Below are 115,343 nucleotides of genomic sequence, written 5' to 3'. Positions count from 1 at the left end.
ATGACGGAACTGATCTCTTCTGGTCTTAAATTCATTAAGGTTTGCACCTTCTTTCTTTATTTATATGGAAGTTCGATTCGCCTCTCGGCTCCTCGAGCGGCTGATTTACTAAATAAAAGCTACGCTTACGCTTGCTTTCATTAAGTAAATCATGCCAATTGCAGCTTTAACAGGCTGCGTCGCAGCTCGTAAATCTGCGTTTTAATGCTGGAATCCACTACCCGGTCCCCGATCCGGATCACCATGCCGCCAATGATTGACGGATCCACTTTATAATCCATCTCAAAATCCACATACCGGGTTGTATCCAGCAGTTTTTCTAAAAGCCGGGCTTTTTGCCCCTCATTTAATTCAACAGCGCTGGTCACATGGGCCACGCCGATCTTCTTATATTCCTTAACAGCGTTTATGAAGTATTCACAGATTGCCGGAATCTCCTTCTGCCTGCCTTTGACGACAATGACTGTCAGAAAACCCATCAGGTCATCCGATACGCGTCCGTCAAAAATATTCTTAATAATGCCGATTTTTTCTTCCTTTACAATCTTCGGATTATCAAGAAGCTCCGCCAATGACTGATTCTCGCGCCAAACCACCTGCAGGCCTCTCACTTCCTCAAACAAAGCGTCCACTTCCTGCTTTCTTAGAGCTTCCTCAAACAATGCATCGCCGTATACTTTTGATACTAGCTTTGCCATGTGCTCTCACCCATCTCTTTCAAAGTCTCGTCAATCAGGGCATCCTGCACCGTAGTGTCAATGGAAGCAGCCACGACCTTACCGGCCATAACAGAAGCGATGGATATGATCTGTTCTTTCATATCATCAAGCGCCTTCTTTCTCTCCAGTTCCACCTCGCGGTTGCCCCGTATAACAATGCGGTCCGCTTCTTCCCTGGCTTCTGCAATAATCTCAGCCTCACGCTGCTTTGCTCTTTTCCTGGCATCCTCTAAGATTGCTTCTGCCTCTTTCTTCACTTCATGAAGCCTGGCTTCATATTCTTCCTTCATTGCATGCGCTGCTTCCTTATCGTCGGCAGCGTTTTTTAATTCTCCCGCAATCTTCTGTTTTCTTTTTTCCAGGGCTTCCCGCACCGGATTGAACAGCATATAGGATAACGCAAAAAACAGGATAAATATGTTAATGCCTGTCACAAATGAATCAAAAAGCAGCTGTGCGTCAAATCCCAATAATCGATCCAAGGTTTCGCCTCCTCTCGCTCTTTATTCTTTCCCATTCTACTGGCAGGCTTTCGCCGCCTGCCATTCCACTCTTTAGCTGAATGGCTTTAAGAACATGAGGATAGCAGCAACAGCGAAACCATAAAGACCTGTTGTCTCGGCAACGGCCTGTCCTAAAAGCATGGTAGATGTAATATCAGACTTTGCGCCTGGATTACGTCCAACTGCGGCTGCTGCGTGGCCTGCTGCGATACCCTGTCCAATACCAGGTCCAATACCTGCGATCATCGCAAGACCTGCACCGATTGCTGAGCAGCCTAAGATAAAATCCTGTCCTGAAAATCCGTTCATAGAAAAATTCCTCCTGAATTTAATATTATTAAAGTTTAATCCATCTTATCATTGACATATACCATAGTCAGCATACAGAACACATAGGTCTGGATACAGCCTGAAAATACGTCACAATATACGTGTAAAAACGATGGGATACCAATCTTTACAAAGATTGGCATCATCCCATACCACAATCCCATAATAACAACACCTGACATCATGTTGCCGAATAAACGAAGCGCCTGGGATAATGGGTTGGTAATTTCACCGATTAAGTTAATCGGGAATAAAACGGGAAACGGCTTGAACAGGCCTGTCAGATGGCCGACTCCGTGATTCTTGAATCCCTGGTATTGCACGATAAAGAAGGTGAAAATACCAAGCATAAAGGTAACACCAAAGTCTCCTGTTGGTGTTCTAAGACCAAATAAGCCGCCAATATTGCAGAACAATATGAAAATAAATATAGTTCCGATATAATTAACAAATTTCTTTGCGTTGTGACCCATAGTACTATTCACCAGGTTATCAAGCGCCTCCACAGCAAACTCTACGATATTCTGGAAGGTGCCAGGCACTTCTGTAGCCTGCTTCATTTTTCGGTTGGCAATCACTGCTATAAACAGGATTACGATTGTCACAATGCTAAGGCCTATTTCTGTGGTTGTGACCCATAGTTCCTGCCCAAAGGCCTGAAACTTTGTTACTCCTTTGATCATAAAGTCCACATTATTGGCACTCGCAACTACCATACGCTTAATCCTCCTTTCTTAAGAAATCCCACTTGACCGCAAAGGAAATCACTCTCCCTTTGCCCTGCGGACCGCGATCTTGTGGATGATAGGCTGAAAAAATGCTCCAGCCTTGAGTCCGAGGACTCCGATTACTACTGCGACCGGATTGAACCAGTCCGAAAACCGTTCAATGACTACTATCATTATAACAATAAGCAGCAGATAACGTAGGACTGCACTGATAATACTCTGCTTCTGAACAGTCTTTGGATCTTCCGTCTTCATAGAACGTTCAAGTACCAAAGCCATGGATAAAAACATGGCCAGGGCTAACACCATTCCCAAAATCAATCCTGCATAAACAGCACGTCTGGGATACACAAAAAATGCCCCAAGCATAACTGCCACCGTGAAAAATACAATTCCGGCAGAAACCTCAAGCATCAGATTCTTTGTTTCCTTCCCCATTACAAATCCTCCTGTCTACAAAAGTTTCTCATCGTCATGTCCCCTCACGCGGCTTTTCTGCTTTGGCTTATGCACCTTGGTTCTTGCCTCCTCTTGCCGCTCTATGCGCTCCTTCTGATCCTCAGCCCGCTCCTCCCTTTCATTCATGGCTAGTGTGGCCTTTGCCAGCTTATAGGCATTCAAGCCTCCTGCCAGAAATCCCAGAAACATAAATAATAATATCAGCTTTGTCCCAGCATACCGGTCAATATAGTAACCGGCAAGAAGACAGACAAATACAGGTACCATGACACTGATTCCCAGTTGGGTCACCATCATGAAACTTCTCATTACGCTCTTGTTGTGGCGCATAATTCCACCTGCTTTCTGCATCCTGCACATATACCTGGTATTATACCTAATAAAACTTATTTTGTCTATTATATACGGAAATTTAACTTGACACATCAAAAAACTTTCTGTTTTTGCACCATTAGACAAAAAAATTCTTGAAAAAAGGCCTGTTTTTTGCAGGAAGAACCCGTAAAAAACAGACCTTATCAAATTTTTAATTATGCTTCTTTTGTGCCTGGAAGAATTGTTTCAACTTCTGCATGTGGACGTGGGATTACATGTACGGATACCAGTTCTCCTACGCGCTGAGCTGCTGCTGCACCTGCATCAGTAGCTGCCTTAACGGCACCTACATCACCTCTTACCATAACGGTAACAAGACCGCCGCCTACGAATTCCTTACCGATCAGGGTAACGTTTGCTGCCTTAACCATAGCATCTGCAGCTTCAACGGATCCAATTAAACCTTTTGTTTCGATCATTCCTAATGCATCATATTTCATTTTTAAATCCTCCTGATTTATAATTAATTTTTAATGGTTCACTTACTTTACAATGGTTACGCTTGAAGAACTGCCAAGTCCCATGGCATTTGCTTCCTCCGTATCAAGATGGCATTCCAGGCTCGACGTATCGGTTACCCGGATTGCCGTATGATGAAAGATACCGCCTCGGATTCCCTCTGTCTGAATGCTTACCGTCTGTCCGTCATGTACACCGAATTTCAAGGCATCCTGAGGAGTCATATGAATGTGTCTCTGGGCGATGATAAGGCCTTCCTTTGTCTGAACGGAGCCCTTCGGCCCCACCAATGTGATCCCTGGTGTACCGGCTAATTCACCGGACATCTTCGGCTTAGAATTTGTTCCAAGCTTAAAACAGTCTGCAGCCAGAACCTCAACCTGAGTCTGTTTTCTGACCGGACCTAATATGCGGACCTTTTCAATGGCTCCTTTGGAGCCGCATATGGTGACTGTTTCCTTACATGCATACTGTCCCGGCTGGGATAATTCCTTTAATTTGGTCAGTTGGTAACCCTGGCCGAAAAGGATATCCAAGTCTTCCTGTGACAGATGTACGTGGCGGTTGGAAACGCCAACTGGTATTCGAAACTCATCGGTTCCGGATTCCGCTTTCACGGCTTCCATTAAGAGTTTGATTACCGCTTCATACTTATCCATTCCTGTTCTCCTTTCCTGATTCGTTTTACTGGCCCTTCATTGCCAGTACGATCTCCTTTACAAGAGCTGCCAGCTTCTCATTTTCATCGCTGCTTACCTGGCAGGATGAAGCAGGAGCACATTCCTTTTTATCAAAGGAAGCTACGAAGTCAGCAGGACTTAAGGAAGCAGCCTGGGAGCTTTCCTTCCATGTAAAAGTTGGATCATCTGCTGCGATGGTAGAACAATCCTTAATACCGAATGCTACCTTTTTCACATTGAGGAGATGTTTCGGGCTTACGTTTTCAGAAACAGAGCTTCCTCCGCAGGTTCCGCATCCTAATGTAAAGGAAATCGGAAGGCCTGTGCTGATTCCTGTTCCACCCTGGCTTCCGCCTGTATTTACAAGGATTCTGGAAGCAGGCTTTGCAGCGAACTTAAGAACCATATCCCTGTCCTGGGTATGAATGCTCATGGTATGTCCAATTCCGTTCTGTAAAAGACGGATGCTTAAGCCGCAGGCCTCTTCCCAGTTCTTTACGGTATAGAAACCTAGTACGGTTGTCAGCTTTTCGTAGGATAACGGATATCCCTCTCCAACGCCTTCCTGTTTCCCGATGAGGACTTTTGTTCCCTCAGGGATCTGGATTCCTGCTGCCTGTGCAATCACCTGGGGGGAACGGCCCACAAATTTGGCATTCATGTTATGGCCATTTTTAAACAACAGATCACAGACTTTATCGGTTTCTTCCTTTGTCATGAAGTAACCGCCCTGGCTCTTTAACTCTGCTACGACCTCTGCGTGATTGCTCTCCTCGCAGATGATAGACTGCTCGGAGGCACAGATGGTACCATAGTCAAAGGTCTTGCTGGCAAGGATTGTCTTTACCGCCTGCTTCACATCAGCCGTCTTTTCTATGTAAGCAGGGGAGTTTCCTGCACCTACGCCGATGGCTGGCTTTCCTGCGCTGTATGCAGCTTTCACCATACCCGGGCCGCCGGTTGCAATGATAACGGAGACTTCCTTGCACTTCATCAGTTCGTTGGTAGATCCCATGGAGGGCATGGATACACAGCCGATGATTCCTTCCGGTGCGCCTGCTGCAATAGCGGCGTCACGCATAACCTCTGCAGCCTTTAAGGTACATTTTGCAGCAGAAGGATGGGGAGAAAATACGATTGGGTTTCCTGATTTAATGGCGATCATGGATTTAAAGAATACGGTTGAGGTTGGGTTGGTCGATGGGACGATACCCATTACAAGGCCTACCGGTTCTGCCACATCAATGGTCTTATTCACGGTATCCTCTGCAAGGATTCCTCTGGTCTTCATATCCTTTATCTCTTCATATAAAAGAGTGGAAGCAGCATGGTTCTTATATGCCTTGTCCATGACCTTTCCAAAACCTGTTTCTTCAACGGCCATTTCTGCCAGGCAAAGAGCGTGTTCCTCTCCTGCCTTTGCCATACTCTTAAGAATGGTGTCAATTTGTTCCGCCGTAAATCCGGCGATTTTTTTTGCAGCAGCTTCACCGCATCTTGCTAAGTCCCTTGCTTCCTGGATGGAACGTAAATCATAATCAAAATTTTCCATGTTCCCGTTCTCCTTTTCTAAAAATATTAATCATTCTGCCTGTAATACTTCCCGAATTCTTCCAGCAGCAGGGTTTTATTTGCCTTTGAAATTTCACGTCCGGCTATACTGAATTCCGGATATTCTCTGGCAAGTGTCCTAAGCTCTGTTACCTTCATATCTTCAAGTATCTTCATGGTTTCTTCCAGACCGTCCTGCTTCATCCATAAGTCCACGGTTTCCCGCTTTATGGTATCCACCGTTTCCGGTTCATTGGAAGATTCTTCGACCGGCTCTTCTGCCGGTATCTCTTCAAGTACCTCAGCCGCTGGTTCTTCTACGATTTCCGGAACTGGTTCTTTTTCCGGTTCGTCAGGAGTACCTCCGCCGATTACAGCCGTCAGCTCATCATGAGGCCTGGCAATCACATGGCGTGTTACTAAAGCAGCATCGTTTATGCGTTCTACCGCTGCTGCTCCGGCGTCCACCGCTGCCTTTACTGCCGCCACATCGCCGGTCACCGTAACAGCGACGAGACCTCCGCCGACTTTGGTCTTTTCCAGAAGAGACACGTCTGCCGCCTTTAACATGGCATCTGCCGCCTCAATAGCCGCCAGCACGCCTTTTGTTTCTATAAAGCCAAGTGCCTGCATTATTTACCTCCTTAAACCAAATCAGCCCAGTTTGCCGGATACGTTGCGTAAAATACTCTCGCTTTATCTGGTGAACCCCAGATTACCTTGGAGCCTGACGGTACGAAGAGCACATCTCCGGCTTTTGCCGTATAGGTCTTTCCGTCAATGGTAATGGTTAAGGTTCCTTCGATTACATAGTCGATCTCTTCATAGGTCAATTCCCATTCAAAACTAGAATGGTCGATCACAAGGAAACCTGCACTGATATGGGACTCATCTTTGCTCACCAATTCCTGGTAATAAGCTTTGACAGATGGATCACCCGTATCAAATACATCCATTTTCACAGAACTTCCACGAACCACCTTAAGACCGTTTCCATGACTTTCCGACTCATAGGGTTTTAAAATATCATTTAACAAACCCTTTTCCATCAAAGTCTTCAGTACCATATAAATTTTATCGCTGTCAATATCCATGCCTGCAAAAGCAGCCGGAGCCTGTGTCTGCTGCTCCTCTGCCTTATCGCAGAATTTGATGCCGAACGAATCTGCTGTATCCTTTGCAGACGGAGTGATGATACTTCCGCTTTCCACGTAAAATACCTTTTTTCCCTCAGCGTTTAACTTTTCTACATCTTTTGCACAAATCAACTGCTTCATATGATCACTTCCCTTCTATATAAATTGGCAATCTTCATCAATAATCCCAATTACTACGGCATCTACGGGAACCTCATCGCTTCCCAGCATCCGTCTGGCAGAAGAGCCGGTGGAAATGATCACACGGTCACCGATTCCAGCGCTGATAATATCTGCTACGATCAGCCGCTCGCCTTCCCGTGTGCCGCCAATGATCTCGGCAAGCATAAATTTATACCCATTTAAGGACTCCGCTTTTCTGGTGGCCCATATGTTATCAATCAATCTGGCCGCTACCATTCTTCCACCCCTCTCTTCTCTCTTTGCTTAATCTCATCCATAGCTGCCTCTACCGATGCAGTATCTCCAAAAATCGCCAGCATGATCATGTTCTGCGGGCAGCTTCCTCTGATGTCTTCTACCGTAACACCTACTGCTTTTTCTGCCACATCTGCGGCACAAACCATTTCGATGATCCTGCCTTGTACCAGTCCCACTGCATCCACCGGTCCTATGGAAGAGGAGGTGCCGGAGCCTTTCCTGCGGTTCAAAATATCGATAGTTCCCTGTGACGGTGATTTAATTATACGGTATTCCATATTGTCCACATCCTTTATGCCTGCTCTTCCTGCGTACAGGAAAATGCGATTCCAAGAGGTGTTACAAACATTGGGTTCTCAGGTTTGCGTGTCCTGATTCCCGTCTGTTTTTCAATGATTGCTTCAATCCCGGTAAGGCAGCAGGTCCCGCCTACCAGATAGATTTCCTGTACATCATGTCCTTTAATATGACGGCTTATGATGGAAGCAACCTTCTCCACAACCGGTTTTAAAACCGGCAGCAGTTCTTTATGGTTTTCTTCTTTCCGCTTATAAACCTCTGCCTCTTTAAAGGACATATGATAAGCACCGGAGACCACCAGGGAAAAATGAGTCCCTCCTGTTGGTTCATCCGCTACATACACCACCTTTCCATCCTTTAAAATGGAAATTCCGGTGGTGCCGCCTCCGATATCCACGACTGCACCGTTTTTAATTTTTAAAACTGCGTTTGCCGCCGTAGGCTCATCGAGAAGAGCCGTTATTTCAAATCCTGCTCCCTGGACCACGTTCTTAATCGCTCCGCCGTCCAGTGAATCGGTGCCCGGTGGAATGGCTGCAGCCGAATAAATCAATTCTGTGCCCAGCTTTTCCTCCAGTTCTTCCTTCAGCTCCCGAACAATCCGGATCGCACCGATGTAATCCACGACCATTCCATCCCGGACCACATCCGCATACTGATAAGCGCCTGCCACAGGTTTGTAATTCTCATCCAGCACGGCAAGTACCACGCAGGCTGTTCCCAGATCGACACCGGTATAGTAAACAGAGGAGCTTCCCTTAACGGGCTGCCTAACAACTGCTTCAAACTGGCTCACCAGTTCATTGCAGCCATCAAATGTTATTTCTTCCTTTGACATGTTTTTCCTCCATATTCCAGACATATCATCTGTGATAAGCGGTTGATGACCGGGTTCAAGCCTGCGTTCTCCGTTTCCGCCGCCAGCTCTCTTACGCTGCAGCGCAGGCGGTGCAGAAGAAGGATCTCCTTTCCCTTTTCTGACTGTGCATGAAAACCTGTGATCTCGAAGCAATCCTCATAAGGCTGATTAAAGTTGTCTTTATGGAATCCGGTACAAGGCGAGGGTGGGAATTCCACTTCCCTGCCTTCTTTCCCCAGGTCAGAAAGCTTTCGTTCTAAGTCAAATATCTGCTCTGCCAACAGCACGTCCCGATTTAATAATTCAAGACCCGTCTCTAAAAACTGTGCCTGAAGCGTTTTCTTTTTTAATAGGAAAAGATCCTGACAGATTCCTTTTTCTTGTGCTTTTTCATTTTTCTCTGCAGGTTTTTCATTTTTTCGTTTTACCATCATAGGGTCGTCACTGATTGGAATCTTCTTGTCCACCAGAAATTGGCGTGCTCCAGGTGTCAGTCTGGTTCCCGCAGGGAGATCATAAGAGGTAAAGGGTTCTTTTTTAAATAAAATCCTCAAATCGTCTTCCGTGATGAATTTCATTAATAGCCCCCCTTACACAGTTTCCGATAGATGTCTTCAATTTCTTCTACCGAAGGCACTCTTGGATTGGTCAATGTGCAGTTGTCAGCCAGGGCTTTTTCTGCCATTTCCCGTACAGCCTGTTCAAATTCGTCTTTATCAATCTTTAAGTCTGTAATCTGCTGAGGTATTTTGATCTTGTTCATCAGATTCTTGATGTGACGCACCAGGCCGTGTACCGTAGCTTTATCTGTTCCGGCTGCAATTCCAAGCATGTTAGCGATTGCCACATATCTGACGCAGGCTTTCTGTTCGCCGGCGTCTTCCAGACCAGCGTTGTAGCTGATGACATGGGGAAGCAGGATCGCATTGCTTCTTCCGTGCGGAATGTGAAAGCGTGCTCCAAGAGCATGAGCCATGCTGTGGCAAAGCCCTAAGGAAGCTCCGTTAAACGCAACTCCAGCCAGACATGATGCATTGTGCATGTGAGTTCTGGCTTCCATGTCGCTGCCTTCCTCAACGGTACGTGTCAGGTAGTTCCATACCAGTCTCACAGCTTTTTCCGCACAGGCATCGGTAAAATCACCTGCATTGGTTGAAACATAGGCTTCCAGGGCATGGGTCAGAACATCCATTCCGGTATCCGCTGTAATGTGAGGCGGAACCGACACCGTAAAGCGGGGATCAAGAAAGGCTGCATCCGGCACCATACTATCGGATCTCAGCGGATATTTCGCCTGAGCCTGAGGATCGGAGATCACAGAAAAATTGGTCACTTCACTGCCGGTACCGCTGGTTGTGGGGACTGCGATCAAAAACAGTCTCTCATTTCCCATCTGGCTGTAGATGTGGCTTGCCGCCTTTGCCGTATCAATGGCAGATCCGCCGCCAAGGGCAATCACTGCATCCGGACCAAAACATTTCATTTTGCCGATGGCCTTTGAAACTACTTCAATGGTCGGATCAGGCACTACCTCAGAAAATACTTCATAACTGCTCCCCTTCTCCTGCAAAAGCTCTGTGATCCAGTTCACCTTTCCGGACTGGGCCATAAAGGGGTCACAAATAATATAAGCCTTTGTCATTGGAAGTTCCTTCATCTTGTCAAGACAGGAAGATCCCATATATACCTTTGTATTCATTACAAATTGCTCCACGTTACATTTCCCTCCTTTCCTTTTATTTTAATACTTCCATTAATTCATGAAGACCTGTCCCTTCAGACAGATTGATATGGTAATAGGGCTCCCGAACCCCGGTTTTTTTTAACTGACGGATACACCAGTCATCATTTTCCGGTTTTTTCCCGTTTCCCGTAATCACACCGAGGACAGGAACCCGGAATACTTTTGCAAATCCAGGAGGATAACTTTCCCGGCATGATGACTGGTCTACCAGCATCAGTACATGGGAGGCATCCTGTGCCGCCGCAATGATATGCTTATGCATCCAGGGACTTTCTAAGTAAACCCCCGGTACATCCAGAGTCTTTTCCCCATATACCATGTTCTGGGTTCTCCTGGCCGGACCGGTAAAACCGTTTATAACATTGGCCAGAGAAGTTTTCCCGCTGCCGCAGGGACCGATAATCATGATTCTTTTTTTTCTCATGTTTTTGTTACCGCAGGCACCATATAACCCAGCCCGCGTTTTAAGGTATCACATACTGCAGTCAAAGCGGTTTCCACACTGTCCACATCGCCTGCAATGATCACAGAACCTGTGAAACGGTCTAAGAAGCCAATTTCAACGTCTGCTGCCTTTGCCGCAATGTCCGCCGCAATGATGGACGTTTCAAAAGGGGACAGGGTGAGAATTCCGATGGCTCCCATTTGATCAATGCCAAGGCATTCATACACCTCCGGTATGGGAGATGCGATCACATGAGCTATGGTCACCTGCTTGCCAGGAACGGATTCCTCTATGACACGCTGCGTCTCAATCATGGCCTCTTCCCCTTTCTTAGTGCTTCACCACAGTAACCGGGAACTGATATTCCTTCATCCAACCCTCAATCCGGTCTAAATCTTCTGCGCTTAAGCTTGGATCACCATCAATTGGGTATTTCATATCAAGCTGGTTGTATTTGTTCACGCCCAGCTTATGGTACGGAAGTAAGTCAATTCCCTTAAAATTCTTATAATCACGGAAGGGCATCAGGAATTTAATGACCTCATCGATCTCTTCCCGGCTGTCATTGATCCCCTTCAGCATGGGCATGCGGACCTTCACATTGAAACGGTGGTGAAGCAGTTCTTTAAGATTGGTAAGGATCTGTTCATTGTTCACCCCCACCAGTTCATTGTGGCGGACAGGGTCCATGTGTTTGATGTCAAACAGGAATAAGTCCACATACTCCGCAATTCTTAAAATGGTTTCCGTATTTGTATAACCGCAGGTCTCAATCGCTGTATTGATTCCTTCCTTCTTGCAGGCCATTAACAGATTTAAAGCTGCTTCCGGCTGGGCAGTCACTTCGCCGCCGCCAAGGGTTACCCCGCCGCCTGAAATATCATAAAAGGCAGCATCCTCTTCCACGATTTCAAGCAGTTCTGAAATGGTCTTAACCTCTCCGGCAATGGTCAGCGCTGCATTGGGGCAGACATTCTTGCATTTCATGCATCCGATGCAATCCTTTTCCCGCTGGATTTCATGTTTCCCGGTCTCTCTGGACATCACATGGATTCCCACGGGGCACACATCAGCGCACGCCCCGCAGTTCTCACAGGAATTCTGCTTATACATCACCTGGAATTTCCGCACCATTCCTTCTGGATTGGAGCACCATTTACATCGGAGGGGACAACCTTTAAAGAATACCAGGGTTCTGATTCCCGGCCCGTCATACATGTTGTACTTCTGCACGTTAAAGATAAACGCCTTACGTTCAATCTCTCCTGTCATTCCATGGTCCATTACGATTTATCTCCGCTTTCTATTAGAAATGTGTCAGCATGGTTCTGCTTATGATCTCATCCTGTACATCCTTGCATAACTCTACGAAGAATGCGCTATAGCCGGCTACACGGACGATTAAGTCGCGGTACAGCTCCGGATGCTTTTGAGCCTCAACTAAGGTATTGTTGTCTAAGTAGTTGAACTGCATCTCGCCGTTTCCAAACATACATGCTGTACGAAGCAGGGTGATAAGGCTTTCTTCTCCTTCCGAAGTATCCAGAAGCCCTGCCATAATCTTAAAGTTATGGACCATACCGATGTTCATGCTGTCATTGGACAACTTGGAAACGGACTTGATGATAGCGGTCGGGCCCTTGAAGTCTGCACCCTGGGTCGGGCTGATTCCGTCGGAAAGTGGCAGCCATGCGTTACGGCCGTTGGCAGAAGCGCCTGTCATCTGTCCGAATGGGGTGTTATTGGAAATGGATAAGGTACCGTGGCTCAAAACAGAGTATAAGGTCTTATATTGTCTGTGCTCATGCTCTGTAAAGTCAACCAGGTCAGCTGCTATTAAATCTGCATAATCATCATCATTTCCGTATTTCGGAGCATTGAGGCAATCGGTGCGGATCTGGTCATATCCCACGAAGTCAGCCTTTAACGCTTCATTTATCTGCCCCAGTGTATATTTTTTATCTTCGAAAACAAGCTTTTTGATCGCTGCCATGGAGTCTGCATAGGTAGCAAGTCCCGACCAAACCACACCAGGTCCGAAGTTGTACATTGCTCCGCCTGCGGATACATCCTTGGCTTTTTCCATACAGCCTTCGTACATAATGGACATGAGTGGCTTTGGAGCTAAGTCTCTGTGAACCCGTTGGGAAATTACGGTGGCAACATCTGTCCACTTTGTAATATATTTGATCTCTTCTTTTACAGCTGCTTCAAACTCTTCGTAAGTTTTGAAGTTGTTTAAGTCACCCATATCCGGGCAAACCTGCTTGCCATACCATAAAGGAACTCCTTTGTTTAACACAAGCTCGATACAGATTGGCCACTGGGTATAAGCAGTGGAGGTCCACTGATACAGACGTCCTGATTTCTGAGGCTCTACACAACCCATCAGACAGTAATCACGTGCATCTTCAATGGATACGCCTTTTGCAAGCATCATCTTAATGTGAGCATCGTCAAAATGGCAAGCCGGGAATCCCATTCCGGAACGAACCACGTCTACGATCTTCTTCATGTACTTTTTAGGGGACTTGTTGTGGATACGGCATGCAAGAGACGGCTGGTAAATCTTTACATGACGGACTGCATCCATAAGTAAGTAAGTTAAATCATTGGTGGCATCGTGACCGCTGCGGGTCACACCGCCTACGCACATGTTTACGAATGGCTGGTAGCCTGCGAAGAATTTGGAACCGCCTTCGCTGGTGATCCACATCATCTCAGACATCTTGATCAGCATACAGCCGGCAAGCTCAAATGCCTGATAATCATTCATACGCCCGGATTCAATATCATCTTTGTAGAATGGATACATATACTGGTCCACACGTCCGATGGACATACCGGTCTGGTTCTCTTCTACTACAAGCAGAGATTCGATGGTCCATACAGCCTGGATCGCTTCCCAGAAAGTTCTTGGCTTGTGAGCAGGAACGTAAGCATTAACTTCAGAAATCTTTAACAGGTCTTCCTTACGTTTTGGATTGGTTTCCTTTGCTGCAAGCTCTGCTGCATAATCGGAAAGTCTCTTTGCGTAGATCATAACGCCTTCTGTGGTATCGATAATGGATTTGTAGAAATAAATCTTCTCAATATCATCAGGATTCTCATATTTCAGTTCTTCTAAATGATCCTTGGCTTCCTGCTGAATATCCAGCATGCCCTTCTTCATAAGGATCACATCATAGCCGGGGTTGGAGTCTCCGCCGCCGTTGATGGCATGGTAAGAGCAGTCAGATACAAAGGATTCTCCTGATAATTCCCATACGCCTGCTTCACGGTACTGATCTTCACAATACTCATCAACCGATTTGCCGGACCAATATGGGAACAGCTCTTCTTTCATGATTTTCTTGTCTTCTTCGGAAATATAGAATGGATCCTGAGGGCGTGTTCCGATGGTATCGATCTCATCTACCATCCATCTCCATGCGATATCCGGGGAGAATGCACCTGCACGGGGAGCGCCGCAGGGAGCTCCTACGATGAGCTCGTTGTCCTGAATGACTAGGGGCGCTGTTTCACAGCAGTAACGGAAACATTTTGCACGAAGCATGATCTTTGGCATACCAGGATTTTCTTTTGCGATCTTGGTAATAGCCCGTGCACGGTATGTTGTAATAGATGGTTTATGTTTTAAATAGTTTTCCTTTAAATTCTGAAGTCTTGGAGTAATGCCATCTGGTATCGAGCTTCCTCCCTCACAGCATGCTGCCGCCTGGGTAGCAGGCTCTTTTTTATTGATTTCATCGGAAACAGTTTCAAACATTTTCATCAGAGAAGCTCTTTCTTCTGGTGTCATGTTCTTCGTTGCTTCCACAAATTTATTTGAAAATTCACGAATATCCAATCTGGTTTCCCTCTCTTTCAATTATTTGCCACCTAATGAATCAAGCGGATATGCTTGCATATCCAGTTGATTCACAAATTCAAGGTTGAAAGACGTTTTTCTTTCAACACTTATCATCAAGCTCTTTGGACAAGGTTTCTAAAATCTGCATAAGGAGCGCTTTTGCATCTTCGATGTTTTCCTTTGTCTCAGGAGCTTTTCCATATCCGCCCGAAGACTTTACGGCAGCCCCAAGGAATTCCTTCGCTCCCCGGACTCCATATCCCACACTCCGGATGTAGATGAAATTCATGGGTGAAACGTTGTCCGCCGTGATTCCGGCACCTGCCGTAATGCTGCCAAGTGTCATGGCCGGAAACAGGTTCGTTGTCGCTCCCATGCTGCCCAGAGTGGCGGGGGTATTGACAAGAACCCTGCCCACAGGCTTCTTTAAGGCGAACTGGCGTATTACTTCTTCATCCCTGGAATGGATCACTAGGGTGTGTCCATGGCTTTCGTTAACCAGAAGGCTCATGCATTTCTCGCAGGCGTGCATCCAGTCATTTTCGATGTAGTAGGCCAGTACAGGACACAGAAGCTCTTTTGCAAACGGATTCCTGTCAGAAATATACTTCTGTTCGGAAACCAGCACCGTCGTGGACTCCGGCACCGTAAAGCCTGCTCTGACCGCAAGCTCTGATGCCGGTCTCCCCATAATTTCCGTATCCGCCTTCCCGCTTTCCAGGCAGAGAAGTTCGATCAGCTTTTTCTCCTCTTCCCCATTCATAAAGTAAGCGCCGTTCTTTAACATTTCGGCCTTTACTTCTGCTGCAATGAGGCTGTCTACCACCATATACTGCTCGGCCGCAGATACGATACCGTAATCAAAGGTACGGCTGGCGATGATATCTTCTACCGCCTGCTTAACATCGGCAGTCCGTTCAACAAAGACCGGTCCGTTTCCAGTACCGCCATAAATATATGGCTTTCCGCTTTCTGCTGCCTCGCGGCACAACTCCGGAACTCCGGTATTGACCACCATGGCCGCTGCCGGGTGACGGATCAGTTCCAGGGCTCCAGCCCTTGTCACTGTCTTTAAATACCCGATGGCCCCTTCCGGAAGCCCGCAGGATTTCCCTGCTTCTATCAGCCGGTCAAGCAGCCTGCCCGTTACCTTCCTCGCCCTTTCATGAGGAGCGATAACGATGGGATTGCCGGACTTAACAGCGGTCAATACGTTGTAAATCGCGGTGGAAACCGGGCTCACAGCCGGTGTCAGGGCTGCTATCACGCCCACAGGAACACCTACCGCCATGGTCTTTAACCGTGGATCCTCTTCTAAGATGCCGACGCACCTCATATCTTTTAAGCGTTCCGGAAGGAAATTGCAGACAAAGGTGTTTTTCACGTACTTGTCCTGGAAACGTCCATATCCGGTTTCTTCTGCGGACATGACCGCCAGCTCCTCCGCCATTTCCTTTGCTGCTGCAGCCAGGGCGCCGGTAATGAGATCAAGCTTTTCCTGGGGGAAGGTAAGCATGGTCTTTCTGGCTTCCCGTGCACCTTCCATTAAAATCCTTGCCTCCTGTATGGAGAGTAAGTCTTTATCTACAAAACTCATTTCCTATTCTCCCTTCATCCGGGATGCCTGCTATTCCTGTTCAGGAGCAGTATTTATGGCATATCGTCTGATGATTTTTTCAAGATGGGGATGAGGTCTTGGTATGACTACGGAGCTGTAAACTTCTGCTCCCATATCCTTTACCGCCTTGATTCCGGCTTCTACAGCCGTCTTGCAGGCTCCCACATCTCCACGTACCAATACAGAAATATAACCGGAAGCTACGTTTTCATAGCCAATGAGTTCCACATCTGCCGCCTTGCACATTGCATCCGCCGCTTCGAGAACAAATACCAGACCAAATGTTTCTATTGAGCCTAGGGCTTCATATCTTTCCATATACTGTTTTCCTTTCTCTATGCGTCTATATCGTGCACTGATACAATGTCGCCGACCTCTTTGATGGGTCTTGGCATCACGTTCTTTGCAGTGACCTTGCCGATGGCTGCCGCTGCTTCTGCACCTGCATCTACTGAGGAGCGTACCGCTGCCACATCACCCTTTACCATAATGGTCACCAGGGTGGAACCTACGTTTTCATAGGAAATCAATTCTACATCCGCTGCCTTGAGCATTTTGTCTGCTGCTTCCAGTGCAGGAACCAGTCCAACGGTCTCTACCAGCCCTAAAGCTTCATCTCCGTAATATCTCACCTTTGCAAACCTCCACTTTTTTATTTGCGGTATTTCTTATCCACATACTTGTCAACTGCACTTCTTCCGTCATCGTTGATTTCGTAGCACATGCGCAGCTCCCCGTTCTGATCCAGATCATAGCTGCTTAAGTTGACCATACCGTTTGCTTCCAAAGACATGACATGGTCCAAATAACGATCTTTGGTAAACTGGCGTTCTCCGCCGTAAAGGGGCTTTAATGCCTCCATGATCTGACCGATATCCGCATTTTTTACTCCGTATAAATAATTTAAAACCGCTGTTCTTGCAGGTAATAACATTTCTTTATTCCCCTTTCCTGAATAAATCCAGTGGATTCATGGTTACCAGAATCGCACCAAATACGATTACAAAAGAACCGATTACAATCGTAGGTGTCACTGCCTGTCCCAAAAACAGGATACAGAAGAAAACGCCCCAGAACGCATAGGTTACATTTAAGGACATTCCCACAGCACATCCAACGGTGGAGTTGCTCTTATACCAGCAGAGGAATGACACTGCGGCACTTAAGCCGGATACTGCAAGCCAGATGGCTGGAATTCCTGCAAAAAGTGTTCCGCCAAGAAGTCCCAAGCCGCCAACGATTGGCAGGATCACGAATAAATCCACAACACCGGAAATCAGCTGGCGTAAGTTTACTGCCACATCGGTATCGATCATGGCTCCGCCGTAAGTGGCGAATACGCCTTCCAGGGCCCAGCATACGGCTGCGACAAAGGAGAAAATAATTCCCAGCGTGAAGTTATCGCTGCCTTCCGGCTTTGTCCAGTTGATGATGATGGCACCGGCTACGCATACCAGCATACCCAACATGACTCTCTTGGTGATTTTCTGTTTTAAAAAGATCCATGCAAAGATTGCTCCGAACAAACTGCATAATGCGGAAATCGGAATCGCATAGGCGCCGGCCATGGCAAGACCTACCAGATAAGCGCCATTGGCTATGGGACCGCCAAGAAGAGATCCGATAACGATCATTTTACCAGGGAATGTATTAAGGCTTCTTCCCATCTCACGGATACGGCCGCTTTTTGCATTATAAGCAGTCAGCCAGATTCCTGCGAAAAGATCGTTTAAGCCGGAACACACATATGGTCCTGCCAAAAGTCCTGCCGCACTGACAAGAGGTTCATAATATCCGGCAACCAGAACAAGTACGGTATAAATCCCGTATGTCAGTCCGGACAATGCACCGGTCGTCATTCCGGTTGTCCTGAATTTTTTGTTTATTGCCGCCATTTTTGCATCCGCGGATGCAGATGTCATTCCTTGGTTACTCATTATTTACACTCCTTTTTTTCTTTCGGAAGAATGGTTTCAACCTCAGCGTGAGGACGAGGAATTACATGAACGGAAACCAGTTCTCCAACTCTCTGGGCTGCTGCCGCACCTGCATCGGTCGCTGCCTTTACCGCACCTACGTCACCTCTTACCATAACGGTAACAAGTCCGCCGCCGACAAATTCTTTTCCTACCAGAGTAACATTTGCTGCCTTTACCATTGCATCTGCAGCTTCAATAGAACCGATCAGGCCCTTTGTCTCGATCATTCCTAATGCATCATATTTCATTGCTTACTTCCTCCTTTTTCATGAGCAATTCAAACGGGTCTACGGATACTAAAACCGCGCCCAGAATGATAATAATGGAACCAATGATAATGGTCGGGGTCAATGGCTGTTTTAAGAACAGGATACAAAACAGCACTCCCCAGAACGCGTAGGTAATATTCAGTGACATTCCCATGGCGCAGCCTATTGTACTGTTGGATTTGTACCAGCACAAATAGGATATTGCGGCGCAAAGTCCGGAAACCAGCAGCCACATAACCGGCGGCAGTGAAAAAAGGGTACCCTTTAAAAGTCCCATGCCTCCCACCATCGGCAAAATAACAATCAAATCCACAATACCGGATAATAGCTGGCGGATGTTGATTACCACATCGGTGTCCAGCATGGCGCTTCCGTAAGCTGCGAATACACCTTCCAGAGCCCAGCCGACGGCCGCAACAAACGCACAGATGATCCCAAGGGTAAAATTAGTGCTGCCTTCCGGCCTTACCCAGTTAATGACAATCGCCCCAACCACACAGATGACCATTCCAATGCCTACTCTCGGAACGATTTTCTGTTTCAGGAAAATCCTTGCGAACAATGCTCCAAATAGTATGTACATAGCGGAAATCGGTATTGCGTAAGCTCCTGCCATGGCAAGTCCCATTAAGTAAGCACCGCTTGCTATGGGGCCGCCCACTAAAGAGCCGATAAGAATGATTTTTCCCGGGAACAGGCTTAAGCTTCTTCCGATTTCCCGGATTCTTCCGGTCTTTACGTTATAAGCGGTCAGCCAGATGCCTGCAAACAAATCATTCAGGCCTGAGGTTACATAGGGAGCAGCAAACAATCCAACTGCTCCGGCAAGAGGCTTGTAATAACCGGCGATCAAAACGAATGTGGTATATAACCCATACATAAGACCAGACAGCAAGCCTGTCGTAATGCCAATTGTTTTAAATTTCTTTCGTGCTTCCGTCATTTAAGTTTTCCTTCCCCAACTGGTACTGCACAAAATTCAAGTTAGCCTGTTTCTCTGCTTTTTTCTTCACGTTCAGCTGAAAACGTTTAGAAAACACATCACGCCAGTTAATGTTACTAATTTTACGGAGTCGCTTTGTGTTTTTCTATGCATTTAGTATAAATCTTCCCCCTTGGGGGAATGTCAACATGTTTTTAAACTTTTTTATGCTCCAAATATTGGGAGAAACTGTCACATCCCGGAAAACAAAAAAGGGCTCCCCTGGTACAGCATCTTTCTGAATACTGTATCCAGGGAAGCCAACCTCTAAAACATGCTCCCTTATTCCCTGTATATCGGAACAATTACCTCTGAAACAAACTCCTCCCGGTTTCTGGTGGTCCAGTAATCTACCACATACCGTTCGAAGCTTTCTTTCCCGCACTTATAGCCCTTTTTAGCTGCCCATTTAAGTATTTTCTCGTACTCCTCATCAATCGTTTCATGCTTACCGATATGATAAACCGACGCAGCCATAAACCCTCCAAATACCTGCCTGTTTAAGCAGTTCCTGCATGGATGAATGGCCTGCTGCATGATTCTGGTGCGGCTGCATTTGCCTGCCATCTTTTCCTCAAATGCTTCGAATTTTAAAATTACCGGCCCTGTGATCTCATTCTCAGCTGTCTCTAAGTGGTTGGTCCATTCAATATTGATGATGGATTCCATGTAATTGTAGTCAAAGTCCTGCTCCATGCCGCAATAGGTGGCAGGCTGTATATATTTTACGGCAACATCATGTACATCATTCTGGAGCACCAGTTTGGCTTCCTGTATCAGCTCATACCAGTCCTTAACCGCAATATAGCTGTTATGGATCTGCTGCTCCTGAAGACATAGCTGGTCAATCTTGTTGCGGAAATTCTGTTCCAGATAATAATAATTTTTTCCTTCGACCAGTCCCTGCATCTCTTCCAGTTTAAATCCCATTTGCTTGTAGTATTTCACCACAGGAACAGTCATAAGCGACTCTTTGTTATAATACCGGTAGCTGTTTTCCTTGCAGATCATATCAGGAGAGATGATCCCGATTTTATCATAAAACCGCAATGCTTTTGTAGAAATGTTACAGATCTTACTAACTTCCCCAATTGAATACAATTTCTTTTCTTCCATAGAACCCCCATAAGTATGTGCGCTGTCTAAGTGTTAAATATTAGATTACCTTTCATTTACGAGCTTCCTTGTACTGATAAACTTAGTATAATCCTTCCTGTATAGGGGAATGTCAATAACTACTTATGTTATCTATTATACGAAAAAAATGGCATCAGCGAACAGTAAATATCTGTAAAAAAGGCCACGGGTCTTCCGGTTATCCGGATGACCCGTGGCCTTCACTGCATCTTTATCTTAATTTCTCAATCATTTCCAAAACATCTTTCTTGGACTTAACTCCTACGGAAGTGGCCGCTGCCTTTCCATCCTTGAAAAGTACAAGAGTCGGAATGCTCATAACCTTAAACTGTCCGGCCAGGTCCGGCTGCTGGTCTACATCCACCTTGCCAACCTTAACGCCCGGAAGATTCCCTTCTGCAATTTCGTCTATCACTGGTGCAAACATCTTACAGGGGCCGCACCAGGTCGCCCAGAAATCTACCAGCACAATGCCGCTGTTATCTGCTACTTCCGTTTGAAAATTCTCCTGAGTTAATGTTATAACTGCCATATTATGTTCCTCCTTATTGACTTGCTTTTTGTGTATTCACGAAAAGCGCCTTTTATTCATTATTCACAACATTCCTCTGTATCCGGGAAATGCCGACGCATCATATGATGAACAGTACATCTTCTGCAATTTCATCCAGCCGACGGTCCTATTTTTTATAGTTTTGTCATAATTGCTTTAAATATCCCCGTTTTTTGGATTATTACCTACGGGATAACTGTAACTTAACAAGTTTCAGTATCTCTACTGTTAGTATAAAAGTTACAGTTGTATTTGTCAATAGATTTTTTTATTTACTTATAAAAGTCAAGGCCTAATTGTCCGGCTCTTTTAAGAAACTCATCCTTGACCTCTTGCAATCCGTCACCGGATTCTCCATCTGTTTCAGACAGCTTCCCACGTTCCAAAGCCTCAGAAGAAATCTTACCGCCTTCATATCCTCCGCTCAGCTTCAGGCCAAGCCGGAATCTTTCATTATAATATGTAATGTTTAGTTCGGGTATCTGGAATGCTCTCTTCCCTTCCTGCCCATTACCGAAATAGACTTTTACGCTCATATTAAGTTCCCGCTCTTTAAGAGTTACACTTCCTGCCAGCCGGATCCCTCCATGGGATTCCAGCAAAAGGCTCATATCAGACAGGCCCTCAACTTTGATCTCCGTAATATGCAGCCCTTTATCAATGGTAAATAAAATTTCCTGGGTCTCTCCCTGGGTTTTCCGATCCTCTAACATCTGCCCCCATTCCTTCATGTCCTTTCCAGGGCCTTCTATAAGCATCTCCCCTATCTTACTCACATAAGAGTCAAAGATGCCGGAAGGAACCATTGCCTTAATGGTTACGCCATTCTTATCCCTTTCCACAAATTCTATGTGGCTCTGGTTCATCATATGGATGGTATCCTTTTTTAAGGTTTCAAACTGATCCCTAAAATGGTTTCTTTCCTCCGGGACAATGGAAAATCCAACAACCTTTTTTAAAGTATCCTGGCTGGTTCTTATGGTCGTTCCGTTAATCCCAGGCACAGAAATCACGGCATTTTCCCTGTCCGCCAGGTAATGGACTCCGTCCCTTATGGCACCCAGAAAATACACGTCAAGGCTTCCCTGGGCAAAGGTATTTTCCTCATCCCTTTGTTCCTTCCAGTTGATGCCAAACCCTCCCGGAAGTATCAGCACCGAATGACCATTCCATTCCACTTCATCGGCGATCAGCTTCAGGGAGTCCTCCTTCGCACCTTCTCCTTCCTTATCCTTGCCCCACAAATCCATTAAACGCCCCCTGGTTTGCAGTGCCGAACGGGTCAGGTAAAATCTTGCATAATGCATAGGAAGGTAGTTCCATACCCAAACTCCAAGAACCACTAAAAGCAGTACCGCCCCGCCGGTCCAAAGCATACGGCGTCTGATTCCCGGTGGTTTTTTTCCCTTCTCCATTTTACATGATCCCTGTTTGGCTGAGTTTTTCTTCAAAAAATTCATTCAGTTTTAACACCTTCTTCCGCAATACGATTCCAACCAACAGTGATAAGGGAATATAGACCAGCACGTTTCGTATATCTTTCCAATAATCATTTCCGTAAATACCTCCCACACACTCTCTCATGGCATTGATGAGGTGGGTAAAAGGAAGCAGAGGATTAACGATCTGGAAAAACCGCGGAGTTACCTGTATGGGAAAGGTACCGCCGGAGCCGGCCACCTGTATGACCATAAAGACTACCACAATCGCTTTGCCCACGTCTCCAAAGGAAACCGTCATGGAATAAATGATATTGGTGAATATGATACTGGCTGCTACTGCTGCCAGCACAAATTTCCCAGGATTAAGGCATTGGATCTTCAGCATATACAAATCTCCCAGAGAAACCACCAGTGCCTGGGCGATTCCAAACATCATAAAGGTAAGATACCGTCCAAAATAGGTTTCATACAGCTTGAGCCCTTCAGCCCTGTTCTCTTCCACCTTACACTTTACCAGGGCTACCAAAATGAGTCCTCCCACCCAGATGGCAAGAATGGTATAAAACGGAGCCATGGCAGAACCATAATTTTCTACGGGATAGATCGTGTTGGTAACCATATCCGTAGGCATCTTCATAAAATCACTGAGCTGATCCGGATCATTCTTCATTATATCCATGATCTTATTCAGTTTCTCATTATCCGCCAGTTTGTTCACACTGTCGATCATATCATCCACCCGTTTCTGGCTCCTGTTCATCAGGCTGACGGCGCTGTCTAAAGCTTCGATCAGGCTCTGGGATGAGGCTGTTACGCTGTCAAGGGTGGTATCGATCTGCCCTACCATGCTGCCAATGCTGTCTAAAGCCCCTGCAGTCGTGCCCAGGGCATCATAGGTCTTATCCAGACTGTCCTTTAATGGAATCTCCACCTTACCGGTGTAAAAATCCAGAACATCTGTTATGGAGTTGGAAACCCCATCAAGTGAATCTCCAATTTCCTTCTCCATGTTATCCGGCAGCCTTTTTGTCTGCTTCACAGTCTGCTGTGCAGCCTGCAGCTTCCTGACCAGGTCCTGCTGCTGTTTAACGGTATCGGTAAGCTTCTGCTGAAGCGTTGTTATTTCTTTTAAGGGAATGGGCAGCTTTTGGTTGATTGCCCCTAAAACCTTGTTCACGCTATTGCACTGGCTGATGCTTCCTTGAACCAGATTTTCCGTGGCTTTTAATGCATCCAGGGCCCCGTCAGCGGATGTATCCGTCAGCTTGCCGATTACCTGAAAGGATTCATATACCGATTCCTCTACCTTGCTGATCTGATCCAGGGTATCCTTAATTCCTTCTGTCATTGTATCAGAGAACCCTCTGGAGGAATCGATCAGCGTTCTTGCACTTTCGGCCGTTTGTCCGCCTGAATCTATCATTTTACTCACATCAGGGAGCGTTCCCTTCATACCGCCATTTAAGCTGTTGACGGTACGGAGGGTGGACTGAAGCATGGTGATGGTATCCACCAGCTGATCCAAATCTGTTTTTACATCCGTAAGAGTGGTGACGGCATCGTTCCTGTCTGTTTCCTTGTCAACGCTCCAGTCATCTGAATATTTGTTTAATGCCTTTCCAGCCACCTTTGAGGTAGAATTAATAAAGGTCTCATTGATCTGCTGCTGTACGCTCTCCACCCCTTTGCCAGTGATCTTTGTAGCAATGGCATTTTTCTTCTCATTTACATAATACTCGAGCACAGGCCGCTCAATGTGAGAGGTAAGGACGCTTGATATTTTTTGGCTGAAATCCTCGGGAACAATGACCGCCGCATAATATTTCCCGGATTCCACTCCATCGATTGCCTCTTCCTTGTTGACGAACTGCCAGCCTATCTGCTCATTCTTTCTGAGCTCATCTAAGATCATTTCTCCAATATTAATAGAAGAATCATCAATATCCGTGTCAAATATATCGTCAATGGAAGCTCCCTTATCCTGGTTGACAACAGCAACCTTAAGTCCCTTGGTATTGGCATAAGGATCCCAGCTTGCAGCGATATTAAACCATGCGTATAAAGCCGGAATCAGGGTAAGTCCCAGCGCGATAATAACGGCCACCGGATTAAGCACAATGCGCTTAATATCACCGGTAAAAATTTTCATTATGTTTTTAACATGTATCATGAGTGCCTCCTTGGTATTACAACTATAAAATTTAGCATTTCCGTATTATAATATTTTCCCGCACTAAAAGCAATGCCTGATTCCCATTATCTTATTAAAAGGTGTTAAAAAAAGCTGTTAAATGACCCTTTGAGCAGAATAAAACCGGTCATTTAACAGCTTTCCATTATAGGGAATAAAAAATACTTCTCAAGGGGCGTTTCAGCCTACATACGTTTCTTAAGCTCTTCCACGATTAAAACGCTTGCCGTGGAACCGATCCGGCTGACTCCAATCGCTATCATCTGAAGGGCAGTATCCAGGGTCCTCACACCTCCTGCCGCTTTAATCTTAATTTCATCTCCTACCATGCGCTTCATCAGCGCCACATCTTCAAAGGTCGCCCCGCCCGTTCCAAAGCCGGTGGAGGTCTTAATATAATCAGGATGCACGTTCCGTGCGATCCGGCACAATTCCTCTTTCTCCTGGTCTGTCAGATAGCAATTTTCGAAGATCACCTTTGATATCACCTTATTTTTTCTGCAGACTTCCGTAATTTCCGCCATTTCCTTTTCTATGAAGCCGTAATTTTTCTCCTTTAACTCAGTAATGTTAATCACATAATCGATCTCATCAGAACCGTTTAAAATGGCGGTCTTTGTTTCATTCAGTTTATCTTCTATGGTTGTCTGCCCCAGCGGGAATCCTACCGCAGCACCTACATGAACGGAGCTGCCTTCCAAAAGCTTCCGGCAGCGGACCACCTGCGCCGGATTGATGGCTACCATCTTAAATCCATATTCCATGCTCTCCTCACAGAGGTTTACAAAATCCTGATGGTTCGCCCAGGCTCTTAACTGGGTGTGGTCAAAATAAGCGGCCAGTTCGTTCTGGCTGATCTGAATATTCCCCATAAATAGTCTCCTTTGTCCGTGACCATATCCTTAAGAATCAATCGTCATCATCCTGACTCTCATAATTTTCCGTCTTGCATGCGGCAGTATCTTTCATCTTCTTTAACAAAGGATGCTGCTTCCAGCGGTTTAATGCTGTGGTTGCCTGATATGCAAGGATCTGGAAAAACGGCAGGAAGCATAAGGGGGTTAAAAGCTCCGGCAGCTCCACCGGAAGGTTTAAGATCCCTTCTCCGGTATATCCAGGCTGATTGGTTATTAAAAACGCCTTGTCAGTTACCTCCCTGCAGGCTTTAAAAATGGTCTGGATCCGGCTGCTGCTGTTTCCTCCATCAATGAGAAATACCGTATAACCAGGTGTCATCTGAAGATTGGGTCCATGGAGGAATTCCTCAGATTCATAAGCAACGGAAGGGATCTTTACCGTCTCGCCCAACTTTAATGCTCCTTCCAGCGCCGTGCCGTAATTAGCGCCGCATCCGCACACATAAGCATTAACCATGGAGGTGAATTCTTTATAATGATCCTCATAGAATTTCATGGTTTCCTTTTGCACTGTCTCATGGATCCGGGCCGCCTTCTCCATATCCCGGTATACCGATTCTGCCTCATCTTCCCTCATCAGTCCTTTTCTTACGGCTGCTTCAATGGAAAACAGCATCAGAAACAATGCAAACGAAGTTACACCCTTTGTCACATATCCTACGGTTTCCACTCCAACCCCATAATCAATCAGCACATCCGCATAATCTTTCATATCACTGGAGATACTTCCCGTAATTCCTATTGAGGTACGCCCATGCTCGCGGATCATCTTCAGAGCATCGATGGAGTTGGTGCTGTATCCGCTCTGGGAAACAACAAAAACAAAATCCCTGTCCGTAAAGTCATGTTCACTGCAAAGAAAAGTGAAGGGGGATATGATCTTTACTTCCGACTTTAAATACTTCCTCATAAACTGGCGTGCGCAGTACGAACCATTATAGGAGGAACCGGAGGCAACGATCCACACGGTTCCGTAATCTCCCTTTTCATATTCTGCGATCAGCGGCGCCGTCAGCTCTTTCCGGTTTTTAATATTATGAAGCATTACCTCAGGAGATTCTTCTACATACGTCATCATCGTTTCTTTTATTTTTTCATTCATTCTGTTACCGCTCCTTTTTTGATTTAAAAATATGAGGCAGAAAATAGTTTGTGCAATAATTATATCATATCCTTTATTATAGTCAATAATGTATCGAAAACATACAAAAAATTGTAATTACATATTGACAAACTTTCTCCATGAGACTATGATTTATTTATACATTATTTATACTTTTTTTATAAAAGAGAGTGAAAATATGAAAAAGAGTACAAAATATCAGAGGGGATACAAATTTAAAAAGGAGTGACAAACATATGCCCAACATTCTATTAACAAGGATCGACAACCGGCTGGTACATGGTCAGGTGGGGTGCTCCTGGGTGGGAGCCATCGGATGTAATCTGATCGTAGTCGCAGACGACGAGGCTGCAGGCGATCCGGTCCAGCAATCTCTGATGAAGATGACCGCAGATTCAACCGGCGTAGGGATCCGGTTCTTCACGCTTCAAAAGACGATTGAGGTCATCCATAAGGCAGCGCCAAGCCAGAAGATATTTATTGTAGTAAGAAACCCCCAGGCCGCCAGAGTCCTGGTTGAGGGAGAAGTTCCCATTGATAAGCTCTGCATCGGCAACATGCATGTGGCTCCGGGGAAAAAGGTATCCAATGAGCCTCATGTATATCTGGATGAACAGGATTTAGAGGACTTGAGAATGATTCGGGGGAAAGGCATTGACGTGTATATCCAGATCGCTCCCGGAGATAAAAAGCATGATTTTGAGATAAGGTAAAGACAGATGAAAACCGCAGAAAAAAATCAGCGGTTCAATAAAAGGAGGGATTTTTATGCAAATCACTTTAATCCAGGGGATTTTGCTGGCTTTACTGGCCTTTATCTGTGCCTGTGACGCCTGCTGGGAAGCCTTTTTCTGGTTCCGCCCCATCGTTGTCGCCTTCTTCGCCGGAATAATCCTTGGCGATGTACAGGTAGGACTGGCTGCCGGCGCCGTTGCAGAGCTTTCTTATCTGGGACTGCTGACCGTAGGCGGTACGGTTCCGCCTGATCCGCTGATGGCAGGCATGATGACAACAGTCCTCGCATTTACGACTGGCCAGAGCGCAGAAACAGCTCTGGGACTCTCATTGCCCTTCGCTTTGCTGGCGCAGTGGGTGGGAATTATCTGCAACACCACTTTTGCAGGTTTTTTACGCCCTCTGGATCATGCATGCGAGAACGCAGACACAAAGAAATTTACACAGATCGTTATTCTTGGAATTGTAATTAAAGCCGGAATCTACGCATTGATCACATTCCTGTCTGCCTTTGCACTACAGACCCAGATCGCAGGATTTGTAAACATGTTCCCGGAATGGCTGATCCATGGCTTCGAAATATCCGGCGGCCTGCTTCCTGCAGTCGGTCTTACCCTGCTCCTTGTAGTCATGCTTAAGAAGCAGAACGTGGCATATCTTTTTATAGGCTTCTTAATGATGACATTCTTAAATCTGGGCAATATCCTTCCGGTAGCTATTGCAGGAATCGCTGTTGCATTCATTGGTTATTTAAATGATGAAACGATCAGAAAGAACGCCGTAACTGTAGGAGGTGCTGACGATGAAGGTATCTAGAAATAAATTGACAAAAAAAGATATCAACCAGATGAGCCTGCTTTCCATATTGGAACAGTCCTGCTTCAGTTTTGAGCGCATGCAGGCTCCCGGCTTCTGTCTCGGTTTGCTTCCCGGATTAAAGAAGATTTACGGCGACCAGAAGGAAGAAATCGCAGATGCCATGAAAAACAACATGGACTTTATTAATACCGAGCCCCATATGGCAACCTTCCTTCAGGGTCTTGTCCTTTCCCTGGAAGAAAACGGACAGGACAGATCTTTAATCAAAAGCATTAAAACCGGTTTATTCGGACCACTGGCAGGACTGGGAGATGCTATCTTCTGGTTCACCTTACTTCCCATATCAGCAGCCATCTGCTGCTCCCTTGCCAGCGGCGGATCTGTACTTGGTCCTATTCTTTATATAGCCATCTGGTTTTTAGGAGCCATATCAAGACTGTGGTTTGGCCGCATGGGATATAACATGGGTGTGGGAGCCGTTGATTTAATCAGTTCCAATGCCAGCGCCATTACAAAGGCGGCAGGTATCCTGGGTATGATGGTAGTAGGCGGGCTGATACCAAGCTACGTATCCCTCCATTTTGCAGAAACGCTGGTAGCTCCCGGCGGCGTATCCATACAGGCCATCTTCGATTCCATTATGCCGAACATACTGCCTCTTGGGTTTGTATTCACCCTTTACTGGCTGTTTAAGAAAAAACATGTTAATACGCTGATGCTGATTATTCTCATCATCCTTGTATCAATCGTATTATCTTTCTTTAAAATCATGTAACTCACGGAAGGAATCATATAGAATTCTGCCGGGGGCCGTACAGGAAGAGCTGGAAGAATTTACCCATCTCCTGTATGGCCCCCGCTCCATTTAAGAGGGAGGTCAGAAATGATCAATTTTAATGAAGAACAAATGATAAAGAATGGGAATATTATTTACAGCCAGAGGAAATTCATCGAGGAAACCGCCGATGCCCTGGCAGATGGAGGATTTGATCTTTTATTTTTCACCTCCTCCGGCGGGTCCATGTCAATGATGCTTCCATTTGAGCTTTGGATAAACCAGACATCCAATATACCGTCAGGATCCATGATCTCTGCGGATTTAACAGCCATGGGCTGCAACCGGATCACAGATAAAACCGTTGCATTCCTCACCTCAAAATCCGGAGACACCACGGATACACTGGAAGCCGCCCGGTATTTGAAGCAGAGAGGCGTACGGCTGGTGTCCGTAACCGGCGTCCCGGATTCTCCTCTGGAAAAGCTTTCGGATTTCTGCATCACCTATGGAGACGGGCGCCCTCAGGAGCTGGTATTTTATCTTCTTGTCGGACGGCTCCTTTACAGGCACGGCGCCTTTCCGGAGTATCCCCAGTTTGCGGACGAACTGAAAAACCTGGCATCAGCCCTGGCGGAGGTCCGGAAGCAGGCGGACCCATTCTGCCTGGAATATGCTAAAAAGTATTGCAGGGAGCCTTATCATATCTGGATCGGTTCCGGGGATCTCTGGCCCATGGCATACTCCTATTCCATGTGTACCTTAGAGGAATCCCTGTGGCTTAGAACAAAATCCGTTAGCTCGCCGGAATTTTTCCATGGAACCCTGGAGCTTTTAGAGGATGACGTATGCGTAACCCTTTTGATGACCGATGGGCCTACCAGGTTTTTGGATGAAAAGGTAAAATTATTCGCCAGCCAGCATACGAAAAAGCTTACCTGCTTTGACGCAAGAGATTACATGCTGCCCGGCATCAGCCATTCCTTCCGGAGTCTTCTTTCTCCCGTGATCATGGCTGCCGTGCTCCAGCGGGTCAGTAAAAACATGGAAGCAATCACCGGCCATTCTCTGAATATCCGGCGGTACTACAGAAAAGGCGGCTATTAAAGATGAGGGAGGCGTTTAAATGAAATTTCTTGGTTTAGGCGACAACGTGATCGACTATTATATAAACACAGGCACCATGTACCCTGGCGGAAATGCGGTCAATACGGCAGTTCATGCTTCAAAGCTGGGATCAGAGGCCGCTTATCTGGGCAATCTGGGAGACGATGAACTCTCAGAAGTGATCCGCAATGCCTTAAAAGAGCACATGGTGGATTTTTCCCACTGCACTACGGTAAAGGACGGCACTACGAAATGCTGCGATTATACCGTAACCGACGGAGAGCACCACTTTGCCGGGGTCAGGCTTGGGACAAACTGGTCCGGCCCCATGATCCTGGATCAGAGCCAATTAGAGTATATGAAGGACTTCGATATCATCCATAGCTGCTGCAATGCAAAGATGGAAGCTGACATCTGCAAGACCGGCCGCCTTCCGGCCGTACTCACCTATGATTTTTCTGTAAAAGATAAATACAGGACAGACAAGTATTTAACCCTTGTATGCCCGTATCTGGATCTTGCCCTGTTCTCCTGTGAGCCGATGGAAGAAGAAGCTGCTTTCCATTTTTGCCGCAAGTTTCATGAGCACGGTGCGAAACACGTCCTGATCACCATGGGTCAGGCAGGCTCCTTTGTCTCTAATGGAGAGGTTCTTGTAAAAGGGGAAGTGTTTACGGTTAATCCGGTGGACACCATGGGAGCCGGGGATGCATTTCTGACCGCTTTTATCATAAATCTTGCCAGCCAGGGCTGGAAAAAGGGCAGCCGGATGACGGAATGGGCTCTTAAAAACGCCCTGGCGGGGGGCGCCCGCTATGCGGCAGAAAACTGCATGATAAAAGGCGGCTTCTGATGCCGTTTAAAACACCGCGGACATCAGACACGATATCCGTCAAAATAACGTTGCAGGTAAAATTCCTCAATGATATACTGTACAAATGGGATTTCCCTGCCATGGAGGTGTAAACATGAAGTTTGAATTTTTACAAATTGATAAATATAGTCCGGTTCCTTTGTATGAGCAGTTAAAGAGCTGCCTGATAAAGGCGATCCGAAGCGGAACCCTGACTCCGGGACAAAAGCTGCCCACAGAGGATGAACTATGCCGCAAATTCGGCATTTCCCGCCCTGTCGTCCGACAGGCCTACGGAGAACTGAATAAGCTTGGACTGCTGGAAAGGAAGCGGGGCTCCGGAAGCTTTGTGAAATCAAATACAGACCGGGGAATATTTTTGATGCAGCTTGTCAGCTACCGGGAAGAACTGGCCATGATCGGCATGAAGCCTGGAACCGATTTAAAGAAAAAAGAGATCATCCCATTTCATTCCCGTGTTTACGAAAAACTGAGTTTGGATCCCAAACAGCACTGCCTTCATCTGGAGCGCATGCGATATGCGGACAAACGTCCTTTTACTTTCATTGAAAATTTTGTTCCCATGGATCTTTTTCCGGGAATTGAAGCCCATGATTATGGAACAGAATCACTTTATCACATCATGAAGGATGTATATGGCATCTATCCGGCTAAGGCGGTCCGATCCATACGGGCGGAAATCATTGATCCGGTACAGGCCCGCCTGTTTCACATAGAAAAAGACTCTCCGGTGCACATGCTGGAAAGCATCGCCTACGACCAGTATGAACGTCCCATTGATTACAGCATTGAAACCTATCCCGGCAACACTCACCGATTCGACTTTGTCGTTTACAGAGATTAAAATGAATGGAGGAACGCCCGGAAGGCATACCTATATGCCCAAAAAGCGTGGGCAGGAAAGAGGAAATTATGATTGGAATCATTATTACAGGCCACGGAGCATTTGCAACCGGAATCTCAAGCGCAGTGGAGCTTCTTACAGGCCATCAGGATTTTATTATACCAGTCGATTTTAAGGCGGAACACAGCGAGGAAGAGCTGAAGGAGCATTTAAGAGCCGCCTTTGACCGCTTAAAAGACTGCGAACAAATCCTTGTTCTATGCGATATTCTGGGAGGCTCCCCTTTTAAAAATGCAGTGCTGTTAAGCTTTGGAGATGAGCGGATAAAGGTCCTTTACGGAACAAACCTGGGTATGACCGTAGAACTGGCAATGCGCTGTATGATGGGCCAGATACCGGATGCAGACGCACTGGCAGATGAAATTATTGAAATAGGAAAAACCCAGATCGGAAAATACAAATATGAACCGGTAGAAACGTCCGAGGACTTTGAGGAAGGAATTTGACCAATGATAAAAGCAGTTATATTTGACATGGATGGGGTCCTGATTGACAGCGAGATCATATATTTAGACCATATGTATGAAAAGCTGAGGTTCCTCTACCCCCAAATCAACAGAGAGGCGCTGTTTGCCGTGGTGGGGTCCACCACAAAAAGGACTATGGAGATTGTAAGCGGTGTAATCGGAGAAGATGTGGATTCCCCTGCTTTCCAGGAGCTGTATGCAGGACTTTGGGCCGACTGCCGTCCGGACTACCCTTCCATCCTGAGAAAGGAAGTTCCGGAGCTTTTAAGGGAGCTTCACCGCAGAGGCTACCTGGTGGCCCTGGCATCTTCTACCAGCAGGGCAGGAATTGAAGATGTGCTTACAAGCTGTGGCCTGAAAGGTGACTTTGACTACATTGTAAGCGGAGAGGAATTTAAGGAAAGCAAGCCGAACCCGGAAATTTATCTCCATACGGCGGACACCCTTAAGTGCGAACCAAAGGAATGCCTGGTGGTGGAGGATTCCACTTATGGGATCATGGCCGGGCATGGAGCAGGGATGACTGTTATCTCCGTTATTGATGAAAGGTTTCGTTTTGACCGCAGCCTTGCGGATTATTTCATAAACGGGCTTTGGGAGGTGTTGGACGTTCTGGAAGAATTGAACGAAGCAAAAGGATGAGGATTGGTTCCAAAATCAAAAGCAGGCTCCCAAACATGGAGGCCTGCTTTAAATTTAAATATATTTAAGCTTGATTTTGGAACTGGCTCATATACAGCTTTTCATAAAAACCTTTCTCTGCTATTAATTCATCATGGGTTCCCTGTTCAATAATCGTTCCGTTATTCATAACAAGGATTAAATCCGCATTTCTAATGGTTGAAAGGCGGTGTGCAATAACAAAGCTTGTTCTTCCCTTCATGATATTTTTCATAGCTGTCTGAAGCATTAACTCAAGTCTGGTATCCACTGAACTTGTCGCCTCATCAAGGATCAAAATCGCCGGGTCCGCTAAGAACGCCCGCGCGATAGTTAATAGCTGTTTCTCACCGACTGATACGTTTGAGGATTCTTCGTTTAATATCATATTGTAGCCATCCGGCTGTGTTTTGATAAAGTGATTTACATTTGCTGTTTTAGCAGCATTTACAATCTCTTGCTGCGTTGCATCCTCTTTCCCGTATTTTATATTATCGGCGATTGTTCCGTTAAATAACCAGGTATCCTGTAACACCATACCAAAGATGGAACGAAGGTCATCCCGTTTCATATCTTTAATTTTCACACCGTCAACCTTGATTGCACCTCCATTTACGTCATAGAAACGCATTAAGAGGTTGATAAGGGTTGTTTTTCCGGCACCGGTCGGGCCGACAATTGCTACCATTTGACCGCTTTTCACATTAATATTCAGATGCTCAATAAGCATTTTATCATTGTTGTAACCGAATGATACATCTTCAAAGGTGACATTTCCTTGTAAGTTGTCTATTTTTACAGGATTAGAAGCTTCCGGTACTTCTTCTGTTTCAGAAAGAAAATCAAACACTCTTCCCCCTGCTGCCATCGCAGACTGTATGGAGGCGGATAATTGTGCCACCTGCTCAAGCGGCTCATTTAGCTGCCACATATACCGGATAAATGCCTGAAGCTGTCCAACCGTTATCGCACCTGTAATTGCAAATATCGAACCTAATATGCAAACAGCCACAATCCCTATATAAGTAATGAACGAAATTAACGGTGACATCAACCCGGATATAAACTGTGCCTTAAATCCGTTTTCACAAAGATTATTATTAATCTCCTTAAACTGTTCTATAGAATCTTCTTGCTTTCCATATAGTTTAATTTCGGTTAGCCCGGTGTACCGTTCCTGAATGTAACCATTTAATTCACCAAGTGCGACCTGTTGTTTTTCAAACATAGAAGAAGAACGATTCATAATAAATTTCATAATAAAAGCACTTCCCGGTATCAGTAAAACTGCAACAGTGCCCATAATGGGATTAATATAAAACATTAATACTGTTGCTAAAATAATGGATAAGAAAGCACTCAATATCCTTGACAAACTCTGCTGCAGCGCATTTGATATGGTATCGATATCATTTGAGATGATACTGAGAATATCTCCCAATGTACGCTTATCAAAATAGCTGATTGGCAGCTTTGTAATCTTTTTTTGCACATCATTTCTCAAATCACGCATTGTATTTTGTATACCATTTGTCAAAAAATATTGTGAACCAAAGTTGCTAAGCACATTACCAATATAAATAGCAAGCAAAATCTTTAAGATTTTAATAATATAGGAAAAGCTGATGGAGGCCCCGGGAACTTTGTTCGCGATATTTACAATATCATCTTTCAGTCTTGTTGTAATTAAACCTTCCACCATTGGTGCCGCTGATAAGAAGCCAGAGTATCCTATGGTAAGGAGAATCGCAACAACAAAAAATTTTAAGTATGGTTTTATATATGGATATAATTTTCTCATCGCTCCAGCTCCTCCTTTGTTAATTGTGAATCTGCAATTTCATAGTATACATTGCATGACTTTAATAGTTCTTTATGGGTTCCTATACCAACCACTTCGCCCTCATTTAGTACGATAATTTTGTCCGAATTCATAATTGTACTAATTCTTTGTGCAACAATGAATACTACGGATTCTTTTGTTTCTGCCTTGAGTGCGGCACGCAAAGTAGCATCTGTTTTATAATCAAGCGCAGAAAAACTGTCATCAAAAATGTAGATTTCAGGTCTTCTGACCAATGCTCTGGCAATGGAAATTCGCTGTTTCTGGCCACCCGATACATTTTTTGCACCTTCACTTATAAATTCCTGTAATTTATCCGGCTTATTCTGAATGAACTCCTTTGCCTGTGCTATCTCAATAGCATGATCTATTTCTTCAGGGGTCGCATTGGGATTGCCGAATTTAAGATTTTCTTCTATGGTTCCTTTAAATAAAAATGCTTTTTGAGGGATAAATCCAATTTTTTGACGGAGCGCCTTTAAGTCATAATTACGTATATCCAAACCATCAATTTTGATAGAGCCGCTTGTCACATCATAAAATCTTGGAATTAAATTAATTAAGGTACTTTTTCCGCTGCCTGTACTTCCGATAAACGCTATGGTTTCTCCTTTGTTCGCAGTAAAAGATACATCCTTTATCACCGGGAGTTCGCCATCCGGATACTGAAACGTAACATGGTCAAATTCCACTATACCTTTATTTTCAGCCGTAATACCCCCGGAAGGACTTTTCACCAATGGTTCCTCAACTAATAATTCCTGAATGCGGTTTGCAGATACCTGCGCTCTCGGGTACATTACAAATACCATAGAAAATAGCATAATAGAAAACATTGCATGGAACTGATACTCCAAGAAAGCAACTAACTGTCCAACCTGTAAGGTACCTTTATCAATCATTACACTTGATATCCAAAACACTGCCATCATTGCAAGGTGTAATAAGAAGAAAAAGGCCGGCTGTGTAAATGACATGATCTTAAATAATTTCTTCGAGTTAGTAGCATAGTCGTCATTGGTTTCTGCAAATCGATCTGCTTCATATTCACTTTTCCGAAAGGCTCTGATTACACGGACTCCTGTTAAACTTTCTCTCGAAATTCGATTCAACCGGTCCATACCTTTTTGCTGCTTCTCGGAAAGCGGATTGGTTAATTTAGCAATGATAATAACACCCGCTACGATAAACGGAAGGCTTCCTCCGATGACCAGAGAGAGATTAATACTGGTTTTGATGGTCATAAAAACACTGATAAAAATCATTACAGGTGCCAAAAGCGCTGTTCGAAACAACAAATTGGAGAACAACATTAACTGAAATGCATCGTTCGTTGTTCTTGTAATCATTGAAGATACGCCAAATTTATTATATTCTGTGTGGGAGAATTTCTGTGACTGAACAAAAACATCATTTCTGATATCACGAATCATATAGGTTGAGATTCTTGAAGAAGCGAAAGTCAATAAAATGGTACCTGCACCTCCAAAGATACAGACAATCAGCATGATTCCTCCCATCTTCTTAATATAATCTATATCTCCTTTACCTATTCCGTTATCAATCATCCATGCCATAACCGTGGGAATTCCCAGTTGTACCGCTACGAAACTAAAGATTCCTATGACGTTTAACAGAATTAGTTTGGGATATCTTTTTAAATATTTTAACATTAACTTCATGAATTAGCTCCTTTCACTTTACTGAATAAATATATAAATAAATTTCAGCCGCATTCCTTGACAGGAAAGGGCTGTTTGACTATTATAAACTATAAGGTTGTCTTATAGTCAAGAAAAAAAATAAAAAATTCATTATCATTATAGTTTGATATTTCCTGTTTTTTTAATACCTGCTTTGTTGAGATAAAATATATGTATGAATGAAATAATAAAGTTTGTGTACATGTTGCGGCTGCAAACATGAGGTTTATAAAATGCAGCTTAGAACTGAGGTGATTTTATGTCTAAAGATAAAAATGAATATTTGACAACAGGAGAATTTGCAAAATTCTGCGGAATTCCTAAGCATATTTTATTTCATTACGATCAGATAAAGCTTTTTCAGCCTGAAATCATTAAAGAAAATGGTTACCGATATTATTCCTTCCGCCAATTCGATACTTTTTCTATTATTTCTGCGTTAAAACGGCTAGGAATGCCATTAAAAGAAATCAAAAAGTATATGGATGAAAGAAATCCTACGAAATTGGTTCATTTACTGGAAGAAAAATCAAATGAAGTGGATAAGGAAATAACAAAATTAAAAAACACGAAACGCGAGATAGAGTCTCTTAAGGAATTAACAGAAAATGCCTTATCCGTAGAATACAATATCATTGAGCCGGCTTATCATAAAAGTATGAAAGCTCTTTGCAGTACCTTAATGGATAATGACAATGACAATTCTTATCCAAGTTTCTTGACAGAACTGATTGCATTCCGAAACAACAGCAATGCAAGTATGATTGACTTTCTGGGAGCATCGCTTACCATTGATAATATCCGTGATAAAAGATTCGACAGCTTTTCCTATCTGTATACTAAAACGAATAATGCTTATAAAAAAAACAACACTCTGGTGCGAAAAGAGGGTTGGTATCTCCAGGTTTATTACAAGGGAAGTTATCGTAATATCAGTGAAATGTATACAAAGATTATGCAGTACGCAAAGAAACATCAGATAGAACTCGGAAAAAATGCTTATGAAGAATATCTTATATTTGAAATAGGTGCAAAAGATAAAGACGATTATGTTACGTTAATATTGGCTGAAATTGAGGGCGAACCACAGAAACATTGATTAAAGAGTGCAGATTTACCGATTACCTCAAATATCCTTGCTTTACAAAATAAAAGGCTCAAATAATTATTAGAGCCTTTTATAATAGCAAAGTTTTTAAATTTTATATTAACAGCATCTGAAGTTATTATCTGCAGCTATTGCGGAAAGTCTTGCGTTCGTAATAGTAACAGTAGCATCGGCTGTTGCTGTAGTTACTACTACTGAATAGGTACAGCATTCATGGGGGCAAATGTCACAATCACAAACAAAGAAAGAAAATGTTGAAGTACCAGAAAATCCAGGTGCAGCAGGCGGAACGATTAGTGTTGTATTTGGAACTGAAAAAACCAACTGTGGCCCGACTGGTATTGGGTTACGCTGATTGTCGCAAAGTTTAAATACCTGAAAGTTTGCAACTGTGCCATCAATAGTGGTAGGGCTTGAAAAAGCTAAAGTGCTTGCAAATTCAAGTTTTACACATGGATCGCATAAGCAGGAAGTATTTAAGGTAAGAGTACTAGCGGTAAAAGTAGTGCCTGCCAAAGTACCTGGAGCTATTTGTATTGCACCGCCTGGTGTTCCGCATTTTAAAATAGTCTTGTTTTCTTTATGGCTAAGTGTATTACATGAGTAACAGTCATCATCACGTATCGGATTATCTGTAATAATTGCGGCCAGCCTTGCTGCGAAAATTCCAATATTTCCAATAATAGGAGCAGATCCACCGGCTGAAACTACAATACTATAGGTGCAGCATTCATTTGGACATGAATTACAATCACATACAAAAAACGGAAACGTTTTAGCAAAAACGGCTGGTATTGATTGTGTTAAATAGAATTGTGGACCAATAGGAATTGGCAGTTGATCATCACAAAATCTATATAATTGAAAATTTAAAGTTCCTTGAAAAAGTGTTCCAATTATATTAGATGTAAATTCGAGCATTATACATTTGTTACAAAATTTAGAGGTATCTAGGGTGATCGTAGCGGCAGGTACAGAAGTTCCTATACTCGCACCATTAAATAATAATGCTTGACTAACCTCTCCGCATTTCAGTATTTGACCGCATGAGTCGCTGCTCTTATTACTATTTTTATAATCATCCTTAAAATTAGCTTTCGATGATAAATTCATATTATTTACTCCTTCCCATTGAGAGTTTAATATGTACTTATAAAGAATAGGTCAATGGAGTAAGTTATTTATACATTTATCTAATATAGAATATGAGATAAATGTATATAGGTGATTATTTCATATAGACAAAACGAGTTGAGGGTACGGACATAAAGTTGGACACTCATAATACTCTGAAAGGAGCAACTGGATATTCAAAGTATGGGTATAAACAGATGAAATTCTCTGATAAATATACATCGTTACGCACTTGCATGTAAACAAAAAGAGGGTTCCCAAAACCCGGAAACCCTCATAAACACTACGTTTTCTTAAAAGCGCGAGACGGGACTCGAACCCGCGACCCCGACCTTGGCAAGGTCGTACTCCACCAACTGAGCCACTCGCGCATAATAAACTTAGCTTTTATTCAATTGCTGCAACACTGGAATTATATCATATGTTTTTTTAAAATGCAAGAGGTTAATATCAATTTTTTTGTTATTTTGTACTATATATTTCCATAAATCCCTTTTGATTTCAACTCTTTTGGACATACCGTTCACAGTCAAAACAGAACCAATGGCTTTGTTCTCCCCCTTCCACTTCCTTACGCACCGGGATCATTTCGAAGGTCGACTTCTGCGCCGCATAAGCAGCATGAACATATTTGGAGGCTTCTGCGGTACAGATGGCAGACATATGGAGCAGGTTGCCCGCAGATTACAGGCATAGCGCCGGTTTTCTACTGGCTTTGACAGCATCAAATTCAGTAGCTTTTTTCAGCAAAGAATGATAAAATAAAGGTAGATATTGCATACAAGTTAATATGCATTCCTGTCCTGTCCGTACTTGGCTCACATAGCAATACCATATACCGGACAAGCCTTATACAAAATTTCGAAATATGGCAACACAGGACAACCCCCAACGCCCATGGCGTTATTTATTTGATTTGTGCCGTCAGTTAAGACGGAAGAACGGAGTTTTACATGTCACTCATACCGTTTCAAAAATTACCGCCCCGGAGACATACGGAAGATGCACGCCAATATGCATACCGGATTATCCGGCATTTCATTTTGAACCTTCATCTGCCCCCAGGCCGTAAGATGAACGAGGTTGAACTTGCCGACGCACTGAGCATAAGCCGAACGCCGGTCCATGATACGCTCTACAAACTTTCCCGCAAGAATCTGGTGGACATCATCCCCCAGAAGGGTGCCTTTGTATCCAGGATCGACATTAACCGGATCGAGCAAACCTTATGGATTCACAAGCAGCTTGGGACAGCCATGCTTCAGAACATCTTCATCCGGAATGTGAAACGGCCCCAGTTTGATATTCTTTATCATAACCTGATGCAGCAGGAGGATTATCTGGCCCAAGGCGATTTATCCCAGTCCGTCCGGCTGATCACCGAATATTATCATCTGCTTTATGATCTGGCGGGAAAGATGGACTATATCTGGGAACCCGTGCAGAAAACCGGAATGGACCTACAAAGGCTTCTCTACCTGTCTGTCTCCGACGCTTCCGTATCAGAAGATTTCCTCAGGGACTTAACTGCTCTTACCGATGCGCTGGCAGGACGGGACACGGACCGTGCATGCACCATTTACCACCACCATTTGGCCCGGATCCTTTTGCTGATATCGCCTTTGATGGAACGTTACCCGGATTATTTTATTGAAAGCACAAAAGAACGGACCAATTTCAGTCTTCCGGGACAGAAAGGACTTCTTTATGAAAAATGATATCTATCAGAATATGTTTACACTTGCTGGAAAAAAAGCCCTGATTCCTGGAGGAACCGGAGGTTTAGGAAGCGCCATTGCCAGAGCATTCTTACAAAGCGGAGCTGATGTAGCCGTATGCGGCGGACATCCGGAAAAAGCTGCGCAGCTTGAAGAAGAGGCACAGCAGGCCGGCCGCAGCTTTCTCTCCCTGCGCTGTGACATCCGCAGCCGGGATGACGTGGCAGAGATGCTTGACCAGGTGGACAAGGTATTTGGCCGCATTGATATCCTGGTAAACAGTGCCGGGATGAACCGTCTGCTTCCTGCGGAGGACTACGATGAGGATACCTTTGACCAGGTAATGGACCTAAATGTAAATGGTATCCATACGGTAACCCGGGCAGTAGGAAAGCGTTTTATGATCCCTAACCGGTATGGACGTATTGTCAATCTCTCTTCCGTAAAGGGCTTTATCGGTACAAAACAGGATTATATCGCATACTGCACCAGCAAGGGCGCAGTCAACATGTACACAAAGCAATTAGCCTGTGAATGGGGAAAATACGGCATTACCTGCAATGCCATCGCCCCCACCTTTGTCCGGACGCCTATTAACTCATTCCAGTTGGATGACCCTGTATTTTTAGAAAAGCTGACGGACCGCATCCCTCTTGGACGCATCGGCCGTGAAGAGGATATTTCTGCCGCCGCACTGTTTTTATGCAGCGATGCCGCTTCCTTTGTGACCGGTCAGATCCTCGGTGTAGACGGAGGCCTGACGGCCATGCAGTAACAGGCGGTCCCCCATCTGAATGAATCCAACAATCCATGAAACAGGAGGAATTACCCATGATCTTCGGAAACATCTACAAACCAATGCTGGAAGAGCAGCTTGCTGTGCTGCCGGGTCCCCTGCGCAACGCCATCCGCTATTTAAGGGACAATGATATGGCAGTTCATGAACCAGGAGTATTTAACATAGAACTGGACGGCCTGCCAGTTATTCTGCAGGTCCTTGATTTAGACACAAAAGACAGGGAGAGCCTCCGCCCGGAAATACACAGAAAAAATATTGACGTGCAGTTTCTTGCCAAAGGCGGTCCGGAAGAGGCCGGTTTTTACAGCAAGGACGAAACCGGGCAGGTGGACGAGGATCTTCTTGATACTCCAAGAGACATCCTTTTCTTTTGCAATGATCCTGAGGCTCCGGAGGGACGCATCCGCCTGGTTCCAGGCTCTTATGCCATTTATTTCCCTTGGGATGTCCATATTCCTGCCATCCAGGCCGGAGCTGGCCCAGCAGCCATCCGCAAGATCGTTATAAAGGTGCCTCTTGAAAGCTGCCTGCCCGGTGATGCCCGGCAGGGGGAAGAATCATGAGCTTAAACCAATATCTGACTGAACTTTCCATGAAGGATCCTGACCTGCGCCGCATGGCTTTGGAAAAGGTCTTAAAGCAGGAAAACCTGCCCTTTGAACGGCAGGAAGAAGCTCCCTCTCCCAAAGCTCCCAGAGGAATTGTCAACTATCTGATTTCTCCGGAGGACAGCGGGCCCAGCCTCTTCTTCTGCGCTCATTACGATGCTGTTTACGGAAGCTTTGGGGCCAATGACAACGCTGCGGCCCTTTGCATCCTGATCGCTCTTGCCAAAGCTCTCCGCGCCGAAAACTTCCCTGCCCGTTTCGCATTTTTTGACGGAGAGGAAACAGGCAATACGGGAAGCCGCCATTACGTCAGCCAAATGGACCGGCAGGCCATTACCGGTGTGATCAATCTGGATGTATGCGGTTACGGTGATACCATTGCAGTCTATGACCGGGGGAACGCAAAAAAAGCGTCTATACGCCCTTTCTGCAACAAGGAAATCCTGACAGCCCACAATGGCCTCCTGGTGAAATTTTTGCCAAAGAGCGACGAAGCCTCTTTCTCCGGACTTCGAATTCCTGCGATCAGCATAGCCTCAATTCCCCGTTGGGATATCCAGTATCTAAATGCCCTTTCCAATCTGGGCAGTGGATTTTTAGGCCATCCCCCGGAGTTTGACATGATCCTCAGTCAAATGGATGTTTCAACCACCATGCACGGTGGTTATCGGGACTCTCCTGAATGGGTAGAGCCGGAAGCCATGACGCGTATATATGAATATCTTATGGATGCGCTGCACGCACCAGCGGATAAAAAAAAGCGGTTCCTTCTGTTTTAAATGCAGAAGGAACCGCTTGATTCATTTGTAGATAAATTATGGCTAAAAATCAAAGGTCAATACGATCTTACGAATAGACGGATCATGGCTGTCCACAAAATCAAATGCCTCCTGGGCGCGGATCAGCGGGAAGGTATGGGAAACGGAGCCGTTTAAATCCAGTTTGCCCTCATTGATTAAGTCTATGGCTTTCCCAAACATTTTATTCTGCAGACGGGAACCCCTTACATCCAGTTCCTTCGAGGTAATGGCAAACTGGGTGATCTCCGTTGGAGACGTAGAAAATCCCATGGTCATAACCCGGCCTGCGTTTCCGGTTGCCTGAAGAAGCTGTGTCAGGGAATCCTTGCTGCAAACGGCATCAATGGATACCGTGGCTCCCCTCATGTGAGTATACTCCTTTACCTTTTCCTGTAAGTCTTCCTTTAAGGTATTGATCGTATAAGCAGCCCCGTTCTTTTTAGCGGTTTCCAGCTTATCATCCTGGATGTCCGCAACAATGATATGGTCACAGATCAAACGGGCGGTCTTTAATATAGAGCTTCCAAGAGCACCGGAACCGTAAATTAAAAGCATATCATCCTGATCCAGCTCCGCACGGGTGCAGGATTGGATGCCGATGGTGGCAGGCTCGATCATAACGGCGTCTTCATCGGAAAGGGAATCCGGAAGTACATAGCAGTCTGACTCCGGTACTGCCATATATTCACGGTAGCCGCCGTCAATGTGAACGCCGCGCACGGCCAGATGGTCGCATACGTTGCCCCGTCCGATCCGGCATGGATAACAATGGCCGCAGCTTGTTACCTGGTTGATGATGACTCGGTCACCAACTTTTAAAGTCTGGACAGAGGAGCCAACTTCCGCCACTTTTCCCACCATTTCATGCCCGATGATCCTGGGATAGGTGGCCGCTGCATTGGTTCCATGGTAAATGCCTGCATCGGAGCCGCAGATTCCCGCAGCGGTCATTTTAATCAGCACGTTATTCTTTTCATCAATTACCGGCATTTCTACATCAATGACTTTTAACTCATAAGGTTTTATTATCTGTACCGCTTTCATAAGTCTTAAATCTCCTTTATAATTTTGAACCTGATTCCTGAGGCTTGTATCCGGTAAGTATTAACGGATCTCCAGATACTGATTAAGTACCTGATCCATCTCAGCCTTCTTCTCTTCCGTCAGAGGCAGCATGGGCTTTCTCACTTCGCCGGACGGTATCCCCTGGCTGGTAACGATATACTTTAAGTTTGCACACAATCCGTTCTTTAAAAGCACATCCAGGATGTTATTGCATTTGGATTGGAGGATTCTGGCGTCCTCCTCTCTTCCTTCCAGATACAGCTCCATCACACGTTTAAACTGGGGCAGCATGAAATTGAAACTGCTTCCGATAAAGCCATCACAGCCAAAGGCAAGGAAGGCCACCATACAGCTTTCAAAACCTCCGAAGCACTTAATATCAGGATTGATATTCCTCATCCGCTCCATCTGAAGAAGATTAAGATTGGTATGCTTTACTGATCCTATTGCACCGGATTTTATAAGCGACTGAATATCAGGATGGGAAAACTCCAGTTCTCTGTGGGTGCTGGACGGAATGTTATAATAAAGAACCGGCTGCCCGATTGCCTCAGCAATATCGTAATAATATCCTGCGATTTCCTTCTCAGAAAATCCAAAGTAAAGCGGAGGAGTTGCTGCGATATTCCGGATGCCCATATCCTTTGCCTTTTTCGCATAGAATACTGCTTCCTCCGTACTGATCGCTCCTACATGAGCGAATATGTCTGCACGGTTAACATATTCGGACGCCAGTTCAAAGGTACGGACCCTCTCCTCCCTGGTCAGCAGAAAGCATTCTCCCGAGCTTCCTCCGATAAAAAATCCATCCGCTCCCTCTGAAATATTTCTCTCCCACAGCTGCCTTGCAGCGGATTCATTGATTTCTCCATTTTCCTGAAACGGAGTGATAGAAGCAACATATATTTTCTTCATGATTTGTAATCCCCCTTATCATTTGATTTTTCCCCTGTACATTTTTTTACTCCTTCTCTGGATCTAGACTGCCAGACTAAAAGGCAAAGAGGCCGGTATCCTGCAGCGCTTTACCCTGCGGCGGAAAACCAGCCTCTTTCTATATCCTGTTACCGGCTCTTGTCTTCCATAGCGTGTACCATTTCAACCACAAGTTCATGGGTCGGTACCGGAATGCCGCATTTCTTTGCAGCCCTTACTACGGAGCCGCTGATTGTATCCACTTCTGTTTTCCGTCCATTTTGCAGATCTGCACGGATGGAAGTGCAGCCATTTGGAGACATTTCCGAGGTCTTCTTCACCTTTTCCATGATCTCATCGTCGTCCGCATGAAGACCCAGGCCTCGGGCCACGGAAGCCGCCTCTTTAATCAGGCGCACAGTCATATTCCAGGCGTGTTCATTGGATGCAATATACCCCATATCCACCTGAAGGATGCCTGTTACCACACTTAATGATACGTTGGTAAAAAGCTTGTTCCATATTAGCTGCTGGATATTGGAATGGACATTCATACGAAAACCGCAGCATTCAAAAGCTTCTTTCAGCTTTGGAAGAAACTGCTCCTTATCTTCTGCCAACATGCCCACATTGGTATTGCCTGCGCCGCCTCTTTTTACATAGCCAACGCCCATAACCGCGCCATTGTCATCCGTGGTACCGATGATCATGTGATCCCTTGAAACAAACTCCTCCAGGATGTCCTCGTGGCCGGAGCCGTTCTGCAAGGTCATCACATAGGTCTTAGGACCGATAAAGCTTCTGTTTGTCTCTAATGCCGCTTTGGAATATAAGGATTTAACAAACAGAATGACAAGATCCATTGGCTCCATACCTTCTGTGGAGGTAACTGCATTGGGACGGTAAATATGCTCCTCGTTATCTTCCAGAAGCTTAATCCCTTCCTTTTGAATGTGGTCCACAACAACAGGCGCCGTATCTACCAAATATACATCATTGTTCAGGGATAAACGGGAACCATAGATGGAACCCATGGCCCCTGCCCCTATGACAGCTATTTTCATAAATTTCACCCTCTGTTATTTTGAAAATTCCGCGATGCCTTCGATGGCATATGCGCGGATCGGGCAGGAATCCAGTCCTTTGATCGGGATCGGAGCGTAGGACATGAAGAAGGTGTCAGTGGTCAGCTCTTCTAAATTCTTTAATACCTCTAAGAATACCACATCAACCTCCATCAAAACGTCGTGGAATTCACATACATCCTCGTTATTGCTCTCAATGGAAACGCCGTCGCCAAAGCCAACGCATTTTACCTTCTTCTCCTTTAACCATTCTGCTGTCTCTCGGCAGATGAAAAGGCGCTCATCTTCCGGAGTGTTGGAAGCAGGAGTGAATGGAGGAAGTTTGCGTGGGGAATCCAGGATAACAATATCCCCCTCTTTGATACGGCCGCCGCAGGCTTTTTCTAAATCTTCTCCCTTAATTTTGCCGTTAGGCTCCATATGGTTGATGTTTACATAGATTGCGCGGCCCATGAAGGTGCTGATCGGCAGACCCTGTACGTCTGTCCAGTTATCATTGTGGTGGTATGGACATTCCACATGAGTACCTAAATGACTGGTCAAGTCCATGATCGTGTGGAAATCCGGGATAGGTCCACCTGTGTTGAAACGGAATAAATGACACCGTCTTGTCTCAGTTTCCGGATCCAGCTGCTTTGTTAAATCAATAACTCTTAAGCCATTTCCCAGTTCAAATGCGCTCATTGTTTATACCTCCTGTGTAATAAAATAGTTTTTTCTTTCTCGTCCTATTATACCAGTATACCGGTATACCGGTCAATCTTTTTTTATTGACTTAATGGGTCTTTTCGGGTATGATATTTTCCGTAGCACCTATAGCCAGACAAGGTTGTCTGGCATTTCCACGAATATGACAGGAGTCTTTCATGAACGATACCGGTTCCCTGCAATATCAGGCTTATCATACAATTAAAGAACAGATCCTTTCCAATGCTCTGGACTCAGAGGTTTTGTACTCGGAAACCAGACTGGCTAAGAAGCTGGGTATTTCCCGGACCCCTCTGCGGGAAGCACTTCAATATCTTTCCCAGGAAGGCTATATCACCATTATTCCAAGCCGCGGATTCATGATCCGGCGTCTGGATAAGGAGACTATGCGGGAATCCATCCAGATCCGCTGCGCCATTGAAGGCTTTTGCGTCCATCTGGCCGCAGGCTGCGAGGATGAAAAACGGTTTCACAAACTATTAAAGGATATGGAAGATTCCCTTACCAGGCAGAAAACCGCCCTCTCTGCCAAGAACTTCCCGGATTCTTTTACAGAAGAGGATCACCAGTTCCATATGTTTTTGGTCCATTTCGCTGAGAACAGCGAATTTGACCATTTATTCCAGCGCCTTCTCTATACCATCCATCTGACCACTGCCAATGCCCTGACCGTCGCCGGCCGTGCCCAGGCAACCTATGAAGAGCATTTGACCTTTTTTCATCATTTAAAAAAGGGGGACAGCCTCCAGGCCTATCAGGTCCTGATCGATCATCTTATGATGCCTTTGACCATGAATATCATTTAACGCTTTCTGTCCGGCCTGGGTTTTCTCTAAGCCGGACAGATTGATTTGTTAAAGTGCGATCTTAACTACGACCTTCTTTACCTCACAAGGTGTTCCTGCCGCACAGCGGGGCTTGTGGGCATCCTCTGGGGCCACAATGATTAAATCTCCTTCTTCCAACAGAACACTGCCGCTAAACTCTGGTTCCTCATAGAAGATCACATCGTTTTCCTCGATCCGTTCCTTCACCGTTAAGCCGTCTCTTTTACAGACCCCGAACTGTTCCCTGCCGGAAACCATGTACTGAATATCAAAATATTTCTCATGGGTCTCAAAGGATCCCTGATCTGCCGGAAAGGTGGTGTACTCCTGTACATTTGCCACCACAATGTCTCCCTTGACCGGATAGCTTCCTGCCGGTAAAGAGCGGATATCCGTTTCTCTCAGCCACTCATAGGCTGCCCGGAATTTATCTTCCAGATAATCGTACTTCTCTGCAACTGAAATATTAGAAAAAAGCATAAGTTTTCTCCCTTCTGCTCCCCATGGAGAGCAGTTCCTTTTTATTTGCTTGCAATATCCATTGTATCCAGTTCACCTTCTGAAATGGCAACTACCTGGGCCCATACAGTCTCATCCACAGATACGCCGTCCTTCATGCTGCGTTCCCTGGAGGCAATGGTCCGTTCCCCTGGACAGGTAACCTGACCGCCTTCCCGCTCTGGATGGCTTGCATCCGCTGCAGCAACCCTCCGGTTGAGCATTTCCTGGATTTCTTCCTTTGTTCCAAAGAGATATGGATCATAGGCAATGAAAATCTGACAGCAACCAGTGCAGCTTCCTCTTCCTTCTTCATCCATATCAAAACCGCTGTTTCCATTTGCCATAAGGGCAGCTGCAAGATCCAGGGCAATGGCCATGCCGCTTCCCTTCCAGTAACCGGTTGGCAGAATCCTCATGCTCTCCTCAATGGCTCCCGGATCATCCGTTAAGTTTCCGTCTTTATCGAAGCCTCCGGGGAATGGAAGCTTTTTGTCAGCCAGGCGGTAAACTCCAAGCTTTCCGTAAGCATACTGGCTCATAGCCATATCGAGCACAATAGGGCCATCCTCTCTTGGTATGGCAATGCAGAACGGGTTATTTCCCACGCCTGGTTTATCACTGCCCCACAAAGGCATACAGCTCTCCGTATTGATCCAGCTCATGCCCATGAAGCCGGCTTCCGCCATTCTCCATGCATAGGTGCCGCCTCTCATCCAGTGGGTCGTATTTCTTAAGGCAACGCAGCCGATCCCATGTTCCTTGGCAAGCTCCATGGCCCGGTCTGCGCAAAACAGGGCATTGGTAATGCCGATACCCAGATGTCCGTCGTAATTTTCAACGGCTCCCCTGGCTCCTAAAAGCTCCGGCTTTCCCTCTGGATTCACCCAGCCTTTCCGAACATACTCCACAAAACGTGGAACACGGTTCAGTCCGTGGCTCTCCACTCCATCTGCACTGGACTGGGCATGGATGGTTGCACAGACCTCAGCCTGTTCCATGGTAAGCCCGGTATTCAACATCGCTTTTTTAACTGTTTCTTTTACTGTCTCATATGGAATTTTTAGACTCATATTTTCTCCTGCTTTCTTTTAAGCGGTCCGCGGAGTTCTCCCTGCGCAGACCATCATCTCCTCGTAAAGGCCGCTGGCTTCTTCCGGTGAATAGCCATAGACCAAAAATACATCCATTATATAGGGGGAATAGGTAATTCCCATGATCTCCTGGGCAAATCCCATTGCCGCTATCTCGCTGAAGGCAATCACATTGGAATCATTATGAAGAAAACCAAGGGACCACAGCCTGACCTTTTCTGTCTTCGTGAAAATTTCATGCTTATATTGCTCTTCCACGCTATGAAAGAGCTCGTGGGCCAGCAAAAGGCGGCTGATATCAAGCCCCTCTGCCAGCAGTTTTAAAATCCCCGGATTTTCAAAGAGCTTCTCCCCTTTTTTCACCGCATCCATATAGATGCAGATTTTATTGGGTATCCGGTATTCAGCGAAAAGCACCCGGTCGGTTTTTTCCGGGAATTCCGGATAAGAAATATCCATGCCCATGGCTTTTGCCAGCTTCTTCGGATCTCTTGTCTGGTACTTTTCACTAACCTTCCGGGCATAGTCTCTGCCGCAGGCCAGACTTTTCTCCATCCATTCCCTTCGCTGTTCCTCGTTAAACTTTCCATTTAAAGGCTCTCTGGAAAATGCATAGGAATACCATTCCACCGGTTCTATTTCCGCTAAGTCCTTTAACATATCTTCCACTGGACGTACATCAAAGCGGGGGCGTTCATATCCTCTTGTTCTCTGCTTTCCAAAAAGTCCCTCTGCAATGGGCTTTAGGGCATTCTGAAACTCTTCTTTCTTCATAATTGATTAAATCTCCTGTATGGAAGCAACGATCAGTACATCTTCCTCCGGTTCCCGGTCTCCTAAATCCAGATTCATAAGAAGCATAATCTGCTCTAAATCTACTGCACTGTAGTCGCATACCCTGGGTCCGAAGCATACGAAGAAATCTGGACGCAGCACAGTATCTGTCATAAACACGGCATTTTCCTTCCAAAGCTTTTCCACAACTGCTTCGTAATCCTTTACCTTGCATTTCTCCACAACACCGTCGGAACACTGTACTTTAATGAATCCCTTGCTGTCTACAATACGCAGAGGTGATTTTCCGTCTTTTTCCCCTTTATAGACAAAGAACTTGTCTGTCATTTCTGCCAAAACCACATTGCAGATCTTGGGACCGAAATCCTGTAAGGCAAGCTCGCAAGCCTCCGGCTCTTCGCAGGCCTTTAAAAGATCTGTGGTCTTCACCTCTGTGGATCCTGTGGCTATGGCCGTTACCTTTCCTGTCTGGCTGTCGATCTCAATATGGATCTCTACCGAATCAGGAGAAGCACCGGAGCTGACTGCCAGATCTGCTGCTTCTTTTTTCAGTTCGCGGATGTCTTCCTGTGAGGGGTTTGGAATCACACGCTCTACCACGTCGCGAACCATGGAAAGCGCCACACCAATAGAAGAAATTACTTCCGCATTTTCCGGAATGCTGTACTGAAGTCCCATCTTGCCGGCACAGTAAGGAACCAGGGAAGCGGCACCGCCTCCGCAGCCTACCAGCTTCATGCTGTCATGATCCAGCTTGTACTTTTCAGCCAGTGAGCTGATGCAGGCGTTGATCTTTTCAAAGTCCTTATCCAGAATCTGGGTAGCCAGTTCTTCTACTGTTATGCCAAGCTTATCAGCAACCGGCTGCATGGCTTTTCTGGCGGAATTGGCATTGCCGTGGGCAAAGTATTTTTCATCAATAAGGCCCAGAACGTTTGCGGCGTCCGTATTGGTAAAGCAGATGCGCTTTCCATTTTTTAACCGCAGGGTTACGTAGTCGCCCGGATCTCCCGGCTTTGGGCTGACCATTTCGATCTGGGGATCAACAATCTCCTCCTCCGGCATAAAGCAGGCATATTCACAGCCGGCGATATGGGCGGAACGGGGGCCTACGTCTACGACGCATTTATCATTGATACGGACCATGGAACCGCCTGCGCATCCTAATATCCGGACATCCAGAGAGTTGATATAGGTGTCATGACCACCGATTTTAGCATAATCCACTCCAGGACGGCCGTTCTTGATTACGCCGATGTTGGTGGTGGTTCCTCCAACCTCAAAATAGATGGCATTGGAAGCACGAAGATACATGAGGGAGCCCATTACCGATGCTGCCGGACCGGAGAGTGCCGTTAAGATCGGACGCTTTCTCATTTCTCCGATCTCCATAACGCCGCCGTCGCCTCTCATGATCATTAAGGGCACGTTTACTCCTGCAGATTTTACTGAGGATTCCGTAGCATTTGCAGTCATCATCATCTTCGGCAGAATGGAAGCATTGATTGCCGCCGTTCTGGTACGGCGGGTAAGTCCGTAAAGTTTCGTAATATCGGAAGCCATTGTTACAGGCACATTTTTCTTCTTTGCACAGTCATGGATCAACTGCTCTTCGCCCATACTGTCCACGCCAAAGGCCATGGAAGCCACCATTACCTGCGAACCCTGGGCAAGCAGGTCGTCGATGTTCTTGTTGATGATATCTTCTGTCAGCATTTTCTTTTTAATAAAGGTATTATACACCTTGATCATACGGCCGACTTTTTCATCCAGAATAATGTCTTTTAAAGCCAGCTGGCGCTTTGCCAGGAAGCCCTCAAGACCACCCCCTGCTACTCCTACGACTCCGACGCTTGCCACATCGCCTTCAATAAAGGCATTGGTAGCCTGGGTGGTGGAGTGAGCAACGAAAACCACATCCTCCGGAGAGATATCATTTTCGTTCATGCAATTCTTAAAGCTTTGCACAACACCGGCAGCAACGCCGTCTTTATGGTCATGTGTCGTCTTTACTTCATTTTTTCCGATAATTTCATGGGTATCATTATCCATTGCAACGCATTTGGTATAGGTACCGCCTACGTCGATTCCCATGCGAACCGATCTGAGTATTCGTTCTGCCATTTATTTTCCATTCCTTTCCACTTCTTTGCCGTGTTATCCGGCATAAAGGTATACCTGCAAGGTGTTTCCATTTCATTGCCATGCTATCTGGCATAAAGGTATCTGTCAAGGTGTCTCCATTTTATAAAATCAACAATCTTGCACCTTAGTTTTAACAATATTTAATCTCTCATTCAGATGAATGGTGAAAAGCGTCCGGGTGCGCAAAGGCGCGCCCGGACCTATGGGTTATCTATCTTTGGTTTTGAGAATGTGAGTTTTCTTATTTAATCGAACGGCTATTTTTTTAATTCAGGCTGCGCTTGCACTATACTTTTTTAAGAAAAATATGCCTATGAAAGGAACCATGCGGCTCCAAGTCCGCCCAGCATAATAAAGGTTGCGATATACTGCAGCACGCCGGTAAGGTATGCATTGGGAATGGATAGCTTCAAGAACTCCCTTGATTCAACCTTTGTATAAGCAAGTCCCCATGCAACCCATGACTGGGTGATACAGCTTCCAATATTTACCGTAATAGTCGGAATGGCAAATACCGCATATAAAAACGGTACAGAGAAGGAAGCAACATTGGATAATACGCCAAGAGTTGCAGCTCCACAGCCAACCAGAGTCATTGGTCCACGGAACAATCCCATGCAAAGCAGAACAGCGAATACGATACATACAACGATCTCGCTCCTTGGCATTACGTTGCCTAAAATCACCTTGAAATAAGGAGATGCATAAGCTGCCACCTGGTTAAACATAGGCAGAGTAAGAAGGAAGCCTACCAATGGAGCGGTATCAACCACACCGTCATAATACAGCTTGTTAACAAGCTGGCAGTTCTCTTTGAAATTTCCTTTCATTCTTCCGCAAAGGAACAGAGCCAGGAATCCTGCGATTACAAAGCCGCCGATTACGGAGAAATCCAGCCAGATCTTAAGAACCACTGGAACAACAGGAAGAATGAGGGTGTAGAAAGGAGCATTCTTCTGTTCGGATGCTGAACTGCGGGTCTGTGCAGCCCATGCATGAACGGTTTTTGCACGCTTTAAATAGAATGCAGCCAGTACTGTTGTTGCAACCAGCATGATGACCAGGGCAGTATAACCCCAGTGTGATGCATACCAGCCAAGGGTGAACTCCGGCATCTCTTCCGGTTTAATAAAGAATGCACGGTACTGTGCAAAGTTTACAGGGTTTAAATATATACCTGATGCAACGGAACCCATGAAGGTGAACAGTGCAACAGATTTGGGAATACCCAGAGACATAAGGATCGGAAGCACGATAACGCCGATTGCGATAACCGGGCCGGCTCCTGTCATGGCAGTGAAGATCAAAGCCGTAACTACGTTTAACAGAGCTACAGTAACAAAAGGCTTATCTCCGCCTAATTCAACTGTCTTACGGATCAGAGTGGAAGCAATTCCGGTATCCATAAGCACGCGGCCAAACCATGCACCCCAACAGACGTTTACAAGGGTGGTTCCCCAGCCTTCAGGAGCGGACTGGTAAATCTTGTTTAAGGCAGCAATCACTGTGTTGTCTTTTCCAAACAGCAGGATTGGATTGGACGTTAAGAATGATTCACTTGCAAAAAATGTTCCTCCAATCGGAAGGATGGTCCAAAGAAGCGTAATCAGCAGGAAGCCGATCATCAGGTTATGGCCCTTGATACAGTAATACGCCAGGCCAAAGAAAGAAATTAATAAAATGATTCCAATAATGTACTCCAAAGTAATACCTCCTATGACTTTTTATTCTCCACACAACGCAAACTCTCCGGCCGCTCCCTTAAGGCGGCTGTCTCTCTTAAACCTCAACCCATACTCCTTTCATTATATTAATAATTATTTATTTCCATCCGGACCGGTTTTTACGCCTGACCGGAAAAGAACTGTGGATAAATTCCCCGAAGCGTTCCTGAATTCCAAAGAACCGAATTAAAATGATTGGCGCAGATCAGACAAGCGGCTTCGGCATCCCTGCGTTTTAGATTATCAAGCAGAAGGCGTCCCTCCACCTGAACATGTTCCAGGCTCGTTAAGGAAGACATGTCTGTCTTATAGTTAAACGTAGTATACTGAAGATAATTCAAACGCAGCAAATCACAATCCATGGTCCGGAAAACCTCCCAGACATACTCATGGCCGCAAAAGGTGGAAAGCAGATAATGAAGCTGCTGCTCCACGATCAGAAAATCAATGGGATTTTCTTTATTTGCCTCGTATTTCTGATAACTAAGAATCTCTTCCATCTGTTCAAGCTGAGACTTTGTAAGGCCTTGGCGGCAGATTTCCTCAATCATCGCCTGTTCCAGCACATTATGGGAAAAAACAGCCTGCCTGATCCGTTCGCTGTCGAGCAGCGTGACCTCGGTTCCCCTTTGGGGATAAACAACGATGTAACCTTCCTCTACAAGGCGGGAAAGCGCATCTCTCACCATCGTACGGCTGGCATTCATCTGACTGGACAAAATATTTTCGCTCAGCCGTTCTCCCGGCCTAATATCCAGATTCAATATCTGCATGCGCAGCTGATTATAGATGTCGCTCCTTTGGTCCCCTTTCCCTACTTCCACTTCCGTCACTTCTTTTGCCTCCCTATGAAAACAGTTGGTATTCTATTGCACACAAGCATTCACCCGGATTGCACATCAGTATCCCGCCAAATGCATATCAGTGCACGAAATACGCTTCTCTGTATTCATTCTTTATTGTTTACTTTGTAAAATATATCATATCCATTCTTTAAAATCAACCATTTTATTAGCATTTTCTACATTTTTTTTTTTGCTATTTTGTAATCTTCTGATGTTTTCTACAAATAATAACTGAATTTTTCCAAAAAATCCCTACACTAAGATTGCATACAAGTTGAAAAAACAGCTAGTCTTTTCCAAAAAGAAAAAGAACCTCGCGCCATGACCGGGATCCGGTCATTTTACGAGGCTCCATTTTAAAGGATGGGTGAGAATTTGCAGTCTTGCTGCTATGTTTATACTTTCCGCCTAACACGGTTGATGCTTTCAAGGGCATTCTGAATAACTTTGCATATCAGTGATTGCATACTACTTTTATATCTATGGGGATTGGCTTTTTCCAATTCATCGCTGATGCACTCAGCCATACCGGACTTGCTTGCGGCAATTTGAGGAAGAACCTTAATGCACTGTCTTGCCGTGACAGGCTTTTCGTCCATCACATGCCTAAGAAGCTCATCGATTATTTCGTCAATCCGGTTATCCCTGTCCCACTTCGCGTTAGCGGCAATCAGGGTAATCAATTCTTCAACTTTATCCATTGCCGTTACCGTCCATTTCCCTGCGATGCTGCAGATGAATGCCAATATGCCCGATTCCCAAAATAACCGTGAATGCCAAAAGCCAGACCACTTTCCCATATACTCCCAGAAGAAAAAATGCTGCAACAGGCAATGATGCACCAGCCACGGGAACACCGCAAAAACTGCTGTAAAAGTCAGCCAATGTCCTCTGGCTTCTGAAATATCTGATCCACCAGCCTTCATAAAGAGCCATTAATATCGCCGCGGCAGCAAGCCATAGGGACCATGGTGACCATTTGCGAAGATTAAGGTCAGAAAAAATAAGCGCGCCGCAGGTGACAAGAACCTGGCCTGCACGTTCAAGGATCAGAAGGACCTTATTCTCACTTTGAGAATCATACCCTTCCGGCTGATATTTTGTCCATATTAGATTAGGTATCATTAACATAAGTAAGAAAATCAGCCCTATATAGGAAAAGCCTAAATGCCCCATTGTTTCACCTGCCAAATCAATCCTAATTTCTAGTTATATTCCCTTTTCCAGTTTGCCGCGGTAATCCGCGATCCCGCCTATATCTGTAACAGAATAACCATTGGTCCGCAGGTAACGGCAGGCCTGTCTGCTGCGGGCTCCACTGCGGCAATAAACAAAAACCGGATTGTTTTTGTCAAGCTTATTGGAGTCCAGACGATCCAGAGGCAAATTTACACTTCCTGGAACATGGCCATTGGCATATTCCTGCACCGTACGTACATCCAGCAATACTGCATTGGATGTGTTGTTTGCCTGCTCAATTCCTGAAGCAAAATCCGAGCGGTTAGAAAAAAAGTTAAATATACTCATTTCAGCATCTCCTTCTCATTTAAAATCATTCTTATAACGATGTTTTCATTATAACGGTTATAAGGTAATATCTCAGTGATATTGTTACATAAATGAGAATTTCATCTCCCCAAACGCTTCCCTACCCGATTATACTTGGATATCTATAAGAAATAAGATCAAAGGGTTAATAAGATCTGCATCACCATGGTCTCTCTTTTTCAAGCCATCCCAAAGATTCCCAGTAACGCACATCCGCAGGATTAAACTTAAACTTTTTATGCATAAACCTCATGGAATAAAATAAGGCTTTAACCTTCAAAGAGGGAGTTATGGGTCTTCTTTTTCCTTTAATTTTAGCCGAAAGTCTGTCAATTTCCTTTTGAAGCTTAGCCTTCCTTTCGTCAGCCACAGTATCCCAATCGCTTCCGTAGACGCTCCTTCCAAAAGTATAGATGCGTGAAATTCCCCAGAAGGTCATGCTGTCCTTTAAATCCCGGAGCGTTGACCTTGTTCCTGCGCCTGCCGCTGTAGAGATGAGAAGGACCTGCTTGTGAAACATTTCCTTTCTGGGCTGATGAGCCATCCATTGATATCCAAAATGGTCAAGAAATGCTTTTACCTGCCCCGGAACATGATAGACGTAAACAGGTGCAGTAAAAATCAGCATATCCGCTTCAAGCATGGATTCCAAAATCGGTTTCAAATAGCCATAATCCGGACAATTCCTATAATCAGTAAAGCAGTTCCAACAGCCTGAGCAAAAATTAGGCATATCTTTGGGCAGAAAAAATTCCCTTACAGAATCTTTTTCCGACAGATTCTGTATAAACCGCTGTGCAATGTTGTAAGTGCTGGATTTTAACTTTCGCTGTGTTGCGTAGATCACGGTAATTTTCATGATTGAACCCTCCTATAAAAGAATCCATGTGAAAGAAAAAAGCGGTCCAAAAAAAATCCCTGGTCAGCCACACAGGGAATCTTATGCGGAGCTAAATTTGTTTCAGATAATATTATAACAGATAATTATAAAAATTCTCCACATAATAATAATATTTTTATCTATTTTTTATACCAGCAAACCCTTCCGCCGGTTACAAGCCGATGTTACGACTGAATTACTTGACGTATCCAATCCTAAATATTATCATATAACCGTAAGGTTGAACGAATGATAAGCTCCATCTTCCAAACATGAAAGGAATCAAGTGGGTCAACAAAAAGGTTCATGCGCCAATGGGAGTATAGGATCACAAGAGCTAATTTACTAACTAGTTTACAAGAAGAAGGGAGTTAAATAAAATATGCTAAAAATTGCATTATGCGATGACAGCCGCTGCGCGATTAATCAATACGCGGAATTAATTTCCCAAATTGCAGAGAAGCATCAGATAAAGATCCAACTTTCCAGTTATCTTAGCGGAGAATCCCTGCTTTTCCATTATTCTGAAGCGCCTGAACAAACAGATATTATATTTTTAGATATCATGATGGGTAAAACAGACGGGATGGAGACGGCCCGGAAGCTACGGGATTGCGACTGCAAGGCCCAGATCGTCTTTTTAACCAGTTATGAGGATTATGTATATGAGGCGTTTGATGTGAATGCTCTCCAATATCTGCTAAAGGAAAACACAAGTATAGAAAAGCTGGAGGAAGTTTTCCTAAAAGCAGCAGAGTTTGCTTCGAAGAAAGAAGATGAATTATTCATTTTCGATTTTGATGGCAAAACCAGCGCGATTCCTGTCCATCAGATCTCTTATTTTGAAATTTGGCAAAGAATTGTAACGGTTCATTATAATGACGGGAAATCAGCGAAGTTCTATGACAGCATGGAGCACATAGAAAAAAAGCTTTCCGGAAAGGACTTTGTGCGGTCCCATCGTTCTTACCTGGTTCACCTACCCTACATCGTGACATTTAAGCAGCAGACCATTCTGTTAAAAACCGGAGAAACAGTTCCGGTAGGAGTTACTTATGTTCAATCCTTGAAAAGGGCATTTTCAGATTATATTTCACGTTTTCATGTTTATAATTCCAAAAGTTTAAATTAGAAAAGGAGAAGCTATGATCTATATTGTAATCCCGGTAGTTCTCCTGTACTACTATTCTTTTATATTTTACTACCGCAAGCTTTTTCCAGTACAGAAGAGACGGCCTATTCAAGTCATGATAGTTCTGGCAATCATTGCCGCAGCGTATAACTTCCTAAACCCAACGGATATACGATGGCTAAGGCTTCCGATACTCATGGTCACCATGACCGTAGGGCTTCGCTTTTCTACTGGAATGGACTGGCTTCAGGCCGCCTACGGCGGAAGCGGCTCTGTATTAGGCGCTTATTGCGGCCGCGGCATATTTGCAGTAGCCTGCGCGTTTATTTTACGTAACTATGATTCTTCTAATGTAGAGACTTACAATGCAAGCACCGTTTTGGTCCTTCCCTTGGTGCTTATATTCTTTACAATCCTGTATAAGACCATCCTATCCGATGACAAGATCAAGCTCTTTTTATATAACCGCAATCAGCTTAAATTTGTGGTCACATATGAAATTGCAGCCGCGGCCAATTTGGCTGTCATAAATTCCGGACGTGATTTATTTCCTTTAAATATATTATTTTCAGACAATATATTGTCTCCATACGGCATATGGTATGTAAAGGTGGGTTTAGGAGCTTATTCCCTCACCCTTGGCATGCTCATCTACGCTACTTACCAGTCTATCAAGAGTACTGAACTGCTGGAATACCGATGGAGAATGGAAATGCTGGAAGAGCAATATGACAGGCAAGTGAGACACTATATATCTTACCAAAATTACACGGAAAGCTTCCGGGCATTCAAGCATGATTTTAGATCCATGATGGTATCATTGAAATCATTGATCCAGGTAAATGAAAACGAAAAAGCGCTTAAGCTGATTGATGACATGTTTGACGAGATGCAAAATAAAGTAATGGTCCACGAAAAATATTCCGACAGTGTTGTTCTGGACGCCATGCTTCAGGATCTTGTTAATATCTGCGCGGAAAATAGAATTCATTTTTCATCAAGCGTAATCGCTCCCTACAACACCGGGATGTCAGTAATTGATGCGATCCGTATTTTCTCAAATTTTGCTAACAATGCAGTAGAAGCATGCCAGAAGGTTCCGGCTTCAGAGCGGTTTATTGAAATCATCAGTACCAACGAACAGCAGTGGGTCACGCTTCAGGTGGTCAATTCCTTTGACGGAAAGATGCACATACAAAACGGAAAATTTTATACAACAAAATCAGAGAAACAAAGTCACGGACTTGGGCTTAAAATTGTTGAGCAAATTGCGGAGAGTTTAGGCGGATTTGTTATATATAAAGCGGATTCTGAAAGCAGGACCTTCCTGGTCAGGGTCCATATACCCAAATTAAGCGGAAACCAGACCAACTGAACCATGGATTGCAGGATATGGATACTGTATCAATTTGTTTTAACATCAAAAAGGAAAATAATAATCGGGGCAAGCCGCTTTATGACGTCTTGTCCCGATTTACAGTCCTCGTCTTACATCCGTTCCTTCTTTTTGCATTTTTTGCATGCATACATTCTCCGGTCTGCTTCCTGCAGAAGATCCGCCGTACTATATCCAGAACCGGAGTTAAAGGACAAAATGCCGTGGCTGAATGACAGTGCATAAGGCTTTGAAGTTGTGCTCTCCAGTTTTTTCAGTTCACTGAACATCCTTACAATAATTTTTTCAGCCGTATTCTCCATACATTTCTTAAAGATGATGAAAAATTCGTCACCTCCATACCGGCAGACAACATCCGAACTGCGAATGGAGTTCAAAATCACCTTCGCAATGTTCTTAATGACATAATCACCCTCATCGTGTCCGAAGGTATCATTGATAGCCTTTAATCCGTCAATGTCAATAAAAGCCAGACAGCTTGTTGCGTCGCTGTATAACAAGGTTTTTTCCAGCTCCTTCAGCCCTGCTTCCCGGTTATAAGCGCCTGTCATGGTATCAGTCGATGCCGTCTGCTGCAGGCGGTGCTCTCTGGTTTTCCAATCGCTGACATCCTCTATCACATACAGGTACAGAACCTGACCATTGGTCAGCAAGCATCTGTTTGACATAATCCGGTACCATGTGTTATTGCGGTCATCATAAACTTCACGGAAAACCGGAAAGTTATCCAGTTTGCCAAGCTCTGCGATCAGAGTCAACAGGACATTGTTCTGCGCCTGCTGGAAATATATATATTCAATGTCTCCCAGCATCTGCTTTGCAGGTCGATTGGAATATACCACATGGCCGCTGAAATCCACCTCTAACACTAAAATGTGGAGAAGATCAAGCGCCTGGAGGATCTGGTGATAACGCCAGCTGCTGACAGGTGCGGAAATCTCCAGGGAAGCGTCCTTGTTTTCTCTTATCGAGGCATCCGCCACCCAGTCAATCAGCCCGTTAAACATATCATACAGTTCTCCGGCAGATTCAAGCTTGCTGACCACATATCCTTCTTTAAGTTGTTTCCCGCTCTGGGTTAAAACAGAGAGCTGGGAGTGCAGCTGCTTAAGGGGGCCTGACAGATAATTGTCCCGGGCTGGAAGCGGCCCTTTCAGCATTCCTTCCGATAAGTCAATCGCCAGATGATTCATCTCATTTATATTTTGAATCAATTGGTTGGCTTGTCCAATAAGCTTCTGCCATTCCGGCGCAGTGGCAGCTGCGTCCATCGCATCGCATCGCTTGCCGGACAGCAGTTTCTCAAATAAATCCTGCATTGCCATTAGCATCTTATGGTCTTCCTGGTTCATACCCAGCCTCCTTATCACTACTCTTCCCCCGTTCCCAAAGCAGCACGATGCATAACCTCAACACCAAAATCCTTCGGCTTTCTTTGTCACAGTATCATAAGGTTTATCTATCTTTAGGGGCAAATCACTATGTATCTTATTTATGTATCTTATTATGGTTAAACTTCAGATTATACTTCCTGTCACGTCACCTAAGGCTCTCAGCTATGAACCGGCAGGTCCTGTCTCCCGTGGACCAGCAATCAATCTCTCTGACGCTGAACTGCGATCCACTGTAGACTTCCAGAATCCCTGCAATAAAACCCTCATCATAATCACATACCGTTTTTCCGGTAATAGGAAGTCCGGAACAATCCAGATCCTCTGAAACGGTCAGAGTAAATGAAAGGAGATCCATATCCACTCTTTCAAGACGCAGTATACCGATTTTCAGCTCCTTCAGCTTATTCGTTAAGTTAGCTATGAAGAAATCAAAGTCACCCGATAAATCCAGTACATTTTTTGCCAGTTCCTTGCCGGCCAGGTGCCCGGCAGTCCAATACAGGCGGCTGGCAGTCTCCTCGTCGTATTCGCGGGCCAAAACATCCTTTAAGGTATATTGCAGCAGACGGTAAACGAGCACCGGCACATCAGATCCTAAATGCTTTCTTCCCTCATCAATGTTTCCAAGGCATTCCCAGGTGAACTGGGACGGTTTGCTTTCATGATGCATAAAAACTCCTCCTTAAAATGTCTACTAAAAAATGCTTACCAGCAATCTCCCAAATATGCACCAGACTTACGAGCCGATAATATCACGAAGCCACACTGGTTCTTCACAGGCGTCTTGGGTATAAGATACATAGCTATTTACCAGCCTGCAACAGGTATGGTGACCCAAACAATTCATGTGAGAAATGTATACTTTATTTTATAATACAACAATTTTTTTATAATCATAATCAATATGCTTTAAATCGCCTTTTTGATGTCCTCAATAAAATGTTTGAATAAGGATTGCCATACAATAAAAAGAAACCCATTTTTAACTTAAGTTAAAAATGGGTTTCTTTTGTTAAAGCGGGTGATGGGAATCGAACCCACGTATCTAGCTTGGAAGGCTAGTGTTCTACCATTGAACTACACCCGCAAGGAATTTCTGCAAATATTTCAAAGGTGCTTTGAAAAGCACAATGCCCAAAGCCGGAATCGAACCAGCGACACGAGGATTTTCAGTCCTCTGCTCTACCAACTGAGCTATCTGGGCACAATCACTTGCGACACGGATAATTCTACAAGATTTCTTACCTCTTGTCAAGACAAGTTTTCTAAATTATGTCAAAAAAACATAATTCTCAATAAAATCTCACTCATCTTTCCATTCTCAAAACCAGAACGTACGTTTCCAAGATTTGCAGATCAAAACATATCACATGCCTGCTCAAGACTTACACACTTTGAATATCTCACATTCCACATTTTTTCATTATAATATTTGTATGACTGCTCCGCGGTCATATACTCATTATCAACAGTTGTATTGCAATAAGCCGGAACTATCATTTCAAATCCATGTTCAAAACCACACTTTATCGTTGCATCCAAACAATAATCGGTTTGTAAACCTGCAATCATAATGGTATTTTCGTTTTTAGAGCGTAAATATTCAGATAAACCCGTATCCCTAAACGCACTGTTAAAATGTTTATCAAATATTCTCTCGTCATTCATTGGCGAAAACTGCTCAAATATTTCAAATCCCTTTACACCCTTGGTCAGCTCAAAACCATCATCGTGACGTACATAAATAATCTCTACGCCATTGTTTCTTGCTAAGCGCAGTAATTGTTTTAGGTTATTGACAAATGTTTCATATTGAAAAAGTTCATCTGTGACAATCATATCCTGTGTATCCACTACCAACAGTACCATTTTAATGCCTCCTGATCTTATATATTGAACATAAGATAAACTTCCTGTAGGTTTGTAATCATTCGCCTGCAGAAGTGATTGCACATAATCTGCAATAATTTAGATAAGGCTGTTTACTCGATTGTTTTCCAAAGCAGTTGTCCGTGTTCGAAAATTACTGCAATCCGCCCCGTATCCTTTAGCCAGGAAAGATAGGAACGAACGGTACTGCCAACAAGCACATATTGCTCAAAGTTCATATCCAGGCCATAATCAATGAAAAGCTGCTGTAAAACCTTTTCAAAGATAATCGGATTCTTACAAATATCAAGTATCTTTTCTGCTATTTCATAAACCTTGTCAATGTTAATCTGAGCCAGTGGGGCGATGTTGTCCGTCACTTCTGCGTGGGCAGGTACAAAAACCTTTGCTTTTAGGGTCTTCACCATCTCCAGGGTTTCAAGGTAAGCAGATACATCATAGATAAACCCGATTTGATATTTTTCCAGCGTCTCTTTGCTTGATAAGCAGTCTGCCAAATAAACAACGTCATCCATATCTCTATAACCCACCATATCAAAGAAATGGCCGGGAAGATGAATGACACTCATGCCCTTTGGAAGAACATCATCAGTAAGATATTCTGCGCTGCTCTCCTGCGCCATTAAGAATTTGTGCCGCAAGTCCTTTGGAGGGAACCCGCCATACAAAAAAGACGGTTCAAGAAGCGTATGATTTGTAAAGTCACATTCAATACCTGGAGCATAAATTTTGCATCCGGTTTGATTCTGCAAATACTTATTACCGCCGATATGGTCGGCATTTGAATGAGTAATATATATTGCTGTCAGCCGCCAGCCATTGGCATCCAGTATCTGCCTGACTTTTCGCCCTGCATCCTTATCACTCCCACTGTCAATAAGGCATACATCCAGATCATTAAGCTTAACAATGCCAATCTTTGCCGGACTTTGAACGTAATAGCAATTTGTACTAACCTGATTTAACTCATACATTTGTGAAACCTCCAATCAGTAAAAATCCATATATTGTGGATATATAAGTTTGCTTCGTATCAGCTTTTATATATTAAAAAATTATACCAGATTTCTCACCATACTTTCCACACATTTTTATAAACTAGTGGATGGCTGCCCATTTCCTATGCTGTTATCTCCTGCCTTTGTATTCTCAGGAGAAAGGCTTTATCCCCTGCCAGCCATGTCGCTATGGCCGGCACTTGCATCTCAGGCAATAAAAGCTATATGATTATAATAAGAAATAATCCTGGTCACAGAAAAGGAAGAGTCGGGTCCTCCCGGACTGGTTTTGCTTTCCGCTGTGTGATCCTGTCTCCTTCTTCCACCTTTCCGCAAAGCAGAGGGCTATGCACATCATATAAAGTACTCTTTCTCTTCACCGCCTCCACGCTGTCATTGGCATAGCAATACCTGCACCCGGACAGGCAGGTGTCATAGGTTCCCACTTCAACGCTTTCCAGGCATCCGCATTCCATTCTTTGGTTTTTATCCTTCCTCCGGCATACAGGACCGCCAATTAAATGTTCCGCCATAACGGGATCAATGCAGCTTCCCCGGGAAACTCCTACAGAGCTTAAGTTTGTTTTTTCCGCACACGCTTCTATCCTGAGTCCGTAGGTCCCAGCGATCCCAGCCAGCCTTCCAGCCAGCTTCTTCATCCCTTCCTCATTCATTTCTTCTACCGGGATTCCCTTCATGTTACGCTCTGTTTTCCCATACTTGTCCAGAAAGCTGATCACTACTTTATCCGTCAAACCGCATACGCCTCTGGCGATTTCCTCAAAGGCCCGCAAATGGTATTCCTCCCGGTACCGGCCGTTAAGGAATATGGGATCATACCGCCAGACCATACGGTCCTTTCCTACTTGTTCTGCCGTATTCCGGAAAACATCGGTCAAACGTCTTTTATCCGGCAGGCCAGGTTCAATATCTTTCCCATATCCAGTCAGCGTGAATTGGATATAAAAAGGAATGTCCCCCAGCTCCCGGATCCGTTTCATCATTGGTTCCGGGTTTTTCGTCCAGAATACTATAAGCTCCACCTGCTCCGGGGAAAGGTCGATCCTGCTGATCTGATGACTGTTCATGGGATTTTTTACGTAAAGGTACCCCTCCATTAACCTGTCAAAAAACCAATCCGGATAAAATTGTGGAATATCGGTCCTCCTGCTGACACTGAGTATCATCTCATCTTACTCCTGTCTCTTCTTAGTAAAGCCATTATAAGCCAACAATGCGCCCTCTTCAACGGCTTTAAACCATATTTTTTTAATTTTCAAAAAATGAGCCGCTCAGGACGGTACATACGCCTTCCTAAATATTCACAAATTCATGAAAGAGCAGGAGAACTTTTTAATCAGTATAGATACGGGAAGAATAGACTGGTAGCGTTAATAAAATCATGGTAACCGTATGGAAAAAGTTGGCATAATGTTTCTGCTATCATATGGGAATTCTGATAAATGAAATGAAGCAGCTTTATATCAGCGCCCGCAATGATACCCATTTTTAATATGAGATAAAAAAGAAGAATTCTTGATTGGAGGATCCCCATGAAAAACGAGCCTGTATTTTTAACCGACAAAAACCATAACGTCATTCTGGAAGCCATCTCCGGAGCTCCCAATGCTGCACTTCCGGACAGCTTGAAGCCTTTTGAAATATTGGAACCTAATACCTCGGACGGAGCCGCAGAAAAGCATGTCCCGGTCATTGAAACAGAAGGAAACCATGTGACCGTAAAGGTAGGCAGCACGTTCCATCCCATGACCGAGGATCACAGTATTACCTGGGTCTGCTTACAGACAACGGCAGGAAGCATCATGAGGGTAAGCTTAAGCCCGGACTGTGAACCGGTGGCACAATTTACACTGGAGGACGGCGATTCTCCAAAGGCCGCTTTCGCCTACTGTAATCTTCATGGGTTCTGGAAAACAAAGGCGTAACGAAAAAACTCCCCAAAGTCCACGGTATCCTAGAGACAATTTAAGAAAAACAAACCAGATACGAAATAATCCCTGAGCAAATGAACAAGCTCAGGGATTATTATATTTGACACACATTTTATTATGATCGTCATCCCAGCGGATCGGATTCACAGAGCATATTTCTGCTTGCAGTCTTCTTCATCAGCCGAACAGACAAAACACATACCAGAATGGTGAGCAAGTCCGCAGCGGGCTGTGCAAAATAGATTCCTGTCACGCCAAACAGTCTGGGAAGCACTAAAATTGTCCCTATGACACCGCAGAGAGCCGGGATTGGCCTTTTTTAATTTTCTTTTTCTTCATGGGAAACAGATTCCTCAAACAGTTTGAACTTGGCGACCTCCTGCCTCAAAGCCTGTGCCTGTGCTGCCAGTTCTTCACTGGAAGCCGAGCTTTCCTCCGCTGCTGCTGCATTGGACTGCACCACGGCAGATACCTGGGAGAGTCCTTCCAGGATCTGTTCCATAGCCTTGGCCTGTTCCAGAGAAGCTGACTCAATCTCTTCCATCACCTGTTCTACAAGAATAGATTTATCTGCGATCTCTTTTAGGATTCCTGCCGTCTCATCCGTCCGTTTCTTTCCCTCTGATACCGCCTTTACCGTATTCTCGATCAGTCGGGCAGTCTGTTTTGCCGCATCAGCGGACTTGGCTGACAGGTTCCGCACTTCTCCTGCAACTACCGCAAATCCTTGGCCCGCACTTCCTGCCCGGGCCGCCTCAACAGCGGCGTTTAAAGCCAGAATGTTGGTCTGAAATGCGATGTCCTCAATCATCTTCGTGATGCCGGATATCTTCTCAGAAGACAGGCTTACCTCTTCCATCGCTGAATGAAGGCTCTGCATGTGCCGGTTGCCTGCGCTGACTCTTGTTGCGGATTGCTTTACATAGTCGGAAGCCTTCCGTACATGATCCGAATTATCTTCTGTCATTTCCGAAATATTTACAATGGAAGCATTCAGTACCTCTACCGTTTCCGCCTGCATGGCTGCTCCGGAGGCAAGCGCCTGGGAGGCACAGGAAACCTGTCCTGCTCCAGAATTAACCTCCTCTGCAGAGGAACGGATGTTTATTATGGTATCATTTAAACGGGAAGCAATCATTTCCATGGAACTGCGTATTCCGTTAAATTCACCTGGATATTCACAATTACTTTGAACCGTAAGGTTCCCACAGGAAACCTCCTGTAAAAACCCGGAGATATCATAAATGATATCTCTGTATTTCCCCGCCATTTCATTTACCTTTTCCCCGATCCCCCCTATTTCATCTTGGCGTTTCATATGCAGTTCAATGCTTAAATCTCCGGCGGATAACTGATCAATGGAATTAACCACCTGTCCGATTGGCTTCGTGATCCGGTCCGTAATCCGAAGCATTATTAAAACCGCAAGTATCAGAGAAACAGCTCCCAAAATGACAGCGTTTAACATGGAGGTTAGAACACCGGACATAAATTCCGATTCCGAAGCGGTCACATTCACCGACCATCCATTAGTATTTTTCACAGGAGTATAAGAACCAAATCTATTTTCTCCGTTCCAATGGTAGAATCCAAAGCCGGTTTCACCGTTTACCATAGCTGATTCCAGTTTAGCAATCTCACCATAGGCGGATCGATTAGTTTTTACAGCCTCAGCGTCATTTTGCCTGGATAATACCAGAGAAAAATCATCATGGGCCACTTTCGTGCCATCCTTGTTTAAAATATAGGTACTTCCGGTATCTCCAAGTTTTGTATCCTCGATCATCTCCTGGAAAACAGAATAAGGGAATTCAATTATGATGACAAGGTCATCATAGGGGTATGCATATTCAAAGGATGCGGAATCCTTATGAATCATTGGGTCGGATAAAAAAGGAGTTCCGTTCTTTGCCTGGAGGTATGCATTGTCCTGTTCATAGGATTTTCCATTGACAACAGAAGTCCCGTCGGAGGAAATGATATCGATGTTATTAAGGCCGTACTGGGAACAAGAGATCCGCAGAAATATACTGATATTGCCCTCTCTCTGCACATTTCCCTTCATATAAAGGGCGATTGACTCGGATATTATGGAATACTCTTCCAGCTTCTGGGCTATTTTTTCAGAAACCAGTTCCGAAGTTTCCTTTAAGCTCTTGGCCAGCGACTTGCGGGTCGTATTATAAGTCAGATAAATGGAGCCTATGGACAATACAAATACAATACAGATGATACATCCAATTGTGAATGTTACCATTTCCTTTTTTATTCCCTTGTATTTCCTTTTCATATTATGTTATCCTCCGATATCCATTTTCCCCTCTGTCATTACAATTTACAGCGGTCTAATGCGTATATCGGCAAATATTCAGATAACTATATGAATTTTACTAAAGTTTTACATTTATTTAAACAACTTTTTACAAACCAAGCAAAGAATACCCTATAAAATGAAGCCATGCCCTTTATAAAGCTGGTGACTCCCTTTCTGCGCCAGGCGCAAAAAGGGGCATCAGAATTAATATTGGATACTTATCATACAATGACCTTCTATTTTATCTAACCGGAAGGAAATATATTGTCCGTCTCTTACGAAAGGAACGGCTGCTTCTCCCGGGACCAAGGCAACGGCTGCCGGCTGCTTATTACCTGTATATATTTTAAATTCCACACCATACAGGGGGATAACATCTTCTACCGTACAGATATCCTCAGATCGTTTTTCTGTAATGTAATGAAGGATATGAAGAATATCCCGTTTCTCTTGTTCCTGATGATTTAAGGTTGTTATCATAGTGGAGGGTCCGTTATGGCTCACTAATTTATGTTCCAGGCATAACGCAACCGCATCCTTTAGCATTAGCTTGCACCATTTGGCGGCATTTTTCCGGTACAGCTTAAAGATGGGATGTGCAAAATAAATCACATTTCCATTTCGGACCACCTCCGGATATCCAACCTTCCCGGAAGAAGGTGCATGCTGGTGAGAGCAGAAGGTTTTTCCGGAACGGTCGAAATAAGGTTCTATTTTATCCATTAAAACCTCCCCGCCGTTTGCCTCCACGTTATGACCTCTTAAGTACATGACGTACTCTTCTTTATATAAATCTCTTCCAATGATCTGATTCGGCATCACAAATTCCCTGTAATACGGAGATTCCTCTTTCCATGTAATACCGTATATATTATCTTTCCTGTATTTATTAAGGCAGGAATCATAAGAACCGATTACTTTACCGCCATTGGCAATATAGTTCTTCATCACTTTTTCCAGCTCTTCATTGTAATAAATACAATCCGGTAAAATAATTAACTGATAGGAATCCATGGTCGTCTTGCTGTCAATAACATCAAACTGAAAAGAAAGCTCCTGAAGCATTCGAACTGCTCCGATTAAAGAAGGAGAAATTCCCAGGTTATATTCTCCCTCAGGATAGAATTCTTCCGGTGTAAGGACTGCGATCTCCGCAACCGGCTTCGCCTCCCTGCAGTAAGGTTCTTTTTCCCTGACACTCTTATATACCTTTCCAATCAGGTCATAAGCTCCTTCCGATAGCCGGCCTCCTGGATGAAGCTGGTCTCCGATGGAACAGCCTGCCCCCATAGCCAGCATGTGAAAACATTCCAGCTCCAGGGCCGCCTGATTCTTCAGGGAATGGAAATCCCCCCAGTAGGTATGGAATTTTCCGGTCATTCCTATCATGTCCATTCCCAGGGTTCGTGCATATCGGCTGGTAGCGGGAAAATGGTCATAGCCCCAGCCTCCGCTTGGTAAGGATTCCAATTCCAGATGGCTGTACTCTTTAAAATTATCCTTAGATGCCGGACCTACATGGGAGCTGTTATAGAAAACAGAGGCCTCAGGAACTCTCTCTTTAATAACCGCTGTAATTTCCGTTTTAAATTCCTCTAACATTTGCAGAGAATACTTTAATCTTACTGCCTTTTTTCTGCTGTCCAGATGAATTTCCTCCATTTTCTTTTTACAATGGTCACAACAGCAATCTACCTGAAATAAAATATCCATAAAGAATCCGTCAATGCTCTCCACTCCCACCACATCCATTATATCATGGAGATGCTCTATAAAGAATTTACGATAACCACTGTTTAAACAAATTGTATGATAAAAATGAGGTTCTTCCACATTCTGGGTATTGATATAATTCCCCTGCTCGTCTACGGAGAGCCATTCCGGATGTTCCCGAATTATACGGCCGTCCCATTGTACCGTGGTATAAATCGGCACTTTGATTCCCCTGTCATGACAGGCCTTTATCTGGTCTAATAACAGATTATGATTGGTAAGGCCGGGATGGATGAGGTCTGCGTGTTTTCTGGATGGATAATACAGCCAGCCATGATGACATCTTGCAAAGCAGGTAATGGAATCCACATTGGCTTTTTCAAGTCTCTTGGCAAACTCCTCCCCATTAAAATCTGTACCAACCTCTGGTATGTATTCACTGGTGTGAAAATCCAGATGAACCTGTCTGAATCTTAAATCGCCCATTGCTTATCCTCCTGATCTGAACATTGTTTATTCTTTTACAGCCCCTGCTGCCAGTCCGCCCTCTACTTTTTCCTGGAATAACAGGTAAAGAATCAGTGGCAATGCAACCGTAATTACGATAGCTGCCATTAATGGACCGTAATCACTTCCTCTTTCACCGTTAAAATTCAGCAACCCCAGGGAAATAGGCTTCAATTTTTTATCGTTGATAAACAACAGCGGGAATAAAATATTATTCCAGGACGATAAAAAATTAAAGATTGAAATAGTAGATAATGCAGGAATACAAAGTGGGAGTATCACCAGCCTGTATACCTGGAAATACGTTGCACCATCGATTACTGCCGCTTCCTCCAGAGAACGATTGACGCCTTTCATAAAATTAGTCATTACAAGAATACTAAAAGGAAGACTAAAGGATACGTAGATTAGAATCAGGGCCAGTATATTATTTTTTAAGTTCAAGGCACCTATGATATAAGCAACAGGCACCAATACCGTATGCATGGGAACCATCATTCCTACGGTAAAGAATAAAAGCAGAAACTTATTCCCTTTAAAATCGAACCTGGATAAAACATATGCCGCCATGGAAGCCATAATTGCCAATATAATAACAGTAGCGCCGGCCTGCAGGATACTGTTGATAAAATACCGGCTCATATTGGCTTCTTTCCAGGCTACGATATAATTGACAAACTGCGGTACCTTGGGCAGCGCAAATGGGTCTGAAAAGATTTCAAGCTTTGTTTTCACAGAGGATAATAAGGTAAAAACCATCGGCATGGCAAATACCACTGTCATTACCAGCAGATATAAGTACATGATGACTTTACCAAGCTTGCTCTTTGATTCTGTTATTTTCATAGCTTTCCTCCCTTAATCTTGTTTACGGGACATTATAAAATTACTTCCTAATGTTCCTGCCAGGCAGGCAATCAGAATAATAATGCCTATAGCGCTCCCAAGTCCATAATGGCTGTATTTAAATGTCTCATTGTACATTAAAGTTGTAGGAAGATTCGTCAGACCGTTTGGACCTCCGCCGGTCATTGCAAATACCAGATCAAAAACTTTCACAGAGCCGATAATATCCATTAAAATGCACATGGAAATTGTAGATTTTAACATAGGAACCGTGATCTCAAAGAACTTATGAACGGCAGATGCTCCGTCAATAGAGGCTGCCTCATATAGCTCATCTGAAATTGTCGTAAGTCCTGCGAGGAGAATGACCATATAGTAGCCGATACCAGCCCATATATTAACAAATACAATGGTATTCATTGCAGTTGCAGGATCCACCAGCCAGGGAACTACCCGGTCGGCCAGACCGATGTTCTTTAACAAAGCATTGAGAGAACCGGTGGGCATGAACACAAAGTACCACATCAAACCAACGGAAGTTAACGGAAAAACCGTAGGCACAAAAAATAGAGCTTTAAATGCCCGGTACCCTTTACATTTGGTATTAATTGCAACTGCCGTTAATAAAGCAATGGGCGTATGGAATAATACGCTGAAGAATACCATTTTCACCATATTTTTAATGGAAAGTAAAAAGTCCGCGTTATGAAATGCATTGATATAATTTTTAAGTCCAACAAATTTAAGAGCCGCACCCGAGATACCATTCCACTCAACCAGTGAAAAGTAAAACGCCAGAATTAAAGGTACAATTTGAAATAAAAGATATACGATCAATGCCGGCAGCAAAAACAGTGCTATGTACACTTTTACTTTTCTGTTTTTTAATGTTATCAATGAAATTCCTCCTTATAATGAAAAGGAATTTCATAATTCAATATCAAATATAGTTAGAAATATCTACATATATTTAGAAATGAATTCTGAAATTCCAGATCATTTATTTTGCATTATCAATCTCAGCCTGGATTACTGATGCTGCATCCTGGGCAGAGGCCCCTGTAAATAAGCTTACAATTGAATTTCTTGTTCTATCCTGCATGGAAGTCAAAGGATCAAAGTCGAATACGTCAACACCGATGCCCTCAGAAGTTCCTCCAATCTCTACATTCTGGATAAATAAGTCGGTACATTTTGACTTATCCAAATCCAGATCGGTTCTTGGAATCAAGAAAGCCGCTTCTTCTGCAAATCTCTTAGCTGCTTCTTTACCGGTTAGCATTTTTAATAATTCAATCGTCAAGTCTAATTCTTTTCCTTCTAATTTACCGCTTACCATGTAAGGACTCAGGATCTGCATATCCTGATTTTTGAATTCAGGTTTTTCTTCAAAATAGGGAAACTTTGCAACCTTAATATTATCTGACACAGGAGTGGCTGATTTATCTGTAAATGTACTGATGTTCCAAGGTCCGGTAATCACCATTGCAGCTTCCCCCTGCTGAAATTGAGTTAAAGCAATATTATCTGTGATACCTGCAGCACTTGGATCAAAGGCACCTGCATCAATTAAATCTTTTTCAAACTGTAATGTCTTTACGACGCCCTCATCCGTCCACTTCATCTCTCTGTTTCCTAATAATTTTGCTGCTTCTGTTCCCATCCATTTGTAGAAGATCTGGTCATGTAAATGACCCGCCATATAAGTTGACTGGGCTCCCATAGCAATTGGGATAATTCCGTTTTCTTTGAACTTTGCAATTGCATCTAACAGCTGTTCCCAGGTCTCGGGGAATTTTTCAATTCCTGCTTCCTTAAAAAGCATTTCATTATAATAAACACCAATCAGGCCGGATTCCATTGGAATTGCATAGGTGCCTTCATGTCCCGGTACCTGATAATAGGAAAGGGAACCCTCCGTAAAACCACTACTCCATTCTTTATCTGCATCAAGATATGGCTGAAGATTTAATAATAAGCCATTATCGATATAGTCGGAAAGATTTGCAACACCTTGGATTCGGAAGATGTTAGCCATGGTTCCGGAAGCAATATCAGTCGTCAGGATATTATTAAATGCCGATTCATCACCCTGGGAGTCGTCAATAATGGTCACTTCTGGATGTTTACTTTTAAATTCATTCAAGATATCGTTATAAATGCCTACTTGAGTTGAGGTTCCAGCCATTCTTGTTAAAAGTCTGATTGTAACCTTTTCATCATCTGACTCCTTGCTTTTGCTGTCTGTTTTAGACCCGCAGGCAGTCAGCATAGAAAAACTCAGTATGCCTGCCAATGAAAGAGCCATCACTTTTTTTATTTTCATAATTTTGTTTCCTCCTTATTATTTCAGATATTCTTCCTCTTCACAATCCTATTATAGGAAAATAGCACCATACAATGAATGGTCATTTTATAGTTTTTATGTATATTTTACATGTCACTTTTCAAAATCAGCCTTTTATTGGTTTATTTACACAAATTCAATATGGACACAGCCAATAAAACGTACTAATATTACTGTTATATTTAAGTCTTCCATGAAACCAAGACAACGCATTGCATACAGAAGGGAATCCATATGAAGGCTCAAAAAATAACTTCTATTAATTCGAGATTTTTCCGGTCTATGTTTCAGACACTGCTGTTATTCATTATAATATTATTGATCAGTACTTCTGTCGTATTTTATAAACATACTCTGGCATTAGAGACTAATTCTGCTGTCAGGCAGCTGGATTATATTTCCAATCAGTTAGATTATTATCTCGCATCTGTTAATAACTATTCCAAAACCATTATAACGGATAAGAGCGTACAGGCCATTGTATCTAAATTTAATAACAATAACAAGGAGTTTAATGCCATCGACCAGATGAATCTGAAAACCGAGATCAATCATATCATCCAGTCTACTCCCTTTATTCATTCTGTCAGTATCTACTCACCGGAACATGCGCTGATTGCTACCACGGAAATATATCCCTATCCATTAAATTTTCGGGATACTTCTGCTTCAGACCGGAAAATCTGGATACCAGAGATAAAATACTCCAATAAGGAGCGTGACACAGAGATACATGTCCTGTCTCTCATGCTGCCGTTTTACAGCAGCTCCACAGGTACCATGCTTGGGTATGTGGAAATCGCCATTCCCGAAAGTACTATTTCAGATATCTATAAAGATAATGTAAGTAACTTCAGCAGGCTTTTTATTGTAGACTCAGATGGCAATGTACAAAGCTCAGATGGTTCCATTCCATTAATGAGGCGCTATGAGAATATTAAGAAGCTTAACCACATCAACAGGAGCAATTACAAGCTGACTATGAGCACGATTATTTTTTCCGAACATTTTCCTGAGCTGAACTGGTATCTCGTCAACGAAATCAATCTGCTCTATTTTTTACAACCAACCTTTACCACCTTGGGAATATCCATTATTATGGCCCTGCTCTGCATTATTGCCTGTCTTAATGTCTCCCGTAAAGTATCCCGTACAATTACCTCTCCGATCTACCAGCTGATCTCTCATACCCAGAGGGTAAAGGAGGGGGAATGGATTCCATTCAATGAGTCTTATAACGATAGTGATATCGGTCTTCTATTCGAGGAATTCAACAGCATGATTATTGCGCAGAAAAAGTTAAAGAATGATTTACTGAATTCAGAAAAAATGAAGAATAAAGTAGCCCTGGACCTGCTTCAGCAGCAGGTAAACCCACATTTTTTATATAATACTCTGGACAATATCTGTTCTCTTGCAGAATTAGATGAAAAGGAGACTCTCATTGACCTGGTCATGAATCTTTCTGCGTTTTACCGTCAGGGGCTAAGCAACGGTCATACCCACATTACGGTTAAGGAGGAACTGGCGATTACAGAAGCATATCTAAGAATCATGAGAGTAAGATACTTTAACAGGTTTGACTTTCATATCAACTGTGATTCCAGAATATCAGGCTATCCCTGCCTCAAGCTCTTATTGCAGCCCATCGTGGAAAACAGTATCTATCACGGAATCAAAGAGCTGAATGGAAAAGGTCAATTAGATATTCTTGTAACTGAAACTCCTGATTCCATTTTATTCACCATCCGGGATAACGGAATCGGAATCAGGGAAGAGAATTATGAAAGCATATGGACTACAGGTAATACTCATTTTGGCATCAAAAATATTCACCAGAGAATCCAACTCTATTACGGCAGCGAATATGGGCTTACCATTGCCAATCACCCTCAGGGCGGCTGTATCTCTACCATAACCATTGGAAAAAAGGAGGTATCCACTGATGCCACTTAATATTATAATTGCTGATGACGAGTACTTTATCAGACAGCGAATTATCAAAATCATTCCACGGGAAGAACTAGCCATTCATTATATAGGGGAAGCCGAAAACGGATTAGAAGTTCTTGAGTTATTAAAAAAGCATCCGGTTGACCTTATCCTGCTGGATATAAAAATGCCCCGTATGAATGGAATTGAAGTGGCGGAATCTGTATACAGGAATTACCCTTCCACCAAAATTATTCTATTATCTGGCTATAATGACTTTGAATATGCACGCTCTGCCATGCGGTTCGGTGTTATGGATTATCTGTTAAAGCCTGTAGACGCTTCTACCTTAACCGCTGTTTTAAAGGATACCAAAGAAAAAATAGAATTGTTAAAAAAACAACAGAAACAAATTCAAAAGTATTATCACTTTGAAAAATGCACGTTCCTATCCAATGTATTAAATGGTTGTCAAAGCATTGAACAATTAACTGCCAGATATCCCGAGGTATCAGCTTATGATTACACCCTTTATTTAGGTGCTTTTATCTATGAAGAAAATGAAGACTTTATTTCAGAACTGGTAGCTAAGATCCGCCGTCATGGACTGGACTGTGAATATTTTAAGGAATTGGATTATGCCTACACCATACAATTTTTCCTTCATAAGAAAGAGGAAAGGCAGCAGTTAAAAGAAGCTTTGGAAAACGATATGCCAGAAAGCCGTTCCTACACATTTTTAGTGCTTGGAGACTGTATCCCATTGACAGAATCCTGGCTGCCTGATTATAAAAAAAATCTTCACGCCCTCAACCACCGGTATTTTAATCCTGAATCAAAGCTTATCCTGACAGAAGAACTTACCTGGGAAAATAAATCCGCTGATTTATCTAAAGTAAGACAAACGATTCTATATTATTTAAACAGCAAGGATCCAAAGGGGCTGGAAGCTTATATCCAAAGCCTGTTTCAGCCAGTAGAAGAAACACACGATGTGAAGTACCTATACTTAATCGTTACGGAATTTTTTACTACTTATCATATCCATTATAGCGGCCAGGTAGAATTCAGCCACAATCCGGCTGAATCTGCCTCCCAGATCATTGATGAAGAATATCGGCTGAACCAGGTTAAAAGTACCATTCTTGCATTTGGGCGGTTATGCATGACTGAAAATGTAACCATCCCTTCCGACCTCTCCTTAAGCAATAAAATCATTGCATATATTGATGAACATTATTCCGATCCAGAATTAACCGTAACACGGCTTGCGAACTTATTTCAATTAAACCCTTCCTATTTGGGCAGTGTCTTTAAAAAAGTAAATAATGAATCCCTGCTTCAGTATATCACCATGATACGTATGGAAGCATCTAAGATATTATTGGAATCCAATCAATATAAGATATCGGATATTGCGGAACTGGTAGGATATACAGATGCTTTTTATTACAGCAAACGTTTTAAAAAAATGTTTGGATATTCTCCGAAGGATCATTTGCTGCGTAAAAAATAAAATAATGATCAAAACAAAATCTTGGACTAAGCGAAACCTTAAACTTTTGGTTTTTTGCTTAGTCCAATTATCTTTATGTACCCGGGGCAGCATCCTCACAATCGTGCATACACCGAAAAATATTCAGTGCAAGTTCAACAAATGTTCAGCACAAGTTCAGCAAATAATCAGCTGCCAAACATTGGTAATTCAAATAAGTGATTTATGATATAGACAGAAAAAAGAAAGGAGAGAAAAATCCATACCTGTTGTCACGTCAAACGTATAAAAATGAAAGGATGTTAATGATGAAAAAAATCGCTGTTGTCGCTTCTACAGTAATGGCCGTAGGCTTATTAGCAGCATCGGGAGTCACCGCATTCGCTGCAAACACAAATACAACGAGTACATTGAAAACAAACGTTTCTGCTGTTACAACCAGCTTAGAGAAAACCAAATTATCATTTGAAGAAATCGAATCACAGATGAAAGAAAAATTAGCACAATTCCTTGCAGACGGCAAAATCACACAGGAGCAGTATGATCAGGCTATGAGTGATATTGCCGAGGGTAAAATGCCCGAAATGTTCGACAGAGGCCGAGGCGGATGCGGTGAAAATGACAGTACCGAATTGACCGAAGAGCAGAAAGCGGAAATGCAATCAAAGATGAAGGAAAGATTCGCACAACTCCTTGCTGACGGCAAAATCACGCAGGAGCAGTATGACCAGGCTATGAGTGATCTTGCCGAGGGCAAAACTCCTGAAATGCCCGGAAGAGACAGAGACGAGTCCGGCGAAAAGAACAGGCCTGAAATGACCGAGGAACAAAAAGCGGAAATGCAATCAAAGATGAAGGAAAAATTAGCACAGCTGCTTGCTGATGGCAACATCACACAAGAGCAGTATGACCAGGCTTTGAATGATATTGCCGAGGGCAAGAATCCCGAGATTTCCGGTATTGGCCGAGGTGGATTTCATGGCAATAAAACAGAAGACAATACGGAGATTTAGTAAGATGTAAAATCAAACAGGGCGCAATATATTGTGCTCTGTTTTTTCATGTACATCAGATGATTTAATATAGTTTGTCATCGCTATGGTTGGGGACAAAAAGTTCAGATAAAGTTCAGACAGGCGACAAGTGAAATTCAGTCAAACGCTATAAGATATTACTCATCAGTAGTTAGGAGGTGAGAACATGGATGAAAAAGGAAGGCACGAACATAAATTGAATATCAATTATGCTGACTATATGCAGTTATCGTCTAGGCTAAGACACATTGCAAAATTTGACGAGAATGCATTGGATGATGGTTCCTATATAATCAGGAGCCTGTATTTCGACAATTACGCGGACAAAGCAGTGGTCGAAAAGCTGTCCGGGGCCAGCAGACGAGAAAAATTCAGAATCCGGTTTTATAACGATGACCCTTCATTTATCAGGCTTGAAAAAAAGAGCAAAGCAAACAGGTTATGTTACAAAAAAAACGCACCAATAACCGTAGAGCAATGCGAAGGTATACTGGCCGGAAATTGGGGATTATTGAAAGAAAGCGGTCAGGAATTGCTGATGGAACTATATACAAAAATGCACTATCAGAACTTGCGGCCTCGAACGATTGTGGACTATAAAAGAGAAACTTATGTCTATCATGCCGGTAATGTCCGTATAACATTTGACAGTAACATCCGAACTTCAAACAATGTAAGCGGCTTATTTAACCCGGAGCTTGTTACAATTCCGGCAGCAAGCGCCATAGTGCTTGAAATAAAATATGATGGTTTTATCCCTGAAATCATTCGTCAGCTGGTTCGGGTAGACAGCAGGAACGAGACTGAATTTTCCAAATATGTAGTATCAAGACTTATATAAATAAAAAGGAGTGTTAATTATGTTAGATCAACTGTTGAATTTCACCTTCCTCAATAAGGCTGCTTCATTTTCCATAACGGATATTATAGCTGCTTTAGGTATTTCATTTGTGATTGGTTTGTTTATTTTCATGGTATATAAAAAGACCTACATAGGTGTCATGTACTCCTCATCTTTCGGTATTACCCTGATTGCAATGGACTTAATCACAACGCTTGTTATATTGGCAGTATCTTCAAACCTAATTACGTCGCTGGGTATGGTGGGCGCACTATCCATTGTCCGTTTCCGTACGGTTGTAAAGGAACCGCTTGACCTCGTATATCTGTTCTGGTCCATTACCACAGGTATCATTGTCGGCGCAGGTTTAATTCCCCTTGCCGTAATAGGTTCCATTGCTATAGGTCTCGTCCTGTTTGTGTTTGTCAACAGGAAATCTGCAGATACTCCTTATGTAGTGGTAATAAACTGCGATGATGAGAATGCCGAAACCCAATCAACATCAATGCTTAAAAACCATACGAAAAAGCATCTTGTCAAATCCAAGAACGTGTCAAGAAACGGCATTGAGCTGACTGTTGAGGTTCGCCTCAAAGATTCCTCAGTGAAATTCGTTAATGATCTGCTTAATATAAACGGTGTTTCAAATGCAGTCCTTGTTAGCTATAATGGCGATTATTATATGTAATGAGAAAAATACAGATGGGAGGTGAAGGCAATGATAACCAGCAAACATATAGCAAAAATCACGGCACTGCTTGTTTGCTTGTCGCTGTTCGCCTGTGTCATGATCGTTTATGCCGCCGGAGTGAATCAAAATAAAAAGGTGATGGACTACGAATCAAAGCTGTTTGGGGATGAGATCCTTACGATAGATATACGTGTCGATGAAAATGAGTGGCAGGAAATGCTTGACAACGCCATAGAAAAAGAATACATTTCAGCGGATTTAGTCATAAACGGCGAATTATTTAATACAGTCGGTATACGCACAAAAGGCAATTCAAGCTTGTCACAGGTAGTCAGTATGGACGACAGTGACCGTTATAGCATTAATTTTAAATTTAATTATTATGTGAAAGGGCAGACATGTTATGGGCTGGACAACTTTTGCATTAACAACCTATTGGGTGATACCACCTATATGAAAGATTATCTGTCATACGACATTATGAAATATATAGGTGTGGAAACACCGCTTATGAATTATGCCAGCGTAACAGTTAATGGAGAAGATTTCGGCTTCTGCCTGGCATTGGAACGGTACGAAAAATCTTTTCTTGACAGGGTTTATGATACATCCGGCGGACAGCTCTACAGCGTCAAAACCACAATGGGTCAAGGCGAAAACTTCGTGGAAAATGATGCCGGACAAAATGGAGCTGCACCAAATAATCAAGAAAACCCAGAAAGCAGCACTAATGGACAGCAGGACGCCGGCGGGCAAAGCCGGCAAGGTAATCAGGGGCAGCCGGATAGCGATGATGCTGGTGCCCAACTGGAACAACCGGATAACCAAAACGGCGGTATGGGTGGTTTTCCAATGGGTGGTATGGGCGGACGCGGCGGCGGAGACCTTGTTTATGTTGATGATAATATAAGCAGTTATAGTTCAATATTTAACAATGCCCAATTTCTTAAGAACTCCGATAAAGACAAACAGCGTGTTATTACCGCAATAAAAAACTTAAATGAAGGAACAAATCTGGAGCAGTATTTTGATGTGGACGAAATTCTTCGCTATCTGGCAGCACATACGGTGGTTGTAAATCTTGACAGCTATACATCTGGTATGGCGCAAAATTATTACATTTATGAACGCGATGGAAAAATTACTGTTTTGCCTTGGGATTACGGTCTTGCCTTTGGCGGATTCCAGAGTGATAGCGCCAGTGACGTTGTAAACTTCCCCATCGACACACCAGTCAGCGGTGTAAGCATGGAAGACCGCCCCCTCATTAATAAATTGCTTGAAGTTCCGGAATATAAGGATAAATATCATGAATACCTGCGACAGATCGTGGATGGTTATTTTGTAAGCGGTGTTTTTGCGGAAACTGTAATGGATTTAGACGCAAAAATCAATAACTATGTTAAAAACGATGTTTCCGCCTTTGCCACATACGAAGAATATGAAGCATCTCTTCCGGTCTTTATTGAACTGGGAACCCTTCGTGCTCAGAGTATTGACGGGCAGCTTAACGGAACCATTCCTTCAACGACAGATGGACAAAATTCAGAGAAGGATGCGTTAATTGATGCTTCCGGTATTAATCTGTCCGCATTGGGCAGTATGATGGGCGGAGGCAACCGGGGTGAAGGAGACCGGGGTGAAGGCGGCTTCGGTGGTATGGGAGGTATGGATCGGGAGCTTATCCAGAAAGCCATGCCTATCTTGCAGGAAAATGGCGGGGTGATAAGTGATGAGGTTAAAAAACAGCTTTTGGAATTGGGCTTGACAGAAGAACAAATTACGCAGGCGGCGGAAATGACAAACAGGATGCCCGGCGGGAACGCAGCTAACCAGCAAAGTAAGGCTGCCTCCGCAAACACATTAGATCCAACATATGCGGTGAGTGTATTTGTATCACTTATACTTCTAACCGGAGCAATCATATTCATAATGAGAGCCAAAAAAACTTACTGATAAAATACAAACGGCTGAAGGCAATCCTTCAGCCCCTTGTACTGGCTACTCATTTGCTTTCATGCTATAATTATGGATAACAAGGTGGTGAAACTATGGCAAAAATATTGGTTTGTGACGATGAAAGCGGACTTAGAACCGTACTTAAAAGATATGCGGTCTTTGAAGGACATGAGGTTGTTGAAGCAGCTGACGGAATGGAAGCTGTTGAGGCCTGCCGCAAGGAATCCTTTGACATCATTATAATGGATATTATGATGCCGGAACTGGATGGCTTTTCAGCGGTAAAAGAAATCAGAAAAACATTAGATACTCCCGTTATTATGCTATCAGCACGGGGGGAGGAATATGACAAGGTTTTAGGGTTTGAGGTTGGCATTGACGATTATGTAGTTAAGCCTTTTTCTTCTAAGGAGATCATGATGCGTGTAAATGCTATCCTGCGCAGAACACAGAAAAACGCGGCTGCAAGTGATAATGACAATGGACATGTCATATTCCGAAAAGAGGGATTTGAAGCAGATTTGACCGCCTATAAGGTTTCAATTGACGGCATTCTTGCAAATCTTGCCCCAAAAGAATATGATCTGCTATTCTTCTTGATTCGAAATAAAAACATCGCTGTTCCACGCGAAAAAATTCTCACAGAAGTATGGGGATTTGATTATTACGGCGATGACCGGACGCTGGATACACACATGAAGTTACTGAGAAAATCCTTAGGCCCTTATGCAAAGTTTATTACTACTTTACGGGGATTAGGTTATCGGTTCGAGGGCTAGCATATGAAAAAATCACAGCGGTTAATGTGGAAAATCTTTATCTTTTTACTTGGTTTCTGCGCGTTGCTTCTTGTTGTTTTATGGCTGTTTGAAACAGTATTTCTAAGTAAAATGTATGAAAATATTCGAAGAAAAGAAATAAACAACGCGATTGCTTTGATAGAAAAAAATATTGACAATCCCAATCTCAATCAAATTATAATGCAGCTTGCCGACGATTCGGAAATACTTGTGACTCCGTCACATGATTTCATACCGCCAAACAGGCCAAATCCCGATAACAGGCCAAACCCTGATAACAGACCTCAAATGCGGCAGGCAATAACCGAAATAAGAAATTTTGTCACGTCTGATGGCAGAACCGTCTCGCTTACTTTTTATGCAATTATATCTCCTGTCAACGCAACGATTTCTACGATAAAAGTTCAGTTGTATTATGTTACTGGCATTATGTTTGTTTTATCCATTGTTCTGGCATTTATCATTGCAAAAACCGTTTCGAAACCGATTGAAAAACTGAATAAGAGCGCAAAAATTCTGGCAACTGGAAACTATGATATTCATTTTTCAGGTAAGGGCTACAGAGAAATCCATGAATTATCGGATACATTGAATCATTCTGCTTCGGAACTTTCAAAGGTGGAACGGTTAAGGCGCGAACTTATGGCTAATATCTCCCATGATTTGAGAACTCCTCTTGCTCTAATATATAGCCATGCTGAAATGATGCATGATTTCCCTGATGAAATCACTTCGGAAGAAACACAGACGATCATGGATGAAACCCAGCGGCTTTCCTCTTTAGTAAATGATATTCTTGATGTCTCCCGATTGGAAACCGGCACAATGGAGCTAAACACGGCAGTCTATAATATTACTGAAAGCATTGATAAAACCGTTAGCAGAATTGCCGACTTGGTTAAAAAAGAAAATTACAGCCTTGTTTTCGAACATGACGAGGAGGTCTTCGTAAATGCGGATGAAGTTAAAATAACACAGGCAATCTATAATTTGCTGACGAACGCAATTCATTACAGCACAAACGATTTGACTATTATCATTCGGCAAAAAATCATAAACGAACTGGTCAGAATTGAAGTGGAAGATCATGGTGAGGGCATTGGCAAGGATAATCTGTCTTACATTTGGGACAGATATTATAAAATTGATAAAAGGCATAAACGTGCGATCACAGGAACCGGTCTTGGACTGTCTATTGTAAAAAAAATTGTTGAGCTGCACCAAGGCAGCTACGGAGTGGATTCGCAAGTAGGTAAAGGCAGTGTGTTCTGGTTTCAGATACCAGGAATTAATAAGGTCCAGCCAAAAGAAGAACAATCAAGTTAACACAGTTAAAACGCCTGACGAACTCAAGGTTTCGTCAGGCGTTATATCGTTGTGAATCCACACCCCCTATAGGTACAGCGGTTACGCTTCCAGCTTTTTCTTTAACAATAAATTTTTCCCTGATATCCCTGGCTCTGTCATTTGAACCGGATCTAATATATGGTCCAGTTCTTCTTCGCCTATAAGTTTCTCCTGGAGAATCAGAGTTCTTACGGGTTTGCCGCTTAACATGGCTTTCTTAGCAATATCTGCCGCCTTTTGGTACCCAACATGCGGGCAAATCGCTGTGATGATTCCGACACTGTTATCTACCAGGAAACGGCATCTTGCTTCGTTAGCCGTAATGCCAGATACGCAGTTATCTACAAATGTCTGTACGGCATAGGCAAGAGTGTCAATGGACTGGAACATGCAATAAAAAATGATAGGTTCAAATGCATTTAATTCCAATTGTCCGGCTTCTACGGCCATGGTGATGGTTACATCATTCCCAATGATGTTAAAGGCAACCTGATTCACAACTTCAGGAATCACCGGATTTACTTTTCCAGGCATGATGGATGAGCCATTTTGCTTAGCAGGAAGGTTGATTTCATGAAAGCCTGTTCTTGGTCCGGATGACATCAGGCGAAGATCATTGGCAATTTTAGACAATGTCACGGCGCAGGCCTTGACAGCACCTGATACGGCAACAAAAGAATCAAGATTTTGTGTCGCATCTATCAAATCTGCAGCCTGCACTAATTCCATATTTGACACCTTCGCTAAATTAGGCACAATACGTTTCAAATAATTTACATCAGCATTGATACCTGTCCCTATGGCTGTTCCACCCATATTCAAAGTACACATTTCTTCCATGGCTTTGTCAATGCGGCGAAGGTCACGCATAATTGCTGTTGAATAAGCCTTAAATTCCTGACCCAATCGAATGGGGACTGCATCCTGCATCTGGGTGCGTCCCATCTTCAGGACATGGTCAAATTCGTCAGCTTTTTCACAAAATGCCTGATGCAGCCGGAGAAGTTCTATTTTCAGTTTTTTAAGAAGCCTTAAAGAAGTCATTTTCCCCGCGCTTGGAACGACATCATTTGTGGACTGTCCACAGTTTACATGATCATTCGGATTTACAATGGAATAATCGCCCTTTTGTCCGCCAAGAAGCTCAATCGCACGGTTTGCTATCACTTCGTTGGCGTTCATATTCAGAGAAGTTCCTGCTCCGCCCTGAATCGGATCAACGATGAAGTCTTTGCGGAATTGTCCAGCCAGAATTTCATCACATGCCTGAATAATCGCTTCTGCAGTTTTTCTGTCCAGAAGACCGATCTCAAGGTTCGTTATGGCTGCTGCTTTCTTTATGTAAGCAAGGCTGTTAATGATTTCAGGGTGAATGTTGAGACCGGTGATATGAAAGTTTTCTGCCGCGCGCATCGATTGTACGCCGTAATACACATTACCCGGCACATCTTTCATTCCTATGGAATCCTTTTCGACTCTGTAATCTATGTTATTTATGCTATCCAATGACTAATCCTCCGTAATCGGTAAAATACCGTTTTGTATTGTATTTATTATAAAATTTATTTATAATATAATCAAATACGTATATTTGTATAATTGGTATAACTCTAAAGTTATAACTTGAAGCAGAGGAGGTTTATAGTGTTTAAGGGGATGGATTATGTATACCTGGTATACAAAGAACAAAGTTTTTCCAAAGCAGCAAAAAAGCTTTTTATTTCGCAGCCTTCGCTGAGCGCTACAATAAAAAGAATCGAGCTTAAAATTGGATATCCGATCTTTGATAGAAGTACAAAGCCTTTGACTCTAACAGAGTGCGGAAAAAAATATATTAAATCCGTGGAGGAAATGCTCTTTATTGAGAGTGAGTTTTACAATTTTGTAAATGACTGGGGAGATTTAAAAATAGGAGAGCTGATTTTAGGAGGAAGCAGCCTTTTTTCTTCATGGGTACTGCCCCCTTTAATGGGCGAATTTACAAAACGTTTTCCAATGGTTAAGGTAGAGTTGATTGAAGAGAGCACAGCGGAGTTGGCATCGTATCTTCAAAACGGCAGAATTGATTTGATGATTGATAATTGTTCTCTGGACAAAGGGATATTTGATAACAGTATTTACAAGGAAGAACATTTGCTTCTGGCTGTACCGAAAACCTTTGAAATTAACCGAAAAGCAGAGCAGTACCAGGTTCCGGTGCAGCTGATTCTTGACGGCTCCTTTTTGGAAGAAATGATTAAGCCAGTACCGCTGAAACTATTCGAAAAGGAACCATTTATAATGCTGAAGCCTGAGAACGATACAAGGAAGCGTGCTATGGAAATTCTTCAGGATCATGGCATTACTCCAAATATTGTATTTGAACTTGACCAGCAGCTTACCTCTTACAATATAACTTGTTCAGGAATGGGTATATCCTTTATCAGTGACACACTGATTGCACAGGTTCTTTCTCATCCAAATGTTGTTTATTATAAGATCAAAAGTGAAATTTGCCATCGGAACTTATATTTCTATTGGAAGACGGGGCGGCGTTTCACCCGGGCAATGGAGGAATTTTTGAAAATTGCAGGGAGCAGAAAAAGCTGATATACCTGTTTTCTATATCAAGACAACAAGAGACCTTGTACTCCATATCAGAGTACAAGGTCTCTTTCTTATCATGCCGGCGACCGGAATCGAACCGGTACGGGCGATTAAGCCCGCAGGATTTTAAGTCCTGTGCGTCTGCCTGTTCCGCCACGCCGGCATTCTCATATACCGTTTCAGTTCTCTGCAACGGTACTGACTGGGTGGAGAAGGATTCGAACCTTCGAAGTCGTCGACAACAGATTTACAGTCTGCCCCCTTTGGCCGCTCGGGAACCCACCCATGCTTTTTATTAAGCAAGCGAGTGTTATTTTATCACAGGGACATTAAAAAATCAAGTTTTTTTATAAAAAATAAATTTTCTAATTCTGGTCAGCCACCAGTAAAACAGAGCTTGTTCCCGGCATGGAGATAAGTACCTGGCCATCCTTCACCTCATAGGGAACTTTGCCTACATTATACCCGTTTTCATAGGTCAGCATGTATCGGGACATGGTCTCTCCATCCTTCATTCCCAGCTGCCATACTGGGATACTGACCTGCCGCTCTTCTGTAAAATTATTGACTGCCACGGCGCAAATGCTGTCCTTGCAGAAACGTCCATAGGAGATGAGGTTCTTCCCGGCCAGAAGCTGTTTTAAGGATCCTAGGCGCAGTGCCGGTATGCTGTGATGAAGTCCCGTCATATACCGGTGAAACTCGATCAGCTCCAAATCCTCTCTGCCCCAGGGATAAGTTCTCCGGTTATCAGGATCCGTCCAGCCGCAGACGCCGGCCTCGTCCCCGTAATAAATCGTGGGAGCGCCGGGCCAGGTCATCTGGATCATTACCGCCTCCCTGAAAATCCCGTTGCGAATGCCCTGGGAAGCCGCTTCCGGACCAAGAGTGGAAGTCCGTCCCACCTTGCCGTTGGTTCTGGTCATAAAGCGGGAATGGTCATGGTTTGACAGCTCATTCATGGCCACCTGGACGGAGCCTGTCATCATGCGGCTCATATGGTAGTTCATGGACTTAAAAAAGCTTTCTCCATCTCCGAACAGGCTGGGGTTGCTTTCATCGCTGTGTTTCTCCATGCCCGTCAAAAACCAGGTTACCGGCTCCATGAAGGCGTCATAATTCATGACGGTATCCCACTGGTCGCCCTGGAGCCAGCTGGAAGGGTCCCCGTAATGCTCTGCCAGCACAATAGCCTCAGGATTAGCCTCCTTCACCGCCTTCCGGAAATCTCTCCAGAACTTATGGTTGTACTCGCTGCTGTGGCCCAAATCTGCCGCCACATCAAGACGCCATCCATCCACATTGTAGGGCGGAGAAACCCATTTCCGGGCGATTTGTAATATATACTCATACAAAGTCTGGGAATCCTCATAATTAAGCTTAGGAAGGGTTGCATGCCCCCACCAGCCGTCGTAAGAACTGTTATAGGGCCAGGCTTCTTCATCGTAAAATTTAAAAAACGTCCTGTACGGACTGTCCTTTGACACATAGGCTCCCGGCTCGTACTTTCCGGACATCTCATAGATCCGTTCGCCATCCAGCCATTTATTAAAAGAACCGCAATGGTTAAATACTCCATCCAAAATAACTCTCATCCCCCGTTTGTGCACCTCTTCCACAAACCGGGCGAAAAACTCATTGCTGGCTTCTAAATTCTCCTTATCCGTCGTCCGGATCATGTACTTTGCAGCAAGCCGGCTATCCTTTGCATCAGTTGCCACCGGCTGCCCCCCATCCTTAACGATCACGCCATAATGGGGATCAATGTAATCATAATCCTGGCAGTCATACTTATGATTGGATGGCGATACAAAAATAGGATTAAAATATAATACGTCAACGCCAAGGCTCTTTAAATAATCCAGTTGATTCCATACCCCCTGTAAATCACCGCCGTAAAAACACCCTACATCCATCTGGTTGGGATATTTCCCCCAGTCCTGTACTTTGGATACCGGACGGCCAATATATACATACTCTCCATCCACCGCATCATTGGTCTCGTCTCCATTGCAGAACCGGTCCACATATATCTGATACATGACGGCCCCTTTGGCCCAGTCAGGCGTAGTAAAACCAGGAACAATACGAAAATATAACCCTTCCGGATTATCCCCGGAAACACCCAGCCGGTTATAATAGCAGACTTCTCCGCCCTTAACCACCTTAAAGCTGTAGCTGATTTTTTCATGTCCTGCCGTCAATTGATATTTATAATAATCAAACAACCCTTCAGACTCCGTCTTTTCCATGGGCGTCTCATAGTCTAACCCCTCCTGGATATAACAGACCTGGTCCACATTATCCTTGGCCGTTCGGAAAAACAGAATCACATCTTCCCCCACACCGGGTTCTGCCGGGAATCGGAAACTTTCTGTCTCATCGGTAAATAACGCATCTCTATTTAACGTCTCAGCCTGGAAGCACATATGATTTTCATTTCCTTTCTCGTCATCTATACATTCTATTTTATCCGATTGAATCAAAATATACAACCCTACCTTTTTTATTAACAGGCATAAAAAACGGTCAGCGGGGCAGCTGACCGTTTTTCGGAGAAGGTATTTCGTTTCTTATGGGGTGTAGCAAAAACTATATAATGTATTGGGGGGGTTTACGATTATTACTATACCATGTCTGTGAAAATAAGTGTGCACAAACATCATTTTTTTACTTATGATTTTTTATGCACTTTTTCTCCGCCCCTGCACTAGACACAAAAAAGCGCAGATTCCGGGGCGGAAACTTAGATATTTTCCCGGTGTCTGCGCTTCTATCCTATTTAAGCCTGCGAGGATTCTTAACCTTCTGCTGCTGCAGAAAACAAACTTTCGAATTCCTGCTGGCCGATCTTTTCTTTTTCCATGAGCAGCTTACAGCAGGCGTGAAGAATCTCTTCATGCTTTATAATGATGTCTTTCGCCTTTTCATAACACTCATCAATGATCCGTTTTACTTCGTTGTCAATGGTATTGGCTACCTGGCCGCCGTAGCTCTTGGCATGGGCCAGATCACGGCCAATAAAGACTTCATCACCGTCATTACCATAATTTATCATGCCCACTTGATCAGACATACCGTACTGGGTCACCATGGCCCGTGCTGTGGCTGTAGCCTGCTTGATGTCCTGGGAGGCTCCGGTGGTGATATCGCCGAAAATGATTTCCTCTGCAATTCTTCCGCCTAAATCCACCATGATATCCTGAAGCATCTTGCCTTTGGTATTGAACATATGATCATTTTCCGGCAATGGCATGGTATATCCGGCAGCACCGATTCCCGTGGGAATGATGGAAATGGTATGCACCGGGCCTTCATCCGGAAGCAGGTGGAATAAAATCGCATGACCAGCTTCATGATAAGCTGTAATTTTCTTTTCCTTTTCGGTTATTACCTTGCTCTTTTTCTCGGCCCCGATTCCAACCTTTACAAAAGCCCTGTCAACGTCAGCCTGGCTGATAAATTTCTTGCTGTTTTTAGCCGCATAGATAGCTGCTTCATTCATAAGGTTCTCCAGATCCGCACCGGTGAATCCCGCTGTTGTCTGGGCGATCCTTTTTAAATCCACATCTTCTCCCAAAGGTTTCTCCTTGGAGTGAACCTTCAAAATTTCTTCTCTTCCTTTTACATCAGGCCTTCCGACTCCTACCTTCCGGTCAAAGCGTCCGGGACGCAGAATCGCCGGGTCTAAGATATCCACACGGTTTGTGGCCGCCATAACGATGATCCCTTCATTGATCCCGAAACCATCCATCTCCACTAAAAGCTGGTTTAAAGTCTGCTCTCTCTCGTCGTGTCCGCCGCCCATACCGGTACCTCTGCGTCGGGCTACCGCATCGATCTCATCGATGAATATGATACAGGGCGCGTGCTTTTTCCCTTCTTCAAACAGGTCTCTCACACGGGATGCGCCGACACCTACAAACATTTCCACAAAATCGGAACCGGAAATGGAGAAAAATGGCACCCCGGCTTCTCCTGCCACTGCCTTGGCGAGAAGGGTCTTTCCTGTTCCGGGAGGTCCCACAAGGAGAATCCCCTTGGGAATGCGAGCTCCCACGCTGGTATACTTCTGAGGATTCTTTAAGAAATCGACGACTTCTTCCAACTCCTCTTTTTCCTCTTCAAGCCCTGCCACCTTACTGAAGTTCACCTTATTCGCGTCCTTTGCAAGATGAGCCCGGCTTCTTCCAAAATTCATCATTTTGGCATTAGCGCTTCCTGCCCCTGCCCTGGCATTCATCAGCATGAAAAGAAAAACCAAAACTACCGCTGTCAGAATCAATGGAAGCGTAATAGTCAGGAATAAATTTTCCTTTTGTACTGCATCCACCGTATAGGTGATTCCATTGCGGTCCAAACGATCCTGAATCTCAATGACATTGGATACATTGGCCTGTTTTGACGAGTTGTCAGTCATGGTCATCTCGATCCTTCCCGTTGGGGGCGGGTCGTTCTGCCTGATGGTTGCCGAGGCTATGGTCCCATTATCAATCGCCTGCATCAGCTCCTGGTTGGTAATGATTCCACTCTTTTGGGGCAGCCTACTGGCAAATAAAAGCATGATGACCAGAAGGAGCAGAAAGCCCAAGCCTCTGAATGGTTGCTGTTGTTTCAACATGCTGCCTCCTTATTGCTGTTCTATAACTCCAATATATGGTAAATTCCTGTATATCTGATCGTAGTCAAGACCATATCCAATGATAAATTGATCCGGCACGGTAAAACAGGTATATTTCACCTTGACCTGATCTTTCACCCGGCGTTCCGGTTTATCAAGAAGTGTACACAACTCTATGCTATTTGGATTTCTCTGTTTTAACACCTCGATCAGATAGGCCAGGGTATTGCCGGAATCAATGATATCTTCCACAATCAATACATCCTTTCCTTCAATGGGATCATCAAGGTCTTTGGTTATCTTGACGATTCCGCTGGACACCGTTCCGGTGCCGTAACTGGATACGGACATGAAATCCATGGTAAGCGGCAGATTGATTCGCTTTGCAAGCTCACAGGTAAAGAAAACGCCTCCCTTTAAGATGCATATCAGATGAAGGGGTTTTCCTTCATAATCCTTGCAGATCTCATCTGCTATTTCTTTTACTCTTGCCGCTACCTCTTCCTCTGATAACAATATTCGTATCTTATCATCCATTGTTTTTTCCTCCGTTTAACTGCATTTGTATCACTGTACGGGTATCTTCTGTTATCTTATAATATTCACTGATCCGGTATCCGATGACCCAGAGGACATGGGAACCATCCGCTACAAGCGGTATTTTTTCCCGTTCCTCTTTCGGAATCTTCTCATCAATCATAAATGCCTTGACGGTTTTTGTGCCGCCACCGGCCAGTGTCATGTAATCCCCGATTTGCCGATACCTTACAGACAGTGCACATTTGATTTTATCATAATCAAGCCATTTCGTATACCCGTTTTTGGGAATTTCCTGGCCTTTTTTGTAGGGAAAGATCTTAAAATCCAGTTCAGGGAGTAAAACAACCCTTTCCTTATCCACCGATCCCTCCTGATTTTTCCTTTTTATCCACAATTCATCATAAATACGCACCGCAATAAGCCCGCAGGGCAGATCCACCTGCCTGCCGTCAGAACCAAAAAGAAGCGCTGCTGCGCTTTCCACGTGAGTCATGGTAATATCCTTCATGGATTGATTGACAGACCGGATCATTCTCCGGATCACATAGTTCTTTATAATGTCATCTTCCGCCAAAAGAGCTTTTGCATCAACTCCTTGCGCCGTTATTGCACCGGCCTCATCCGTTTCCCTTACCCCCCGGACCTTTAATATACTTTCTGCCTGTTTTTCCAGATATGCATCTGCCTGTGCGGCCATTTCTCCTGCATGAAGGATGTTTTCCCCTGCCCGTCTGTTGACCTGCTCCCTGATCTCCGGTAAAATCCGGCTTCGAATGCGGTTCCTCACATAATCCGTCTGGGCATTGGTGGAGTCCTCACAATAAGATATCCCTTTTTCCGCCAGATATGCAAGAATTTCCTCCCTTCCAACAGACAGCAGCGGGCGGACAATTTTGTCCCGTACCGGGCGCATTCCTCCAAGCCCTTTTAACCCTGTTCCACGGAACAGGTTATAAAGAATGGTCTCCGCCTGATCATCCCTGTGATGGGCCACCGCTATTTTTGTTCCCAAAAAGTCCTGGCACTCTTTCTCAAAGATCTGGTAACGCAGATGTCTTCCTGCTTCTTCTACCGACATACCATGTTCCCTGGCATATAGGGCTGCATCCACCCGGACGCAGGCAAAGGGCACTCCCAGGGTTTTTGACAGCTTCCCGGCGTAATCACTGTCCCGGTCTGCCTCTTTCCCTCTTAAGCCATGATGGACATGAACCGCCTTTAATTCCAGCCCCAGCACTTCCCTTAGTTCATTTAAGACTGCAAGAAGACAGACCGAATCGGCTCCTCCGGAAAGCGCCACGATGACGCGGTCCCCCGGAGCGAACAGCCGGTTCCGTCTGATATAATCCAATATCGTTCTGTACATTCAGTCACCTTCCTTAGTTGATTTTCTCCCCTCTATATTATAAATATACCCATAAAACATGTCTGTTGCAATTATTATTTTCTTTTCCATATTCCAGCGGTGAGAACCGTCATATCATCCGCAGCCTTTTCGGTAAAGGATCTTGCGAACAGAAGGATCCTGTCAGCCATATCCTGAGGATTTTTTACCGGCATTCCGGCAATGAACTCCGTTAACATCAGTTCCTTGTCGTCTGCGGGAAGGGCATCTAACACGCCGTCACTCACCATGATGATCCGGTTATCATCCCACAGCTTTTTAGACAGAAGGACCGGCTCCACCGGATTTAGGATACCCATGGGAACCTCCCCGGCCTCCAAAAGCTCCACTCCCTTTTCACTGAGAATAAAGGTAGCTGCTGCTCCCAGCTTCATCGCCTCCAGTATCCCTGTCTTTAAATCAATGCAGCATAAGTCCAGGGTGGCCGGATGCTGGGAGATCCCGGTCAGAAGCAAGACTGTATTGACCATTTTAAGGGCCGCTCTGGTGGAAAATCCGGCTTCCAAAAGCCTTTGCGTCAGCTCAATGACCTGTCTGCTTTCCTCTTCGGCCACCCTGCCGCTTCCCATGCCGTCTGACAGGCTTATGATGACCTGTCCCGGCTGGACTTGTCCAAAGGTGTAATTATCTCCGGACACCTCTTCTCCGCATTTGACCGCCTTTGCCACACCATAGATGACCCGGTACTCTCCCTTTTCAACAAACCGTATGGTATCGGCCTGCTTTGTCACCAGGTTCCTGCCGTCAGGGGCCACCGCCCATTCCCCTTCCTCTATGGCATTTTCCAGAATCTCCGCGGCCTCCTTTACCGTCACACACCGGCCGTTCAAGGTCCTCATGGTCAAAAATGCTTCCCTCTGATGATTCTCGTATTCTAAAATGAGCATCTTCTCAATGATAATATGGTTGCGGCGGAAGGCCCGCTTTATTTCATCCTCCCAATCCGGAGTTATGTCAATAGAATGCTCCACCTGATGGGAAAACTCCTCCAGAATCACAGCCAATTCCTTAAATTGGACGATAACCGCGTCACGGCTTTCTAAAAAACGATTTTTCCAGGCCAGATTCATGGTGGCTCTGCCAAGCCCCCGGTTCAGCTGGACCATGTAATCATCCTTCCTTTTACAGGTTTCCAGAAAAAAACGGGGCATGTCCCCGTAGTCCACACTCCCTTTTTGTTCAAATGCACGAACCAGATATTGCAGATAATATTGATTGTCCTGTTCTTTCCCGGAATACACAATGCATTTGTTGCAGCCTGCGCATACCATGGCTGCCGCCGTCTCTAGGGCCGCAATGCCGTCTTCCTTTGTAAGTCCCTGTTCTGCTGACAAGTCATCTGTACAAGCCTTGGCAAGCTCTCCCAAAGAGTTTGCCATGTCGTTTAATCTTTTTGCCGTATATACATTCACATCAGCCATATCGTGATGTGCCGCCTTACGTCTGAACACAAAAATCCCTCCTGCCTGTATCATGCTATAAACCATATTATGAAAACAAGTTTTCATAATGGGATGGATGGTGCAAAAACAGCACCTATTTATGAGAAATCAAATACAGCTTCTCATAAACCACATTATATACAGGCAGAAGGAAAATATTTGTCAAAACGGCTGACTCATGATTTAAAATTGTACGACAGCTTTCCCCTTTATTGTCCAAGCTTTTGGGACATAGAGGGATACCCGCAGGTTGTCTCACTGCCTTCGCGACGGCTTAAGCAAAATCTCGTCAGGATTTACAAGTCCCAGCTTCTGCTTTGCGACTTCCTCAATATATTGTTTGGTTTGGACATAAACCCGGTATTCCTCTAATTTTTGGGAACGTTCCTCTTCCTTGTCCACCTGGGCCTGAAGATTCTCCAGACGGATCTCATATTCCCGCTCCTTTTCTTTTAACGTGACTCCCTTAATGGTAACAATCACGGCAAGACTGAATACGACAAAGGTAATGCCGATGATCGTCATTCGATTGCCCCACCTATCTTTTCTTTTTCTTCTTGATTTTCCCATTTTGTCCATACAATCACCAATCACCTTTAACGCCGCTTCTTTTTACGGTTACAGCCATCTACCTTTATTTTAAGATATTTTTGGAAATGTTTCAAGAGTTTTATAAAATGTCTGCTTACTATTTTATCATATAAAAACATTCCAAGAAATACTCCAGCAACGGCATACCCTCTTAATCCTCCGTCATTCTGTTCATACAGCAGAGAAAACGTGACCAGGGCAGCATAAACCCAGTATATCATGTCCTCTATTCCTATAAACACATAGGAATGGGGAATGAAAATACGGAAAATACGTAACAGGTCATATGTGATCATAAGCCCTGCACCTGTTAAAAAGCTGTAGAGCAGAAGTTTTACTTCATAAATGATATGAACGCTCATATGACTCCCTCTAGTCCTTATTTAAACAGCCGGGAAATCATGGACTCCCCTGACCTGCGCAGAGCTTCATTAGAGGAATAGGTGAGGCTCTCAATATTACCGTTTAAATCCACTTCCCCTTTTTCAAGAGTCAGACGGCTGACATGGAGTCCCTTTCCCTTTAAAGTCAAAAGTCCCATATCAGTATCCAAAACCACCTGGTTCTCATCAAAGGACACTACTTCCCGTATTCCTGTCATCGTACCTGACCCCCGGTTTTCTATTGTCAGCCTGTGAGGGCGGATATTCACCTTTTCTTCCATACAAAAACCTCCTAATATACCTGTCTAAAGTATATTAGGAGGCACGCTCCAATATTACTGAAATTTATCGTACGTATCGAAACTGTGAGCTAGAGATAACGGTAAAGCTCTTTTGCTTCATCCTTTTTTACCGTTTCCACTACATCAAGAACCTCAATCTTCACAGAGCTAGTCCCAAAATGGATTTCAATTATGTCACCTTCCTTAATGTTTAAGGAAGCTTTCGCAGGCTTTTCATTGACCAGTACACGGCCTGCATCACAGGCTTCATTGGCTACGGTTCTTCTCTTGATCAGACGGGAAACTTTTAGAAACTTATCCAGTCTCATGGATTAAGCATTCACCATATCCTTTAAAGCCTTTCCAGCTTTAAATTTTGGTGTCTTGGAAGCAGGGATGTTCATAACTTCGCCGCTCTTTGGATTTCTTCCCTCTCTTGCCGCTCTTTCAGATACCTCAAATGTACCAAAACCAACTAACTGGATCTTCTCGCCTTTAACCAGTTCTTCAGATATTACATCTGTTAAAGCTTTTACTGCCTTCTCTGCATCCTTTTTGGACAGTTCTGCTTTTTCTGCGACTGCTGCGATTAACTCTGCTTTGTTCATTGATTTCTTCCTCCTAGAATGTAGCACCAGGCTACGATTTTTCGCATAACACGATTACTATATCATTTATAGCTGTTTCTCCCGTTTTTGTCAAGGTTTTTCGCACTTTTGAAGGGCTTTCTCCTGCTTTTTTATTGCATCCCAAAGAGCCTGTCCTTCCTGCTGCAAACCTGCATTTCCGCCGCCAAAAACATGAGGGTGTCTGCGTACCATTTTTTCACAGATTCCGTTCACCACATCATCAATGGAAAAGTCTCCCATTTCCTTTGCGATCCGGCTGTAAAGCATTACCAGAAACAGGATATCTCCCAGCTCTTCGCAAAGGTTTTCCATATCCTCATGATCAATGGCGCTAAGAACCTCACCGCTTTCCTCTTCCAGGCATTTTTTCAGACTCTCATAAGTCTGCTCCCTGTCCCAGGGACAGCCTTTTTCGGACCGCAGTTTATTTGTAATATTTACTAAATCTTCAAAAGTATACATGGTTCCTCCTCCTTTTGCCGTTATTATACCATAAAAGCAATGAGCCAAGCGCCGCTTTAGCGGCATTTGGCGAATGCAACACGAAAATAGACGCTTGCGTCTATTTTCGCATAACACGTCAGCTCACGGAAAGCGCTTTCTTTTTTAATTCTGAAGATTTTCTGACAATTGTTCTTTCCCCCTGTTAAAAAAGAGCCTGCTCTTATATAATAAGAGGGATTATTTAAGAAATATATGCTAATGAAAAACGGAGGTAACCATGAAAAACTTCAGCATATGGAAAAAAATAGCAGCTTGTGTGCTGTTTTTAAACATTGTATTTACCGCATTTACCACTGAGCTTCTGACACCCAGCGTTTCCGCCGGGGAGCTGACTATGCGGGGCATGGGATTTGGACCGGCACTTAACATCGGCCCGGGAAGCAAGATTTTTAACGGCGGCAGCTTATCCTTACTTTCGGATTACGACAACCGGCAAATGCTTTCCATGATTTTACAGGACAAGGACGGAACCCTTATAGTCGTTGACGGCGGATGGGATATTGATGCGGCCCACTTGACGGAAGTGCTCCGTTCCAAAGGAGGACACGTTTCCGGATGGTTTATTACCCATCCTCATTCAGACCATGTGGGGGCGCTTGTGCAGATCTTAGGCAACCCGGACAGCCAGATCACCATTGACAATGTCTATTATTCTCTGGCGGATCAGTCCTGGTATGAAAAAGTTGAACCTCATCGGTCGGATCTGGTAAACAATCTGCGATCAGCCCTTGCAACACTCCCTGCCGAAAGGCTTCACTCCGTACAAAAGGATCAGGAGATCCAGTTGGGCCAGATAAAAGCCAAGGTTTTAAATAACCCTTATCTTCTGGATACCACCTCTGTGAATAACAGCTCCGTTGCTTATAAATTCTTCTTGAATGATGTAAGCATCCTGGTACTGGGCGATATGGGACCGGAAGCCGGTCAGCTTCTGTCTGCAGAGCGCAGTGCGGAAGATTTAAAAAGCGATATTGTCCAGATGTCCCACCATGGCCAGTATGGCGTCAGCCAGGAAGTATATGCCATCATCAAACCTCAGATCGCCCTATGGCCCTGTCCGCTTTGGCTCTGGAATAACGACAACGGCAGCGGAATAGGAAGCGGGGACTGGAAGACCCTTGAGACCAGGAAATGGATGGAAGATATGGGAGTAAAAGTAAATTACTGTATCAAAGATGGAGACCAGATTATCTATTAAATGGATCCAGTAAAAAAAAGAAACGGCATCCGAACACGAATATGTGTTCCGCCGTTTCTTTTTTTGCGCGGGCAATGAGCGTCCGGTTAATTTCCTCCGGGTCCATCCCGTCTTGGCCGTTCCGATTCCGGTAAGGGTTCAACGTAGAATCCATCCTTGTATGGCTCCGTATCTATTTCCGGAATATCGCCATCGCTGTAATCATCTTCCTCGGGTACAAAAACCTTCATATCTGTTCACCTCCTGATTCATGTATGCTGATTGGCAGCTTGGCTAGCCCTCCATCTGGCGGCCTAAAAATCCGGCAGCCGTTGAAGCCAGTTTTATCTCCATATCTCCAAAACGTGCCCTGGGCTCTCTGCTCAATAAGGCCACCGCTCCAATGGCATCACCCTCACAGATGATGGGAGCCACAACCTGTGCCGTTATTCCTTCCAGGGTTTCTCCCGAAAGCGGAATAAAGCTCTTGTCATCTTTTGCAGACACAACGGCCGTCCGCTCATTGATAAGGTTCTCCAGCTGCTTGCTGATGGTTTTCTGGAGAAGCTCTTTTTTAGATCCTCCTGCCACTGCAATGATCTGATCTCTGTCGCTGATACATACGGTAAGTCCGGTAGTTTGAGCCATGGCTTCTGCATATTGGGAAGCAAAAGCAGTAAGTTCTACCATCGGAGAATATTTCTTTAAAATGATTTCTCCTTCCCTGTCTGTAAATATTTCAAGCGGAGTCCCTTCTCGTAACCGGAGCGTCCTTCTGATCTCTTTTGGAATCACCACGCGTCCCAGGTCGTCAATTCTTCTTACAATACCAGTTGCTTTCATAATAAAAATTCCTCCATCTTGTGCGTTTTTATATCACTGCTATTATTTTGCTACGAAAGCAACAGATTATACTTAAGTCTGCCATTTTTCCCAAAATTTAAAATCAGGGCCGACCTGTTAAAAAAAAGTCGAACCCTGATTTTCTAATCAGACTCTGTTTATTGCTTGAAGAAGCTGGGTTTTCTATCCCTGGTTAAAAGTCACCCTGTTTGACACGGTGAAACACTTCTTTTGAGGATGACAGATAACCTTCATGGGCCACCTTTGCGGCCACGTTATCTGGAACTGGGGTTACAAAATGGTTTTCAAAAGAACCATATTTTTGAATCGTCAATTCATTTGATACTCTCTGTAGAAGATACATACCTAAAACGTCCATAGCTACCACCTTTCTCCGAAACATTAATGGGAAGCAAAGAAAGCATCTGGGACTAAAGCCCTTCTTCTACTATTATTATATCACAAATATGACAAAAATCAACTAGACGAACGGTATTTTTTAAGTCAATTTTCACATTTTTTCATTCTTTTCTGACAATTTCAACATTTGCTTTAATATCACCTCTGCCTGGCTGATCATGATATCGGTGGTCTGGTTTTTCTTTCTGTCAAGATACGTAAACCTTGGTTCTTCTCCCATCTGGAACTTTAAATCTCCACGGTACTGGTCAATAATCTTCGGAATTCCTTCTACCTTCAGCTTTGCATTCTTATACATGGTCAGGCGGACCTCCTGCCGGTTAATATTTACCTCGGTCACATAAGCGCTGTGGGCCAGGGCCTTTAAGCCGGCCACCTTAAGCAGGTTATCAACCGGCTTTGGAATATCGCCGAACCGGTCCATCAATTCATCCTGCATATCCATATATTCTTCTTCGTTCTCAATGCCGGAAATCCGCTTGTAAATATCAAGTTTCTGATATTCATTCTTAATATAGGAGGTGGGGATGTATGCATCGATGTCGCAATCCACCACTGTCTCATAGCTTTCCTCTTCCTTCCTCTGTCCTCTAAGCTCTAAAACCGCCTGATTTAAGAGTTTGCAGTAAAGATCATATCCTACCGCTTCCATGTGTCCGTGCTGTTCTGCTCCAAGAACATTTCCTGCCCCCCGGATCTCTAAATCCCGCATGGCGATCTTGATCCCGGAGCCAAGCTCTGTGAATTCACGGATAGCCTGAAGACGTTTTTCCGCCTCCTCCTTTAACAGCTTATCCCGCTTATACATCAGAAATGCATAGGAGGTCCGGCTGGAACGGCCTACCCGCCCGCGCAGCTGGTAAAGCTGGGAAAGGCCCATCCGGTCCGCATCCTGGATGATCATGGTGTTGGCATTGGCAATGTCAAGGCCGGTTTCAATGATGGTAGTGCAGACCAGAACATCGATTTCTCCGTTTACAAAATCAAACATGATCCGTTCCAGCTCATGCTCATGCATCTGCCCATGGGCAAAGGTTACCGCTGCTTCCGGAACCAGTGAGGCAATGTGGTTTGCTATCTCATCAATGTTGCTCACCCGGTTGTATACATAATAAACCTGCCCTCCACGGGAAAGCTCCCGGTGAATGGCCTCCCGCACCATTTCATCGTTATGTTCCATGACATAGGTCTGGATAGGCATACGGTCTACAGGAGGTTCCTCCAGCACACTCATGTCCCGGATTCCCACCAGACTCATGTGCAGTGTCCTTGGAATGGGGGTAGCTGTTAAGGTAAGTACATCAACGTTATCCTTTAACTGCTTGATCTTTTCTTTATGAGCCACGCCGAACCGCTGTTCCTCATCTATGATAAGAAGGCCCAGATCCTTAAACTGTACATCCTTTGATAAGACCCTGTGGGTTCCAATCACAATGTCCACCAGTCCCCGTTTTAAATCCTCCAGGGTCTTTTTCATCTGGCCTGGAGTGCGGAAACGGGACATTAAATCCACCCGGACAGGAAAATCCTTCATCCGCTGGGCAAAGGTATTATAATGCTGCTGAGCAAGAATGGTGGTGGGAACCAGGTAGACCACCTGCTTTCCGTCCTGTACTGCCTTGAACGCGGCCCTGAGAGCGATTTCCGTCTTTCCGTATCCAACGTCCCCGCAGATCAGACGGTCCATGATCTTCCTGCTCTCCATATCTGTCTTGGTCGCTTCAATGGCATCCCACTGATCCTCGGTTTCCTCATAAGGAAACATCTCTTCAAATTCCTTCTGCCAGACCGTATCCTCTCCGTACTGGAACCCATGGGTCTGCTGCCTGGACGCATAGAGCTGCACCAGCTCCCTGGCAATCTCTTTTACCGCGCCTTTCACCCTGGTCTTGGTCTTGTTCCACTGCTCCCCTCCAAGCCGGTTCAGTTTGGGTTTTTTCGCTTCGGCGCCGGCATATTTCTGGATTCCGTCAAGCCTGGTTGCCGGAAGATATAAGTTCCCGTTGTCGGCATATTCTACCTTTAAATAATCCTTGATGACTCCATCCTGCTCGATTTTTTCGATGCCCCGGTAAACTCCAAGGCCATGTTCCTCATGGACCACGTAATCGCCGATGGAAAGATCAGAAAAGTTTTGGATCTTGGTCCCTTCATAAGAGGTCTTTTTCCGTTTCCGCTTCTTTTTCTCCACGCCAAACATATCGCCTTCCGTTATGACGATAAATTTTATCATGGAATATTCAAAGCCCCGGTGGAGATTTCCAAAGGTAACCAGAATCTCTCCCGGCTTTACCTCCTGGCTCTCTCCTCCCTCATCGGGACAGTAGGCCCGTAAGTCATATTCCCTTAAATCCCCTGCCAGACGGCTGGCCCTGGTCCTGGAAGCGGATAAAAGGATTACCCGGTATCCTTCCTTTTTCCATCTGGTCAGATCCTTTATTAAAAGCTCAAACCCGTTTTGATAGGTATTAACGTTCTTTACCTGGAAGCTGTACCGGTTTTTTACTGTGAAACCGGATAGCTTCTGCTCAAGGCCGGTCAAATAAACCGTGGTTTTTGTCTGGACCCTGGCCAGCATCTCTTTTGCAGAATAGAGAAGACCGGTCTGTCCCGGGAGGAGATAGCCGTTTTCCAGGCGGTGTATCATGCTTTCCCTGAACTCCATTTCAACGGTCTCCCCTTTTTCCTTAAGCCGTTCCGGCTCATCCAGGAAAAGAACCGAATTTTCTCCATGGAAATACTCCAGAAAAGACACGCTCTCCTGGCAGAAGTAATGGATATAACCATCCAGCCCATGCTGCCGGAAACCTTCCTTAAGCCCTTCTAAAAATTCGGAGACAATGGAACGGATTCTGGCGGACTCCTGGATTTTCGACTGGGCCCTTAAATCCTTCTCGTATTTTTTTGATTCCTTTTCAAGGGCTTCGATTCCCTCCTGGATCTGCTTCCCTGTCAGGGCCATTTCCGTGGCAGGATAGATCCGTATGCTCTCTAACTGCTCAATGGATCTCTGGCTCTCAATATCAAAGGTTCTGATGGAGTCCACCTCATCATCCCACAGCTCAATGCGCACCGGCAGCTCCTCAGTTAAAGGGAACACGTCAATGATCCCGCCCCTGATGGAGAACTGACCCATGCCATCCACCTGGGCCATACGCTCATATCCCAGCTCTGTAAGACGTTTTTTCCATTTTTCCACGTCAATGGTCTGACCGCCCTCCACGGTCAGCACTTGTTCCTTTAGATACTCCAAAGGGAGAAGGTGGTCCATAAGACCGTCAAAGGTCGTAACCACCCAGCCGGAGGTCTTTTCCATCAGGTGACGAAACACGGTCATACGCTGCTTGGTCAGCAAGTTTCCGTGGATGTCCGCGCTGAAAAACAGAAGATCCCTGGCCGGATACAGCCAGACATCTGGATCAAAGAAGCGTAAGTCCTCGTAGATCTCCCTGGCTCTGGTGTCATCATAAGTGACTACCAGCCTTAAGCCTTCCTGCTTTGCCGATTCATACATCAGGTGGACCTTTTGGGAATCCATGCAGCCGCTGGCCATGACAGGTCCGGCCCTTTTTAACAGATCACCGGAAAGGTCCTCAAAATCCTTTAATTCCCTCAATGGTTTTTCAAATAGATCACTCATGAAATCTCCTTATTTCTTCCTGTTAAAATGGTTCATTGCCGCTTCCGCTCCCTCTGTAACCACCATAATAGCCGCTTCTGCTGCATCCTTATACGCCTGGTCCATGACCGCTGCCTGTTCCCTGGGGAAATGGCCCAAAACATAATCTGCTAAGTCCATTTCTTTTGGCTTTTCACCCACTCCCACCCGGATCCTTAAAAATTCCTGGGTTCCCAGGTGGTTTATGATGTTCTTTAAGCCGTTATGGCCTCCGGCGCTTCCCTTTGTCCGGATTCTTAACTGGCCTTCTGCTAAGTTGATATCATCGCAGATGATGATGATGTGGTCCGGTTCCACCTTGTAAAAATCCGCCATGGCCCGGATGCTCTCTCCGCTTAGATTCATAAATGTCTGGGGTTTTGATAAAATGACCTTTTCTGATCCGATCCTTCCGGTTCCATAAAATGCCCTGTGTTTTTTTTCCGTTACCCTGGCTCCCAGTTTGTCCGCCAGAATGTCCACAGCCTCAAAGCCTACGTTGTGTCTGGTCTTATCATACTCTCTTGTGGGATTTCCTAACCCTGCGATGATATACATGATGATTCTCCTTACTATTGTCTATATTAATTACAGTTCCGATTCATGACTTTTTAGGGATTCCAAACGCCCGAAAAGCGTTAGATTTCCCTAAGTTGGGGGTCTAACGCTGTTTTTTATTTTAACAGTTCGATCTAAAGATGTAAAGGTAAACACCGCCTTTTTTATTTTTAAATTATTGGAAAGCAATATGCATCCAGTTATATTAAGGATAATTTTATCCTGCTTCTGTTCACCATGGAAGGCGGCGCCTTAAGTGGTGTAAAGGGCCATGGCAAGCCCTCGGCCAGAAACCTGGTTTACGGCCTTTAAGTATATAAATATGGAATCGGGGGAATCCTTCATTGGGGATTCAACTTCTACAATTCGGCACCTATTTTATGGGAGTGAGAAATAAGATCGACCGGTGGATAAAAAAGTACATATAAAAAAGTTCTTCTATAGCATGGATATCTCTTGTCTTTTCCGTATCCGCTATGATAGAATAAAGCTGTTGCGCTTATATAAGTTCATAATCGGCGCGGCGTTTCTACCAACTACCATAATAGTTGACTATAAGGGTTAGAAGGAAAAAGGAGTGATGTTCATGAAGGATGTTTCAAAAAATTACGACGTCATCATCGTCGGTGCAGGCCCCTCAGGTATTTTCTGCGCCTATGAGCTGATCGAGAAAAAACCGGACCTTAAGATTCTTATGATCGAAAAGGGCCGCCGGATCGAAAACCGGACCTGTCCGAAGCGGACGACAAAAACATGCGTAGGCTGCAAACCATGCTCTATCACCACAGGCTTTGCAGGAGCCGGAGCATTTTCTGACGGAAAATTATCCTTATCCCCTGATGTTGGCGGAAACCTCCCTGAAATACTCGGATATGATAAAACAGTGGAGTTGCTCAAGGAATCAGACAACACTTATTTAAAATTCGGCGCAGACACCAATGTTTACGGAATTGACAAGCAAAAGGAGATCCAGGAAATCCGCCGTAAGGCCATAGGAGCTAACCTAAAGCTGATCGAATGCCCCATCCGCCATTTAGGTACGGAAGAAGGCTATAAAATCTACACCCGCCTCCAGGAGCACTTATTGGAGCAGGGAGTTGGAATGGCATTTAATACGATGGTAAAGGATATCATCATCGAAGATAATAAGGCAAAAGGCGTAATTACTGACAAGGAAGAAATCTGCTATGCACCGGAAATTGTTTCTGCCATCGGCCGTGAAGGCTCTGACTGGTTCAGCCACATCTGCGAAAACCACGGTATTGAGACAAAGGTGGGAACTGTGGATATCGGTGTCCGGGTAGAGGTCCGGGACGAGGTCATGGAATTCTTAAATAAGAACCTTTACGAGGCCAAGCTTGTTTACCATACCCCAACCTTTGACGATAAGGTTCGTACCTTCTGCACCAACCCTTCCGGCGAGGTTGCCACGGAATATTATGAAAACGGGCTGGCAGTTGTCAACGGCCACGCCTACAAATCCCAGGAATACAAGACAAACAACACCAACTTTGCCATCCTGGTATCCAAAAACTTTACAAAACCTTTTAAGACCCCGATTGAATACGGCAAACAAATCGCCCAGCTGAGCAACATGCTCTGCGACGGCAAGATCCTGGTGCAGACCTTTGGTGATTTCCAAAGAGGCAGACGTACCACAGAGGAGCGCTTATGCCGTAACAATCTGATCCCGACCTTAAAGGATGCGGTACCCGGAGATTTATCCCTTGTATTCCCTCACCGTATTATGGTTGACATAAAAGAAATGCTTCTTGCCCTAGACAAGGTGACTCCAGGCATTGCCAGTGATGAAACCCTGTTATACGGAGTAGAGGTAAAATTCTATTCCAATAAGGTTGTGGTCAATGCTGACTTTGAAACCAGCGTAGAAGGCCTGCGCGCCATCGGTGACGGCGCTTCCGTAACAAGAGGACTTCAGCAGGCATCTGCCAACGGAATAAGCGTGGCCAGAAGCATTCTGGCAAGCATGAACTAAGACATTAGAAAGTAAAATTTCCACGCAAGTGTATAAAAAAGATGGAAGCATCGGCTGATGCTCCCATCTTTTTTTCATTCATGGCAAAGTTCTGTTAAGCTCCGGGAAATCATACCAGTCCCAGCTTCTTCATCGCATAAGCCACTCCATCGTCTTCTACATTTTTGGTATAAAAGGTTGCATAAGGCTCCAGCTCCACGCTGTGATGCCCCATAAGTATACAGTTCTTCGCATATTCGAACATAGATAAGTCATTGGTACTGTCACCAAACACATAGGTGTCCTCCAGGGCAATCCCATAGTGCTTTAAAACCAGTTCAATGGCTGTTGCTTTGGAATATTGAGAGGGAATGCATTCATAAAATCCACTTCCCCGGTCAATGATCTCAAAGTCCAGTCCCAAGGCCCGGGAAAAGCCCTTTAAATCACTCTTTTCATCCGCAAAAACACAGAATTTATCAAAATCATAGCAGTCATCATCCCAGCCATAGGGGGATAAGTTCCCTTCCCGTTCTACGATTTCCTTCATTTTCTCCACTTGGGGAAAGCGGGAGGTTCCTTTTCTGAAATAACAGCTTTCCGTTCCCTCTAAGACTCCATCCAGGTTATGTTCCTGTATGATGCGCTTGATCTCAAGCCCCCGCTCATGAGGAATCGCTGCAGAGAAAAGAACCTGGTCTTTTGCAACAATACGGGTTCCGCATCCGCAGCAGTAGCCATCCACCAAAACCATCTCTTTGATAGAGCCGATCAGGCAATAGGTCCGTCCGGAATTGATGAATACCAGATGACCATTTTTTCGTGCCTGTTCAAGTGCCTCTTTCGCACTCTCCGGCACATTCCGGTTCACCTCGGAAAAAAGGGTACCGTCTATATCAAAAAACAGCGCCTTTCTTCCCTCACTCATCGGTCACCCCGAAAGCATATGGTTCCTGTTGTTTCATCCATGCTTTCCACAATAGCCAGGGACTCTACCCGGACTCCTTCCGCTCTTAATCGATCTCCTCCGGGCTGGAAGCCCTTTTCAATCACAATTCCCGCGCCGACCAGCTTTGCGCCGGAATCCTTTACGATAGCAGACAGACCTTCCAGGGCTTTTCCGTTGGCTAAAAAATCATCAATCAGCAGTACCTTGTCACCCGCTCCTAAAAATTCCTTGGAAACCATGATGTCATAAGTCTTTCCGTGGGTAAAGGATTCCACCGGAGTGGTATATACGTCACCTGCTATATTCTTTGTCTTGGATTTCTTTGCAAATACCACCGGTACATCAAAATACTGGGCCACGATACAGGCTATGCCAATGCCGGAAGCCTCAATGGTTAAAATTTTATTGACTTCATAATCGGCAAAGCGTCTCTTAAATTCCTTTCCAATTTCCACGAACAGCTTGATATCCATCTGGTGATTTAAAAAACTGTCTACTTTCAGCACATCACCGGACTTAATCTTTCCATCCTTGCGTATTCTGTCCTTTAAAAGCTGCATAAAGGTTCCCCCAATCGTAAATTATTCATTATTTGATAACTGCATTCTCTGTCAGGAAATCCATTACCTTATTGTTCATAATATAATCATCTACGTCGAACTGGCCAGCGGTCTCGATCATTTTTTCAGCACTTTCGTAACCCATCTGGTCTGCAACTTCCTTACGGTCTTCATCTGTAATCGTGATTCCCTCTTTTTCTGCAATGGCGTTTACTACCAGTCTCTGTTCTACAGTCGCCTCTGCCTGGGTCTTTAAGACGCTCTTAAAGTCCTCTTCTCCCATTCCGGTAAATGCTCCTACAAAGGTTTTAAAATCCATGCCGTAAGCTGCTGCCTGGTTTGTATATCTGGCTATCATATTGTTGAAATTGGCATCAATTGCTTCCTGCTTTGGTTCCACTGTAGAACCATCTAAGATGGCAGTGTAAATATCACTTCTCATCTTCTGGTCTGCCTGATCATTCTTATCCTTCAAAAGAGTCTGTTTCTTGTCTTCCTTGTATTCATCCACTGTCTTAAAGGACGTAGTTTCCTGGACAAAAGCATCGTTTAATTCCGGAACCTGCTTCTCCTTAACGGAATTGACAGTTACATCAAATACCACAGCCTTTCCTGCCAAATCCGCATTCTGGTAGCCTTCCGGGAAGGTAAGGTTTAAGGACACCTTGTCCCCCTTTTTCGCGCCTACAATGCCGTCTTCAAAGCCTTCGATAAACTGGCCGGAACCGATTGTCAGGTCATAGCCCTGAGCAGTGCCGCCGTCAAATGCAACGCCATCCTTGGTGCCTACATAGTCAATGTTAACCACGTCGTCCTTCTGAACCGCCCGGTCAACCTCTACATCCTTTGCACTTACGGTTAAATCGTTTTGTACCGCCTGATTCACTTCATCATCGGTCACTTCAACCTTATCTTTGGTCACTTCAATGCCCTTGTAATCTCCCACGGTGACGGTACCGTTATCCATACCCGTTAAATCCTCAACAGCTATAGTTTCCTCTGCTGTGCTCTCTGTTGCTTCCGTCTCAGTTTCTGCTGGCTTTGCAGCCGGCTTTTTAGAACATCCGGAAATAAGAGCGGCGGCAACCAGACCGCACATACAAACTTTAAAAATCTTTTTCATAATATAATCCTTTTTCTTTCTATTTTTAATAATTGATAAAAAAACCGCTTCCAGTCAGTTATACCATATCGGGCAAGGTAAAAAAAGCTTTTTCCCGAAATTAACAAAAATTTCAAAATTCCGTTATTATTTAACCGAATCAAGTAAGTCCCCTATTTCATATGTGAAAAGTATCGTTCAGCCATGCAGAAATATGGGAGGCATGGCTGAACTGCGCATTATTTGTAAAATGCCCGGAAAGCTTTGTATGTATTGTATACATCAAGCTTGGAAGAAAGCTCAAAGGGGGAATGCATGGAAAGAATCGGCACTCCTAAATCCACTACATCCACATTCATATGAGCCACATATTTGGCAATGGTGCCGCCGCCGCCCTGGTCCACTGCGCCAAGCTCCCCGATCTGCCAGTAAATGCCCTCCTGCTCCATCATGGCGATGATCTTTGCCATAAGCTCCGCACTGGCATCGTTGGAACCTGATTTTCCCCGTACCCCGGTGTACTTGGTCAGGACGCAGCCTTTGTTTAAGAAGCAGGAATTGCGATCCTCATATACCTGGGCAAAGGTGGGATCATAGGCCGCATTGACATCGGAGGATAAGCAGATGGAATTTCTAAGCACCTTTCTTACATCCAACTGGGCCATAGCCGCCAGATCCTGAATGTAGTGAAGCACAAAATCAGAATCTAAACCGGTATTTCCCTCGGAACCGACTTCCTCTTTATCCGCGAGAACGGTGACCGTAGTATACTCAGGCATGTTGGCATCGATTTCAGCCATCAGAGCCGTATAGGCGCATACCCTGTCATCCTGTCCATAAGCGCCGATAAGGCTGTGGTCCAGTCCTACATCACAGGCTTTCTGGGCCGGTACCAGTTCAATCTCAGCACGGAAGAAGTCCGCTTCTGTGATTCCATAACGGTCGTTAAGCAGCTTCAGAGCCAGAAGCTTCACAGGCTCCTTAAGCTCCGCCTCGTCAATAAAGGGAATTGAGCTGATGAGTACATTCAGTTCCTCGCCCTTTAATCCATCCCTTAATTTTCTATCATTTTGCTCTCCTGCCAGATGTGGAAGCAGATCCGTAACGCAGAAAACAGGATCGCCTTCTTTTTCTCCGATGTTTAGTTCCACAACTTCACCGTTTTTCTTTATGATCACCCCGTGGATGGCTAAGGGAACCGTTCCCCACTGGTATTTCCGGATCCCACCGTAATAATGGGTTTTAAAATAAGCCAGGTCATTTTTTTCAAAAACAGGGTTGGGCTTTAGGTCAAGCCTTGGGGAGTCGATGTGTGCGCCGTTGATGCGAAGCCCCTGTTCCATTCCAGCTTTGCCGAAGGTGGTTGCGATGATGGCCTTGCCCCGGTTTACATAGTATACCTTGTCGCCTGCCTTATAGCTCCTGCCGGCGTCAAAGGGACGGTAACCCTGCATCTCAAGCATTGCCACAGCCTCTCTCACGCATTCCCGTTCGGTTTTTCCGTTATCCAGAAACCTTTTATAGCCCTCGCAGAACATCTCCGCTTCTTCACGCTGATAAGGCGCTTCCTTGGCGATATGCGGAAACTTGAATGTCAGTTCCTCCTGTAATTGTTGTCCTCTTGTTTTCTCCATTTATGATTCCTCCATAATTTTTCTTAAGGGCTTTTGCCCAAAGTGATCTTGTAACTGATTAACAGATTTCATCGCTGTCAAGGACCAGAGTAAACGGTCCGTCATTTAAAAGTTCTACCTTCATGTCGGCTCCAAAGCTTCCATGCTCTACCCGGTTTCCATAGGTCTTTAACCGCTCCACCACGTATTCATAGAGGCTGTTTGCAAGCTGCGGGCCTCCTGCCTTCACAAAGCTCGGGCGGTTGCCCTTCCTGCAGTCCGCATAAAGGGTAAACTGGCTGACCACCAGGATTTCCCCTCCTACCTCCTTTAGGGAAAGGTTGGTTTTCCCGTTTTCATCGGGAAAAATCCTTAGCTTATATATTTTATCAACCATTTTTTCGGCAATGGCTTCCGTATCTGTATCGGATACCCCTAAAAGAAGCAGAAAGCCATTCCCAATGGCACCGATCTGCTGCTCATCAACAGTAACCTTTGCATGGGCAACCCGCTGCAAAACAATCTTCATATCCATTCTCCTGTCTATTTTAATACTAGTCTTAAGTATTCCAAAAGGCTCTCAGTGGCTGCTTGCCGGTACACGATCTCTCTGGCAAGCACCGGGTAATCTGTTATAATATTATCTACTCCCAGCATCTTCATCCGCTCCATTTCACTTTTGTTGTTCACTGTCCAGGCATGAACCGCTTTTCCCTTTTTATGGGCGGATTCCACCAGCCTTTCGCTTACAAAGCTGGAACGGAGGCTGATAAAGTCGATGGCATCGCTGGAATAATAATCACCATAGGCGGCTGAAATTATATATCCGGTGCGGATATCAGGATCCAGCTCCTTGATCCTGCTAAGATAGGACAGGCGGACAGAGGTCACCACGCACTGTTCCTTCATCTGGTATTTTTCAATCAGTTCCCGGACCTTATCCGGAAGCTCACTTCTGCTTCCTAAGTCCTTGATCTCAATGTTTATATTGATCCGTCCCTTGCAGAATTCCATGGTTTCCTCTAACGATGGGATCCGTTCGCCCTCGTAATCGGCAGAAAACCACTTTCCCACATCTAAGTGCCGCAATTCCTCAAAAGTATAGGAGCTTACGGTACGGTTTATCCCTGTCACTCTTTTTAAGCTGATGTCATGCCCCAGCACCACCACGCCATCCTTTGTCTCCTGGACATCGATTTCCACAAAGTCCGCCAGGTCATCAACGGCTTTTGCCATGGCTGCCATGGTATTTTCAGGGGCCTCCCTGGAGCTGCCCCGGTGGGCGGTGATCTGAATCATGCTGAGCATGTCGGTGGTAATTGCGGAACCGTTCCGCACTACCCCAAAGATGGAAAACAGGCTGAATGCCGCCGCTGCCGCCATGAACAGGGCTGCCAGCTTCCTGTCTCCATATCTGCTGCCGGAATAATCGCTGCTTTTGCTTCTTTTTGCAAAATTGCTGGTAAAGCTGAAATACTGGACGCTTAATGCCCCCCAGTTTCCCACAGTAAAGAATATGCTGGTTAAAAAGATCAGAACCAGCTCGATCCGGTCGCATGCCGCCGGAAGGATGGCAAGGGCCAGGCTGTTGTCCGTAAACAGGGTCACTCCTACTGCAGCAATCAACACACAGAATGAATAGACCAGCCAAAGTCCCACCACTGTCACCGCGTAATAGATGGTCAAAAGGATTACAACCTTAAATATCCGGCGTCTTAAAAGCCATAAGCTTCTAAAATACCCATCCCGGAAACTCTTCTGTTCCACCATGCAGGCGTGGAAGGTATAGACTCCAGGAATGACTATCGCCAGAAGCAGCATCAGTAAGATGGCCAAAGACATCTTTCCCACAGGCTTATTTAAAATCTCGGATATAACAAAATTAAGAGGCTTTACATGGGTCAGCATCTGATATATGAGATACAGGTTTACAAGCCCGTAATCCGCCAGAATGAGTAGCCCTAACCGCCAGTTTTTTCTGCGGATCTCATGGGCCAGCTTAATAAAACCGCCTGCCAGGATCTCCCCCAGCTTCAGTTTCCGGGAATAGTAGGCTCCCTCGAATAACGTAAGGAGGCAGCCGGTCTCCAGGGTGAGAATCAGAATTCCGATGAACGTCAACGCGGCTGTAATAAGGATCGTCCAGGGCTTTACCAGAAAATATCCGATGTTAGCAGCAGTCAGATAGCTGTATCCTGCCATGCGCAGCGCAAATAAAAGGCCTTTGTTTAAGAGAAGCAGGTACAGGGTCATGGTGACCAGCCGGAACAGCAATTCAAAAACAAACGCATTCTTTTGATTGAACTTTATAATCTTCCAAGTGTCTTTTGTCAATATACTCATACGATAACCTTCTTTTTGCGGAGAGAGTTAAGAAAAACACGCATAGCCCGTGCAAAAAGCAGCCTCAGCGAATGGAATCGTCAAGGCTGCACTTTTTAAGTCAAATCGTCCTCATCCATCATGTCCTCTCCTGCTGTCTCACGCTGCTGCGCCTCGCTCAGCTCCAGAATCGCCTGGTTTAAGGAAAACATCTTCCCATCAAGCATATTCACCACATCCGCACAGGCTTTCAGCTCCTGCTGCAAGTATGCCGGTGCATTGCCTTCAAACTTATAATATATCTTATGCTCCAGGCTTGCCCAGAAATCCATGGCAATCGTCCTGATTTGAATCTCCACTTTAGTGTCCACCGGCCCATCTGTCAGATAGATAGGAATGGTTACCACCATATGATAGCTTTTATAACCGTTAGGCTTTGGATACTTTATATAGTCCTTCACATAAAGAACTGTAACATCGCTCTGCTTTGTTATCATCTCCGCAATCTGGTAAATATCCGATGTAAAAGAACAGATAATCCGTATCCCTGCAATATCATTTAATTTTTCCACCATGTTGTCAATGGTCACGTCATAGCCGTACCGCTTCAGCTTTTTTACAATGCTGTCCGGAGTCTTAAGCCTTGACTTGATGTGTTCAATGGGATTGTAATTGTAAATATGCACAAACTCGTTATTAAGTATCTCAATTTTTGTACTGATTTCCTTTAATGCCGAATCATACAAAAACATCACTGATTTCCACTGATCGACCTGGTTAAATGATTTGGGAATATTCATTCCACATTCCCCCTCTCTCTCGCACCCGCATTTCCAACTAAGCAAAACACACAAAGCGGGGTTTTCTTAGTTGCCGCGGCATTCACCCAGTGAATATGCAGGCATATTCGTTCGGTTCATTGCCCGCGCAAGCCAGTGAGACAGGGGCAGCCCCTTCACCCGGCAGCCCCTGCTCCTCAAGAATAGTATACCATAAAAACCTGGCTTTTTATATTCTTTTTCCGACTTTCTAAAATTTCAATCCCTTTAAAAGCGCTGAAAGCCCTGTAAATGCAGAACCTTCTTCTTTGTAATCAAAGACCTCCTCATTCGCTTCCTCTTCCTCCTTAAGGGCCTTCATGCTTAAGCTTATCTTATTATCCGCTATGGATATGATCTTCACCTTAACCGTCTGTCCCTCCTTTAACACGACCCCGGGATGCTTGATCCTCTGGCTGCTGATCTGTGAGATGTGAAGAAGGCCGGAAAGCCCGTTTTCCAAGTTAATAAATGCGCCGTAATCCTTTAAGCTGTCCACCGTTCCCTCCATGATGGATCCTACTTCGCACTTTGCGATTTTTTTGTTTGTTTCTTCCTTCTGCTTCATAAGGGCAGGTTCTTTGCCTGAAAGCACCAGCTTCTTATTTTCCTCGTCTGCTGTGATGACTGTGACTTCAATGGTCTTTCCATTATATTCCTCTAAGTCCTCCACATATTCCCCCGCCAGCTTGGAAGCCGGTATAAATCCCCGGATCCCCTCTAAGTTGGCAACGGCTCCGCCTTTTACGATCTCGGCGATTTTTACCTTGACAATGGTGCGGTCCCTTAACATAGCGCCAAGGGTCTCCCAGGCCATCTGGTCATTCGCCAGTTTTCTGGAAAGGACCACATTTCCATCCCTGTCATTCGCATTTATGACTGTTGCCGTGATTTCGTCCCCAGGCTGGATTTCCCTAAGCAGGTTAAATTCAGGATCATTGCTTAGATTCTCCTTATCAATGATCCCCTCCGCATAATATTTTAGATCCAATGTAACCTTGTCCTCATCCACACTTATAACGGTCCCTGTGAGAACATCTCCTTCTTTTACCCTTTTAAAGGATGCTTCCAGTTCTGCGGCATAATCAGCCATGGTCTCTACTGCTTCTTCCCTTACAACTGTTTCCTTCAGCTCTTCGCTCATTGATATCTCCTCCGCTCATAAAACACTCAGTTCTGCATAAAATCTACCTATATATTTATCACATCCAGCCTGATATTTCTATAGTTTTCTCAGTAAAAATATGTTATATTTATATATATGAAATATTTTCCACTGGGGATGCCCCAGGCCAGATACAGAAAGGACAAGAATCATGAACGACATAATGGACCTGCATACCCACACCGTAGCCAGCGGACATGCGTACAACACTTTATATGAAATGGCTAAATCTGCCTCTGAAAAGGGCCTTTCCCTCATGGGCTCTACGGACCACGCACCTAAAATGCCAGGAACATGCCACGAGTTTTATTTTATAAATTTTAAAGTAATCCCTCGTAAAATCTACGGGGTAAACATACTCATGGGCGTTGAGCTTAATATTATGGATCACACGGGGCGGGTGGATTTAAGAAAAGGCCTTCTGGAAAAAATGGATTACTCCATTGCAAGCCTCCATGAACCCTGCTACAAAAGCGGAACTTCCTCTGAAAATACAAGAGCGTATCTCGGAGCCATTGAAAATCCTCTGATCCACATCATCGGCCACCCAGATGACAGCCGTTTTCCGGTGGATTATGACACCCTTGTTTCCGCCGCCGCTGAAAACCATACCCTTTTGGAGCTTAATTCCAGTTCCCTTCATCCCTTAAGCGCAAGAATGAACGCCGCTGAAAATTACCGGATTATGCTGGAGCTTTGTAAGCGTTATAAGGCTTCCATCATCATTGACAGCGACGCCCATACGGAAGCGGATGTGGGAAACCATGTGAGAGCCTTAGAACTTATTGAAGAATTGAATTTCCCGGAAGAGCTTATTGTAAACACTTCCCTTAATAAGCTCATTCCCTATATTCCGAAGCTGGAGGCTTATCTATGATCAACTTCCTGAACCTGGAATATTTTCTGGCGGTTGCGGAGGAATTAAATATCACCCGTGCTGCCAAGCAGCTGTACATCTCCCAGCAATCCTTAAGCAGCCATATTTCCAATCTGGAAAAGGAGTTTGATGTCCAGCTTTTCAACCGTACCATGCCGCTTACCCTGACCTACGCAGGCCGGGCCTTAAAGGTCCGGGCAAAGCAGATGCTGGACCTAAAGGATGAAACCTACCGGGAACTTGCCGATATCAAGGATTTTACCACAGGGCAGCTTTCCATCGGCATCTCCCATACCAGGGGGCGCTTTCTTCTTCCCGCCATCCTTCCCGCTTACAAGGAAAAGTTTCCAAACATTGAGATCCATCTGGTAGAGGGAAATTCTTCCGAACTGAGCACTGCCCTGATCCACGGAAACATCGATCTGATGATCGACCTTCTTCCATTTAAAGCCGAACATGTGGAAACCGTTCCTATCTGCGAAGAGGAGATCCTCCTTGTGGTTCCGGACCAGATTCTGGACCGGTATTTTCCGGGACAGCAGGAGGAGATGATAAAGGTACTGGAAGAAAGTGCGGACGTGCAGCTTTTAAAGGACTGCCCCTACCTTCTCATCAACAAGGGAAACCGGGTGCGCACCATTGCCGATGAAATTTTTGAAGAAGCCCAGCTCACTCCTTCCATTCTTTTGGAGACAGAGAATATTGAGACAGTGCTCGCTCTTGCTGCCAAAGGAATGGGGATCACTTTTTACCCCAGAAT

The 115,343-nt window shown here is 44.5% G+C and carries 116 protein-coding genes, 5 tRNA genes and 1 riboswitch (2 of these 122 only partly in view); of the genes, 30 read left to right on the top strand and 91 right to left on the bottom strand.

The window, feature by feature from the left end:
- The 34 genes from atpA to AC27IJ_RS23230 all read right to left on the bottom strand — a co-directional run.
- On the bottom strand, positions 1-35 hold the beginning of the coding sequence (atpA, locus tag AC27IJ_RS23395; protein ID WP_312441097.1) for a F0F1 ATP synthase subunit alpha. Its footprint begins 1,468 nt before the window's first position; 35 of the gene's 1,503 nt are visible here — the first part of the coding sequence; its start codon is at positions 33-35; the stop codon falls past the left edge of the window.
- 114 nt (positions 36-149) lie between these two features.
- On the bottom strand, positions 150-698 hold the full coding sequence (atpH, locus tag AC27IJ_RS23390; protein WP_312441096.1) for an ATP synthase F1 subunit delta: 549 nt from the start codon (positions 696-698) through the stop codon (positions 150-152).
- Positions 686-1,201 (bottom strand): F0F1 ATP synthase subunit B, encoded by a 516-nt coding sequence (gene atpF / locus AC27IJ_RS23385; protein ID WP_312441095.1) that lies wholly within the window; start codon positions 1,199-1,201, stop codon positions 686-688. Before atpF ends, atpH begins: the two co-directional genes overlap by 13 nt.
- 72 nt (positions 1,202-1,273) lie before the next feature.
- Complete coding sequence (gene atpE / locus AC27IJ_RS23380) at positions 1,274-1,531, bottom strand: ATP synthase F0 subunit C (RefSeq protein ID WP_013274565.1); 258 nt, start codon at positions 1,529-1,531, stop codon at positions 1,274-1,276.
- 35 nt (positions 1,532-1,566) lie between these two features.
- On the bottom strand, positions 1,567-2,268 hold the full coding sequence (gene atpB / locus AC27IJ_RS23375) for a F0F1 ATP synthase subunit A (protein WP_312441094.1): 702 nt from the start codon (positions 2,266-2,268) through the stop codon (positions 1,567-1,569).
- A 48-nt stretch (positions 2,269-2,316) separates the two neighbouring features.
- Positions 2,317-2,718, bottom strand: a complete 402-nt coding sequence (locus tag AC27IJ_RS23370) for an ATP synthase subunit I (protein WP_312441093.1) — start codon at positions 2,716-2,718, stop codon at positions 2,317-2,319.
- 15 nt (positions 2,719-2,733) lie between these two features.
- Positions 2,734-3,069 (bottom strand): AtpZ/AtpI family protein, encoded by a 336-nt coding sequence (locus tag AC27IJ_RS23365; protein WP_312441092.1) that lies wholly within the window; start codon positions 3,067-3,069, stop codon positions 2,734-2,736.
- A 200-nt stretch (positions 3,070-3,269) separates the two neighbouring features.
- Positions 3,270-3,554, bottom strand: coding sequence for an ethanolamine utilization microcompartment protein EutM (gene eutM, locus AC27IJ_RS23360; protein ID WP_025230271.1), 285 nt, complete (start codon positions 3,552-3,554; stop codon positions 3,270-3,272).
- Positions 3,555-3,596: 42 nt separating this feature from the next.
- Positions 3,597-4,232 (bottom strand): phosphate propanoyltransferase, encoded by a 636-nt coding sequence (locus AC27IJ_RS23355; RefSeq protein WP_312441091.1) that lies wholly within the window; start codon positions 4,230-4,232, stop codon positions 3,597-3,599.
- A 25-nt stretch (positions 4,233-4,257) separates the two neighbouring features.
- Complete coding sequence (locus AC27IJ_RS23350) at positions 4,258-5,805, bottom strand: acetaldehyde dehydrogenase (acetylating) (protein ID WP_312502692.1); 1,548 nt, start codon at positions 5,803-5,805, stop codon at positions 4,258-4,260.
- Positions 5,806-5,831: 26 nt separating this feature from the next.
- On the bottom strand, positions 5,832-6,437 hold the full coding sequence (locus AC27IJ_RS23345) for a BMC domain-containing protein (protein WP_312441089.1): 606 nt from the start codon (positions 6,435-6,437) through the stop codon (positions 5,832-5,834).
- 11 nt (positions 6,438-6,448) lie between these two features.
- Complete coding sequence (locus AC27IJ_RS23340) at positions 6,449-7,081, bottom strand: cupin domain-containing protein (RefSeq protein WP_312441088.1); 633 nt, start codon at positions 7,079-7,081, stop codon at positions 6,449-6,451.
- Positions 7,082-7,096: 15 nt separating this feature from the next.
- Positions 7,097-7,360, bottom strand: coding sequence for a EutN/CcmL family microcompartment protein (locus AC27IJ_RS23335; protein ID WP_054738277.1), 264 nt, complete (start codon positions 7,358-7,360; stop codon positions 7,097-7,099).
- A complete protein-coding gene (locus tag AC27IJ_RS23330) occupies positions 7,354-7,659 on the bottom strand; it encodes a BMC domain-containing protein (protein WP_312441086.1) in 306 nt (101 codons plus the stop codon). The genes AC27IJ_RS23335 and AC27IJ_RS23330 overlap by 7 nt, the downstream gene beginning before the upstream one ends.
- Positions 7,660-7,673: 14 nt before the next feature.
- Entirely contained in the window at positions 7,674-8,519 is an 846-nt protein-coding gene (gene eutJ, locus AC27IJ_RS23325; protein ID WP_312441085.1) for an ethanolamine utilization protein EutJ, read from the bottom strand.
- The gene (locus tag AC27IJ_RS23320; protein ID WP_312441084.1) at positions 8,501-9,118 is read right to left on the bottom strand and encodes a hypothetical protein; all 618 of its coding nucleotides are present in this window, start codon (positions 9,116-9,118) and stop codon (positions 8,501-8,503) included. The genes eutJ and AC27IJ_RS23320 overlap by 19 nt, the downstream gene beginning before the upstream one ends.
- The gene (locus AC27IJ_RS23315) at positions 9,118-10,254 is read right to left on the bottom strand and encodes a 1-propanol dehydrogenase PduQ (RefSeq protein ID WP_312441083.1); all 1,137 of its coding nucleotides are present in this window, start codon (positions 10,252-10,254) and stop codon (positions 9,118-9,120) included. The genes AC27IJ_RS23320 and AC27IJ_RS23315 overlap by 1 nt, the downstream gene beginning before the upstream one ends.
- A 22-nt stretch (positions 10,255-10,276) precedes the next feature.
- A complete protein-coding gene (locus AC27IJ_RS23310) occupies positions 10,277-10,708 on the bottom strand; it encodes a EutP/PduV family microcompartment system protein (RefSeq protein ID WP_312502693.1) in 432 nt (143 codons plus the stop codon).
- Positions 10,705-11,043, bottom strand: a complete 339-nt coding sequence (locus tag AC27IJ_RS23305) for a BMC domain-containing protein (protein WP_312441081.1) — start codon at positions 11,041-11,043, stop codon at positions 10,705-10,707. The genes AC27IJ_RS23310 and AC27IJ_RS23305 overlap by 4 nt, the downstream gene beginning before the upstream one ends.
- Before the next feature lie 16 nt (positions 11,044-11,059).
- Positions 11,060-12,013 (bottom strand): choline TMA-lyase-activating enzyme, encoded by a 954-nt coding sequence (gene cutD / locus AC27IJ_RS23300; protein WP_312502694.1) that lies wholly within the window; start codon positions 12,011-12,013, stop codon positions 11,060-11,062.
- Between the two features lie 22 nt (positions 12,014-12,035).
- The gene (gene cutC, locus AC27IJ_RS23295) at positions 12,036-14,600 is read right to left on the bottom strand and encodes a choline trimethylamine-lyase (RefSeq protein ID WP_330694900.1); all 2,565 of its coding nucleotides are present in this window, start codon (positions 14,598-14,600) and stop codon (positions 12,036-12,038) included.
- Positions 14,601-14,682: 82 nt separating this feature from the next.
- Positions 14,683-16,179, bottom strand: a complete 1,497-nt coding sequence (locus AC27IJ_RS23290; protein WP_312441079.1) for an aldehyde dehydrogenase family protein — start codon at positions 16,177-16,179, stop codon at positions 14,683-14,685.
- Positions 16,180-16,209: 30 nt separating this feature from the next.
- Positions 16,210-16,518, bottom strand: a complete 309-nt coding sequence (locus AC27IJ_RS23285; RefSeq protein WP_312441078.1) for a BMC domain-containing protein — start codon at positions 16,516-16,518, stop codon at positions 16,210-16,212.
- Between the two features lie 17 nt (positions 16,519-16,535).
- Complete coding sequence (locus tag AC27IJ_RS23280) at positions 16,536-16,832, bottom strand: BMC domain-containing protein (protein WP_054738270.1); 297 nt, start codon at positions 16,830-16,832, stop codon at positions 16,536-16,538.
- A 20-nt stretch (positions 16,833-16,852) separates the two neighbouring features.
- Entirely contained in the window at positions 16,853-17,134 is a 282-nt protein-coding gene (locus tag AC27IJ_RS23275) for a hypothetical protein (protein WP_312441077.1), read from the bottom strand.
- 4 nt (positions 17,135-17,138) lie between these two features.
- A complete protein-coding gene (locus tag AC27IJ_RS23270; protein WP_312441076.1) occupies positions 17,139-18,137 on the bottom strand; it encodes a DMT family transporter in 999 nt (332 codons plus the stop codon).
- Positions 18,137-18,427: an ethanolamine utilization microcompartment protein EutM gene (gene eutM, locus AC27IJ_RS23265; RefSeq protein ID WP_312502695.1), complete on the bottom strand. Its 291-nt coding sequence runs from the start codon at positions 18,425-18,427 to the stop codon at positions 18,137-18,139. Before eutM (AC27IJ_RS23265) ends, AC27IJ_RS23270 begins: the two co-directional genes overlap by 1 nt.
- The gene (locus tag AC27IJ_RS23260; protein ID WP_312441074.1) at positions 18,417-19,391 is read right to left on the bottom strand and encodes a DMT family transporter; all 975 of its coding nucleotides are present in this window, start codon (positions 19,389-19,391) and stop codon (positions 18,417-18,419) included. Before AC27IJ_RS23260 ends, eutM (AC27IJ_RS23265) begins: the two co-directional genes overlap by 11 nt.
- 321 nt (positions 19,392-19,712) lie before the next feature.
- Entirely contained in the window at positions 19,713-20,546 is an 834-nt protein-coding gene (locus AC27IJ_RS23255) for a MerR family transcriptional regulator (RefSeq protein WP_312441073.1), read from the bottom strand.
- Positions 20,547-20,778: 232 nt separating this feature from the next.
- On the bottom strand, positions 20,779-21,135 hold the full coding sequence (gene trxA / locus AC27IJ_RS23250) for a thioredoxin (RefSeq protein WP_442913613.1): 357 nt from the start codon (positions 21,133-21,135) through the stop codon (positions 20,779-20,781).
- A gap of 257 nt (positions 21,136-21,392) precedes the next feature.
- Positions 21,393-22,535 carry a hypothetical protein gene (locus tag AC27IJ_RS23245; protein WP_312502696.1) on the bottom strand — a complete coding sequence of 381 codons (1,143 nt, stop codon included), beginning with the start codon at positions 22,533-22,535 and terminating at the stop codon, positions 21,393-21,395.
- Position 22,536: 1 nt separating this feature from the next.
- Positions 22,537-24,732, bottom strand: coding sequence for a YhgE/Pip family protein (locus AC27IJ_RS23240; RefSeq protein ID WP_313257113.1), 2,196 nt, complete (start codon positions 24,730-24,732; stop codon positions 22,537-22,539).
- A 206-nt stretch (positions 24,733-24,938) separates the two neighbouring features.
- Positions 24,939-25,625, bottom strand: coding sequence for a deoxyribose-phosphate aldolase (gene deoC / locus AC27IJ_RS23235; RefSeq protein WP_312441069.1), 687 nt, complete (start codon positions 25,623-25,625; stop codon positions 24,939-24,941).
- A 37-nt stretch (positions 25,626-25,662) separates the two neighbouring features.
- The gene (locus AC27IJ_RS23230) at positions 25,663-26,772 is read right to left on the bottom strand and encodes an SIS domain-containing protein (RefSeq protein WP_487150979.1); all 1,110 of its coding nucleotides are present in this window, start codon (positions 26,770-26,772) and stop codon (positions 25,663-25,665) included.
- Positions 26,773-27,029: 257 nt separating this feature from the next.
- On the opposite strand from AC27IJ_RS23230, the gene agaB reads away from it, so the two are divergent.
- From agaB to AC27IJ_RS23190, 8 genes are all read left to right on the top strand, one after another.
- Positions 27,030-27,506, top strand: a complete 477-nt coding sequence (agaB, locus tag AC27IJ_RS23225) for a PTS galactosamine transporter subunit IIB (RefSeq protein WP_312441067.1) — start codon at positions 27,030-27,032, stop codon at positions 27,504-27,506.
- Between the two features lie 55 nt (positions 27,507-27,561).
- Positions 27,562-28,344: a PTS mannose/fructose/sorbose/N-acetylgalactosamine transporter subunit IIC gene (locus AC27IJ_RS23220; protein ID WP_312441066.1), complete on the top strand. Its 783-nt coding sequence runs from the start codon at positions 27,562-27,564 to the stop codon at positions 28,342-28,344.
- On the top strand, positions 28,331-29,122 hold the full coding sequence (locus AC27IJ_RS23215; protein ID WP_312441065.1) for a PTS system mannose/fructose/sorbose family transporter subunit IID: 792 nt from the start codon (positions 28,331-28,333) through the stop codon (positions 29,120-29,122). Before AC27IJ_RS23220 ends, AC27IJ_RS23215 begins: the two co-directional genes overlap by 14 nt.
- 108 nt (positions 29,123-29,230) lie before the next feature.
- On the top strand, positions 29,231-30,229 hold the full coding sequence (locus AC27IJ_RS23210; protein WP_312502701.1) for an SIS domain-containing protein: 999 nt from the start codon (positions 29,231-29,233) through the stop codon (positions 30,227-30,229).
- Positions 30,230-30,248: 19 nt separating this feature from the next.
- Positions 30,249-31,082, top strand: a complete 834-nt coding sequence (locus tag AC27IJ_RS23205; RefSeq protein ID WP_312502703.1) for a PfkB family carbohydrate kinase — start codon at positions 30,249-30,251, stop codon at positions 31,080-31,082.
- Positions 31,083-31,197: 115 nt separating this feature from the next.
- Entirely contained in the window at positions 31,198-31,947 is a 750-nt protein-coding gene (locus tag AC27IJ_RS23200) for a GntR family transcriptional regulator (RefSeq protein ID WP_487150976.1), read from the top strand.
- A gap of 68 nt (positions 31,948-32,015) precedes the next feature.
- Positions 32,016-32,453 carry a PTS sugar transporter subunit IIA domain-containing protein gene (locus AC27IJ_RS23195; protein ID WP_312441061.1) on the top strand — a complete coding sequence of 146 codons (438 nt, stop codon included), beginning with the start codon at positions 32,016-32,018 and terminating at the stop codon, positions 32,451-32,453.
- 3 nt (positions 32,454-32,456) lie between these two features.
- Positions 32,457-33,116 (top strand): HAD family hydrolase, encoded by a 660-nt coding sequence (locus tag AC27IJ_RS23190; protein ID WP_312441060.1) that lies wholly within the window; start codon positions 32,457-32,459, stop codon positions 33,114-33,116.
- A gap of 64 nt (positions 33,117-33,180) precedes the next feature.
- Here the strand turns inward: AC27IJ_RS23190 and AC27IJ_RS23185 are convergent, their stop codons facing one another.
- Entirely contained in the window at positions 33,181-34,935 is a 1,755-nt protein-coding gene (locus tag AC27IJ_RS23185) for an ABC transporter ATP-binding protein (RefSeq protein WP_312502707.1), read from the bottom strand.
- Positions 34,932-36,659: an ABC transporter ATP-binding protein gene (locus AC27IJ_RS23180; protein ID WP_312441057.1), complete on the bottom strand. Its 1,728-nt coding sequence runs from the start codon at positions 36,657-36,659 to the stop codon at positions 34,932-34,934. Before AC27IJ_RS23180 ends, AC27IJ_RS23185 begins: the two co-directional genes overlap by 4 nt.
- Before the next feature lie 280 nt (positions 36,660-36,939).
- Here AC27IJ_RS23180 and AC27IJ_RS23175 point away from each other — a divergent pair, with 280 nt between their 5' ends.
- A complete protein-coding gene (locus AC27IJ_RS23175) occupies positions 36,940-37,779 on the top strand; it encodes a MerR family transcriptional regulator (RefSeq protein WP_312441056.1) in 840 nt (279 codons plus the stop codon).
- Positions 37,780-37,887: 108 nt separating this feature from the next.
- Here AC27IJ_RS23175 and AC27IJ_RS23170 read toward each other — a convergent pair whose 3' ends face one another.
- Together AC27IJ_RS23170 and AC27IJ_RS23165 are read right to left on the bottom strand one after the other, a co-directional pair.
- Positions 37,888-38,901, bottom strand: coding sequence for a DUF4489 domain-containing protein (locus AC27IJ_RS23170; protein WP_312502709.1), 1,014 nt, complete (start codon positions 38,899-38,901; stop codon positions 37,888-37,890).
- A 319-nt stretch (positions 38,902-39,220) separates the two neighbouring features.
- Positions 39,221-39,293: transfer RNA gene (locus AC27IJ_RS23165), tRNA-Gly, on the bottom strand.
- Positions 39,294-39,875: 582 nt separating this feature from the next.
- On the opposite strand from AC27IJ_RS23165, the gene AC27IJ_RS23160 reads away from it, so the two are divergent.
- Genes AC27IJ_RS23160 through AC27IJ_RS23145 form a run of 4 tightly spaced genes read left to right on the top strand, consistent with a single transcriptional unit; the run spans position 39,876 to position 42,826 of the window.
- Positions 39,876-40,640, top strand: coding sequence for a GntR family transcriptional regulator (locus tag AC27IJ_RS23160; protein ID WP_312441053.1), 765 nt, complete (start codon positions 39,876-39,878; stop codon positions 40,638-40,640).
- Positions 40,630-41,415 (top strand): SDR family NAD(P)-dependent oxidoreductase, encoded by a 786-nt coding sequence (locus AC27IJ_RS23155; RefSeq protein WP_313257127.1) that lies wholly within the window; start codon positions 40,630-40,632, stop codon positions 41,413-41,415. The genes AC27IJ_RS23160 and AC27IJ_RS23155 overlap by 11 nt, the downstream gene beginning before the upstream one ends.
- Positions 41,416-41,471: 56 nt before the next feature.
- On the top strand, positions 41,472-42,002 hold the full coding sequence (locus AC27IJ_RS23150) for a NanQ anomerase/TabA/YiaL family protein (RefSeq protein WP_312441051.1): 531 nt from the start codon (positions 41,472-41,474) through the stop codon (positions 42,000-42,002).
- On the top strand, positions 41,999-42,826 hold the full coding sequence (locus tag AC27IJ_RS23145; RefSeq protein WP_487150974.1) for a M28 family peptidase: 828 nt from the start codon (positions 41,999-42,001) through the stop codon (positions 42,824-42,826). The genes AC27IJ_RS23150 and AC27IJ_RS23145 overlap by 4 nt, the downstream gene beginning before the upstream one ends.
- Before the next feature lie 42 nt (positions 42,827-42,868).
- Here the strand turns inward: AC27IJ_RS23145 and AC27IJ_RS23140 are convergent, their stop codons facing one another.
- The 4 genes from AC27IJ_RS23140 to AC27IJ_RS23125 all read right to left on the bottom strand — a co-directional run bounded on the left by AC27IJ_RS23140 (position 42,869) and on the right by AC27IJ_RS23125 (position 46,596).
- A complete protein-coding gene (locus AC27IJ_RS23140) occupies positions 42,869-43,891 on the bottom strand; it encodes a zinc-binding alcohol dehydrogenase family protein (RefSeq protein ID WP_313154267.1) in 1,023 nt (340 codons plus the stop codon).
- A 60-nt stretch (positions 43,892-43,951) separates the two neighbouring features.
- Positions 43,952-44,827: a dihydrodipicolinate synthase family protein gene (locus tag AC27IJ_RS23135; RefSeq protein ID WP_312441048.1), complete on the bottom strand. Its 876-nt coding sequence runs from the start codon at positions 44,825-44,827 to the stop codon at positions 43,952-43,954.
- Between the two features lie 149 nt (positions 44,828-44,976).
- Complete coding sequence (locus tag AC27IJ_RS23130) at positions 44,977-45,891, bottom strand: ketopantoate reductase family protein (protein ID WP_312441047.1); 915 nt, start codon at positions 45,889-45,891, stop codon at positions 44,977-44,979.
- Positions 45,892-45,906: 15 nt separating this feature from the next.
- Complete coding sequence (locus AC27IJ_RS23125; RefSeq protein WP_487150971.1) at positions 45,907-46,596, bottom strand: cyclase family protein; 690 nt, start codon at positions 46,594-46,596, stop codon at positions 45,907-45,909.
- A gap of 182 nt (positions 46,597-46,778) precedes the next feature.
- Between AC27IJ_RS23125 and AC27IJ_RS23120 the strand changes: the two genes are divergently transcribed.
- Positions 46,779-47,426 carry a GntR family transcriptional regulator gene (locus tag AC27IJ_RS23120; RefSeq protein WP_487150969.1) on the top strand — a complete coding sequence of 216 codons (648 nt, stop codon included), beginning with the start codon at positions 46,779-46,781 and terminating at the stop codon, positions 47,424-47,426.
- 48 nt (positions 47,427-47,474) lie between these two features.
- On the opposite strand, the gene AC27IJ_RS23115 is transcribed toward AC27IJ_RS23120, so the two are convergent.
- From AC27IJ_RS23115 to AC27IJ_RS23070, 10 genes are all read right to left on the bottom strand, one after another.
- Positions 47,475-47,927, bottom strand: coding sequence for a NanQ anomerase/TabA/YiaL family protein (locus AC27IJ_RS23115; protein WP_312441044.1), 453 nt, complete (start codon positions 47,925-47,927; stop codon positions 47,475-47,477).
- Positions 47,928-47,968: 41 nt separating this feature from the next.
- A complete protein-coding gene (gene yiaK / locus AC27IJ_RS23110) occupies positions 47,969-49,018 on the bottom strand; it encodes a 3-dehydro-L-gulonate 2-dehydrogenase (protein ID WP_487150967.1) in 1,050 nt (349 codons plus the stop codon).
- Positions 49,019-49,036: 18 nt separating this feature from the next.
- The gene (locus AC27IJ_RS23105; protein WP_487150966.1) at positions 49,037-49,813 is read right to left on the bottom strand and encodes a hypothetical protein; all 777 of its coding nucleotides are present in this window, start codon (positions 49,811-49,813) and stop codon (positions 49,037-49,039) included.
- 6 nt (positions 49,814-49,819) lie between these two features.
- Entirely contained in the window at positions 49,820-51,958 is a 2,139-nt protein-coding gene (locus AC27IJ_RS23100) for a hydantoinase/oxoprolinase family protein (RefSeq protein ID WP_312441041.1), read from the bottom strand.
- Positions 51,959-52,290: 332 nt separating this feature from the next.
- Positions 52,291-53,682 (bottom strand): citrate transporter, encoded by a 1,392-nt coding sequence (locus AC27IJ_RS23095; protein ID WP_312441040.1) that lies wholly within the window; start codon positions 53,680-53,682, stop codon positions 52,291-52,293.
- Positions 53,683-53,822: 140 nt separating this feature from the next.
- On the bottom strand, positions 53,823-54,536 hold the full coding sequence (locus tag AC27IJ_RS23090) for a GntR family transcriptional regulator (protein WP_312441039.1): 714 nt from the start codon (positions 54,534-54,536) through the stop codon (positions 53,823-53,825).
- A gap of 407 nt (positions 54,537-54,943) precedes the next feature.
- Positions 54,944-55,249 (bottom strand): hypothetical protein, encoded by a 306-nt coding sequence (locus AC27IJ_RS23085; protein WP_312502717.1) that lies wholly within the window; start codon positions 55,247-55,249, stop codon positions 54,944-54,946.
- The gene (locus AC27IJ_RS23080) at positions 55,242-55,724 is read right to left on the bottom strand and encodes a hypothetical protein (RefSeq protein ID WP_312441037.1); all 483 of its coding nucleotides are present in this window, start codon (positions 55,722-55,724) and stop codon (positions 55,242-55,244) included. Before AC27IJ_RS23080 ends, AC27IJ_RS23085 begins: the two co-directional genes overlap by 8 nt.
- Positions 55,725-55,757: 33 nt before the next feature.
- Positions 55,758-56,075: a rhodanese-like domain-containing protein gene (locus AC27IJ_RS23075; RefSeq protein WP_312502720.1), complete on the bottom strand. Its 318-nt coding sequence runs from the start codon at positions 56,073-56,075 to the stop codon at positions 55,758-55,760.
- A 181-nt stretch (positions 56,076-56,256) separates the two neighbouring features.
- On the bottom strand, positions 56,257-56,955 hold the full coding sequence (locus AC27IJ_RS23070; protein ID WP_312502721.1) for a flavodoxin family protein: 699 nt from the start codon (positions 56,953-56,955) through the stop codon (positions 56,257-56,259).
- A 403-nt stretch (positions 56,956-57,358) separates the two neighbouring features.
- Here AC27IJ_RS23070 and AC27IJ_RS23065 point away from each other — a divergent pair, with 403 nt between their 5' ends.
- Together AC27IJ_RS23065 and AC27IJ_RS23060 are read left to right on the top strand one after the other, a co-directional pair.
- Complete coding sequence (locus AC27IJ_RS23065; RefSeq protein ID WP_312441034.1) at positions 57,359-58,108, top strand: LytR/AlgR family response regulator transcription factor; 750 nt, start codon at positions 57,359-57,361, stop codon at positions 58,106-58,108.
- A gap of 13 nt (positions 58,109-58,121) precedes the next feature.
- Positions 58,122-59,483: a sensor histidine kinase gene (locus AC27IJ_RS23060; protein ID WP_312441033.1), complete on the top strand. Its 1,362-nt coding sequence runs from the start codon at positions 58,122-58,124 to the stop codon at positions 59,481-59,483.
- Between the two features lie 113 nt (positions 59,484-59,596).
- Here the strand turns inward: AC27IJ_RS23060 and AC27IJ_RS23055 are convergent, their stop codons facing one another.
- The 7 genes from AC27IJ_RS23055 to AC27IJ_RS23025 form a co-directional block, all read right to left on the bottom strand.
- A complete protein-coding gene (locus AC27IJ_RS23055; protein WP_312441032.1) occupies positions 59,597-60,856 on the bottom strand; it encodes a GGDEF domain-containing protein in 1,260 nt (419 codons plus the stop codon).
- A 187-nt stretch (positions 60,857-61,043) separates the two neighbouring features.
- On the bottom strand, positions 61,044-61,568 hold the full coding sequence (locus AC27IJ_RS23050) for a V4R domain-containing protein (protein ID WP_312441031.1): 525 nt from the start codon (positions 61,566-61,568) through the stop codon (positions 61,044-61,046).
- A 346-nt stretch (positions 61,569-61,914) separates the two neighbouring features.
- Positions 61,915-61,985, bottom strand: a tRNA-Gly gene (locus tag AC27IJ_RS23045).
- Positions 61,986-62,029: 44 nt separating this feature from the next.
- Positions 62,030-62,102: transfer RNA gene (locus AC27IJ_RS23040), tRNA-Phe, on the bottom strand.
- Between the two features lie 152 nt (positions 62,103-62,254).
- The gene (locus AC27IJ_RS23035; protein WP_312441030.1) at positions 62,255-62,767 is read right to left on the bottom strand and encodes a cysteine hydrolase family protein; all 513 of its coding nucleotides are present in this window, start codon (positions 62,765-62,767) and stop codon (positions 62,255-62,257) included.
- A gap of 113 nt (positions 62,768-62,880) precedes the next feature.
- Positions 62,881-63,762 carry an MBL fold metallo-hydrolase gene (locus AC27IJ_RS23030; protein WP_312441029.1) on the bottom strand — a complete coding sequence of 294 codons (882 nt, stop codon included), beginning with the start codon at positions 63,760-63,762 and terminating at the stop codon, positions 62,881-62,883.
- Positions 63,763-64,037: 275 nt separating this feature from the next.
- Positions 64,038-64,973, bottom strand: a complete 936-nt coding sequence (locus tag AC27IJ_RS23025; protein WP_487150963.1) for a DUF1848 domain-containing protein — start codon at positions 64,971-64,973, stop codon at positions 64,038-64,040.
- Positions 64,974-65,339: 366 nt separating this feature from the next.
- Between AC27IJ_RS23025 and AC27IJ_RS23020 the strand changes: the two genes are divergently transcribed.
- Positions 65,340-65,732 carry a desulfoferrodoxin family protein gene (locus AC27IJ_RS23020; protein WP_487150961.1) on the top strand — a complete coding sequence of 131 codons (393 nt, stop codon included), beginning with the start codon at positions 65,340-65,342 and terminating at the stop codon, positions 65,730-65,732.
- 325 nt (positions 65,733-66,057) lie between these two features.
- Here the strand turns inward: AC27IJ_RS23020 and AC27IJ_RS23015 are convergent, their stop codons facing one another.
- The 5 genes from AC27IJ_RS23015 to AC27IJ_RS22995 form a co-directional block, all read right to left on the bottom strand.
- Positions 66,058-68,028, bottom strand: coding sequence for a methyl-accepting chemotaxis protein (locus AC27IJ_RS23015; RefSeq protein ID WP_487150959.1), 1,971 nt, complete (start codon positions 68,026-68,028; stop codon positions 66,058-66,060).
- A gap of 228 nt (positions 68,029-68,256) precedes the next feature.
- Positions 68,257-70,251, bottom strand: a complete 1,995-nt coding sequence (locus AC27IJ_RS23010; RefSeq protein WP_487150957.1) for an alpha-amylase family protein — start codon at positions 70,249-70,251, stop codon at positions 68,257-68,259.
- Positions 70,252-70,278: 27 nt separating this feature from the next.
- Entirely contained in the window at positions 70,279-71,118 is an 840-nt protein-coding gene (locus tag AC27IJ_RS23005; RefSeq protein ID WP_487150955.1) for a carbohydrate ABC transporter permease, read from the bottom strand.
- Positions 71,119-71,130: 12 nt separating this feature from the next.
- The gene (locus AC27IJ_RS23000) at positions 71,131-72,015 is read right to left on the bottom strand and encodes a carbohydrate ABC transporter permease (protein WP_487150953.1); all 885 of its coding nucleotides are present in this window, start codon (positions 72,013-72,015) and stop codon (positions 71,131-71,133) included.
- 103 nt (positions 72,016-72,118) lie between these two features.
- Positions 72,119-73,444 carry an ABC transporter substrate-binding protein gene (locus tag AC27IJ_RS22995; RefSeq protein WP_487150951.1) on the bottom strand — a complete coding sequence of 442 codons (1,326 nt, stop codon included), beginning with the start codon at positions 73,442-73,444 and terminating at the stop codon, positions 72,119-72,121.
- A gap of 255 nt (positions 73,445-73,699) precedes the next feature.
- Between AC27IJ_RS22995 and AC27IJ_RS22990 the strand changes: the two genes are divergently transcribed.
- The 8 genes from AC27IJ_RS22990 (at position 73,700) to AC27IJ_RS22955 (ending at position 83,543) form a co-directional block, all read left to right on the top strand.
- Positions 73,700-75,421, top strand: a complete 1,722-nt coding sequence (locus AC27IJ_RS22990; protein WP_487150949.1) for a sensor histidine kinase — start codon at positions 73,700-73,702, stop codon at positions 75,419-75,421.
- Positions 75,411-76,913 (top strand): response regulator, encoded by a 1,503-nt coding sequence (locus AC27IJ_RS22985; protein ID WP_487150947.1) that lies wholly within the window; start codon positions 75,411-75,413, stop codon positions 76,911-76,913. The genes AC27IJ_RS22990 and AC27IJ_RS22985 overlap by 11 nt, the downstream gene beginning before the upstream one ends.
- 287 nt (positions 76,914-77,200) lie before the next feature.
- On the top strand, positions 77,201-77,905 hold the full coding sequence (locus tag AC27IJ_RS22980; protein ID WP_312502737.1) for an SHOCT domain-containing protein: 705 nt from the start codon (positions 77,201-77,203) through the stop codon (positions 77,903-77,905).
- A 187-nt stretch (positions 77,906-78,092) separates the two neighbouring features.
- Positions 78,093-78,767 (top strand): polyphosphate polymerase domain-containing protein, encoded by a 675-nt coding sequence (locus tag AC27IJ_RS22975; RefSeq protein WP_313152617.1) that lies wholly within the window; start codon positions 78,093-78,095, stop codon positions 78,765-78,767.
- Between the two features lie 19 nt (positions 78,768-78,786).
- A complete protein-coding gene (locus AC27IJ_RS22970; RefSeq protein WP_487150945.1) occupies positions 78,787-79,455 on the top strand; it encodes a DUF4956 domain-containing protein in 669 nt (222 codons plus the stop codon).
- Between the two features lie 30 nt (positions 79,456-79,485).
- Positions 79,486-81,414, top strand: coding sequence for a CotH kinase family protein (locus AC27IJ_RS22965; protein ID WP_487150943.1), 1,929 nt, complete (start codon positions 79,486-79,488; stop codon positions 81,412-81,414).
- Between the two features lie 95 nt (positions 81,415-81,509).
- A complete protein-coding gene (locus AC27IJ_RS22960) occupies positions 81,510-82,196 on the top strand; it encodes a response regulator transcription factor (RefSeq protein ID WP_312441015.1) in 687 nt (228 codons plus the stop codon).
- Between the two features lie 3 nt (positions 82,197-82,199).
- The gene (locus AC27IJ_RS22955; RefSeq protein ID WP_312502745.1) at positions 82,200-83,543 is read left to right on the top strand and encodes a sensor histidine kinase; all 1,344 of its coding nucleotides are present in this window, start codon (positions 82,200-82,202) and stop codon (positions 83,541-83,543) included.
- A gap of 81 nt (positions 83,544-83,624) precedes the next feature.
- Here the strand turns inward: AC27IJ_RS22955 and AC27IJ_RS22950 are convergent, their stop codons facing one another.
- On the bottom strand, positions 83,625-85,061 hold the full coding sequence (locus AC27IJ_RS22950) for an aspartate ammonia-lyase (protein WP_312441420.1): 1,437 nt from the start codon (positions 85,059-85,061) through the stop codon (positions 83,625-83,627).
- Positions 85,062-85,208: 147 nt separating this feature from the next.
- On the opposite strand from AC27IJ_RS22950, the gene AC27IJ_RS22945 reads away from it, so the two are divergent.
- On the top strand, positions 85,209-86,153 hold the full coding sequence (locus AC27IJ_RS22945) for a LysR substrate-binding domain-containing protein (RefSeq protein WP_487150940.1): 945 nt from the start codon (positions 85,209-85,211) through the stop codon (positions 86,151-86,153).
- A 74-nt stretch (positions 86,154-86,227) separates the two neighbouring features.
- On the opposite strand, the gene AC27IJ_RS22940 is transcribed toward AC27IJ_RS22945, so the two are convergent.
- From AC27IJ_RS22940 to AC27IJ_RS22880, 13 genes are all read right to left on the bottom strand, one after another.
- Positions 86,228-86,313: transfer RNA gene (locus AC27IJ_RS22940), tRNA-Leu, on the bottom strand.
- A 40-nt stretch (positions 86,314-86,353) separates the two neighbouring features.
- Positions 86,354-86,435, bottom strand: a tRNA-Tyr gene (locus tag AC27IJ_RS22935).
- 80 nt (positions 86,436-86,515) lie between these two features.
- A complete protein-coding gene (locus tag AC27IJ_RS22930) occupies positions 86,516-88,579 on the bottom strand; it encodes a glycoside hydrolase family 13 protein (RefSeq protein WP_487151294.1) in 2,064 nt (687 codons plus the stop codon).
- Positions 88,580-88,950: 371 nt separating this feature from the next.
- Entirely contained in the window at positions 88,951-90,768 is a 1,818-nt protein-coding gene (gene ftsH, locus AC27IJ_RS22925) for an ATP-dependent zinc metalloprotease FtsH (RefSeq protein ID WP_312441416.1), read from the bottom strand.
- 12 nt (positions 90,769-90,780) lie between these two features.
- The gene (gene hpt / locus AC27IJ_RS22920; RefSeq protein WP_312441012.1) at positions 90,781-91,308 is read right to left on the bottom strand and encodes a hypoxanthine phosphoribosyltransferase; all 528 of its coding nucleotides are present in this window, start codon (positions 91,306-91,308) and stop codon (positions 90,781-90,783) included.
- On the bottom strand, positions 91,301-92,677 hold the full coding sequence (gene tilS / locus AC27IJ_RS22915; RefSeq protein WP_487150939.1) for a tRNA lysidine(34) synthetase TilS: 1,377 nt from the start codon (positions 92,675-92,677) through the stop codon (positions 91,301-91,303). Before tilS ends, hpt begins: the two co-directional genes overlap by 8 nt.
- A gap of 74 nt (positions 92,678-92,751) precedes the next feature.
- The gene (locus AC27IJ_RS22910) at positions 92,752-94,167 is read right to left on the bottom strand and encodes a SpoIIE family protein phosphatase (protein WP_331655615.1); all 1,416 of its coding nucleotides are present in this window, start codon (positions 94,165-94,167) and stop codon (positions 92,752-92,754) included.
- A gap of 246 nt (positions 94,168-94,413) precedes the next feature.
- On the bottom strand, positions 94,414-94,737 hold the full coding sequence (locus AC27IJ_RS22905) for a septum formation initiator family protein (RefSeq protein ID WP_312441009.1): 324 nt from the start codon (positions 94,735-94,737) through the stop codon (positions 94,414-94,416).
- A gap of 17 nt (positions 94,738-94,754) precedes the next feature.
- Complete coding sequence (gene yabQ, locus AC27IJ_RS22900; RefSeq protein WP_312441008.1) at positions 94,755-95,111, bottom strand: spore cortex biosynthesis protein YabQ; 357 nt, start codon at positions 95,109-95,111, stop codon at positions 94,755-94,757.
- 17 nt (positions 95,112-95,128) lie between these two features.
- A complete protein-coding gene (gene yabP, locus AC27IJ_RS22895; protein ID WP_025230362.1) occupies positions 95,129-95,413 on the bottom strand; it encodes a sporulation protein YabP in 285 nt (94 codons plus the stop codon).
- An 89-nt stretch (positions 95,414-95,502) separates the two neighbouring features.
- Positions 95,503-95,742 carry an RNA-binding S4 domain-containing protein gene (locus AC27IJ_RS22890; RefSeq protein WP_312441007.1) on the bottom strand — a complete coding sequence of 80 codons (240 nt, stop codon included), beginning with the start codon at positions 95,740-95,742 and terminating at the stop codon, positions 95,503-95,505.
- Between the two features lie 3 nt (positions 95,743-95,745).
- Complete coding sequence (locus AC27IJ_RS22885) at positions 95,746-96,048, bottom strand: HU family DNA-binding protein (protein ID WP_312441006.1); 303 nt, start codon at positions 96,046-96,048, stop codon at positions 95,746-95,748.
- A 63-nt stretch (positions 96,049-96,111) separates the two neighbouring features.
- The gene (locus tag AC27IJ_RS22880; RefSeq protein ID WP_312441005.1) at positions 96,112-96,504 is read right to left on the bottom strand and encodes a MazG nucleotide pyrophosphohydrolase domain-containing protein; all 393 of its coding nucleotides are present in this window, start codon (positions 96,502-96,504) and stop codon (positions 96,112-96,114) included.
- Between the two features lie 259 nt (positions 96,505-96,763).
- On the opposite strand from AC27IJ_RS22880, the gene AC27IJ_RS22875 reads away from it, so the two are divergent.
- Positions 96,764-97,744 carry a ComEC/Rec2 family competence protein gene (locus tag AC27IJ_RS22875; RefSeq protein WP_312441004.1) on the top strand — a complete coding sequence of 327 codons (981 nt, stop codon included), beginning with the start codon at positions 96,764-96,766 and terminating at the stop codon, positions 97,742-97,744.
- 86 nt (positions 97,745-97,830) lie between these two features.
- Here AC27IJ_RS22875 and AC27IJ_RS22870 read toward each other — a convergent pair whose 3' ends face one another.
- The 5 genes from AC27IJ_RS22870 to pth all read right to left on the bottom strand — a co-directional run bounded on the left by AC27IJ_RS22870 (position 97,831) and on the right by pth (position 103,202).
- A complete protein-coding gene (locus AC27IJ_RS22870) occupies positions 97,831-97,974 on the bottom strand; it encodes a hypothetical protein (RefSeq protein WP_013274632.1) in 144 nt (47 codons plus the stop codon).
- Positions 97,975-98,017: 43 nt separating this feature from the next.
- Complete coding sequence (spoVT, locus tag AC27IJ_RS22865) at positions 98,018-98,566, bottom strand: stage V sporulation protein T (RefSeq protein WP_312441003.1); 549 nt, start codon at positions 98,564-98,566, stop codon at positions 98,018-98,020.
- A 193-nt stretch (positions 98,567-98,759) separates the two neighbouring features.
- Positions 98,760-98,945, bottom strand: coding sequence for a hypothetical protein (locus AC27IJ_RS22860; RefSeq protein WP_312441002.1), 186 nt, complete (start codon positions 98,943-98,945; stop codon positions 98,760-98,762).
- 132 nt (positions 98,946-99,077) lie between these two features.
- A complete protein-coding gene (mfd, locus tag AC27IJ_RS22855) occupies positions 99,078-102,626 on the bottom strand; it encodes a transcription-repair coupling factor (protein ID WP_313260703.1) in 3,549 nt (1,182 codons plus the stop codon).
- Between the two features lie 9 nt (positions 102,627-102,635).
- A complete protein-coding gene (gene pth, locus AC27IJ_RS22850; RefSeq protein WP_312441000.1) occupies positions 102,636-103,202 on the bottom strand; it encodes an aminoacyl-tRNA hydrolase in 567 nt (188 codons plus the stop codon).
- Positions 103,203-103,681: 479 nt separating this feature from the next.
- A riboswitch (purine riboswitch) is annotated at positions 103,682-103,777 on the top strand.
- 11 nt (positions 103,778-103,788) lie between these two features.
- Between pth and AC27IJ_RS22845 the strand changes: the two genes are divergently transcribed.
- Positions 103,789-105,198: an NAD(P)/FAD-dependent oxidoreductase gene (locus AC27IJ_RS22845; RefSeq protein ID WP_487150934.1), complete on the top strand. Its 1,410-nt coding sequence runs from the start codon at positions 103,789-103,791 to the stop codon at positions 105,196-105,198.
- A 109-nt stretch (positions 105,199-105,307) separates the two neighbouring features.
- Here AC27IJ_RS22845 and AC27IJ_RS22840 read toward each other — a convergent pair whose 3' ends face one another.
- From AC27IJ_RS22840 to AC27IJ_RS22805, 8 genes are all read right to left on the bottom strand, one after another.
- On the bottom strand, positions 105,308-106,105 hold the full coding sequence (locus AC27IJ_RS22840; protein WP_312502370.1) for an HAD family hydrolase: 798 nt from the start codon (positions 106,103-106,105) through the stop codon (positions 105,308-105,310).
- Complete coding sequence (locus AC27IJ_RS22835; protein WP_312440997.1) at positions 106,102-106,686, bottom strand: xanthine phosphoribosyltransferase; 585 nt, start codon at positions 106,684-106,686, stop codon at positions 106,102-106,104. Before AC27IJ_RS22835 ends, AC27IJ_RS22840 begins: the two co-directional genes overlap by 4 nt.
- A gap of 28 nt (positions 106,687-106,714) precedes the next feature.
- Positions 106,715-107,809, bottom strand: coding sequence for a trigger factor (gene tig / locus AC27IJ_RS22830; RefSeq protein ID WP_312440996.1), 1,095 nt, complete (start codon positions 107,807-107,809; stop codon positions 106,715-106,717).
- Positions 107,810-108,027: 218 nt separating this feature from the next.
- Positions 108,028-109,422, bottom strand: coding sequence for an aminopeptidase (locus AC27IJ_RS22825; RefSeq protein ID WP_312502373.1), 1,395 nt, complete (start codon positions 109,420-109,422; stop codon positions 108,028-108,030).
- Between the two features lie 58 nt (positions 109,423-109,480).
- Positions 109,481-109,930: a D-aminoacyl-tRNA deacylase gene (gene dtd, locus AC27IJ_RS22820; RefSeq protein ID WP_312440994.1), complete on the bottom strand. Its 450-nt coding sequence runs from the start codon at positions 109,928-109,930 to the stop codon at positions 109,481-109,483.
- A gap of 14 nt (positions 109,931-109,944) precedes the next feature.
- Positions 109,945-111,744 carry a glycerophosphodiester phosphodiesterase family protein gene (locus AC27IJ_RS22815; RefSeq protein ID WP_312440993.1) on the bottom strand — a complete coding sequence of 600 codons (1,800 nt, stop codon included), beginning with the start codon at positions 111,742-111,744 and terminating at the stop codon, positions 109,945-109,947.
- A 95-nt stretch (positions 111,745-111,839) separates the two neighbouring features.
- Positions 111,840-112,523 (bottom strand): GTP pyrophosphokinase, encoded by a 684-nt coding sequence (locus AC27IJ_RS22810; RefSeq protein ID WP_312502376.1) that lies wholly within the window; start codon positions 112,521-112,523, stop codon positions 111,840-111,842.
- Positions 112,524-112,752: 229 nt separating this feature from the next.
- On the bottom strand, positions 112,753-113,685 hold the full coding sequence (locus AC27IJ_RS22805; protein WP_312440992.1) for a S1 RNA-binding domain-containing protein: 933 nt from the start codon (positions 113,683-113,685) through the stop codon (positions 112,753-112,755).
- A gap of 172 nt (positions 113,686-113,857) precedes the next feature.
- On the opposite strand from AC27IJ_RS22805, the gene AC27IJ_RS22800 reads away from it, so the two are divergent.
- Positions 113,858-114,583, top strand: coding sequence for a phosphatase (locus tag AC27IJ_RS22800; protein ID WP_312440991.1), 726 nt, complete (start codon positions 113,858-113,860; stop codon positions 114,581-114,583).
- Positions 114,580-115,343, top strand: the 5' portion of a protein-coding gene (locus tag AC27IJ_RS22795) for a LysR family transcriptional regulator (protein WP_312502377.1). It continues 166 nt past the right edge of the window; the window shows 764 of its 930 coding nt (coding positions 1-764); its start codon is at positions 114,580-114,582; its stop codon lies beyond the right edge, outside the window. Before AC27IJ_RS22800 ends, AC27IJ_RS22795 begins: the two co-directional genes overlap by 4 nt.

This window comes from Lacrimispora sp. YZC11 (genome assembly GCF_057543815.1).
Note: the sequence above shows the minus strand (reverse complement) of the source record. Positions and strands in the feature narration are given on the sequence as shown.

Excerpts from the sequence above, each read along its gene's own strand:
- atpH (WP_312441096.1), bottom strand. The coding sequence starts at position 698 with ATGGCAAAGCTAGTATCAAAAGTATACGGCGATGCATTGTTTGAGGAA.
- atpE (WP_013274565.1), bottom strand. The coding sequence starts at position 1,531 with ATGAACGGATTTTCAGGACAGGATTTTATCTTAGGCTGCTCAGCAATC.
- atpB (WP_312441094.1), bottom strand. The coding sequence starts at position 2,268 with ATGGTAGTTGCGAGTGCCAATAATGTGGACTTTATGATCAAAGGAGTA.
- AC27IJ_RS23370 (WP_312441093.1), bottom strand. The coding sequence starts at position 2,718 with ATGGGGAAGGAAACAAAGAATCTGATGCTTGAGGTTTCTGCCGGAATT.
- AC27IJ_RS23365 (WP_312441092.1), bottom strand. The coding sequence starts at position 3,069 with ATGCGCCACAACAAGAGCGTAATGAGAAGTTTCATGATGGTGACCCAA.
- eutM (WP_025230271.1), bottom strand. The coding sequence starts at position 3,554 with ATGAAATATGATGCATTAGGAATGATCGAAACAAAAGGTTTAATTGGA.
- AC27IJ_RS23355 (WP_312441091.1), bottom strand. The coding sequence starts at position 4,232 with ATGGATAAGTATGAAGCGGTAATCAAACTCTTAATGGAAGCCGTGAAA.
- AC27IJ_RS23350 (WP_312502692.1), bottom strand. The coding sequence starts at position 5,805 with ATGGAAAATTTTGATTATGATTTACGTTCCATCCAGGAAGCAAGGGAC.
- AC27IJ_RS23345 (WP_312441089.1), bottom strand. The coding sequence starts at position 6,437 with ATGCAGGCACTTGGCTTTATAGAAACAAAAGGCGTGCTGGCGGCTATT.
- AC27IJ_RS23340 (WP_312441088.1), bottom strand. The coding sequence starts at position 7,081 with ATGAAGCAGTTGATTTGTGCAAAAGATGTAGAAAAGTTAAACGCTGAG.
- AC27IJ_RS23335 (WP_054738277.1), bottom strand. The coding sequence starts at position 7,360 with ATGGTAGCGGCCAGATTGATTGATAACATATGGGCCACCAGAAAAGCG.
- AC27IJ_RS23330 (WP_312441086.1), bottom strand. The coding sequence starts at position 7,659 with ATGGAATACCGTATAATTAAATCACCGTCACAGGGAACTATCGATATT.
- eutJ (WP_312441085.1), bottom strand. The coding sequence starts at position 8,519 with ATGTCAAAGGAAGAAATAACATTTGATGGCTGCAATGAACTGGTGAGC.
- AC27IJ_RS23320 (WP_312441084.1), bottom strand. The coding sequence starts at position 9,118 with ATGAAATTCATCACGGAAGACGATTTGAGGATTTTATTTAAAAAAGAA.
- AC27IJ_RS23310 (WP_312502693.1), bottom strand. The coding sequence starts at position 10,708 with ATGAGAAAAAAAAGAATCATGATTATCGGTCCCTGCGGCAGCGGGAAA.
- AC27IJ_RS23305 (WP_312441081.1), bottom strand. The coding sequence starts at position 11,043 with ATGATTGAGACGCAGCGTGTCATAGAGGAATCCGTTCCTGGCAAGCAG.
- cutD (WP_312502694.1), bottom strand. The coding sequence starts at position 12,013 with ATGGACCATGGAATGACAGGAGAGATTGAACGTAAGGCGTTTATCTTT.
- AC27IJ_RS23290 (WP_312441079.1), bottom strand. The coding sequence starts at position 16,179 with ATGAGTTTTGTAGATAAAGACTTACTCTCCATACAGGAGGCAAGGATT.
- AC27IJ_RS23285 (WP_312441078.1), bottom strand. The coding sequence starts at position 16,518 with ATGGAAAGATATGAAGCCCTAGGCTCAATAGAAACATTTGGTCTGGTA.
- AC27IJ_RS23275 (WP_312441077.1), bottom strand. The coding sequence starts at position 17,134 with ATGTTATTACCTGCAAGAACAGCGGTTTTAAATTATTTATACGGAGTA.
- AC27IJ_RS23270 (WP_312441076.1), bottom strand. The coding sequence starts at position 18,137 with ATGAGTAACCAAGGAATGACATCTGCATCCGCGGATGCAAAAATGGCG.
- eutM (WP_312502695.1), bottom strand. The coding sequence starts at position 18,427 with ATGAAATATGATGCATTAGGAATGATCGAGACAAAGGGCCTGATCGGT.
- AC27IJ_RS23260 (WP_312441074.1), bottom strand. The coding sequence starts at position 19,391 with ATGACGGAAGCACGAAAGAAATTTAAAACAATTGGCATTACGACAGGC.
- AC27IJ_RS23255 (WP_312441073.1), bottom strand. The coding sequence starts at position 20,546 with ATGGAAGAAAAGAAATTGTATTCAATTGGGGAAGTTAGTAAGATCTGT.
- AC27IJ_RS23245 (WP_312502696.1), bottom strand. The coding sequence starts at position 22,535 with ATGGAGAAGGGAAAAAAACCACCGGGAATCAGACGCCGTATGCTTTGG.
- AC27IJ_RS23240 (WP_313257113.1), bottom strand. The coding sequence starts at position 24,732 with ATGATACATGTTAAAAACATAATGAAAATTTTTACCGGTGATATTAAG.
- deoC (WP_312441069.1), bottom strand. The coding sequence starts at position 25,625 with ATGGGGAATATTCAGATCAGCCAGAACGAACTGGCCGCTTATTTTGAC.
- AC27IJ_RS23230 (WP_487150979.1), bottom strand. The coding sequence starts at position 26,772 with ATGAATGAAAAAATAAAAGAAACGATGATGACGTATGTAGAAGAATCT.
- agaB (WP_312441067.1), top strand. The coding sequence starts at position 27,030 with ATGCCCAACATTCTATTAACAAGGATCGACAACCGGCTGGTACATGGT.
- AC27IJ_RS23220 (WP_312441066.1), top strand. The coding sequence starts at position 27,562 with ATGCAAATCACTTTAATCCAGGGGATTTTGCTGGCTTTACTGGCCTTT.
- AC27IJ_RS23215 (WP_312441065.1), top strand. The coding sequence starts at position 28,331 with ATGAAGGTATCTAGAAATAAATTGACAAAAAAAGATATCAACCAGATG.
- AC27IJ_RS23210 (WP_312502701.1), top strand. The coding sequence starts at position 29,231 with ATGATCAATTTTAATGAAGAACAAATGATAAAGAATGGGAATATTATT.
- AC27IJ_RS23205 (WP_312502703.1), top strand. The coding sequence starts at position 30,249 with ATGAAATTTCTTGGTTTAGGCGACAACGTGATCGACTATTATATAAAC.
- AC27IJ_RS23200 (WP_487150976.1), top strand. The coding sequence starts at position 31,198 with ATGAAGTTTGAATTTTTACAAATTGATAAATATAGTCCGGTTCCTTTG.
- AC27IJ_RS23195 (WP_312441061.1), top strand. The coding sequence starts at position 32,016 with ATGATTGGAATCATTATTACAGGCCACGGAGCATTTGCAACCGGAATC.
- AC27IJ_RS23190 (WP_312441060.1), top strand. The coding sequence starts at position 32,457 with ATGATAAAAGCAGTTATATTTGACATGGATGGGGTCCTGATTGACAGC.
- AC27IJ_RS23185 (WP_312502707.1), bottom strand. The coding sequence starts at position 34,935 with ATGAGAAAATTATATCCATATATAAAACCATACTTAAAATTTTTTGTT.
- AC27IJ_RS23180 (WP_312441057.1), bottom strand. The coding sequence starts at position 36,659 with ATGAAGTTAATGTTAAAATATTTAAAAAGATATCCCAAACTAATTCTG.
- AC27IJ_RS23175 (WP_312441056.1), top strand. The coding sequence starts at position 36,940 with ATGTCTAAAGATAAAAATGAATATTTGACAACAGGAGAATTTGCAAAA.
- AC27IJ_RS23170 (WP_312502709.1), bottom strand. The coding sequence starts at position 38,901 with ATGAATTTATCATCGAAAGCTAATTTTAAGGATGATTATAAAAATAGT.
- AC27IJ_RS23160 (WP_312441053.1), top strand. The coding sequence starts at position 39,876 with ATGTCACTCATACCGTTTCAAAAATTACCGCCCCGGAGACATACGGAA.
- AC27IJ_RS23155 (WP_313257127.1), top strand. The coding sequence starts at position 40,630 with ATGAAAAATGATATCTATCAGAATATGTTTACACTTGCTGGAAAAAAA.
- AC27IJ_RS23150 (WP_312441051.1), top strand. The coding sequence starts at position 41,472 with ATGATCTTCGGAAACATCTACAAACCAATGCTGGAAGAGCAGCTTGCT.
- AC27IJ_RS23145 (WP_487150974.1), top strand. The coding sequence starts at position 41,999 with ATGAGCTTAAACCAATATCTGACTGAACTTTCCATGAAGGATCCTGAC.
- AC27IJ_RS23140 (WP_313154267.1), bottom strand. The coding sequence starts at position 43,891 with ATGAAAGCGGTACAGATAATAAAACCTTATGAGTTAAAAGTCATTGAT.
- AC27IJ_RS23135 (WP_312441048.1), bottom strand. The coding sequence starts at position 44,827 with ATGAAGAAAATATATGTTGCTTCTATCACTCCGTTTCAGGAAAATGGA.
- AC27IJ_RS23130 (WP_312441047.1), bottom strand. The coding sequence starts at position 45,891 with ATGAAAATAGCTGTCATAGGGGCAGGGGCCATGGGTTCCATCTATGGT.
- AC27IJ_RS23125 (WP_487150971.1), bottom strand. The coding sequence starts at position 46,596 with ATGAGCGCATTTGAACTGGGAAATGGCTTAAGAGTTATTGATTTAACA.
- AC27IJ_RS23120 (WP_487150969.1), top strand. The coding sequence starts at position 46,779 with ATGAACGATACCGGTTCCCTGCAATATCAGGCTTATCATACAATTAAA.
- AC27IJ_RS23115 (WP_312441044.1), bottom strand. The coding sequence starts at position 47,927 with ATGCTTTTTTCTAATATTTCAGTTGCAGAGAAGTACGATTATCTGGAA.
- yiaK (WP_487150967.1), bottom strand. The coding sequence starts at position 49,018 with ATGAGTCTAAAAATTCCATATGAGACAGTAAAAGAAACAGTTAAAAAA.
- AC27IJ_RS23105 (WP_487150966.1), bottom strand. The coding sequence starts at position 49,813 with ATGAAGAAAGAAGAGTTTCAGAATGCCCTAAAGCCCATTGCAGAGGGA.
- AC27IJ_RS23100 (WP_312441041.1), bottom strand. The coding sequence starts at position 51,958 with ATGGCAGAACGAATACTCAGATCGGTTCGCATGGGAATCGACGTAGGC.
- AC27IJ_RS23085 (WP_312502717.1), bottom strand. The coding sequence starts at position 55,249 with ATGGATAAAGTTGAAGAATTGATTACCCTGATTGCCGCTAACGCGAAG.
- AC27IJ_RS23080 (WP_312441037.1), bottom strand. The coding sequence starts at position 55,724 with ATGGGGCATTTAGGCTTTTCCTATATAGGGCTGATTTTCTTACTTATG.
- AC27IJ_RS23075 (WP_312502720.1), bottom strand. The coding sequence starts at position 56,075 with ATGAGTATATTTAACTTTTTTTCTAACCGCTCGGATTTTGCTTCAGGA.
- AC27IJ_RS23070 (WP_312502721.1), bottom strand. The coding sequence starts at position 56,955 with ATGAAAATTACCGTGATCTACGCAACACAGCGAAAGTTAAAATCCAGC.
- AC27IJ_RS23065 (WP_312441034.1), top strand. The coding sequence starts at position 57,359 with ATGCTAAAAATTGCATTATGCGATGACAGCCGCTGCGCGATTAATCAA.
- AC27IJ_RS23060 (WP_312441033.1), top strand. The coding sequence starts at position 58,122 with ATGATCTATATTGTAATCCCGGTAGTTCTCCTGTACTACTATTCTTTT.
- AC27IJ_RS23055 (WP_312441032.1), bottom strand. The coding sequence starts at position 60,856 with ATGAACCAGGAAGACCATAAGATGCTAATGGCAATGCAGGATTTATTT.
- AC27IJ_RS23050 (WP_312441031.1), bottom strand. The coding sequence starts at position 61,568 with ATGCATCATGAAAGCAAACCGTCCCAGTTCACCTGGGAATGCCTTGGA.
- AC27IJ_RS23035 (WP_312441030.1), bottom strand. The coding sequence starts at position 62,767 with ATGGTACTGTTGGTAGTGGATACACAGGATATGATTGTCACAGATGAA.
- AC27IJ_RS23030 (WP_312441029.1), bottom strand. The coding sequence starts at position 63,762 with ATGTATGAGTTAAATCAGGTTAGTACAAATTGCTATTACGTTCAAAGT.
- AC27IJ_RS23025 (WP_487150963.1), bottom strand. The coding sequence starts at position 64,973 with ATGATACTCAGTGTCAGCAGGAGGACCGATATTCCACAATTTTATCCG.
- AC27IJ_RS23020 (WP_487150961.1), top strand. The coding sequence starts at position 65,340 with ATGAAAAACGAGCCTGTATTTTTAACCGACAAAAACCATAACGTCATT.
- AC27IJ_RS23015 (WP_487150959.1), bottom strand. The coding sequence starts at position 68,028 with ATGAAAAGGAAATACAAGGGAATAAAAAAGGAAATGGTAACATTCACA.
- AC27IJ_RS23010 (WP_487150957.1), bottom strand. The coding sequence starts at position 70,251 with ATGGGCGATTTAAGATTCAGACAGGTTCATCTGGATTTTCACACCAGT.
- AC27IJ_RS23005 (WP_487150955.1), bottom strand. The coding sequence starts at position 71,118 with ATGAAAATAACAGAATCAAAGAGCAAGCTTGGTAAAGTCATCATGTAC.
- AC27IJ_RS22995 (WP_487150951.1), bottom strand. The coding sequence starts at position 73,444 with ATGAAAATAAAAAAAGTGATGGCTCTTTCATTGGCAGGCATACTGAGT.
- AC27IJ_RS22990 (WP_487150949.1), top strand. The coding sequence starts at position 73,700 with ATGAAGGCTCAAAAAATAACTTCTATTAATTCGAGATTTTTCCGGTCT.
- AC27IJ_RS22985 (WP_487150947.1), top strand. The coding sequence starts at position 75,411 with ATGCCACTTAATATTATAATTGCTGATGACGAGTACTTTATCAGACAG.
- AC27IJ_RS22980 (WP_312502737.1), top strand. The coding sequence starts at position 77,201 with ATGAAAAAAATCGCTGTTGTCGCTTCTACAGTAATGGCCGTAGGCTTA.
- AC27IJ_RS22975 (WP_313152617.1), top strand. The coding sequence starts at position 78,093 with ATGGATGAAAAAGGAAGGCACGAACATAAATTGAATATCAATTATGCT.
- AC27IJ_RS22970 (WP_487150945.1), top strand. The coding sequence starts at position 78,787 with ATGTTAGATCAACTGTTGAATTTCACCTTCCTCAATAAGGCTGCTTCA.
- AC27IJ_RS22965 (WP_487150943.1), top strand. The coding sequence starts at position 79,486 with ATGATAACCAGCAAACATATAGCAAAAATCACGGCACTGCTTGTTTGC.
- AC27IJ_RS22960 (WP_312441015.1), top strand. The coding sequence starts at position 81,510 with ATGGCAAAAATATTGGTTTGTGACGATGAAAGCGGACTTAGAACCGTA.
- AC27IJ_RS22955 (WP_312502745.1), top strand. The coding sequence starts at position 82,200 with ATGAAAAAATCACAGCGGTTAATGTGGAAAATCTTTATCTTTTTACTT.
- AC27IJ_RS22930 (WP_487151294.1), bottom strand. The coding sequence starts at position 88,579 with ATGTGCTTCCAGGCTGAGACGTTAAATAGAGATGCGTTATTTACCGAT.
- hpt (WP_312441012.1), bottom strand. The coding sequence starts at position 91,308 with ATGGATGATAAGATACGAATATTGTTATCAGAGGAAGAGGTAGCGGCA.
- tilS (WP_487150939.1), bottom strand. The coding sequence starts at position 92,677 with ATGTACAGAACGATATTGGATTATATCAGACGGAACCGGCTGTTCGCT.
- AC27IJ_RS22905 (WP_312441009.1), bottom strand. The coding sequence starts at position 94,737 with ATGGACAAAATGGGAAAATCAAGAAGAAAAAGAAAAGATAGGTGGGGC.
- yabQ (WP_312441008.1), bottom strand. The coding sequence starts at position 95,111 with ATGAGCGTTCATATCATTTATGAAGTAAAACTTCTGCTCTACAGCTTT.
- yabP (WP_025230362.1), bottom strand. The coding sequence starts at position 95,413 with ATGGAAGAAAAGGTGAATATCCGCCCTCACAGGCTGACAATAGAAAAC.
- AC27IJ_RS22890 (WP_312441007.1), bottom strand. The coding sequence starts at position 95,742 with ATGAGACTGGATAAGTTTCTAAAAGTTTCCCGTCTGATCAAGAGAAGA.
- AC27IJ_RS22880 (WP_312441005.1), bottom strand. The coding sequence starts at position 96,504 with ATGTATACTTTTGAAGATTTAGTAAATATTACAAATAAACTGCGGTCC.
- AC27IJ_RS22875 (WP_312441004.1), top strand. The coding sequence starts at position 96,764 with ATGAAAAACTTCAGCATATGGAAAAAAATAGCAGCTTGTGTGCTGTTT.
- AC27IJ_RS22870 (WP_013274632.1), bottom strand. The coding sequence starts at position 97,974 with ATGAAGGTTTTTGTACCCGAGGAAGATGATTACAGCGATGGCGATATT.
- spoVT (WP_312441003.1), bottom strand. The coding sequence starts at position 98,566 with ATGAAAGCAACTGGTATTGTAAGAAGAATTGACGACCTGGGACGCGTG.
- AC27IJ_RS22860 (WP_312441002.1), bottom strand. The coding sequence starts at position 98,945 with ATGGACGTTTTAGGTATGTATCTTCTACAGAGAGTATCAAATGAATTG.
- mfd (WP_313260703.1), bottom strand. The coding sequence starts at position 102,626 with ATGAGTGATCTATTTGAAAAACCATTGAGGGAATTAAAGGATTTTGAG.
- pth (WP_312441000.1), bottom strand. The coding sequence starts at position 103,202 with ATGTATATCATCGCAGGGTTAGGAAATCCCACAAGAGAGTATGATAAG.
- AC27IJ_RS22845 (WP_487150934.1), top strand. The coding sequence starts at position 103,789 with ATGAAGGATGTTTCAAAAAATTACGACGTCATCATCGTCGGTGCAGGC.
- AC27IJ_RS22840 (WP_312502370.1), bottom strand. The coding sequence starts at position 106,105 with ATGAGTGAGGGAAGAAAGGCGCTGTTTTTTGATATAGACGGTACCCTT.
- AC27IJ_RS22835 (WP_312440997.1), bottom strand. The coding sequence starts at position 106,686 with ATGCAGCTTTTAAAGGACAGAATACGCAAGGATGGAAAGATTAAGTCC.
- tig (WP_312440996.1), bottom strand. The coding sequence starts at position 107,809 with ATGAAAAAGATTTTTAAAGTTTGTATGTGCGGTCTGGTTGCCGCCGCT.
- AC27IJ_RS22825 (WP_312502373.1), bottom strand. The coding sequence starts at position 109,422 with ATGGAGAAAACAAGAGGACAACAATTACAGGAGGAACTGACATTCAAG.
- dtd (WP_312440994.1), bottom strand. The coding sequence starts at position 109,930 with ATGAAGATTGTTTTGCAGCGGGTTGCCCATGCAAAGGTTACTGTTGAT.
- AC27IJ_RS22815 (WP_312440993.1), bottom strand. The coding sequence starts at position 111,744 with ATGAGTATATTGACAAAAGACACTTGGAAGATTATAAAGTTCAATCAA.
- AC27IJ_RS22810 (WP_312502376.1), bottom strand. The coding sequence starts at position 112,523 with ATGAATATTCCCAAATCATTTAACCAGGTCGATCAGTGGAAATCAGTG.
- AC27IJ_RS22805 (WP_312440992.1), bottom strand. The coding sequence starts at position 113,685 with ATGAGCGAAGAGCTGAAGGAAACAGTTGTAAGGGAAGAAGCAGTAGAG.
- AC27IJ_RS22800 (WP_312440991.1), top strand. The coding sequence starts at position 113,858 with ATGAACGACATAATGGACCTGCATACCCACACCGTAGCCAGCGGACAT.